The sequence below is a fragment of the Xanthobacter sp. 91 genome (assembly GCF_000702385.1).
Classification (GTDB): domain Bacteria; phylum Pseudomonadota; class Alphaproteobacteria; order Rhizobiales; family Xanthobacteraceae; genus Xanthobacter; species Xanthobacter aminoxidans.
This window is the reverse complement of sequence record NZ_JNIB01000001.1, coordinates 1,907,080-2,012,500: the sequence shown is the minus strand read 5'-3', so window position 1 is coordinate 2,012,500 and position 105,421 is coordinate 1,907,080. Positions and strand designations below refer to the sequence as shown.

The window sequence follows — 105,421 nt, the reverse complement described above, 5'->3', positions numbered from 1 at the left end:
ATGCGGATTCTTTTTCGGCTTCGGTCTCCGGTTTTCCGCAAAGCCGACCGCATCGCACACCCCCGTCTCGAAGCCACCTTTCGCGTGCGCGCGCGAAGAGAGGGTGTTTCGATGCTTTTCCCCGCCAGCCACGCCGTGAACCGACCTCGGCGCCCACGAATGAGGTTCGCGCCATGCTTTCGCCGTCTCCTCCCCCTCACATGCGCCGCCTCGAACGGGCGGGTTTGCGCCGCATCATTGACGGGTCGTGAGGCGGAAGGCATGTTCGCCGAACGTCTTGTTCGCCGAATGTGTTGGCGGGAGTCCTGATCGCTTGTTCCGACAGGCCTTCCCGCAGGAAACGGCCAGTGCGCCGCACGCGCGCACGCAGCTGAGGGACGCAGATTTGTACCATCGACGATCAGCCGGAGACTGGCGCGACGCCACGAGCGCTGCCGGACTTGGCGACGACCCCCCGCTCGGGGTGGACGGAGACGAAGAGGACATCGACCGGCGCCGCGTCTCCGTACGCTGGTTCGCCGCCACGCTGCTCACGGCCTTGTGTGGTTCGTTCCTGATGGGCGGCGCCGTCTATGCGGCGCTGGACGGTGAGCATCGCTTCGCGCTCATGCCGGAAAAGGTGCGCAACGCCATCCGCGGCGCCCTGGCCGTGGGCGAGCGCCCGGTCAATTCCGTCCGCAAGGGCGATCGCATGTCGCTGCTCGGCGACGCGCCGACCGCCCGCCAGACCTTCCGCGTCTCCACCGCCACCAAGATGGGCGACCGGGAGATCATCAAGGTGCGGCCCTTCACCCGGGTGGCGGCGAATCTCGCCATGAGCACCACCTCGGTCTCCACCAACATCCCGCGCTTCAACCCCGCCCAGCTCGTCGCCGATTCCAGCAAGGACGAGACCGCGCCCCAGGCCGAGCCCACCGGCGAAGTCACGCTGGTGATGCGCGACATCTCCAGCCTGCCCCCGAGCACCCGGCTCGGCGCCGCCACCTCTATGGAGAACGTGCTGGTGAAGGTGCGCGAGGTGGCCGAGCTCACCCGCGTGCAGCCCGGCCAGGCCGGCTTGCCCGCCGCCATCGTCGGCGCCCAGCCCGGCTTCTCGCCGCAGGCCGCGTCCGCGCCCTATCTGTCCTATGCCAGCGTCGGCAACGCGCTCGGCTCGCCCGGCCTGCCGGCCTCGGCGGTCCCGGCCGGGCACGCGCCCCCCGGCGCGGCCAACGCACCGGCTCCGGTCATTCCGGCCAATATCAGCTTCGTGCCCAAGACCTCCGACGAGACCTCCGGCGGCAACGACTGGTCGGACGCCACCGTGGTGGTGAAGAAGGGCGATACCATCGTCTCCATCCTCATGGACAACGGTGTCTCCAAGGAAGACGCCCGCGCCGCCGCCGCCGCCTTCCAGCGCGGCCGGGACGGCACCGTGAAGGACGGCCTGCGCATGCATCTGCTGCTGCAGGAGGAGAACAAGCGCGTGCGCCCGCTGCGCATCTCCATCTTCAGCGACCTCGGCCACGAGGGCACCGTCGCGCTCTCCGACAAGGACGAGTTCGTGAACGTGCCGGAGCCCTCCGAGACCGAGATGGCCGGCGTCTCCGAGGATACGGATGAGGACGACAGCGGCCCCGGCATCCGGCTCTATGAGAGCATCTACGAGACCGCGCTGCGCAACGACGTGCCGCGCAGCGTCATCGCCGACATCATCCGCGTCTATTCCTTCGACGTGGACTTCCAGCGCCGGGTGAAGCCGGGCGACAATTTCGAGGTGCTGTTCTCGGACGATCCGGGCGCCTCCAACGACGTGCTCTACGCCGCCCTCACCGTGAACAAGGAGACGCGGCGCTACTACCGCTTCCAGACCACGGACGACGGGCTCGTCGACTATTATGACGAGGACGGAAAGAGCGCGAAGAAGTTCCTGGTGAGAAAGCCCATGACGGGCGGCATCATGCGCTCGCCCTTCGGCTATCGCCGCCACCCCATCCTCGGCTATTCCAAGCTGCACACGGGCGTGGACTGGGCGGACGCCATCGGCTCGCCCATCTATGCCGCGGGCAACGGCACCATCATCTACGCCAACTGGAAATCCGGCTACGGCAAGCACACGGAAATCCAGCACGCCAACGGCTACGTCACCACCTACTCGCACCAGTCAGGCTTCGCCCGCGGCATCCGCGAGGGCGTGACGGTGCGCCAGGGCCAGCTCATCGGCTATCTCGGCAATACAGGCCTCTCCACCGGCCCGCATCTGCACTACGAAGTGAAGATCAACGGCAACTTCGTCGATCCCATGCGCATCCGCCTGCCGCGCGGCCGGGCGCTGGACGGCAAGTTCCTCGCCGAGTTCAGGAAGGAGCGGGAGCGCATCGAGGCCCTGCTCAGCCACGCCCCGGTGCCGCCGAAGGTGGCGAACGCCGGCTCTTCCAAGACCCGCGCCGCCAGCAACTGACCCGCCTGTTCCGGCCCGCCGCCGCAGCGCGCGGGCCGGAACGCGCTTCATCAAAAGACCGCTGGACACGCGAAATGGCGCCGCAGGCGCGGCCGCACTTCGCCACAAACAAAGCTTGACCTTGGGGATGGTTCAGCTACCGCTGCGACCGGTTGAAAGCCACATCTTTCCCTCCCAGAGGACTGCCCCCATGAGCGGCCCCTTCCGTGGTTCGGTTCGTTCCCTCGCCTGCGCCCTCATCCTCTCCACCGCGCTGCCCGCGCTCGCCGCCGCCGACCCGCTGAGCGACTATGTCGCCGCCCGCGACAAGGCCACGGCCGACGCCCTCGCCGCCGCCAAGGCCGACAAGAGCGGCGACCCCGCCGTCATCAAGCGCGAAGAGGCCGCGCTCAAGGATCTCGGCAAGCGGATGACGGCCCTTGTCGGCCCGGTGAAGTTCAAGGGCCTCGGCTCGCCGGAATATACGCTGCGCGTGCTGACCTACGACGAGAACACCCCCGCGCAGGATCTGGGCGGCATCGCCTTCGCCGACAAGGATTTCAACACCCGTCTGGTGGTGGCGCCCGAAAGCATCTTCACCGGCTGGCTCGCCACCCGCGCCAAGGATCCGGATGCCCCGAAGGCCTTCGCCTCCGGCGTGAAGGCGGCGGCGGGAACGCCCGAATTCTACACCAACGCCGTTGGCTTCGACGGCGGCTTCTACCAGCCCTATGTGGAGCTGCCCGTCGCCGCCGTGCCGGGAGAAACCGCCGTCGCCTGGCTCGGCCTCCAGACCGAGGAGCCCTCCGGCAACACCGCGCCCAACGAGGTCGCCATCGTGCGCATCGGCGGCGGCATGGCCATGGTGGGCGTCGCCATGGTGAAGCTCGGCGACAAGCCGATCCCCGCCTGCGACGCCATCTGGCAGCCCTTCAAGGCCAAAGCCGACGCTCTCCAGAAGCAGGTGGAGAAGGACAACAAGGACCAGGACCCGCGCTGGGAACAGATCACCAAGATCCAGGACGAGGGCTCCAACGCCTATCGCGCCTGCTTCATGAAGGAGGCCCCGAGCCAGCCCTTCTTCGCCGCCGCGGTGAAGAAGGCGGAAGCCTTCCTCGCCACCGCGCGCGGGCAGTGAGACCCTCCCGCCTGCACCTGATCGATCCCCCTCATCCGGAGACCTGACATGCGCCGCCCCGACCGCTGCCGCCCGGCCGCAAGCCCGCTTTTCCTTGCAATGGCTTTCGCGCTGGGGCTGGCCGGCAGCGCCGGGGCGGCGCCGGCGGATGACTATATCGCGGCGCGGGACAAGGCCGTGGCGGCGCTGGCCGCCGCGGAGAAGGGGGGCGCGACCCCCGAGGATCTGGAGAAGCGCGATGCCGCCGCCCGCAAGGCGCTGGAGCAGAAGATGAGCGCGCTCCTCGGCCCGCTTCAGCTCAAGGGGCTCACGGCCAGCTTCTCCCCCGCCACCCTGCTGGATGGCAACATCGAATCCGGCGGACCGGACGGCCTCCTGTTCGCCGACAAGGATTTCACCACCCGCGTGCTGGTCTCCCCGGAGCCGGTGTTCGCCAACTGGCTGGCGGCGCAGGCGAAGCACGAGAACGCCGCCCCGGCCCTCGGACAGGGGATCGCGGCGGCGACGGGCAGCGAGGAATTCTACACCCTCGCCATCGGCGCCGAGGCGGCCTTCTCCCGCTACATGGAGCTGCCGGTGACGGCCGCCGCGGGCGAGACCGCCTCGGCCGCCCTCGGCCTGTTCAGCCAGGACATATCGGCCAACACGCTGCCCGACGCCGTGGTCGTCACCCGGGTGGCGAACGGCCGGGTCGCCGTGGCCACCACCAATGTGAAGCTTCCCATCAAGTCCCTGCCCGTCTGCGACAAGGCCTTCAAGGCGACCACCGCGAAGGCCGAGGCGCTGCGCGCCGCCGCGGAAAAATCCAAGAAGCAGGACGATCCCCGCTGGGAAGAGGCGAACAAGGCCGACGTGGACGCCTCCAACGCCTTCCGCGCCTGCTTCGCCAGGGAGGCCCAGGGCCAGCCGGTGCTCGCCGCCGCGGTGAAGCGCGCCGAAACCTTGCTCGCCACCGCCCGCGGGAACTGAGCGCATAGCCCGCGCGGCGCCGGTGGAAGACCGGGGACGCGGCGGGGCCATCCATTGATTTTTACCAATGGCGGCGCAGATTGCGCCGCCATTGTCGTTTCAGCACACGAGAGTCCCCATGACGCGCCCCGATCGCCGCCGCCCCCTCCTCCGGCTGGCTTCGGCCCTGCTCGCGGCGGGTCTTCTCGCCGGCGGACCGGCGCATGCGGGGCCGGCGGAGGACTATATGGCTGCCCATGCCAAGGCCCTGGCGGACGTGGCCGCGGCGGCCAAGGCGGGCAAGAGCGACGGCGAGCTGGACGCGCTCGGCGCTCCGCTGCTGAAAGATCTGGAAAAGCGGATGGTCGCCCTCATCGGGCCCATCGCCTTCAAGGGCACGCAGAAGAAGCCCATCTTCATGCCCTCCTCGCTCAACGCCGAATATCTGGAATCCAAGGAGCCGGACGGCCTGCTGTTCTCCGGCACCAACCTCACCACCCGCTATTTCGTCTCCCCCGAGCCGGTCTTCACCGACTGGCTCGCCGCCCGCGCCAAGGAGGAGGATGCCGACCCGGCGCTGCGCCTCGGCCTCAAGGGGGCCATGGGGACGGAGCCCTTCTATTTCGCCGTGCTGGGCGCGGATGCCGCCTTCATCAAATACATGGACCTGCCGGTGACGGCCGGCGCGGGCGAGAGCGTCACCGCCGCGCTCGGTCTCTTCACCCAGTCGGGCCAGCAGAACGACCCGCCCAGCAGCATCGTCTTCACCCGCATCGGCGACGGCCGCGTGGTGGTGGGCACGGCGGACCTGAAGGCCGCCATCAAGCCCCTGCCGGCCTGCGAGAAGATCTGGAAGGAGGCCAACGCCAAGGCCACCAGGCTCGAGGACGCCGCCGGCAAGACCCGCAACGACGAGGACCCGCGCTGGAAGGAAGCCGAGCAGGTCCGCGAAGCCGGCGGCGACGCCTTCCGCGCCTGCTTCGTCAAGGCCGCCCCTAGCCTGCCGTTCTTCCCGGGCGCGGTGAAGCGCGCGGAGGAGCTGGTGCAGGCGGCGCGGGGGAAGTAGGGGGGCGTCAAGCTTTCCAGAAGTCGGCGGCGCCCTCCCTTGGAGATTCCTCACGCATTTAACCATCAAAATTCTTATATAAATGATCATTAGATATGCTATGGATCAACAAAAATAGAAATTACACTATAATTATCACTTGGAAATCTATTTTCTACAGTGTGGCGGATCTCTTGGGCAAACTGATAAGCCGTAGGTGATTTATCACATAGAACCCGCATTTCTCGAAGAGATAATAGGTTGTAGGCCCCATCAGACGCGAGTATGATCCGGTCACCTGGTTGAATTTTTAATAATTTTTGGTCTATACGCGGCTCTCCGCGCATGCCGAGCGCACTGTAGAGCACGTTTTTTCTAGGGTACTGCGCATACTCCTCACGGGTGAGCAGCCCTTCAGCAAGAAGTCTCCGCGCTTCGCTGTGCTCCTCTGTCAATTTTTTAATTCCAGTGCCTCTAATTAGATAAATACCTGTATCTCCACTGTGGACAATTGTGGCGCCTCGGCTATCTATCAATATTGCAGATAGTGTTGTTGCCATATTTACGCAGCGTGGATCCATCGTCTGTTCATGTACGATGGCAGAATGAATTCTATGAGCAATTTTATCTAGTTTCCAGTCACGAAATTCGAGTAGTTCGTTCCCTAAAATCTCAATAGCAATCAGGGACGCCTTCATCCCTCCATACTGACCTCCCACGCCATCGGCGATCGCGGCACATAACGTGCCGTCGTCGAGATCCCAAACTGCAACGGCATCTTGATTTTCAGGACGGGGCCCTTCATCTGAAAACGAAGCCCAAGTGAGTTTCATGGGCATATCTCCTTCAGAACTTGGACAAGGGCTGGATGGAGAGAGTCACGGCTCGCGCCTAGAGACCGTTCCAAATGCGACACTGCTTTACAGACGAGTTTTGCCCGCGCCCTGAACTCGATGGACATGCGCTTAGCAAGATCCTCCGGCATCTCATGGCCGCACAACCTCATAAACATGCGCTCCACGTACCAGCGATTATGAGAAGTTCCCATCTCAAGCAAAGCAATCAAGCAATCGGCCTTCGCCTCGAACGAGCAACTCTCGATAAAAAGACCCAATATATTTGCAATTACGTCACAACGAGAAAAATCGAAACTCGAACTCAAAACCCACTCTCCGTATATATTAGCGAGCCTATCCGCCAGTATCCTATCGATTTCTATCAGATATTTTATTTGATCGAATTTTAATTTTAATAAAATTAACTTACAATCATCTTTATCTGAACTATCTTCTAGATGTTCAATAAGTTGATTCCATTGAATAACGCCTATTGTCTCATCTTTAATAACTTCACGCAGACTTACACTCGCTATCGTGAGATCAATTTTAGCATCCGATCCTGCGATACTCATTACGGCATCCAAAAACGACCTCACCGAATCGAACCGCCTGGAAGGGTCTCCTCGGGTTGCATTTCGCATAATTGCGCCATATGGGCCATCGTCTCGGATTTCCGCACAGGGGATGCGCGGCCGCTCTCCAACCATGTCATGAAGTATACAACCTAGAGAATAAATATCTGATTGCACAGATGCATTTCGCAAATCCTGTGTAACTTCCGGGGCCGTATAATAATCAGCTCCCTTTGCCATTCCAGTTGTCGTTAATGCCGACAAACTCGTCTCGCTCATCGCGATGAGCCCAAAATCACTTATGGCAAATTTAATACTAACTGATCCTCCTTCATGAAATTTTAAAACATTACTTGGTTTTAAATCTCTATGAAATATTTTTGCTTGATGGATTTCATCCAATCCAGCAATTATGTCGGTTATTGCCGTAATATCTATAGATAGAAGTATCTTATTAACGCGTGGCAATTGGTCTTGGAGCGTGCCGATAGCCAGTGGCATGAGGTACCAGGGCGGGTCCTCTGAGACTCCCATTGGCCACACTTGCACGATGTTGCGATGCGAGATCCCGCTCTGGATGCGGGCCTCTCGTGCAAAGCGTTTTCGGACGTTTTCGATCATGACCGGCGGAAGCGGCTGAGACACCTGAAACGTCTTCTGGGCGAAGAGGGCGCCTTTGCCGTCCTTGATCAGTTCGACTCGGCCGAAGCCACCGGCTCCAAGCAGCTTTTCTGGGGGAAAGGGTGGCAAAGCGGACCTCAATATTGTGCTCAGCAGGGGAACATAGGTACCTGCCCGGGGTCAGTTCAATCCCAATTTTATTGATCGATGCAGGTGCTACCTCGCGAAAGCGCCCACCGAGCCACTCCACGAGCACGTGACAACGCTCTCGGACGTGTTCGAGTATAAATCCAGCTGCAGGCTAAAACAAAAAGCCCCCGGCGCAATACGCCGGGGGCTCAACCTTATCCAGACCGAAGCTGCCGCCCCGGCCCAATCCCCTCAGGCCGCCTGATCCACCTTCGCCGCTTCGCTGGTGAAGGTCAGGTGGCCGTCGGCCAGACCCACCTTCACCTTGGCGCCGTCGAGGATCTCGCCGCCGAGGATCTTCTCGGCGAGGGGGTCCTGCACCAGCTTCTGGATGGTGCGCTTCAGGGGGCGCGCGCCATAGGCCGGGTCGTAGCCCTTGTCGCCGAGGAAGTGCCGGGCCTCGGGCGAGATCTCGATGGTGATCTTGCGATCCTCCAGCAGCTTGCGCAGCCGGCCCATCTGGATGTCCACGATGGTGTCCATCTGGTCCCGCTTCAGGCGGTGGAACATGACGATCTCGTCGATCCGGTTGACGAATTCCGGGCGGAAGTGACGCCGCACGGCCCCCATCACCATGTCGTAGGCCTCCTCGTCGGACACCACCTGGTCGCCCTCGTGGCCCGGCACCTTGAAGCCCATGGGCTGGCGCGGGTCGGCGAGGAATTCGGCGCCGAGGTTGGAGGTCATGACGATGAGCACGTTGCGGAAGTCCACCGTGCGGCCCTGTCCGTCCGTCAGGCGCCCATCGTCGAGCACCTGCAGGAGGACGTTGAACACGTCCGGATGCGCCTTCTCCACCTCGTCGAACAGCACCACCTGATAGGGCCGGCGCCGCACGGCTTCGGTCAGCGCTCCGCCCTCGTCATAGCCCACATAGCCGGGAGGCGCGCCGATCAGCCGGCTCACGGAGTGCTTCTCCATGTATTCCGACATGTCGATGCGCACCATCGCCGTCTCGTCGTCGAACAGGAACTCGGCGAGCGCCTTGGTCAGCTCCGTCTTGCCGACGCCCGTGGGGCCGAGGAAGAGGAACGAGCCGATGGGCCGGTTCGGGTCCTGAAGGCCGGCGCGGGCGCGGCGCACGGCGGTGGAGACGGCGGCCACCGCCTCCGACTGGCCCACCACGCGCTTCGCCAGCTCCAGCTCCATGCGCAGCAGCTTCTCGCGCTCGCCTTCGAGCATCTTGTCCACGGGCACGCCGGTCCAGCGGGAGACGACGCCGGCGATGTGGCTGGGCGTCACCGCCTCTTCCACCATGCCACCGGCCGCGCCCGCCTTCTCGATGTCGGCGAGCTTCTTCTCCAGCTGCGGGATCACCGAATAGGTGAGCTCGCCGGCCTTCTGGTATTCGCCCTGCCGCTGCGCGGAGGCAAGGTCCGCCCGCGCCTGGTCGAGCTTGGCCTTGACGGTGGTCGCCTCGCCCAGCTTCTCCTTCTCGGACTTCCACTTGGAGGTGAGGACGGAGGCCTTCTCCTCGAGGTCCGCCAGCTCCTTCTCGGAGCGCTTCAGGCGGTCCTTGGAGGCGCTGTCGGTCTCCTTCTTCAGGGCCTCCTGCTCGATCTTGCGACGCATGATCTCGCGGTCGAGGCTGTCCAGCTCCTCGGGCTTGGAATCCACCTGCATGCGCAGGCGCGAGGCCGCCTCGTCCACAAGGTCGATGGCCTTGTCGGGCAGGAAGCGGTCGGTGATGTAGCGGTTGGAGAGAACCGCCGCAGACACCAGCGCCGAGTCGGTGATGCGCACGCCGTGGTGCAGCTCGTACTTCTCCTTCAGGCCGCGCAGGATGGAGACGGTATCCTCCACCGTGGGCTCGGAGACGAAGACGGGCTGGAAACGACGGGCCAGCGCCGCGTCCTTCTCCACATGCTTGCGATACTCGTCCAGCGTGGTCGCGCCGACGCAGTGCAGCTCGCCGCGGGCCAGGGCAGGCTTCAGCAGGTTGGACGCATCCATGGCGCCATCGGTCTTGCCGGCGCCGACCAGGGTGTGCATCTCGTCGATGAACAGGATGATGCCGCCCTCGGCCGCCTCGACCTCGGAGAGCACGCTCTTCAGGCGCTCCTCGAACTCGCCGCGATATTTTGCACCGGCGATGAGGGAGCCCATGTCGAGGGAGAGAAGGCTCTTGTCCTTCAGACTCTCGGGCACATCACCGTCCACGATGCGGCGGGCGAGGCCCTCCACGATGGCGGTCTTGCCGACGCCGGGCTCGCCGATGAGCACGGGATTGTTCTTGGTGCGGCGCGCCAGCACCTGGATGGTACGGCGGATCTCCTCGTCACGGCCGATGACCGGGTCGAGCTTGCCGTCCCGCACGGCCTGGGTGAGGTCGCGGGCATATTTCTTCAGCGCGTCATAGGCGTTCTCGGCGGTGGCGCTGTCCGCGGTGCGGCCCTTGCGCAGGGCCTCGATGGCCGCGTTCAGGGTCTGCGGGGTCACGCCCGCCTTCGCCAGCATCTTGCCGGCGTCGGTGTCCTTCTCGATGGCGAGGGCCAGCAGAAGCCGCTCGACGGTGACGTAGCCGTCACCCGCCTTCTTGGCCGCCTGCTCGGCGGTCTCGAACACCTTGGCGAGCTGCTGGGACACGTAAACCTGCCCCGAGCCGCCCGACACCTTCGGCAGCTTCTTCAGCGCCGCTTCCACCTCGGCGCGCACCAGCGTGGGATTGCCGCCCGCGCGCTGGATGAGGCCCGAGCACAGGCCTTCGGGATCGTCCATCAGCACCTTCAGGAGGTGCTCCGGCGTGAACTGCTGGTTGCCCTCCCGCACCGCCAGCGACTGGGCGGACTGGACGAAGCCTCGCGCGCGCTCGGTATAGATCTCAAAATTCATCTGTCTCTCCTCCTTCCCGCGCCCGATACCTTCCAAGAAGCATAGGGGGCGCGGCGGGACACGGTCCCGGCATCCCCGGCTACCGTCGCGCAGGCGGAACAAACCCACGCCGTGCCTCATGTGGGTGTGGCCCCGCTGCAACGGAAGGGGGTGGATGCACGATTTCAAGCCGGCCGGGCCAAACCGCGCCGCCACCGCCCTCCGCTCGATCAAGGCTAGGTCCGGCGCGCCGCCATCGCCTTGATCCAGGTGAAAATTCACCCGCCCTTGACCAAGCCGGCGGGGCATGGGACGCCGGGGCCTCCGGACCTGAAGGAGCGCCCCGCATGCCCGTGCCGTCCGTCTCTTCCGCCCCCGCCATTCCGGCCGCCAAGCTGCCGCCCGCCACCGTCACCGCCCTCTACCGCCATCCGGTGAAGGGCCTGTCGCCCGAGGCGCTGGACGCCGTGGAGCTGACCGCCGGCGCCTTCTTCCCGAACGACCGCCTCTATGCGGTGGAGAACGGCCCCAGCGGCTTCGATCCGGCCGAGCCGTCCTACCGGCAGAAGACCGCCTTCCTCATGCTGATGCGGGACGCCCGCCTCGCCGCCCTCGCCTCCCGCTATGACGTGGCGACGGCGACGCTCACGCTCGCCCTCGACGGCCACGAGGTGGTGGCGGCCAACCTTTCGACGCCCGAGGGACGGGCGGAGGTGGAGGCCTTCCTCACCTTCTATATGGGCGAAGAGGCGCGCGGCCCGCTGAAGCTGCTGACCGCGCCCGAGGGCTTCCGCTTCACGGATTCGCTGCGCTCCGGCTTCCTCTCTCTTCTCAACCTCGCGAGCGTGCGCGACCTCGGCGCGCGGATGGAGGCGGAGCTGGACCCCCGCCGCTTCCGTATGAATTTGCATCTGGAGGGCTGGCCGGCCGGCGCGGAGCTGGAGATGGCCGGCGCCCGGCTCGATGTGGGCACGGCGCGCATCGCCATCCTCAAGCGCACCGAGCGCTGCGCGGCGGTGAACGTGAACCCCGCGACCGCCGCCCGCGACCTCAATGTGGTGAAGGGCCTCGTGTCCGCCTACGGCCACGCGGACTGCGGGATCTATGCCAAGGTGGTGCGCTCCGGCCGAGTCCGGGTGGGCGACACCCTGCGGCCCGCCGCCGACTGATCCGCCAATCCCGCCACGCACCAATCCCGCCACTCAAGGGAGAAACCCATGCGCCTGAAGTCCGCTGTCCTCGCCGCCACGCTCGCCGCGATCCTCATCGTTCCCGCGTCCGCCGCGAGCTTCTCGTGCAACGGTGTCAGCGCGCCGGACGAGGTGGCCATCTGCAAGAGCTGCGACCTCGCCCAGCTCGACGTGAAGATGGCGACGCTCTACGGCGTCATCACCAAGATGGTGGGCATGGGCCAGCGCGGCGCGATCCAGGACGACCAGCGCGCCTGGCTGGTGGAGCGCGCCGCCTGCAAGGCCGACGCGGCCTGCATCTCCAATGCCTACCAGACCCGCATCCGCGCCATCGAGGGGATGCTCTCCGACATCTATTCCCGCGGCCCGTTCTGAGGCATGGTCCGCCGATGATTTTGTCTTCTCCCGCAGCGCTTTCATCGGCGGCCTTCGAGGCCGTGGACACCTGGGTGTTCGACCTCGACAACACCCTCTATCCCGCCCAGCACGACCTCTGGGGCCAGATCGACGCCCGCATGAAGGCGTACATCTCGAACCTTCTCGGCATCGCGCCCGAGGAGGCCTTCCGCATCCAGAAGGATTATTACCGGCGCTACGGCACCTCCCTGCGCGGGCTGATGATCGAGCACGGGGTGGAACCCGCCGCCTTCCTCGCCCATGTGCACGACGTGGACCTCTCGACCCTCGACGCCTCCCCCCGCCTCGCTGCCGCCATCGAGGCGCTGCCGGGTCAGAAGCTGGTCTATACCAACGGCTCTGAGCGCCACGCCCGCAACGTGCTGGAAAAGCTCGGCATGGATGCGCACTTCACCGCCGTGCACGACATCGTGGCCGCCGAATTCCACCCCAAGCCCACCGAGGAGGCCTACGAGCGCTTCCTGCGTGCGCACGGGGTGGAAGCGACCCGCGCCGCCATGTTCGAGGACCTCGCCCGCAATCTGGAAGTGCCCCACCGCCTCGGCATGGTGACGGTTCTGGTGGTGCCTCCCGGCCAGACGGTGGCGGCGCGCGAGAGCTGGGAGTTCGAGGGCCGCGAGGACGCCTATGTGAACCACGTCACCGAAGACCTCGCCGGCTTCCTCGAGACGGTCGCCCGCGACCTGCCCCCGCCGCCGGCGGCCGATCCGGAGTAAAGGGAGGACCACGCCATGGCCGGCGCCACCCGCAGCATCCGCACCCTCACCCCGGTCGAGGTGGACACCGCCGTGGACTGGGCCGCCCGCGAGGGCTGGAACCCCGGCCTTGCCGACGCCGCCGCCTTCCTCGCGCAGGATACGCACGCCTTCCGTGGCCTCTTCCTCGATGGTGCGCTGGCCGCAGTGATCTCGGCGACGCGCTATGAGGGCGGCTTCGCCTTCGTCGGCTTCTACATCTGCCGCCCGGATCTGCGCGGCGAAGGCCATGGCCTCGCGCTGTGGCAGGACACCTTCAGGCGGCTCGACGGCCCGGTGGGGCTCGACGCGGTGGTGGAGCAGCAGGGCACCTACGCCCGCGACGGCTTCAAGCGCGCCTACGCCAATTTCCGCTTCGGCGGCATGGCGCCGGAGGCCGCGCCCGACCCGCGCGTGGTGGACATCACGCCCGCCCACCGCGATGCCGTCACGGCGCTGGACCGCGCCTGCTTCGGCTTTCCCCGCCCGAACTTCCTGAAGGCGTGGCTCGCCCCGCCGCAGGGGCGTGCCTGCGTCTTCGTGGCGGACGGCGCGGTGAAGGGCTATGGCGTCCTCCGCCGTTGCCGGGCGGGATGGAAGATCGGCCCGCTCTTCGCCGACGACGCGGCGGTGGCCGGCGCGCTCTTCTCCACCCTCGCGCGCACGGCGGCGGGCGATCAGGTGTTCCTCGACATTCCCGATCCCAACCCCGCCGCCCGCGCCCTCGCCGAAGGGGCGGGGCTCACCCCGGTGTTCGAGACCAGCCGCATGTATCGCGGCTCGGGGCCGGATCTGCCGCTCGATCGCATCTTCGGCATCACCACGTTCGAGCTGGGGTGAGGGGGAGCGCTTTAACCGCCGGTGACCTCGGCCATAGGGGCGCCGGCTGACGGGCCGGGGCCGTTATCCCGACACTGACCTCACCGCCGTCATGGCCGGGCTTGTCCCGGCCATCCACGTCGGGCCGATTCTGAAGATGGTTGGCAGCTACTCCCGGCCGCGCCACGTGGTTGCCCGGCACAAGGCCGGGCATGACGATGGTGAATGGGGTTCGAGCGCGCGACTGTTCCGCGGTGGATGATCGTGATGCCGCCCCCTCACCGCCCGCCGCGATACGCCGCCTGGTCGATGCCGTGGCGGCGGAGCTTGTCGTAGAAGGTCTTGCGGGGGATGCCGAGGGCGGCCACGGTGGCCTGCACGTCGCCCTTGTGCGCCTCCAGCGCGGCGCGGATTTCCTGCGCCTCGAAGGCGTCCACCCGCTCCGGCAGGGTGCCCTTGCCGCCGTCGGCCTCGGCCGGAACGGAGGCAGGCTCCGGCTCCACCAGCCCCAGCGCGACGCGTTCGGCATAATGCACCAGCTCGCGCACATTGCCCGGCCAGTCATGTTCGGCGAGATGACGCAGCACGCTGGCGTCCAGCTCCGGCGGCGCCCGGTTGAAGCGCTCCGCCGCGCGGGCGAGGAAGTGGCCGAACAGCAACGGCACGTCGCCGCGCCGGTCGCGCAGGGCCGGGATGCGCACCGAGGCGACGTGCAGGCGGTAATAGAGATCCTCGCGGAAGCTGCCCTGCCGCACCAGCGCCGGCAGGTCCACCTTGGAAGCGGCGACGACGCGGATGTCCACCCGCCGCGTCTCGTTGGTGCCCAGCGGCGCGATCTCGCGCGCCTCCAGCACGCGCAGCAGCTTCACCTGGAGGGCCGGTGACATGGCCTCGATCTCGTCGAGGAAGAGCGTGCCGCCATGGGCGTGCTCGATGCGCCCCACCCGCTTCTTGAGCGCCCCGGTGAAGGCGCCGGCCTCGTAGCCGAACAGCTCGCTCTCGATCACCGTCTCCGGCAGCGCGCCGCAATTCACCGCCACCAGCGGGCGGGTGGCGCGGCGGCTCCAGCGGTGGAGGGCGGTGGCCACCACCTCCTTGCCGGAGCCGGTCTCCCCCTCCACCAGCACGTCCACGTCCGCATCGGCAATCTGGCGCAGCATCTGCCGCAGGCGCGCCATGACAGCGCTGGTGCCGAGCAGCGGCAGGTCGTCCTGCGTGGTGGCGACGGCGCGCTTCAGCTCGCGGTTTTCCAGCACCAGCCGGCGGCGGTCGAGGGCGTGGCGGATGCTGGCGACGAGCCGCTCGGAGGCATAGGGCTTGGCGAGGAAGTCGTAGGCGCCCTCGCGCATGGCATCCACCGCCATGGCGATGTCGCCGTGACCGGTAATCAGGATGACCGGCAGGTCCGCGTCCCGCGCCCTCAGCCGGCGGAACAGCTCCAGCCCGTCGATGCGCGGCATGCGCACGTCGGTCACGACGACGCCGGGAAAGTCCGCGTCGATCGCCTCCAGCGCCTCCAGCGCCGAGGCGTAGCCGGCGACCGTGAGGCCGGCCAGCATCAGCGCCTGCACGTTGGCCGCGCGCAGAGCCGGATCGTCGTCGATGAAGGCCACGTCCACCGCGTTGCTTTCCGTCATGCCGTGCCGGCTCCGGTGTCGAGTCCCCGGGCGCGGGGCAGGGTGACGGTGAAGACGGCGCCGCCGTCATTCTCCACCTTCAGGCTGCCGCCGCACTCGGCGATGATGTCCTTGGAAATGACGAGGCCCAGCCCCAGCCCCTGCGGCTTGGTGGTGTTGAAGGGCAGGAAGAGCGCCCCCAGCATCTCCTCCGGCAGGCCCGGACCATTGTCGGCGACGGTGACCACCACCGTGTCGGGCCGGGTCTCGACCCGGATGCGGATTTCCCCGTCGCGCCGCGTGCCGATGGCCTCGGCCGCGTTCTGGATGAGGTTCACCAGCACCTGCTCGAGGCGCATGCGGTCGCCCGTCACCGCCACGTCCGGGCGGTCGATGTCGAGGGCGAGAGCGATGTCGGTCTGGAGCAGGCGATAGCGCATCAAGAGCAGCGCGCCGTCGATGACCGGGGCGAGCGCCACCGGCTCGATGCGGGCGGCGGACTTCCGGGCGAAGGCGCGCAGCTCTCCGGTGATGGCGCCGATGCGCTCGGTCAGCGCGGCGATGGTGTCGAGATTGGCGGCGGCGGCGGCCGGCTCGCCGCGGTCGAGGAAGGCGCGGGAATTCTCCGCGAAGGTGCGGATGGCCGCCACCGGCTGGTTCACCTCATGGGCGACCCCGGCGGCGATCTGGCCGAGCACGGCGAGCTTGGAGGCCTGCACCAGTTCGTCCTGCAAAGCGTCGAAGGCGAGGCGCGCGCGGCGGCGCTCCTCCATCTCCGTCACCAGTTGCGCATTGGCGGCGGACAGCTCCGCCGTCCGCTCGACGACGCGGGCCTCCAGCGCCCGGCGCGCCTCCGCTTCCCGCGCCAGCGCCCGGACGCGGCGGCGGCGCCGGGTCCACCACACTCCGGCCGAGCCGAGGCCGACGACGCCGGCGAGCGCCGCCGAGGCGCGGGCCGCCGTGGTGGCGAGGCGCGTCGTGGCTGATGTGGGGGCGAGCACGGTGAGCGTCCACGAGGTGGAAGGCACGGGCATGTCCACCGCGACGAAATCCTGCGCCGCATTTCGGCCGGGCAGGCGCAGGCGCAGGACGCCACCTTCCTCGGGCGAGGGGCCGAGATCGAGCCGGGTGAGGGGCGAATCGCCGAATTGCAGGCTCTCGCGGATGGCATCGCGCTCCACCGGATCGAGCGCCACGGTGGTGCGGAAGCGGAAGGCGGGCTCCGAGGCGATGAGCACGATGTGCCGCTCGTCGGTGACGAAGGTGGGTTCGGCGAAGCGCCGCCATGCGGCCTCCAGCGCGTCGAACTCGGCCTTGAGCACGAGCACGCCGAGCACCCGCCCCTGCGCCTCCACCCGCTGCGCCAGATAAAGGCCCGGCTTGCGGCTGACCGTGCCGAAGGCGAAATGCTCCGCCCGCCCCTCGGCCAGCGCCACGCGGAAATAGGGGCGAAAGCCGTAGTCGGAGCCGAGGAAACTCTCCGGGGTCCGGTAGTTGCTGGCCGCGACCGTGTGGCCCTCGGCATCTATGAGATAGATGACGCCGGTGCGCACCCCCTCCGCGAGGGCATCGAGCCGCCGGTCGAGGGCGTCGAGGCGGGCCGGGTCCGGCGCCTCCAGCGCGCCGCGCACCTCCGGGTCCTGCGCCAGCACCACGGGCAAAGAGCGCTGCTTGTCGATCTCGCTGCGCAGCACCGCGACGCGCAGCGCCGCCGCCGTCTCGGCGGAGGCCGCCACCTGCGCCACCGCCCACCGGCGGGCCGCATAGTCCGCCACCCGGTCCAGCGTGACCATCAGCGCCAGCGCAGCCAGCGCCGTGCCGCCCACCGTCAGCAGGCGGCGGCGGGAGGGGCGTTCAGGGCTCGGCGGGACGCCCGGCTCGGCCACGGAGGCTCTCCTGATGTGCGGATTTCCGCACAGATTTTGACGGCAATGTGCGCCTCACCGCACGCGGAGTCGAGAGGGGCGGCGGAGCCTCGCGGAGAAAACATTTCGAATCAACGTGTTGCGCGTGCTCCGCGTCCCGCTCTGAACTGGCATGCGCCTTGCGCAGAGGGAAGCGTCGAACGGCGCGCTGCGCCGGCCCTTAACGAAGCATCCGATCCTGAAGTGCCCAGGCCAGAGCGGCCGCAAGAGGCACCAACGGCCCGGCGGAGGAAGGTCCTGAGATGGCCCACGCTATACCGGCGCATCCCGCGCCCCATCACCATTACCCCCGCAAGTTCTACCATCACCTCTATTTCCAGGTGATCGTGGCGATCATCGCCGGCTCGCTGCTCGGCCATTTCTATCCGGACTTTGGCGCCAGCCTGAAGCCGCTGGGCGATGCCTTCATCAAGCTGGTGAAGATGGTCATCGCCCCCGTCATCTTCCTCACCGTCGTCACCGGCATCGCCGGCATGCGCGACATGGGCAAGGTCGGCCGCGTGGCCGGCAAGGCCATGATCTACTTCCTTACCTTCTCCACGCTGGCCCTCGTCATCGGCCTCATCGTGGCGAACGTGGTGCAGCCCGGTGCAGGGCTCAACATCGATCCCAAGACGCTGGATCCCAAGGCCGTCGCCACCTACGCGGCGAAGGCGCATGACGCCTCCATCATCGGCTTCCTGATGGACATCATCCCGGCGACGCCGGTGTCGGCCATGGCCAATGGCGACATCCTGCAGGTGCTGTTCTTCGCCGTGCTGTTCGGCATCGCGCTCGGCGGCGTGGGCGATCTCGGCACCCCGGTGCTCAAGGTGCTCACCTCCGCCTCGCACGCCATGTTCCGGCTGGTGGCCATCGTGATGAAGGCGGCGCCCATCGGCGCGTTCGGCGCCATGGCCTTCACCATCGGCAAGTACGGCATCGGCTCGGTGAAGAACCTCGCCTTCCTGATCTTCACCTTCTACCTCACGGCGGCGCTGTTCGTGTTCATCGTGCTGGGCCTCGTGGCGCGCTACAACGGCTTCTCCCTGTGGAAGCTGCTGCGCTACATCCGCGAGGAACTGCTCCTCGTGCTCGGCACCTCCTCCTCGGAAGCGGCCCTGCCCGGCCTGATGCTGAAGATGGAGCGCGCCGGCTGCGCCAAGTCGGTGGTCGGCCTCGTGATCCCCACGGGCTATTCGTTCAACCTCGACGGCACCAACATCTACATGACGCTGGCGGCCCTGTTCATCGCCCAGGCCACCGGCATCCACCTCTCGCTGGAAGAGCAGGTCCTGCTGCTGCTGGTCGCCATGCTGTCGTCCAAGGGCGCGGCGGGGATCACCGGCGCGGGCTTCATCACGCTGGCGGCGACGCTCTCGGTGGTGCCGTCGGTTCCGGTGGCGGGCCTTGCCCTCATCCTCGGCATCGACCGCTTCATGTCCGAGTGCCGCGCGCTCACCAACTTCGTCGGCAATGCGGTGGCCACCATCGTCGTCGCCCGCTGGGAAGGCGAGCTGGACAAGGCGAAGCTCCTGCGCGTGCTCGACGGCGAACCCATCTCGCTGGAAGACGAGTTCGACGAGGGCCTGATCTCCACCGCCCCCGGCGTGAAGGCCGTCGCCTGAGGCCACCGCGCGCGGCGCGACACCGGTCCTCCCCAGCTGCCCGCCTCTCCGGAGGCGGGCTTTTTTGTTTGCCGCGCCGCGCTTGACCGGCCGGGGTGGCGATGACATCCAGACCCTGAGGATCAGGAGCTGACCATGGCGGATGAAGCGGTCGAAACGCCGGAAGAGAAGTCGGCGGGCTCTGTCGGCGAGGTGTTCCGCGCCTTCCTGAAGCTGGGGCTCATGTCCTTCGGCGGCCCCATCGCCCATCTCGGCTATTTCCGCGCCGAGCTGGTGGAACGCCGCCGCTGGATCGACGACGCCGGCTATGCGGACCTCGTGGCGCTCTGCCAGTTCCTGCCCGGCCCCGCCTCCAGCCAGCTCGGCTTCGCCCTCGGGATCGTCCGGGGCGGCGGCTTTCTCGGCGGGCTCGCGGCCTGGGCCGGCTTCACTTTGCCCTCGGCCATCCTGCTCGCCGCCCTCGGCCTGCTCTCCTCTTATGTGGGCACCGCCGCCCTCTATGGCGGCGTCATCGGCGGCATCCTCCATGGGCTGAAGCTCGTCGCCGTCGCCGTGGTGGCGCAGGCGGTGTGGGGCATGGCGCGGACGCTGACTCCCGACCAGCCGCGCGCCGGCATCGCGCTGAGCGCCATCGTCATGGTCACGCTGGCGGCGGGCAGCTTCGGGCAGGTGGCGGCCATCGCCATGGGCGCGATCGCCGGGCTGTTCCTGTGTCAGGACGAGAACCCGCCGGCCGGGAGCGCAACTGCGACGCCCGCCGTCAGCCACCTGCCGGTGCCCTTCAAGCGGCGGACGGGGGCGATCCTGCTCGCGGTCTTCGCCTTGCTGCTGGTGCTGCCGCCCCTCTTCAAGGCCGCGTCGCCCTATATCGGCGTGTTCGAGTCCTTCTATCGCTCCGGCGCCCTGGTGTTCGGCGGCGGCCATGTGGTGCTGCCGCTGCTGCAGGCGGAAGTGGTGACCACCGGCTGGGTGCTGCCCGGCCAGTTCCTCGCCGGCTACGGCCTCGCCCAGGCGGTGCCCGGCCCGCTCTTCACCTTCGCCGCCTGGCTCGGCGCGGTGATGGCCCCGCCGGCCGGCGGGGTGACAGGCGCGGTGGTGGCGCTGGTGGCGGTGTTCCTGCCCGGCCTGCTGCTGGTGACGGGCATGCTGCCCTTCTGGAGCACGCTGCGCGGGCTGCCGCTGGCGCAGGCCGCCATGCGCGGGGCCAATGCGGCGGTGGTGGGCATCCTCGGTGCCGCGCTCTACACCCCGGTCTTCACCGGCGCCGTGCAGAGGCCGATGGACTTCGCTGCCGCCATCACCGGCTTCCTGCTGCTCACGGTGTGGAAGGTGCCGCCGCTGGCGGTGGTGGTGGTGCTGGCCGTGCTCGGCCCGTTCCTGACCGGGCTCTATTAGGGCCTTCGCGCGCCGGCACCCGCGCCGACCTCAGGCTCGCGCAAGCCTCGCCCGGCATGCTGCGGCGACGTCCCCGATCCGCGTACAAGACGGAGCGCCATGCGCATCCGCGGCCAGGGGACGCCCGGAGGAAGCAAGGCACCCATGGCGACATCCAGCACGGCACCGACGTCCTCCGTCGCGGGGCCGCCCGCATCCGTCAGCGGCCTGCGCGATATGGAAGCGCTCGGGCCGGCCGTGGACATCTCGGCCAACCTCAACGAAATCCTGTGCCTGATGGCCTGGTCCAACGGCAATGCGCGCAAGCTCGCCGGCGAGACCACCTCGGCCTCCTCCGCCGTGGCGCAGATCGCCGCCACCATCGAGACCATCGCCCAGCTCGGTGCCGATGCAGGGAAGGAGACCGGGGACGCGCTGCGGCTCGTCACCTCCGGCGCGGCCAAGACGCGCACCGCCGGGCAGGCCATGAGCGGCATCGCCGAAGCGTTCGGCGAGCTGGAGGCGCGGCTCGCCCACCTGAATTCCGCCACCCAGTCCATCGGCGGCTTCGCCACCTCCATCGGCTCCATCTCGCGGCAGACCAAGCTGCTCGCGCTGAACGCCACCATCGAGGCGGCACGGGCCGGCGAGGCGGGGCGGGGGTTCGCGGTGGTCGCGGCCGAGGTCAAGGCCCTGTCCGAGGAGGCCTCGCGCACCACCGACCTCATCCGCGACCAGCTCCAGGCCTTGTCCGTGGTGGTGAAGGACATGCTGGACGCCATGGGCGCCGGCGCCACCCGGGTCGAGGAGGGGCGCGCCATCGTCGAATCGGTGATGACCGACATGGACGGCATCGAGACCCGCGTCAGCGCCTCCACCGACGGGGTGGGACGCATCGCCCTGATGCTGGGCGAGCGGCGCGCGGCCTTGCGCGACCTTTCCGACCGGCTCGGCGAGATCGCCCGGCTCGCCAACCAGAACGAGACCGATTCCGCCACCGCCGCCGGCCTGCTCGGCCGCGCCGATGCCATCGCAGGCGACCTCATCTCCCGCGCCTCGGCCGGAGCGGGCGCCGCCGCGGCGGTCCGCCGGCTCAAGTCCGATCACATGGCGTGGAAGCGGAGCCTCGCCGAATGCCTCGCCGGGGTGACAGCCGCCGATCTCCGCGGATTTCAGGCGCGCAACGCCCCGCTCGGAGACGGCTTTGCCGGGATTGACGGGGCGGCGGTCGAAGATCCGGCCATGCTGTCCCAGCTGGCGGCGCTCGGCCGGCAACTCGCGGCCTGCGGCGAGCGGATCGTCGCGGGCACGGCAAGCGGCGACATGGGCGCGGCCATCGACGCCTACATGACCATGGATGCCCTCTCGGCCGACGCCCTGACGCAGATGGCGCGCTTTACGCCCCGCCGATCGAAGGGCGTATCCGCCGCGGCCTGAAGCGGCGGCCTTGGGCCGGACCCGTCAGCGCCGGCGGCGCTGGCGGTGCTCTTCCAGCTTCACCCGCACCCCGTCGAGGGCGCGGAGCGTCCCCTCCAGCCGGCGGGCGATGGCGCGGCGGAACTTGGCGGTGACCTCGGGGTAACGCTCCAGCACCCGCGTGAACACTTCGCGCGGCAAGCGAATCACCACCGTCTCCTCCCCCGCCACGGCCGTCGCGGGCCGCGGGGTGGCGATGATGAGCGCGGTCTCGCCGACGAGGGCGCCGGTGGTGACGTCCTTCAGCAGGCGCGGGGCGCCGGGCAGCCGTTCGTCCATCATCTTCAGCCGGCCCGACACCACCACGAAGGCGCCGTCGGATGTCTCGTTCATCCGGAACAGCACGTCACCCTCGGCGAGCCGCATTTCCTCGGCGCCCTGGGCGAGCAGGCGCACGGCGCCGTCGCTGAGCAGATCGAAGGTGGCGATCCCCCGGAGCAGCGCGATGTCCCTGTCGATGCTCACGGAAGGAGGTTCCTCAACTGGCTGTGCATGATGTTCCGGCCCGGCCGTCAGGGCACGAGCTTGTAGCCCCCGGCCTGGGTCGCAAGAAGGGTGGGATTGGAGGGATCTGGCTCGATCTTCTGGCGCAGGCGGTAGATGTGGGTTTCCAGAGTATGCGTGGTGACGCCGGAATTATAGCCCCACACTTCCTGCAGCAGCGTTTCCCGCGGCACCGGATTTTTCCCGGCCCGGTAGAGATAGCGCAGGATGGCCGTCTCCTTCTCGGTGAGGCGGATCTTGGAGCCGCGCTCGGTGAGGAGGAGCTTCGCCCCCGGCCGGAAGGAATAGGGACCGATGGCGAACACCGCGTCCTCGCTCGCCTCGTGCGAGCGCATCTGGGCGCGCAGCCGCGCCAGCAGCACCGCGAAGCGGAACGGCTTCACGATATAGTCGTTGGCTCCGGCCTCCAGCCCCATGATGGTGTCGCTGTCGGTGTCGTGGCCGGTCAGCATCAGGATGGGTGCCTTGAAGCCATTGCGGCGCATCTGGCGCACGGCGTCGCGCCCGTCCATGTCGGGCAGGCCCACGTCCATGATCACGAGGTCGATGGCCCCGTTCTTCGCCTGCTCGACGGCGCCGCCGGCGGTGTCCGCGCCCACGGGCTCGAATTCGTCCTGGAGCGCGAGCTGCTCGATCAGCGCATCGCGCAGCTCCGGGTCGTCCTCGACCACCAGGATTTTCCACGCATTGGGCATCAATTCCTCCTGCGCCCTTGCGGACGCGCGAATCGCGCAAGTAGAGCATGGACATGGCTCTGCGCAAATTTCCATCCGGGGACAGCTGTGGAGAGGTATCACACTAAGTCATGAGGCAGGCTAATCCTGTGGGCATCTCCCGCATCGCCGTCAGCCGCCGCCCCGGCACCCGCCATCGGGGGATCCTGCGGGCGGGCGGATTGTCGATCCCGGTGGCGCTGGGGCGCTCCGGCATCGGCGCCGACAAGCGCGAGGGCGACGGGCGCACCCCGGCCGGCCGCTGGCGCATCCTCGCCCTTCTCTACCGGCCCGACCATGGTCCGCGCCCCGTCTCCCGGTTTCCCACCCGTCCCCTCCGCCCCGCCGACGGCTGGTGCGACGACCGGGCGGACCGGCGCTACAATTGCCCCGTCACACTGCCGCTCGGCGGCGCGCGCAAGGTGTCGCACGAGAAGATGTGGCGCGACGATGCCCTGTACGACCTGGTGCTGGTGATCGATCACAACCAGCGCCCCCGCATCGCCGGGCGCGGCTCTGCCGTGTTCGTGCATCTCGCCCGGCCGGGGTTCACGGCGACGGAGGGCTGCGTCGCGCTGCGCCGGGCGGACATGACGCGCCTGCTGGCGCGGCTGAAGCCGGGGGCGGTCATCGACATCGCGTGACGGGCGGGGTGCGAGGCGGATCGCGCACGGGCCTTTGGTCCCGGCCGTCATTTCACCGCCCCGGTCGCGGTGCTATAGAGCCGTTCCAATCAGCGGCGGGCGCTCCCGCGCCCGATCCAACGCACGGGGCATCATGACCGCGCACACTTCGCCCGATGGGGCGCGCCACCTGCGGGTGGGCCTGTTCTGCACCTGCCTCGTGGACACCATCCGCCCCTCGGTGGGCTTTGCCGCGGCGAAGCTGCTGGAAGATACCGGCTGCGAGGTGGCCGTGCCGCCGCAGACCTGCTGCGGCCAGCCCGCCTTCAATTCCGGCGACCGCGCCACCACACGGGCGCTGGCGGAAGAGATGATCGCGGCGTTCGAGACCTTCGATTACGTGGTCGCCCCCTCCGGCTCCTGCGCTGGCATGATCAAGACCCACTATCCCGAGCTGTTCACCGGCGAGCCGGACTGGGCCGGGCGGGTGGAGCGCTTCTGCGCCAAGGTGTTCGAGCTGACGTCCTTCCTCGTGGACGTGCGCGGCGTCACCTGCGTCGAAGCCGCCTATGACGGCACCGTCACCTATCACGACAGCTGCTCGGGCCTGCGCGAGCTGGGGGTGAAGGCGCAGCCGCGCCTCCTGCTCTCCTCGGTGGAGGGGCTGGCGCTGGAGGAGATGAAGGACGCCGACACCTGCTGCGGCTTCGGCGGCACCTTCTGCGTGAAATATCCCGACGTCTCCAACGCCATCGTGGAGAAGAAGTCCGCCAACATCGCCGCCACCGGCGCGGATACGCTGCTGGCCGGCGATCTCGGCTGCCTCATGAACATGGCCGGCAAGCTCCAGCGCGAGGGCCACGCGGTGCGCGCCCTCCACGTCGCCGAAGTGCTCGCCGGCATGGGCAACGCACCCGCCATCGGCGAGCCCGCCGCCCGGGAGGCGAAACGATGAGCGTCGAGATCACCACCCCCCGCTTCAAGGACAATGCGAAGAAGGCGCTGGCCGACCTGCCGCTGCAGGGCGCGCTCTCCAAGGTCGGCCCCGGCTTCATCGGCAAGCGCGCGGCGGCGGCCGAGAAGCTGCCGGAGTTCGACGCCCTGCGGGACTCGGCGCGCGACATCAAGAACCACACGCTGGCTCACCTCGACCTTTATCTCGAGCGCTTCGAGGCCAAGGCGAAGGAAGCCGGCGGCCATGTGCATTTCGCCGTGGATGCGGCGGACGCGCGGGCCATCGTCACGGACATCTGCAAGCGCCTCGGCGCGAAGACCGTGACCAAGGGCAAGAGCATGATCTCGGAAGAGATCGGCCTCAACGACCATCTCGCGGCGGCCGGCATCCAGCCGGTGGAGACGGATCTGGGCGAATACCTCATCCAGATCCGCGGCGAGGCGCCCTCCCACATCATCGCCCCCGCCATCCACCTCAACAAGGATCAGGTGGAAGCCGATTTCCGCCGCGTCCACGCCCATCTGCCCCCCGAGCGCGACCTCTCCGAGCCCACCTCGCTGCTCGCCGAGGCGCGGGGCGAGTTGCGCCAGAAGTTCCTGGCGGCGGACGTGGGCATCACCGGCGCCAACTTCCTGGTGGCGGAGACGGGCACCTCCATCATCGTCACCAACGAGGGCAACGGCGACCTCACCCAGACCCTGCCGAAGGCGCACATCGTGCTCGCCTCGCTGGAAAAGCTGGTGCCGACGCTGGAGGACGTGAGCCAGATTCTGCGCGTGCTGGCCCGCTCGGCCACCGGGCAGGACATGAGCGTCTACACCACTTTCTCCACCGGCCCCCGCCGCCCCGGCGATCCGGACGGGCCGGGCGAATATCACGTGGTGATCCTCGACAACGGCCGCTCGTCCATGCTCGGCGGGCAGTTGCGCGAGGTGCTGCGCTGCATCCGCTGCGGCGCCTGCATGAACCATTGCCCGGTCTATCATGCGGTGGGCGGGCATGCGTACGGCTGGGTCTATCCCGGCCCCATCGGCTCGGTGCTCACCCCGGCGCTCATCGGCGTGGAGAAGGGGCGCAACCTGCCCAACGCCTCCACCTTCTGCGGCCGCTGCGAGGAGGTGTGCCCCATGCGCATCCCTTTGCCGAAGCTAATGCGGCACTGGCGGGAGAAGGAATTCGAGCGCCACCTCACCCCGGCCACCCAGCGCTTCGGCCTTTCCGTGTGGGGCTTCTTCGCCCGGCGCGGCTGGCTCTACCGGCCGGCGACGCGGCTCGCCATGGGCGCCCTTTCGCTTCTGGGGCGGACCAAGGGGCGCTTCGCCGCCCTGCCCCTTGCCGGCGGGTGGACGCAGCATCGCGATTTCCCGGCGCCGCAGGGCGACACCTTCCAGGCCCAATGGCGCGCCCGGCAGGCGGAGCGTCGCGCGGCTTCAGGACAAGGGGTGCACTGATGAGTTCGCGCGACACCGTCTTCGCCTCCATCCGCGCTGCGCTGGGCGTGACCTCTCAGGAGGCACCGCGCCGGCAGGCGGTGGCGGACCGCATCGCCTCGCATCCGCGCGGCGTCATCCCGGCGCGCGGGCAGTTGCCGGAGGCTGAACGCCTCGCTCTGTTCCGCGACATGGTGATCGGCGCGGCGGCGACCATCGATCACCTGGCCTCCACGGCCGAGGTGCCGGAGGCGATCGCCGCCTATCTCAGGTCGCGCAACCTGCCCATGACCATCCTGCGCGGCGCGGACGACCGCCTCGCCGCTTTGCCGTGGGAGCGCGCCCCGGCCCTCGACGTGTGGATCGGCCCCTCGGACGGGCGCCAGCTCGCCGGCCTCTCCCACGCCTTCGCGGGCACCGCCGAATCAGGGACGGTGGTGATGCTCTCCGGCCCGGAGAACCCCTCCACCCTCAACCTGCTGCCCGACCACCATCTGGTGGTGGTGGACGCGGCCGACGTGGCGGGGGACTACGAGAGCGTGTGGGACTTGATCCGCGCCCGCTATGGCGAAAGCGTGCTGCCGCGCACGGTGAACTGGATCACCGGCCCGTCGCGGTCCGCCGACATCGAGCAGACCCTGCTGCTCGGCGCCCATGGTCCGCGCAGCCTGCATGTGCTGCTGGTGGGCGGACCGACGCGCTGAGAGGGTTGACGGAGCGGCAACCGCGAACGGGCTGCAGCGAGCGCCGGCTTATTGGGTCAGGCGCGACGCCCAGATGCCCAGCGCCACCCCCAGCGGCACGGCGAGGAAGATCGCCAGCGCGACGGTGAGGAAGCCGCCGAACATGCAGCCCATGATGGCGCCGGAGATGGCTGAAAACACGGCCACCAACAGGATTCCCCCGGGTGGGCGGCCCGGCTGGACCTGAGGGTCTGACGGCAACGGCTGGACCGGTTCGCCCCTGCCCCGCCGCAAGCCATCCTGGCAGAAAATGGGCCATGACGGCGCCAGCGCGCTGATCTGCGCACCGCCAGCCGTTCCAATTGCGAGCACTCGCACGACTTCGTCCTCACCTGACTGAAGGGAAGTAATTCGAGGCTACCACAACTTCAACGGTACAGTACACTGAGTTCCTCGCAAAACGCGAATTTACCTCCGCGGCCGGCGTGATGCAGGCGCGACACGGGGCGGGAAAAAACGTCACCCCCGACCGCGCGCATGTGCCGGATAAGCAATCCGGTATTGCCCGTCCGTCATTTTGGCGGCAGTACTCGGTCACTTTTCAGCAATGGTGAGACAATGAAAGTTGGCTTGCGCTTCGTCCGGGCGCTGTTTGCAGCGGTCGTCGTCCTCTGCGTCGCCCAGCCGGCGCTGGCCCAGCAGAACCGCGGCCATGTCTACCTTTTGCGGGGGCTCGCCAACGTCTTCTCGCTGGGCATGGACGACCTTGCCAAGAAGCTGAACGCCCGCGGCATCCCCGCGACGGTGCACGAGTACGGCCAGTGGGCGTCCCTCGCCGACGCCGCCGCTGCAGAGAGCCGGGCCACCGGCAATTCCCCCATCATCATCGTCGGCCATTCCCTCGGCGCCGATGCGGCGGTGGAGATGGCCGAGCGCCTCACCGCGCTGGGCACCCCGCCCAAGCTGGTGGTGACCTTCGATCCGGTGGGCGTGACCCAGGTGGGCGCCTCGGCGGGCTATTTCGTCAACTACTACCAGTCCAACAACGGCTACGGTAAGCGCCTGACGGCCGGCCCGGGTTTCCGCGGCAATATCGTCAACCGCAACCTGAACGCCATCGGCGGCATCGACCACTTCAACATCGAGAAGTCGCCGCGCCTCCATGACGAGGTGATCACCCAGGTGCGCTCCATCACCACGCCGCGGCCGAAGCCCAAGCCCAAGCCGGTGGACCCCTCCGTCGCCCCCGGCGCACCGGCCACCGCCCCCGGCACCCAGGCCGCGGCGAAGCCCGGCGCGCCGGGCTGAGGGACGGATTTTCGGATGAGGAATCAGCGGCGGGCTTCGGCCCGCCGTTTTCGTTTGGGGCGCCCCTCCCCTTCAGCGCCGTCATCGCCCGCCTCGTGCGGGCGATCCACGGATGGTCTGAAGCGGTGCCTGACGTCCCAGATGGGACCGGCGGGCCGGCGGATCCCCTGGATGAACCGGGGGATGGCGGCTCCATGGGCTGGGAGCGCGGACCAGATCGACCGCCGCCGACCTACCCCCAGAACGCCCTGATCCCCGCGGCCACCGCCATGGCCACCACCACGGCGAGGAGGTCGCTGCGGGTCAGGCGGGTGACGACGAGGGCGGCGGCGAGTCCGCCCAGCATGCCCATGTCGCCCTTCACCGCGCCCTGAACGGCGCCGGGCACCAGCAGCGCCACCAGCACCGCGCCGGGCAGGCAGTCCAGCACCCGGCGCACGCGCGGCGTCACGGGAACGAGCCGCATCAGCCAGAAGCCGCCGGCGCGGTTGAAGGCGGTGGCGGCCGCCATCACGAGGATGGCGGTGAGGGTGCCGGCATCAACGGTCATCGTCGGTGAACCCGCCTGCGAGCGCGCCCGCGACGGCGCCGATCACGATGAACCACCAGCCCGGCAGCACGAACGACACGGCGGTGGAGACCGCCGCCGCCACGCCCCAGCCGACCGCCTCGCGCTTGCCCTTCCAGTTGGGAAGCAGCATGGCGATGAAGAAGGCGGGCACCACCAGGTCGATGCCCACCGCCTTCGGATCGGGAATGCCGCCGCCCACGAGGTGCCCCACCGCGGTGGCCAGCACCCACACCACCCAGGTGATAAGCCCGGAACCGACGAAGAAGCCGGCATCGCTGCCGCCCTCGGCGCGATAGCGCAGGGCCCCGGCCCAATTGTTGTCGGCCATCATCATCAGCGCCGGATAGGACTTCCACGCCGGCAGGGTGCCGAGCCAGGGCCGCAGCGAGGCGCCCATCAGCACGTGGCGCATGTTCACGGTCATGGTGAGGAAGCCGAGCGCCAGCAAAGAACCGGCGGTCCAGTGCTGGGTCCAGCCTTCCAGCGCCACCATCTGGGCGAGGCCGGCGAACACCAGCGCCGAGGAGAGCGTCGCCTCCAGCAGGGTGAAGCTCTTCTGGATGGAGGCGGCGCCGAAGGCCATGCCGAAGGCGGCGATGCCGGGCATCAGCGGCAGCATGGCGCGGGCGCCTTCCGCCATGCCGGCGAGGGTGAGGGGAACAGGAGGGGGCTTGGTCATCTTGAGCGGGGCAATCAACAGTCACGTCGCGGCAATGCCGCCCTTATGAACGCGCCCACTGGAAAGGCCAACCCGATTTCCGCTTGTCGGAGGAGGGGGGAGTGGGGCTCCCGTGTCCCCGGGATGCGCGCGTGTCCCAACAACAACCGTCATGGCCGGGCTTGTCCCGGCCATCCACGTGGTGGGGCCGGGGTCAGGTCTTCCTCCATCGCGCCATCGGCCCGACGTGGATGCCCGGCACAAGGCCGGGCATGACGGTGGTGATAATTCACTGGGCGCAACAACACCTTGGCAGCCCGTCCCGCGCCTCAGCCCTGCGGCTCCGGCTCGAACAGGCGCGAGAGGCCCTCGTCCCAGGGCGGGATGCCGCCGTGGCCCTGGCCGTAGAGGGCGGCGAGGTGGTCGATGAACACCCGCACCTTCTGCGGCAGGAAGCGGCGGGAGGGATAGACCGCGAACAGCCCCACCCGGTGGGAGGCGCGCCAGCGCGGCAGCACCACCTTCAGCGCGCCCGAGCGCAGTTCCGGCCCCACGTCCCAGGTGGAGCGGAGCGCGATGCCCACCGAGGCGAGCACCGCCTCGCGCACCACCTCGTTGGAATTGGTGCGCAATTGGGAATGCACGCGCAGCGTCACCGCCCCCTCCGGCCCCTCCAGCTTCCACGGGTCCTGCCCGTGGGTGGCGAGGAGAACGTGGGCGGAGAGTTCGGAGATCTGTTTCGGCTCGCCGGCGCGGGCGAGATAGTCCGGCGTCGCGCACAGCACCCGGTGGACCGGGGCGAGGCGGCGGGCGACGAGGCTGGAATCGTCGAGGTCGGCGATGCGCACCGCCACGTCGAAGCCCTCGCCCACGATGTCCACGAAACTGTCCGACAGTTCGAGGTCGATGGTGAGGTCCGGGTTCGCCTCCATGAGTGGCAGGAGGTTCGGCGCGATGTGCAGCCGGCCGAAGGAGGTGGGCGCCGACACGCGCAGCAGGCCCCGCGCCTCGGTGGACTTGCGGGCGAGCTGGCTTTCCGCCTCCTCGATGGAGGCGAGGATGGTCACGACCCGCTCGTAGAAGCCCTGTCCCGCCTCGGTGAGCGCCACCTTGCGCGTGGTGCGCTGGAACAGCCGGGCGCCAAGCCGCTCCTCCAGCCGCTGCACGCGCTTCGACACCACCGGTGGGGACAGCCCCATTTCCCGCCCGGCGGCGGAAAGGCTGCCGGCGGTGACGATGCGCGCGAAGATTTCAAGGTCGCCCAGATTGCCGATCATCGATCGACGCTCCTCCTGGCCGGGGGACATGCGCCGGCCGATTGTTTTGTCTTCGGGCCGCGACTTTATCCGTCAGGGAAAGAATGGGCGACGTTTTTTCCCGAATGAACCGATTATAGTTCCTCCAACAAGAACGGCTCAAAGGGACGCCGACATGACGGGAACCACTCCGGGCCTCAGGCTGCCGGAAGCGGATGCTCGGGTGCTCGCCCGACGGGAGGAGATCATCGCCGCGCTCCGGGCCATCGTGCCCGGCGAGGGCGTCATCGCCCACGAACGGGAGATGCGGCCCTACGAATCCGACGGCCTCACCGCCTATCGCCAACTGCCCCTCGTGGTGGTGCTGCCGAGCACCACCGAGCAGGTGGCCGCCGTTCTCAAATATTGCCACGACAACGAGATCCGCGTGGTGCCGCGCGGCTCGGGCACCTCGCTCTCGGGCGGCTCCCTGCCGCTTCAGGATGCGGTACTGCTGGGGCTCGGCAAGTTCAACCGCGTGCTCGACATCGACACCGCCAATCGCGCCTGCGTGGTGCAGCCGGGGGTGACCAACCTCGGCATCTCCAAGGCGGTGGACCATCTCGGCTTCTATTACGCCCCCGACCCCTCCTCGCAGATCGCCTGCTCTATCGGCGGCAATGTGGGGGAGAATTCCGGCGGCGTGCACTGCCTGAAATACGGCCTCACCACCAACAACGTGCTGGGCGTCGAGATGGTGCTCATCACCGGCGAGATCGTGCGCTTCGGCGGCAAGCATCTCGATGCCGGCGGGCTCGATCTTCTCTCCGTCATCATCGGCTCGGAGGGACTGCTGGGCGTGGTGACGGAAGTCACCGTGCGCCTTCTCAAGAAGCCGGACACCGCCCGCGCGGTGCTGGTGGGCTTTCCCACCTCCGAGGATGCGGGCGAGTGCGTGGCGCGGATCATCGGCGGCGGCATCATCCCCGCCGCCATCGAGATGATGGACCGCGACGCCATCGCCGCCGCCGAGGCCTTCGTGAACGTGGGCTATCCCCTCGACGTGGAAGCCCTGCTCATCGTCGAGCTGGACGGCCCGGAGGCGGAGTGCGCCCACCTTCTGGAGGAGGTGACGCGCATCGCCGAAGGCTGCAATTCGGTCACGCTGCGCGTCTCCACCAGCGAAGCGGAGCGGCTCGGCTTCTGGGCCGGGCGCAAGGCCGCCTTCCCGGCGGTGGGGCGCCTCTCGCCCGATTACCTCTGCATGGACGGCACCATCCCGCGCCGCCAGTTGCCCTATGTGCTCTCGCGCATGCGCGAACTCTCGGTGCAGTACGGCCTGCGCGTCGCCAACGTGTTCCACGCGGGTGACGGCAACCTGCACCCGCTCATCCTCTATGATGCGAACGCGCCGGGCGAGCTGGAGGCGGCGGAGAATTTCGGCGCCGACATCCTCAGGCTGTGCGTGGAGGTGGGCGGTGTGCTCACCGGCGAGCACGGCGTGGGCGTGGAGAAGCGCGACCTCATGCCGACCATGTTCAACGAGGTCGATCTCGCCCAGCAGCTGCGGCTGAAATGCGCCTTCGACGACAAGAGCCTGCTGAACCCCGGAAAGGTGTTCCCCACCCTGCACCGCTGCGCCGAAATGGGCCGCATGCACGTGTCGGGCGGCACGCTGCCGTTCCCGGACCTGCCGCGCTTTTAGAGCGCGCGCCTTCACCTATCCAGGGCCCAGATCATGAGCGACATCATCGCAGCGCGCGACGAGCAGGAGGTCGCGGAGGCGGTCCGCACCGCCCTCGGCGCCGGCAAGACGCTGGAAGTGCGCGGCCATGGCTCCCAGCAGGCCCTCGGCCGGCCGAGCCAGACCGACCTCACCCTCGACCTCTCCGCCCTCTCGGGCGTCACCCTCTACGAGCCGGAGGAGCTGGTGCTCTCCGCCCGCGCCGGCACGCCCCGCGCCGACATCGAGGAGATGGTGGCGGCGCGCGGGCAGATGCTGGCCTTCGAGCCCATGGATACCGGGCCGCTGCTCGGCGGCACCGCCGGGCGGGGCACGATCGGCGGCATGTTCGCGGTGAACCTTGCCGGCCCCCGCCGCATCAGCCACGGCGCGGTGCGCGACCATGCCCTCGGCATCAAGGCGGTGTCGGGGCGCGGCGAGCCGTTCAAGTCCGGCGGGCGGGTGGTGAAGAATGTCACCGGCTACGACCTGCCCCGCCTGATGGCCGGGGCCTTCGGCACGCTGTGCATCGCCACCGAGATCACGCTCAAGGTGCTGCCGCGTCCGCCCATGGAGGAGACCGTCATCGCCCGCGTCGCCTCGCCGGCCGAGGCGGCGGCGGCGCTCTCGGCGGCCATGGGCTCGTCCTGCGAGGTGTCCGGCGCCGCCTTCCTGCCCGAAGGCGTGGCGGGGCGCCTGCCCGGCCTGTCCGGCTCCCCGGCGCTGGTCGCCCTGCGCATGGAAGGCGTGCCGCCCTCCGTCTCCGCGCGGCGCGCCATGCTGCTCAAGGTGCTGGCCGGCATCGGCCGGGCCGAGGTGCTGGAGACCGAGACCTCCCGCCCCCTGTGGCAGGCGGTGCGCGACGTGATCCCCTTCGCCGGCTCGGGCGAGCGGGCCGTGTGGCGCCTCTCCACCCAGCCCAAGGCGGGGCCGGAGCTGGCGGCGACGCTCGCGGCCGACCTCGGCGGCGAGGCCTATTGCGACTGGGCCGGCGGCCTGATCTGGCTCTGCCTGCCGGGCGAGGCCGCCCATGCGGACCATGTGCGCGCCGCCCTCGCCCCCTTCGGCGGTCACGCGACGCTCATTCGCGCCAGCGCGGCCGAGCGCGCCCGCACCGCGGTGTTCCAGCCCCTCGACGGGGCGCTGGCGGCGCTGACCAAAAGGGTGAAGGAGAGCTTCGACCCCGGCCTGGTGCTCAATCCCGGCCGCATGCATGCGGGGATGTGAGATGGCCCGCACCCCCGTCCCCTCGTTCCTCCGTCACGGCTGAGCGCCCATGCAGACCAACTTCACCCTCGCCCAGCTCGCCGATCCGCATGTGGAGGCGGCCAATTCCATCCTGCGCAAGTGCGTGCATTGCGGCTTCTGCACCGCCACCTGCCCGACCTACGTGCTCCTGGGAGACGAGCTGGATAGCCCGCGCGGGCGCATCTACCTCATCAAGGACATGCTGGAGAACGACCGGCCGGCGACGCAGGAGGAGGTGAAGCACATCGACCGCTGCCTCTCCTGCCTCTCCTGCATGTCCACCTGCCCCTCGGGCGTGAACTACATGCACCTGGTAGACACCGCCCGCGTCCATATCGAGAAGACCTATTCGCGCCCCGCCGCCGACCGGGTGATCCGGGAGGTGCTGGCCAAGGTGCTGCCCTATCCCGACCGCTTCCGCCTCGCCCTCATGGGGGCGCTCGCCGGCAAGCCGTTCGCCGGGCTGTTCGCGAAAGTGCCGGCGCTGAAGCCGCTCGCCGCCATGCTGCGCCTCGCCCCCGGCCTGCCCCATGGCCGCGCGGCGGATGACAAGGGCGGCATACATCCCGCCCACGGCACGCGCCGGGCGCGGGTCGCCCTGCTCAAGGGCTGCGCCCAGCCGGTGCTGAACCCCGGCATCGACGAGGCCGCCATCCGCCTCCTCACCCGGCAGGGTGTGGACGTGGTGCGGGTGAAGGGCGAGGGCTGCTGCGGCGCGCTGGTCCATCACATGGGCCGGGAGGAAGAGGCGCTCGCTTTCGCCCGCAACAATGTGGACGTGTGGATCAGGGAGATGGAGACCGAGGGGCTCGACGCCATCCTCGTCACCACCTCCGGCTGCGGCACGCCCATCAAGGATTACGGCTACATGCTGCGCCTCGACCCCGCCTATGCGGAGAAGGCGGCGCGGGTCTCGGCCATCACCCGCGACATCAGCGAGTTTCTGCCCACCCTCGATTTACCCAAGGCCGAGACGCCGCGCGGGATGCGCGTCGCCTACCATTCCGCCTGCTCGCTCCAGCACGGGCAGAAGGTGAAGACGCCGCCCACGGACCTGCTGCGCCGCGTCGGCTTCGAGGTGGTGGAGCCGTTCGATCCGCACCTGTGCTGCGGTTCGGCGGGCACCTACAACATGCTCCAGAGCGAGATTGCCGGGCAGCTCAGGGACCGCAAGGTCGCGACGCTGGAGGCGCTGGCCCCCGACGTGATCGCCGCCGGCAACATCGGCTGCATGACGCAGATCGGCTCCGGCACCGGCATTCCCATCGTCCACACGGTGGAGCTGCTGGACTGGGCCACCGGCGGCCCCGCCCCCGCCGCTTTGGCCGGACGGGCGAAAGCGGCCTGAGGATTGTTGCCGATTGGGCAAAGACGCATGTGCGATGCGGTCAATAGACCTTCGTCGCATGCGACGTTTCGCACCGAAGCGCATTGAGATAAGGGAGCGGGGCGGCTTACGCTGCGCCGCAGCACGCCCGCACCCGTGAGCCAAAGATGTCCCGTCCCTTCGACCTGACCCTGTACCTCGTCACCGACCCGCGCCTTGTCGCGGCGCGGGGGCTTGTGGCGACGGTGGAGGCGGCAGTGAAGGGCGGCGCCACCCTCGTGCAATTGCGCGATCCCGACGCCCACGGCCGCGCTTTAGTGGAGCAGGCCCGCGCGCTGAAGGCGCTGCTGGCGCCGCTCGCCATCCCGCTCATCATCAACGACCGGGTGGACGTGGCGGTGGCGGCGGATGCAGACGGCGTGCATCTCGGCCAGGACGACATGGCCCCCGCCGACGCCCGCGCCCTTCTGGGGCCGGAGCGCATCCTCGGCCTCTCCGTGGGCAATCCGGCGGAATTCGCCTCTTCCGACATCGGCGTCGTGGATTATCTCGGCGTCGGTCCGGTGAAGGCCACCGGCACCAAGAAAGACGCCGGCGCCGCCATCGGCGCCTCCGGCGTCACGGCGGTGCGCGCGCTCACCCGCCTGCCCATCGTCGGCATCGGCGGCATCGACGGCGCGCTGGCCGCCGAGGTCATCCGGGCCGGAGCGGACGGGGTGGCGGTGGTGTCCGCCATCTGCGCCGCCCCCGATCCCGAACACGCTGCGCGCGCGCTTCTTTCGGCCGTCACGGCTGCGCGCTGACGCATTCCATCCCGCCCCGGGGCTGCCACGGCCTCGGGACGGTTCCCGCCTGCGGCGACGCCACGCGCTTCAGGCTCCTCTCAAGGAGACCCGACATCATGTCGTCCCCTGCCCTGAAGACTGCCCCCACTGCGGGCGTCGAGATCACCGGCGCGCTCGGCCCCCGCTTCGACGAGATCCTCACCCCCGAAGCGCTGGCCTTCGTCGCCGACCTGCACCGCGCCTTCAATCCCACCCGCAAGGCCCTGCTCGCCCGCCGCGCCGAGCGCCAGGTGGCGTTCGACGCCGGCACGCTGCCCGACTTCCTGCCCGAGACCAAGTCCGTCCGTGACGGCGACTGGACCATCGCGGACCTGCCCGCCGATTTGCTCGACCGCCGCGTCGAGATCACCGGGCCGGTGGACCGCAAGATGATCGTCAACGCGCTGAACTCCGGCGCCAAGGTGTTCATGGCGGACTTCGAGGATGCCTCCTCCCCGGTGTGGGAGAACATGATCGAGGGCCAGATCAATCTGAAGGACCGCTGGGCCGGCGCCATCGACTTCGTCGACGCCAACAACGGCAAGTCCTACAAGCTCGGCGCCACCCCGGCCGTGCTGATCATCCGCCCGCGCGGCTGGCACCTGCCGGAAGCCCATGTGCTGGTGGACGGCGAGGAAATTTCCGGCGCGCTGTTCGACTTCGGCCTCTACGTCTTCCACAACGCCAAGGCCGCGCTGGCGCAGGGCTCGGGCCCCTATTTCTACCTGCCGAAGACCGAGAGCCATCTCGAGGCCCGGCTGTGGAACGAGGTGTTCGTCGCCGCGCAGAAGGCGCTCGGCCTGCCCGTCGGCACCATCAAGGCCACCGTCCTCATCGAGACGCTGCCCGCGGTGTTCGAGATGGACGAGATCCTGTTCGAGATGAAGGACCACATCGCCGGCCTCAACCTCGGCCGATGGGACTACATCTTCTCCTTCATCAAGCGCCTCGGGAAGAACGACCGCTTCCTCACGCCCGACCGCAGCCGCATGGTGATGAGCGAGGCTTTCCTGAAGGCCTACGGCATCCTCCTCGTGCGCACCTGCCACCGCCGCAACGCCTTCGCCATGGGCGGCATGGCCGCGCAGATCCCGGTGAAGGGCGATGCGGAAGCCAATGCCGCCGCCTTCGCCAAGGTGAAGGCCGACAAGGAGCGCGAGGCCAATTCGGGCTGCGACGGCACCTGGGTGGCCCACCCGGACCTCGTGCCGGTGGCCATGGAGGTGTTCAACCGCCTGATGCCCGCCGCCAACCAGCGCGACGCCAAGCCCAGCGACGTGGCCGTCACCCGCGACGACCTGCTGGAGGTGCATCAGGGCACCCGCTCGGAAGCCGGCCTGCGCGAGAACATCCGCGTCGGCGTGCAGTACATCGAGGCATGGCTGCGTGGCCGTGGCGCGGTGCCGCTCTACAACCTCATGGAAGATGCGGCCACCGCCGAGATCAGCCGTGCGCAGGTGTGGCAGTGGATCCACCTCGGCGCCACGCTGGACGACGACCGCACCGTGACGCCCGAGCTGTTCCGCGCCCTGCTGGACGACGAGATGGCGAACCTGCGTTCGGTGCTCGGCCCGGAAGTCTATGATTCCGGCCGCTTCCCCGAGGCCATCAAGCTGTTCTCCGACATGACGCTGGCCGACAGCTTTGAGGAATTCCTCACGCTGCCCGCCTACCGCCTGATCGCCTGAGGGCTTTCCCTTCCGACACCCACACCGCCGTCATCGCCCGCCTCGTGCGGGCGATGACACTTGCGTGCCCCCCGTCCGCGTGTCCGTGTCGCAGGCCATCGCAGCGCAACGACGCGCAAGCCGCCGCACCGCGCCCTCCCGCGCAAAACCCGTTCCGCATTGCAGCAACGATTCCTGCTGCGCGGGAAACGGCAGGGCTTGCGCCGTCCCTCCACATGATTAAACAATCCCTCCATTGACTTGCGTGCGGGGAAACAACCGCGGCGTTCCTTCAGCTTCCTCTGAAGCTTAGGGGCGAAGCCACCCGCTTATGTTTCCCTTTGGCACGGAGCTGACCCATGGCGGATTCCGCCTCTATTCCCCCCATTCTCCACATCATCACGCCGCTCGCGCATGTGAGCCCGTTCGACGTGAACATGGCGGCCGATGCCGGCTATCTCACCATCGCGCAATACTCGCGGGTGAAGCCGGAGGAAGTCCGCGACCTGACGCAGGACATGATGTTCTCGCGCGCCCCGCAGGCGGCGCCGCGCACCGGTCTGTTCATCGGCGGCAAGGATGCCGCGCTCGCCTTCGACATGGCCAATGAGGCGAAGGCCTCCATCTTCCCGCCCTTCGAGATTTCCATCTTCCCCGATCCGGCCGGCTCCTTCACCACCGCCGCCGCCATGATCGCCAAGGTGGAGCAGGCCCTGGTGAAGGTCCGCGCCGACGGCCTCAAGGGCGCCAAGGTGCAGATCTACGGCGCCACCGGCGTGGTGGGCTCGGTGGCCGCGGTGATCGCCGCCAGCGCCGGGGCCGACGTGACCCTCGTCAGCCATCGCGAGGTCGCCGCGGTGGAGGAGAAGGCCAGGGACATCAAGGCCCGCTTCGGCCTCGACGTCTCCTGCACCGCCGCCGTGACCGACGCGGACAAGGCGGCTTTGGTGCCCTCGGCGGAAGTCATCCTCGCCACCGGCAAGGCGGGCGTGCAGATCCTCAACGCCGCGCACCTCGAAGCCGCGAAGAACCTCATCGTCGCGGCGGATGTGAACGCCGTGCCCCCCGCCGGCATCGCCGGCATCGGCGCCCACGATGCGGCGGCGCAGCTGCCCCACGGCATCGGCATCGGCATCGGCGCGCTCGCCATCGGCAATCTCAAATACGCGGTGCAGCACACCCTGCTGAAGCGCATGTGCGAGACCACCACCCCGCTCTTCATCGACCTACCGGTGGTGTTCGAGCTGGCGAGAACCCTGGACGCCTGAGCCCCATGCGCACGATCATCTCTTCTCCCCGCCGGCTCCGCGCCTGCTGCGCGGGGATCGCCGCCGTTTGCCCCGCGCGAGAGGTGCGGCCATGACAAAATCTCACGCCCTCGCCGCCGACATGCCCCTTCCCGGCGGCATCAGCCTCGCCCATCAGGTCGCGCCCCTCGTGGAGGCGCTGGTGGCCGACGCCATGCAGCTGCGGCTCGCCGTCTCCACCGGCCCGCTCGGCTGCCGCATCGTCGATGCCGGCATCTCCGTGCCCGGCTCGCTGGAGGCCGGTCGCCGCATCGCCGAAATCTGCCTCGGCGGCCTCGGCAAGGTGGCCCTCGTGCCCGGCGGGCGCTTCTCGCCCTTCGACACGCTGGTGAGCGTCACCACCACCGATCCCGTCACCGCGTGCCTCGCCAGCCAGTATGCCGGCTGGAGCCTCGCCCACGGCGACTTCTTCGCGCTGGGCTCCGGCCCCGGCCGGGCCATGGCGGCGGTGGAGCCGCTGTTCGCGGAACTCGGCTGCCGCGACCATGGCGATCATGTCGCTCTGGTGCTGGAGACCGGCGTCGCCCCGCCCGCCGAGGTGGTGCAGGAGGTGGCGAACCGCTGCGGCGTGGCGCCCACGGCCGTCACCTTCATCCTCACCCCCACCTCGTCGCTGGCCGGCACGGTGCAGATCGTCGCCCGCGTGCTGGAAGTGGCGCTGCACAAGGCGCACGCGCTGCACTTCCCGCTGGAGCACATCGTGGACGGCATCGGCTCCGCCCCCGTGGCGCCGCCCTCGCCGGATTTCCTCACCGCCATGGGCCGCACCAACGATGCAGTGCTCTATGGCGGCGACGTGCAGCTCTTCGTGCGCGGCTCGTCCGAGGCCGCGCAGGACCTCGCCAAGCGCCTGCCGTCGCTGGCCTCGCGCGACTATGGCCGGCCGTTCGGCGAGATCTTCGCGGGCTATGACTGCGACTTCTACAAGGTGGACCCGCTGCTGTTCTCCCCCGCCCGCGTGACCGTGACGGCCATGGAGCAGGGCACGAGCTTCACCGCCGGCGGCTTCGACGCCAACCTCATCGCCCGCTCCTTCGGGGTGTGAGGTGGCCGGCTTCGTGATCTTTGCCGAGCGGGTGGACTGGCACACCCGCTCGCTGGTGGCTGCCCTGAAGGCGCGGGGCGTGAAACCCCGCATCGTCTCGCTGCGCGCCTGCGGCTTCGCCGTGGGCGAGACGGCGCACGGCCTGCTGCTGCCCGGATTCGGCGACGATCTGCCGGAGGCCTGCTTCGTGCGCTCGGTGCCCGCCGGCACGCTGGAGCAGATCACCCACCGGCTCGGCGTGCTGCACGCGCTGGCCGCGCTGGGGGTGCGGGTGATGAACGATGCCCGCGCCATCGAGCGCTGCGTGGACAAGAGCGCCACCACCTTCCTGCTCGCCCATGCCGGCCTGCCGACGCCGCGCACCCTCGTGCTGGAAGAGGCCGCCACCGCTCGCATGCTGGTGGACTCAGCCCCCGGCGACAGCGTGCTGAAGCCCCTCTTCGGCGCGCAGGGTCGGGGACTGGAGCGCATTCCCCCCAAGGGCGCGCTGCCGGAGCCCGAGGCGGTAGGCGGGGTCTATTACCTGCAGGATTTCGTGGCGGCGCCGGCCCAGAGCGGGCCGGATGCCGTTCACGAGGATTTCCGCGTGTTCGTGGTGGGCAGCCGCGCCGAGGCGGCCATGGCCCGCCGGGCCAAGGGCTGGATCACCAACATCCACCAGGGCGCCACCGGCGCCGAGGTGGCGGCCGAGGGGCTTCTGGCGGATTATGCGGTGCGCGCGGCCGCGGCCGTGGGCGCCAGCTATGCCGGGGTCGATCTCATCCGCGATGCGGAGGGGCGGCTGAAGGTGCTGGAGGTGAATTCCATGCCGGCGTGGCACGGCTTGTTCGACGCCACCGGCCGCAACATGGCCGAGCCGCTGGCCGCCTGCCTCGTGGGCGAGACGGTGAGCGCCTGACCGGCGCCGGAGACCGACATGCGCGTTCTGGTGCTGGAGTATGTGACCGGCGGCGGCATGCGCCGCGAGGCGCTGCCGCCGAGCCTCGCGGCCGAGGCGGCGCTGATCCGCGACGCCATGCTGGCCGACCTCGCCGCGCTGCCGTCGCCGCCCGAGATTCTCACCACCTGCGACGAGCGCCTCTCCCTTGAAGGCGCGATCCCGGTGGGGCTCCACGCCAGCGCCTGGGTGCTGTGGCGGACGCTGGCCGACGACGCCGACCTCATCTGGCCGGTGGCGCCGGAGACGGGGGGCATCCTCGCCGATCTCGTGCGCATGCTGGCGGCGACGGGCAAGCCGGTGCTGGCCTCCACCCCCGAGGCCATCCTCATCGCCACCAGCAAGCTGGAAACCGCCCGCCGCCTGGCGCTGGCGGGCGTGCCGCACATCCCCACCTATCCGCTGGCCGACGCGCCCGAGATTCCCGGCGCCCGAATCACCAAGCCGGACGACGGCGCCGGCTGCGACGCCGCCTTCCTCTGGCCCCCCGGCGTGCCCGCCACCCCGGAGGCGACGGAGGGCGTGGTGATCCAGCCTTATGTGGCGGGCGAGGCGGCGAGCCTCACCGTTCTGGCGGTGGCGGGCGAGGCGCACCTCCTCACCGTAAACCGCCAGCACATCACCGTGCGCGACGGCCGCCTCTCCCTCTCCGGCCTGACCGTGGGTGCGCAGGCGGACGACGGCCGGCTGGCGTCCCTGGCGCGGGAGGTGGTCGCCGCCTGCCCGGGCCTCGACGGCTTCATCGGCATCGACATCATCCTGACCGCGGCGGGACCGGTGGTGGTGGAGATCAATCCCCGCCTCACCACCGCCTATGCCGGCCTCCGGCAGGCGCTGGGCCTCAACCCCGCCACCCTCCTCCCCGCCCTCGCGGCAGGGACCGGCGAGGCGCCCCTTCGTCCCGCGCCCGTGGAGCTGGCCCTGGCATGAGCGACCTCCTGATCGGCTGGGACGTGGGCGGCGCCCATCTCAAGCGGGCGGTCCTGGGACCGGAAGGCGCGCTGGTATCTATCCACCTTGCCCCCTGTGCCCTCTGGCAGGGTCTCGACCGGCTGCGGGAGGCGATGGCGACCATGCCCCCCGTGTCGGGTCGCTCCGTGGTGACGATGACGGGTGAACTCGTCGACCTGTGGCCTGACAGGGCAACTGGCGTCATCGATATCGCCACCGAACTGGGGGGGTTACTGGGGCCTGACACCCGCATTTATGCGGGCAGAGCCGGTTTTGTCAGTCTCTCCGAAGCCCATCTGAATACCGCCGACATCGCTTCCGCCAACTGGCACGCCACCGCCGCGGCGCTGGCCGCCATTGCGGGCGATGGCATCCTCGCGGACATCGGATCGACCACCACCGATCTCATTCCGTTTGCCGGCTCGCAACTTTGCTTTCGCGGCTATTCGGATGCCGCGCGGCTGGAGACAGGGGAGCTGGTCTATACCGGCGCGGCCCGCACACCGGTGATGGCGCTGGCGCCGGTCCTGCCGTTTCGCGGGCGGCTCGTGCCCCTCATGGCGGAGTATTTCGCCACCACGGCCGACGTGCATCGGCTCACCGGCGAATTGCCCGATGGGGCCGACCTCCACCCCGCCGCCGATGGGGGCGAGAAGACGTGCGACGCCAGTGCCCGCCGGCTTTTGCGGATGGTGGGGCGCGATCTCGGACCCTCAACCATGGAGGAGGCGAAAGCCCTCGCAGCCGCTGCGGCAGAGGTGCAGATGCACCGCCTCCACATGGCCCTGGCCCAGGTCTCATCCGCTGGAGGTGTCGCGCCCGATGCCCCTCTGATCGGAGCCGGCGTGGGCCGCTTTCTGGTGGGGCGGCTGGCGCAACGGACGGGGCGCCCCTACCGTCATGCCGGACTGCTGCTCGCCGGCGACACCCGCCTCGCGGGCCTCGCGGCCGACTGCGCCCCGGCCGTGGCCGTGGCGCGCCTCGCATTCAATTAGCCGGCTATAGCGTCACTTGCTGCCGTCGGGCTTGAACTGGGCGAGGAAGGCAATGAGATCCGCCCGCTCCGACTCGCTCTTGACGCCCGCGAAGGCCATTTTCCCCTTCGGTGCCAGATGCTTGGGGTTCTCGATATAGTCGTTAAGGGTGGCCACGTCCCAGACCTTGCCGGCAGCGGCGCCGTCCTTGATATCCTGGGAATAGGCGTAGCCCTCGAAATGCGCCCACTTGGCACCGACGATGCCGTTCAGCGGCGGGCCGACCTTCACCTTGGCATCCGGACCAATGGCATGGCAGGCCATGCATTTCTTGAAAACGGTCTCGCCCTTGGCCACATCCGGATCGGCATAGGCCGAGCCGGTGGCGGCGGCGAGGAGGAGAGCGGAAACGAACAATGCGCGCATCGGGGCGTTCCTCTTCTGGTTTCTTGATCTGATATTTCGCCGGCTCAGCTCAGGACGAGAATTTCGCCTTCCCCGCCGGCCAACCGGTTGCCGACAAGGCGCACGGCCCGGCCGGACAGTTCTCCTCCGAACAGCGCGGCCAGCTCCGGCACGCGCCGCGCCAGTAGCCTCAAGGCCACGAAATCCTGCGGTCCCGCCTCGGCAAAGCCAGGGGCCAGAGCCTCCGGCGCCGAGGAAACGAGGATGGAGCCGCGCTTCATGCCGCGCCCGGCGCCGGGACCGAGCCGACCCGCCACAGCAAGTGTGCCGGCTAATAGACCATCCGCCGCACCCGCCCCGGCATCGCCAGCAACCAGGATCAGGCCACCGCGCAACCGCGCGCCGAGGCCATCCCCCACCCGGCCGGCAATGGAGACGACCCCGCCCCGCATGCCCTGACGCTCACCCGGCCTTGGACCGCCGACATTCTTGCCGGCATTGCCGAAAACCTCGATCCGCCCGCCGGTTAGGCCAGCCGCCAGCCCGTCACCGGCATCGCCGGAGATCACCAGACTCCCGCCGCTCATGCCCGACCCGGCGGCCGCGCCGACGCTGCCCTCCACGCGGATCTCACCGTCGGCAAGGCCCGCGCCCACATAGTCGAGCCGGGGGTCGCCGGAAAGAACCAGCGCATCGCCTTCGCTGGCGGCGACTTCAAACAGGTCACCGACCAGAGCGACGCCCGTGCCGAAGGGAACCGTGCGCGCGGCGACCTCGGCTGCGCTCGCCCCTGCAAAGGCAGCGGGCAGAAGGCTTGATGCATCAACCCGCGCGGTGAGCGGGGCCTTCAATGTCAGGCGGAAGCCACTCATCGTCCCGCCTCCTGCGCCATCAGTTGATGCAACTTGAAATGGAAGGGCCCGAGGTTGCCGCCGTAATTGCCGGCATCCACCGCCACCACGCCGCCCGCGGCGCCAAGGCCGCACACCGCCGTGATGCCCGCGCGCATGCTCTCCGCCACCTCGCCCTCACTGAGTCCGTCGATGACGATTTCCAGCACGCTCTCGACTTCAGCCGGCAAAGCAGTCTTGGCGATGCCCCGCAGCGTCGGGCAATAGGCGTCATTGGAGGAGGCGATCAGGCCGGCATATTTGGAGCCGACCTTGGACCCCGAACGCACCACCCCGCCCGGGAAGGGCATGATGGCCCCGCGCACCTGCCCCATGGCCGCGACCGCCGCCTCCGCCGCCGCCAGCGCCGCCGGGCGCGAGCGGGCGAGGATCAGGAAATTGCCGCCGCCCACCGCTGCCGTCGTGGAGCCGACGATCTCGTCGCAGACGAACTCGCCTTCCATCACGGGAATGCGCCAGATCCTGCTGCCGCCGAGGTTTTTCGACATCTGGTGGCCGTCGCCGAAATAGCGCAGCGCCTTACCGAGCGGCACCGCGGCGCCGCCTTCCAGACCGGCATAGAGCGCCGAGGTGGGCGAGGTGAGCACGCATTGCCCGGCCCGGAGCGGTACGATCTTTTTCAGGTCCTTCAGGGACATGGCGAAGATGAGCACAGCATAGCCAGGCCGGCCATCCGGGGTCTCTTCGGCCGGCATCTCGCGTTCGATAGCCGCCTCACAACCACAGCCGATCACCGAGGTGGCAAACCCGGTGAGGCTCGCCGCAGCGGTGTGCGCCCAGCGCGACGTATCGGCGGTGATGATGAGGCGCGTTCCCGCCATGGGAAACGCTTCGGCGAAGCTGTCGCGGATTTCGACGCCGTTGATGAGAAGGGGGGCTGGTGCGCTCACGGCTTCAGCTCCACGATTTCAGGGCCTTGGCCGCCACGGATCTCCCCGTCGGCGATCTGGTAATGGCTGGATTTCAGGCCCACCGCCTCGTCGAACCAGCGCTCCAGCCTCTTGTCCATCAAGGGGTCGGAGGGGGGATGCACCGCATAGGTGCGCCCCTCGGTGAGGGCGACGATCTCGCCGTTCACCACCACCACCTCGCCGTCCTTCATCACGATGCGCGGGTGGGCGAACATGGCTTCCCGGTCCGGCTGATCCTCATAGAGCACCACGTCCGCCCGCGCGCCGGGGCCGAGGTGGCCGCGATCCTTGAGGCCGAGGGTGCGGGCCGGCGCGGCGCGGGTGACGACGGCGATCTCCTCCAGCGTGTATTCACGGGAGATGCTTTCGAGCCGGGTATGGGACCGCGCCGCCTTGTGAATCTGGCGCAAGTGATGGTCCCGGAAGGGCTTGTCCATCAACAGGCGGATGAGGTGCGGATAGGAGGTGAAGGGGCCGCCGTTGGGATGATCGGTGGTGAGGTACACCCGCCACGGGTCCTCGATGAGCAGGAACAGCTCCAGCCCGATCGCCCATTGCAGCGCGTTCACGAAGGAGGTGTCGCGATAGTTGAACGGCACCACGCCGCAGGCCGCGTCCATCTCGATATCCATGCCGATCCACTTCTTGGGATCGGCGATGGAGTGGTTGCGGTACTGGGACATGAGGTCGGCCGAGGCGGTCACGGTCTGGCCGAACATGATCTGGCCCACGTCCACCGAGATGTGCGGCATGGCGTTCACCGCCTCCGCGATCTCGGCCGCGCCGGAGGAGAAGTGCCGGTCGCCCTCGGTTCCATAGGAATGGAACTGGATGTGGGTGAGATGGAGGGGGAAGCCCTCCGTCGCGCCCATGGTGGCGAGCGTGGTCTTCACATTGCCGGGAATGCCGAGGTTGCAGCCGTGCAGATGGATCGGGTGGGGCACACCCAGCTCCGTCACCGCCCGCTGCAGCGTGTTGAGGATGCGGCGGGGCGTCAGCTCGTAGAACGGGCCGGCCTCGTCCAGATCGAGATTTCGGCCGTTGAACTTGAAGGCGTTGATGCCACCCGGGTTCACAATCTTGATGGCGCAGCTCTGGGTCGCCTTGAGCATCCAGGCCACGTAGTCATTGATCGCCTGCTGGCCTTCGCCCATGGCGATCAGGCGCAGCAGGAAGTCGTCGTTGCCCAGCACCAAGAAGCCGCCGGTGTCGATGTTCGGGATGTCCGCCATCTCGAGATGCGCATGGCGGGCATTGGCGCCCACGACCGCCGGCTCGAACACCGCCGTGTAGCCCATCTGCGAATAGCGACAGCCGGTGGCGTGGGTGGTCGGCGCCGCGCGTCCGCCACCGCAGCCGCAGAAATCGCCGAACGGCTCGGGGAACAGCGCCCGGTCCTCGTTCATGAGGAGACGGCCGAGATTCACCTTGCCGCCGGCGATGTGGCTGTGCAGGTCGATGCCGCCGGCGAGCACGATGCAGCCGGAGGCGTTCACCACCTCCTCGCTGCCGCCCGGCCCCGGATCGGCGATGATGCGCCCATCCTCAAGCACAACGTCGCGGACCTGATCGATGATGCCGTTGGCGGGATCGAATACCCGCCCGCCGGTGACGCGCTTTCTCATGCGCCCCTCCCGAGATTGGCGAGGATGGCGGAGGCCGCCTCGGCGAGGCTCGGAAGCTCGGTCGGGCGCAGGCCCTGGAGCGGCAGGCAGACGACGGAATCCATGCGGAAGACATGCCCCGGATGATCGACGCCGGGCGTTCCGACGGGGATGAACACGTCCGGCTCGCGGGCAAACGACGTGTCGGGATGGGCGAGGACGATCACCGGACCGGCGCTGAATTCGGGCGGTGGATCAGGCCGGAAGGCACTGGCATGGAGCAGCAGGTCGCCGTCCTTCAGGGCCGCGGCCGTGGCGTAGAGATCGGGCGCATGGCGTGCGGTTCCGGCACCGATCGCCGTGCGCAGGGGATAGCCGAAGCGCCAGAGCGCGAGCTGGTGCGCGCCGGTGACGTTGTCGCGGCCGCCCAGCGGCAACACCGCGGCGCGGGTGGTCGGCGACAACAGGTCCACGGCCTCCGAGGCCGAACCGGCGACGGCGGCCGCATCCGCCTGCGGCAGGGTCGCGGCGTTCCAGGTGAAAACGCTGTAGCGCGCGGCGCGGAGCAGGTCGGCAAGCTCCGCCAGCGAGGCACCGGCCGTGCCGGGCAGCACGTCCACAGCACCGATGTCGCGGCCGGCCAGGGCCGACGCCAGCAGCGCGGCGGCGGTGGCGACCTGTTCGGGCGGCAGCAGGATCTCGCTCAGCTCGTGGCCGGCGAGGACCTTGCGCGAAGCGTCGGAGAATGGCGCGCCGATCATCACCACACGCCGGCCGGAGGGCGCGAACAGGGGGGCGGCGTCGCCGCCCTCCCCCGTACGCACCGGCATGATGCGCTCGAACAGGCGGTGGAAGCTCGCGGTAGGGTCGTCGCCGAACACCACCAGCAGGTCGCAGCGGTTGCGCACCTCGGCCAGGGTCGCGGCGATCCAGCCGCGGCGGGCGAGGCGGTCGAGATTGGCGAACAGCCCGCCGGACGCGGAATGGTCGATGCTCGCCCCCGCCACCATGGCGATATCGTAGAGCCGTCGCAGCCCTTCGAGATCGGCGCCGAGGCCGGAGAATACGGAGGACCGCGCCGCCTTCAGATGGGCGGCCGCGGCGGAGGCCGCCTCGGCGAGGCTGGCCGGCGCGCCATTGACGCGGGGAGAGGGCGGAGGCGCATCGCCACGCGCCAGCAGGCGGGCGGCATCGGCGCAGGCCTTGCGCGGTGTCACCACGCGGCCGGCGACGGCCACCTCGATGTCGTCGCAGCCGAGGCCGCAGAAGCCACACACCACGTCTCGCACGATGCGGGGAGCACCGGCTTCGGTCGTTTCACCCGATGACATGAGGCTCACCCCTGCGCGGAAGAGAGGCCGCGCGGCAAGGCCGGCAGACAAAGGGCGCGCGGCGGCGCGAAGCCGGCTCCAGAACGTGGGACAAGTGGAGAGAGAACGGAACTCAAGCGGTAACTGGCCATGGCTTTGCCTTGGGGATTGACGGACCCAATCAAGACGCCGCGGCGGTTGCCCGCTTGTCGTTGCAGTGCGCTTCGGAAAAATCCGTGCGCCATGCGTCTGTTCTTGGCGAGGAAGCTAACACAGTGAAGCGGGGCCGAAAACCCGTCACATGTGCGGCGCCTGCGAGAATGATTTGTGCGACGCGAAATCGCTCTACTTGAAGCAGGTGATTTCTGCTTCTGCCTGCGCCCGGCGCAGTTCTGCAATCGTGTCGTCATATTGGGGCGTGTTGCGGAAGATATTGGCCGCCTGGCCCACGCCCTGCCGCATGGAAAGGATCGTCTCGGCCGCGACATAGTGATCGTACGGCAGGATGGAGGCGAGGGTGTCCACCGAGCAGGAACACCGGGCCATGGCCTCCCGGGTCTGGCCGTTGGCCGCCATGCAGCCGAACACGTAATCGACGCGGGCGGAGGTGGGGTAATCGTTGTCGCTGGCAGTCGCCGCAGCCGCAGCCCCGCCGAGGGCGAGCAGCAGGGCGCCGGCCTCAATGGCTCGTCGGATCATAGGCGATGCTCTCCTCCCACAGGGTGCCCCCTGGCGCGTCGGCCTTGATGTCCATGCGCACGATCTGGCCCGGCACGTCCGGCGACACCTCGAACGTATAGGCGAGGGTATCGAGCCCCCGCATCCGCACCGCATTGGGATCGCCCTTGAACGGCGTCACCGTGACGCGCCAGCCCTTCACCGTCTGGCCGCCGACGGTGAGATCAGCCGCCGTCACGGTGGCGGCGTCGCGCAAGGCGGTGCGGATGGCGGTCTTGAAATAGCGCGGATTGCCCTTGAGCCGGCCGGCAAGGTCCCCGAGGTGGTTCTCCAGGAACAGGAGCAGCATGGGATTGGTGGTCACGCCCTCGAAAGGGCCGGCGGCGTGATGGCGCTCGGGCGTGAAGAAATCGACCCTGACGTCGCGGGCATCGCCGCTGCTGCTGGCGCTCGCCGCGATCATCAGCACCACGCGATCCTCAAAGCTCGCGCCGAGTTCCGGATCGGCCACTTTGCGGGAATATTTGTATGTAAGCGTCTGGCCCGCCTTGGTGTTGGCCAGCTGCGGGGCCTCGAACAACAGCGTCGCCGCATCCGGGGTAGCGGACTGGGATGCGGCCGGCGCCTCGGCCGCGCTCGCCGCCTGGGGCATGACGAGGGCACCGCCCGAGAACAGGGCGGCCATGAGGACGAGCCAGAGGCCCAACGCGTGACGCAGGCTCACGATGCGGCTCCTTCGGACACCTTCCCGGGCGCTCCGCCGATGGTGCGATAAATGTAGTCCGGCGCGACCGCCGCGGCCTCCTCCGTCGCCAGCGCCTCGACACGGGCATGGAAGGGCGAGAGCGAGCAGGCCGGGTCGGTCGCCGCCGCGTCGCCAGCCAGCGCCATGGCCTGGCAGCGGCAGCCGCCGAAATCCATCTCGCGCCGGTCGCAGCTGCGGCAGGGTTCGCGCATCCAGTCGGTGCCGCGGAAGGCATTGAACGCCGGCGAAGACCGCCAGATGTCGCCCAGCGCCCGGTCGCGCACGGACCAGAATTCGAGGTTCGGGATGCTTTCCGCCGCATGGCAGGGCAGCACCCGGCCCGTGGGGGTGACATTCAGCGTGCGCCGCCCCCAGCCGCCCGAGCAGGGCTTGGGATAGCGGGCGTAATAGTCCGGGATCACCATGTCGATGACGAGAATGCCCTCAAGGCGCCGGCGCGCCTCCTCCACCAGCGCCACCGAGCGATCCACGTCAGGACGGGCGGGCATGAGCGCGGCGCGGTTCACATAGGCCCAGCCGTAATACTGGGTGTGCGCCACCTCCAGCCGGCGCGCCTTCAGCGCCACGGCGAGGGCGATGATGTCCTCCACCTCATGGATGTTGCCGCGATGGATGACGGCATTGAGCGTCAGCGGGAGGCCGAGGTCCGTGACCTTCCGGGCAAATTCCAGCTTCGCCGCATGGCCGCCCTTGTAGCCGCCGATGCGATCCCCGGTCTCGGCACTCGCGCCCTGCACGGAGAGCTGGACGTGATCGAGCCCGGCCTCCGACAGCGCGTCGATCATGCCGGAGGCGCGGCCGATGCCGGAGGTGATGAGATTGGTGTAGAGCCCCTCGGCGGCGCAATGGGCGGTCAACTCCACGAGGTCCGGCCGGGCGGTCGGTTCGCCGCCGGAGAGATGGACGTGGAGGATGCCCAGCGCGGCGGACTCGCTCAGCACCCGCTTCCAGGTGGCGGTGTCGAGCTCCGCCTCGCGGCGCTCCAGCTCCAGCGGATTCGAGCAATAGGGGCAGCGGAGCGGGCAGCGATGGGTCAGCTCGGCGAGGATGCCGATGGGATGGCCGACCGGAGGCGCCGCCACGGGCTGCGGGGGCTGCCTCGTCTCCATCTCGGCCACGGTTTCGCTCATGTCTCGATCACCCGGCGCGCGATCAGGCCGCCGATCATATCCTTGACGTCATCGGCGATGACCTCGCGCTTCTCGTCGTAACGGGCGGCGAGGGCGTCCACGATCTCGGCGCAGGTGCGCTTTCCGTCCACCAGTTCCAGCACGGCGGCGGCGGTCTCGTCGATGTCGAACGCCCGCTCCGGCGCCAGCAGCACATGGCGGGCGCGCACCTGATCGTATTTGAGCTTCACGCCCCGCGGCAGGCGCGGGACGTCGGTTTCCTCGGCGCGCATCTCATTCCCCGACGATGGCGACGCCCGGTCGCCAAGCACCCGGCGCGGGCCAGCCCGGCGCCACATAGGCGAGATAGAGCGCGTCGAGCTGCGCCCACAGCACCTCGGTCTTGAAGGTGAGGGCGCGGATGACGGCGCGCTGCTCGGCGGCCGTGCGGGCGTGCTGCTTCACATAGTCGAGGGCGAAATCGGCATCCTTCGGCGCCTGATCGAGGCGGCGGCGGAAATAGGCGACGACTTTCTCGTTGATGAAGTCGTAGTGCTCCAGCATGCCGGAGATGCGCTCGGCATGGATGCCCGGCGCGAACAGCTCGGTGAGGGAAGAAGCCACCGCCTCCAGCAGCGTGTTCTCGGCGACGAAGCGCACATAGGCCTCCACCGCGAATTTGGTGGCGGGCAACGCCCCTTCCCTAGAGACCACGTAAGCCCGGTCGAGGCCGAGGCCGTCGGTGAGTACCAGCCAGCGCTCGATGCCGCCCGTATCCTCGCCGAAGCCGTCATGATCGGTGATGCGGTGCAGCCATTCCCGGCGCAGCTCGCGGTCGTCGCAGCGGGCCATCAAGGCCGCATCCTTGCGGGGGATGGCGGACTGGTAGCAGTAGCGGTTGAGCGCCCAGGCGCGCACCTGATCCCGGTTCAGCCGGCCGGAATGCAGCAGCTTATGGAAGGGATGCAGGTTGTGATAGCGCGTCGCGCCCACCGCGCGCAGCGCGGCCTCCAGCCCTTCGGGCGATAGGGGCTCCTGCGGCGAGGGGAGGGCAGGGAAATCGGTGGGAAGATCGGCGGCCTCGGCCAGCACCCGGACGGCGGCTTGCGCGCTCATAGGGAGAACTCCATTCCGTCCCGGGCGACCGTCCAGCCAGCCGCTTCCACGGCGCGGTGCTCCTCGGAGCCATCGATCAGCGCGGGATTGGTGTTGTTGATATGGATGAACACCCGGCGCGCCACAGGCAGGTCGGCGAGCAGCGCCACCGTGCCGTCCGCGCCGGACATGGACAGGTGCCCCATGCGGGCGCCCGTCTTGGTGCCGATCCCGGCCGCGATCATCTCGTCGTCGCGATAGAGCGTGCCGTCGAAGAACAGCAGGTCGGCGCCGGAGATGCGCTGACGCAGCGCGTCCGTCACGGCGGCGCAGCCGGGCACGTAGACGAGGCGGCTGCCGGCCGAGGTGATCGTCACGCCCACCGTTGAGCCGGACTCCTCGCCGATGACGAGGGAGGCATCCTCGCGCCAGAGCGGCACCTTGCCGGGCACGGTGAAGAATTCCATGGTCAGCCCCGGAACCGGCGAGAACGGGACTTCGAACGAAACCGGCTCCCGGCGCACCAGCGCCTTGGAAACCACGTCGAAGACCTGATTCTGTTCGATCAGCGCGAGCGTGTCGGCCGTGCCGTACACCTCGAACGCCTGCTGCTCCCGCAGCGTCAGCAAACCGGCTATGTGGTCCACGTCACCATTGGTGAGGACGACGGCGCGAATGGGGCTGTCGCGGCCATCCACCCGGGGCTGAAGTGACCGGGTCGCGGCGATCTGGGCCCGAAGATCGGGCGAAGCGTTGAGGAGCACCCACGAGGCGCCGTCCTCCGAGACGGCGATGCTCGACTGGGTTCGGGGCGTGACCCGTGGATCACCCTTCCAAGCCAGTTGGCACACCGGACAGCGGCAGTTCCACTGGGGAACGCCGCCGCCGGCCGCTGAACCGAGAACGATCACCTGCATGACGCGACGGACGCTCCTGCCAATCGTTCGCGGCTCCCGACCTCCGTCGATCAGAAATCGGCCGGCAGGTAAGCGGTGACTTCCATGCCGACGCAGACTTCGCAAACCTGGGGCTTGTTCCAGCGCATGATGCTTTCCTCCTGAGTTCTCTCACGACCTTCATAAGAAGATCATAAGAAATTGAAGTAACGAGGTTTTTCGCTACAACGGAGTCAAATATTGGCAGCCGAATCGGTTCCCGCAAGTGAAATCTTTTGCTGCATTGCAATACTTCTAGAGCTCATCAATGAGCTGACGGTGCGGAGAGGTCGAGCATGAAGCCGCGCCCCCGCACGGTCGCCACCTGGGGGCCGCCGGCGCGCCCCACCGGCGCGAGCTTGGTGCGCAGGTAGCCCACATAGACGTCCACCACGTTGAGCGAGGCGCCGCCCTGGCTGGCCCAGAGCCGGTCGAAGATCTCGCCCCGGGCGATGGGACGATTCGGGCTGGCCATGAGCAGGGCCAGGAGATCGGCTTCGCGCTCGGTGAGCCGCACATGAACTTCACCGAACTTCGCGGTGCGGGTGGAGGGGTCGAGCACCAGCCGCCCCGCCATGACGCGGTCGGAATGGCTTTCGCCGAGGCGATGCAGGAGATGGGTGCGCAGCCGCGCCACCAGCTCGCCGAAGACGAACGGCTTGACGATGTAGTCGTCCGCCCCTGCGCCGAGGCCTTCCGCGCGATCGTGCACCTCGTCCTTGGCGCTGAGGAACAGGATGGGGCCGGAATGGCCGGCGCCGCGCAGCGCCCGGCACACGTCGATGCCGGAGCCGTCCGGCAGCATCATGTCGAGCACCACGGCGCAGGGATTGTACTGGCGCGCCGTCTCGAGGGCCTCGTCGGCCCGTCCCACGACGGTCACGTCGAACCCCTCGGCGGAGAGGCCGCGGCTCAGCATGGCGCCGATGTCGCTGTCGTCTTCCACCACCAGGATGTTCATGGTTCCTCCTGTGCCCGTTCGGGCTGTCCCGGACCGCGTGCGCGGCCCGCAGGGCCTGTCGGAAATGCCGGCGTTGGGTGCCGGTCAGATCGCGGGGCCGGGCTCTGCCGCGGGTTCGCTCGCCCCGGCCGCTGCGGCCTGCGGCAATGCGATCACCACCCGGGTGCCTCCCGCCTCGCCGTCCTCCAGTGTGATACGTCCGCCGTGCCGCGTCACCACCCAATCGGCGAGGGCGAGCCCCAGGCCGAAGCCCGAGGCATCGCCGAGCCGGCCGCCGCGCGCGAAACGCTCGAACAACCGGGCTCGGGCCTCGGGCGGAATGCCGCATCCATCGTCCGTGATGCTGATGATGTCGACCGCATGCCCCTCCGCATCGGCCCCGTGCCCGACCGAAACGGTGACGCGGGTGAGGGGGCGACCGTGACGCAGGGCGTTGTCGATCAGGCCTTCCACCACCTGCCGGAGCCATTCGCGATCCGCATGCACGACGAGGCCCGGCTCCGGTGCGTGAAGCACCAGCGCGACGCCCTGCCGCCGCGCCACCGGCTCCAGCCCCGCCACGGCATCGGTAAGAAGGGGCGCGAGGGGGGTGTCCTGGAACACCAGCTCGATCTCGCCGCTCTCGGAACGGGCAACCCGCAGCAGATCCTCCACCCGGCGGTGAAGCATGCCGGCGCGCTTGCGGATGGTGGTGAGCACCGCGCGGCTCAGCGACTCCGGGATGGCCGGCGCCCGCTGGGTCACGTCGCATTCGCCGATGATGACGGTGAGCGGCGTGCGCAATTCGTGGCTTACATCGGTGAAGAAGCGGCGCCGGGATGCATCGATGGCGCCAAGACGGGCGTTTGCCTCGGTAAGGTCCGCGGTGCGGTCCGCCACCGTCTTCTCCAGTCCCGCCCGGTCCTGCGCCACCTTTCGCTCGCGGCGCGCCAGGAGGGCGGCCATGCGGTTGAAGCGGGCCATCAGCACGCCCAATTCGTCCCGCTGGCCGATGGCGAGGCGGGCGGAGAGATCGCCGCGGCCGATGGCGGCGGCCGCGCGGTCGATCTCCTTCAGCCGGCCGAGCAGCGGCTGGGCCAGCGCGCGATACAGCACCAGCGCCGCGGCGAACACGGCCAGCGCAATGGCCACCGCGCCGATCCGCAGCCGGTCCGCCAGCGCCACCGCTTCCTCCCGCGCAGCCGTGACGCCGCGGCGCTCGCTTTCCACCAGCAGGGAGAGCGTCGGCCCGGCCGAGGCGGCGAAAGCGTTGAGGGAGCCGCGCACCCGGTCGCCCCGGCGAACGGTATCCGGATCACGGGTCGCAGCGGTGATCTGCCGGTCGAGGGAGATGAAATCCGCCCTGAGACGGGCCAGCAGGCGTTCCTGCGGCCTGAGGCCGCTCGACGCGTCGGGCGCCGCCTGGACCGCCTTCACGGTCGAAGCTTCGAGCAGGGCCGAAACGCGCGAACGCGCATCCTCAAGCCGGCCGGCGCCCGCGGTGGGGCTTTCGGTGGCGGCAATGGCGGCCAGGCCGTACTCGGAGAGGCGGGCGGAAATCTCGGTCAGCACATCGAGCCGCTGCTGGGCCGACACCGCCGCCTCCAGCGCCCCGTCCACGGCGCGCAGGGCGATGAGCACGCTGAAGCCCGCAAGCACCGCGAGAATCGCCGTGGCGCCCGCCAGCGCGGCCAGCTTGAAACGGATGGATCGCATCGCCGCGCCCGGAATGCCTCCCGCGCCCCCGCGGCGCCACCACTGGCGCCGCTCCGGCGCGGCGGAGCCTGCCACAATGACGGGCGCGGGCAAAAGGAAAAGGACCGCACGAAAAAGCCCGCCGCCGCAGGCGTCTGGCGCTGCGGCGGCGGGCTCCGTCGAAGATCAGGTCAGGGCGAGGCTCAGGCCTGGCCGGCCTGGAGACGCTCGGCTTCCGCCTGCAGACGCTGCTGGTAGAGCGCGGCGAAGTCGACCGGATCGATCATCAGGGGCGGGAAGCCGCCGTTGCGCACCGCGTCGGCAATGATCTGGCGGGCGAACGGGAAGAGCAGGCGCGGGCACTCGATGAGCACCACCGGCTGCAGGCTCTGCTCCGGAATGTTAAGGATGCGGAACACGCCGGCATAGACCAGCTCGAAGGCGAACAGGGTGTTGCCTTCAATGCTGGCGCCGCCGTCGATCTTCAGCTCGACCTCAAACTCGCCATTGCCGCCCGGCTTGGCGTTGACGTGGATCTGGATGTTGACGTCGGGCTGGCTCGGAGGAGCGGCGAGGGAGCGCGGCGCATTGGGATTCTCGAAGGAGAAATCCTTGATATATTGCGCGAGCACATTCAGCGACGGCGCCGCATTCGGGTTGGGGCCGCCATTCTGCGAGGCCATGCGCATCTCCATCCGTGGGGTGTTGGGTCGGCCCCGCGGGCACGACCGGAAAGCGCGGCGCTGCTAGCATGCTTTCCGCGGTGGGTGCAAGGTTGCGAACGGGTGAGGTAGGCCGATCCTCAACCGGAAGGATGCCTCGCACCGTGTTTGGAGACGGGACCATGGACGAGGACAAGACGGAGCCGCGCAAGCCCCTGAGCGAGGCCGCCAAGCGCGCGCTGGCGGAGGCCGAGGCCCGTCGTGCGGCCATCGACGCCGCGCAGAAGGACCGGCCGAAGGAGATCAACGGCCGCGACGGCCCGGAGCCCGTGCGTTACGGCGACTGGGAAGTCGGCGGCATCGCCACCGACTTCTGAGGCCGCCTCATCCGACCAGCGCGAGGCCGATGAGGCCGGCGATGCCCACCGCGATGCGCCACCAGCCGAATGGCGCATAGCCGTGCTTGGACACGAAATCGAGCAGCGACTTCACCACCACCACCGCCGCGCAGAACGCCGCCACGAAGCCGATGACGATGAGCAGGCCATCGTCCATCGAGAGGTTGCCGCGGTTCTTGTAGAGGTCGTAGGCGAACGCGCCGAACATGGTGGGCAAGGCGAGGAAGAACGAGAATTCCGCCGCCGCCCGCTTGTCCACGCCCATCAGCATGGCGCCGACGATGGTCGAGCCGGAGCGCGACATGCCCGGGATCATGGCGAGGCACTGGAAGAAGCCGATGATGAGCGCGATGTGCCAGGGCAGGCCCATGGCGTTGTTGTAGCGCGGCGCCGGCACCACCTTGTCGATGAACAGGAGGATGATGCCGCCGAAGATCAGCGTGCCGCAGATCAGCACCGGCGTCTCGAACAGCACGCTCTTGATGAAGCCGTGCGCCGCCGCGCCGATCACGGCCGCAGGCAGGAAGGCGATGAGGACGCCGATGACGAAGCGCCGCGCCCCCGGATTTGTGGGCAGCTGCTGGGCGACGCGCAGGAAGCGCTGGAAATAGACGGTGAGGATGGCAAGCACCGCGCCGAGCTGGATCAGCACCTCGAAAGTGTGGCCATTGCTCTCGAAGCCGAGGAAATGCCCGGCCAGCAGGATGTGGGCGGTGGAAGAGACGGGGATGAATTCCGTCAGCCCTTCCAGCAGGCCGAGAACGAGCGCTTCGAGCATGTCGCCGAGAGTCATGGGTGAGAAAATCCGGGAGGCGGGAACAAGACGGGCGCCATCCTCTCCGCTTGCCTTCGCGGGTGCAACGTGGTGCGCCGCAACGGAAGGGGAGGGCTGAGGCCGCCGGCGCTTTTCAGGCCAAGCTGTGGCCGCGTCGCAACAGCCCGGCAAATAACCTCAGGGCAAGGGATTGCTGCCTTCCCCGCGTCGTTAACGATCCGCTTACCATGATCGAAATGCGAAATGCGACAGCGACAGGGCGTCGGCCCGCGCTGCAGCAGGGAGGAACCAATCGGAAAGGTTCGGCTTCTAATCATAGGACACGCCGGGTGCCTCGCCCCCTCCCTTCGACCCCCGGCGAAATCGGCCCATGTACCTGCATCATCATCCCTTCTGCCCACATTCCCGATTCGTCCGCCTGCTGCTCGCCGAGTACGGCCTGGAGCCGGAGCTGGTGGAGGAGCGCGTGTGGGAGCGACGGCCGGGTTTCCTCGCGCTCAATCCGTCGGGGGAGACGCCGGTGATCGTGGAGGAGATGGCAGCTTCGGTGCCGGGTGCCTTCATCATCGCCGAATATCTCGATGAGACCCGGGGCCTCGCCCTCGGCACCCACCGGCTTCTTCCGGAGGACCCGGCCGGCCGCGTGGAGGTGCGCCGGCTGACCCAGTGGTTCAACGAGAAGATGTATGTCGAATCGACCGAGCCGCTGGTGCGCGAGCGCATCCACAAGCGCTACATGACGCGCGAGCAGGGCGGCGGTTCGCCGGATGCCACCTCGCTGCGGATGGCGCGTGCCAATCTGCGCTATCATCTGAAATACATCGGCTGGCTGGCCAAGGCGCGCAAATGGCTCGCCGGCGAGAAGCTGAGCCAGGCCGACCTTGCCGCCGCCGCGCATCTCTCGGTGGCCGACTATCTGGGCGATGTACCGTGGGACGAGGACGAGCACGCGAGGGATTGGTACGCGCGGATCAAGTCGCGCCCGACCTTCCGCGCCCTGCTCACCGAGAGCATCCCGGGGATGCCCCCCTCCAAGACCTACGCGGACCTCGATTTCTGACCGCCGCGGGCGGCCTGGAGGAGATCGTCCGCCGCCTCGCCCGTGAGGAAGGTTTCGATGCCGTGGGCATCGCCCGGCCCGAGGCCGCCCGGCCCGCCGGAGAGAAGCTCCGTGCCTGGGTCGCGGACGGCGCATACGGCGACATGGGCTGGATGGCCGAGACGCTGGACCGCCGCGCCGATCCCCTGACGCTATGGCCGGACATGCGCAGCGTCATCCTGCTCGGCCTCAATTACGGCCCCGCCGAAGACCCCCGCACGGTGCTCGCGCAAAAGAGCGCCGGCGCCATCTCGGTCTATGCGCGGGCCGAGGACTATCACGACATCATCAAGCCGAAGCTCAAGCGCGTCGCCCGCGCGCTGCTGGCGGAGGCCGGCCGGCGCGGCATCATCGCCGACGTGAAGGTGTTCGTGGATACCGCGCCGCTCATGGAGAAGCCGCTCGCCGCCGCAGCCGGGCTGGGCTGGCAGGGGCGGCACACCAATCTGGTCTCGCGGGAATTCGGCTCCTGGTTGTTCCTCGGCGCCATCGCCACCACGCTGGAGCTCCAGCCCGACGCGCCGGAGAAAGACCATTGCGGCTCCTGCCGCGCCTGTCTCGACGCCTGCCCGACCGCAGCGTTTCCCGCGCCCTACGTCATCGATGCGCGGCGCTGCATCTCCTACCTCACCATCGAGCACAAGGGGCCGATCCCGGCCGAGCTGCGTCCGCTCATGGGCAACCGCATCTATGGCTGCGACGACTGCCTCGCCGCCTGCCCCTGGAACAAGTTCGCGCAGATGGGCCAGGAGGCGAAGCTCGCCGCCCGCGCGGAGAACGCCGCCCCGCCGCTGGCGGAGCTGGTGGCGCTGGACGACGCCGCCTTCCGCGCCCGCTTCCCCAAAAGCCCGATCAAACGGATCGGCCGCGACCGCTTCGTGCGCAACGTGCTGATCGCCATCGGCAATTCGGGAGATGCCGCGCTCCTGCCGCTGGTGGAAGCGCGGCTGGCGGATGAATCCGCTCTGGTCAGAGGTGCTGCGGTGTGGGCGTTGGGGCGGCTTTCGGATGCCGCAGCGGTCACGCGGCAGGCCACCCGACGGGTACCTGTGGAGACCGATCCCGCGGTCCTCGCCGAGTGGAGGGCAGCCGCATCAGCCGACTAAGACCCGCCGCCCATTTCCATCCGCCGGGTTTGCCGGTAGGATCAAAGCCTCACGGAACCATCAAGGGGGCGACAAGAGCTGGCGTCACGATCGCGTCGCGCCCACACGCGAAGATCGACGGCGACAGAACAGGCGACATGCACGAGCCCCGCAAGCTTTATGTGAAGTCCTTCGGCTGCCAGATGAACGTCTACGATTCCCATCGTATGGCGGACACGCTGGCACGCGAGGGATATGTGGAGACGCAGGACCCGGCCGAGGCCGACCTTGTGATCCTCAACACCTGCCATATCCGCGAGAAGGCCGCCGAGAAGGTCTATTCCGAGCTCGGGCGCCTTCGGAAGCAGAAGCAGGAAGCCGGCTCCGACACCATGATCGCCGTCGCCGGCTGCGTCGCCCAGGCCGAGGGCGCCGAGATCATGCGTCGCGCGCCGGTGGTGGACGTGGTGGTCGGCCCCCAGAGCTACCACCGCCTGCCCGAGCTGCTCGCCGAGGCGAAGACCGGCAAGCGGGTGGTGGACACCGAATTTCCCGCAGACGACAAGTTCGATCACCTGCCCGCGCCCACCCGCGCCGCCACGCGCTCGCGCGGTCCGGCGGCGTTCGTGACGGTGCAGGAGGGCTGCGACAAGTTCTGCACCTTCTGCGTGGTGCCCTACACCCGCGGCGCCGAAGTCTCCCGCCCGGTCACGAAGATCCTCGACGAGGCCGCCCGCCTCCTCGACCAGGGCGTGCGCGAGATCACCCTCATCGGCCAGAACGTCAACGCCTTCCACGGCGAGGGGCCGGACGGGAAGGTCTGGAGCCTCGCCCGGCTGATGGAGCGCCTCGCTGAGATGGAAGGGCTGGCGCGCCTGCGCTACACCACCTCCCATCCGCGCGACATGGGCGACGACCTCATCGCCGCCCACCGCGACCTGCCGCAGCTGATGCCCTATCTGCACCTGCCGGTGCAGTCCGGCTCCGACCGCATCCTCGCGGCCATGAACCGCAAGCACGGCCGCGAGCTGTTCCTCTCGCTCATCGAGAAGATGCGCACCGCGCGGCCGGACCTCGCCCTCTCCTCCGACTTCATCGTCGGCTTCCCCGGCGAGACGGATCGCGACTTCGAGGACACGCTCGATCTGGTGCGCGAGGTCGGCTTCGCCAGTGCCTATTCCTTCAAGTACAGCGCGCGCCCCGGCACCCCCGCCGCCGAGCACGAGGGACAGGTGCCGGAGGAGGTGATGGCCGAGCGCCTCGCGGAGCTGCATCGCCTGCTCGAAGCCTCAAAGACGGCCTTCGACGCCGCCTGTCGTGGCCGCACCTTCGATATCCTGCTGGAGAAGCCCGGCCGGCAGCCGGGCCAGCTCATCGGCCGCTCGCCTTATCTCCAGAGCGTGGTGGTGAACGATCCGCCCGCCGGCATCGGCGAGCTGCTCACCGTCACCATCACCGATGTCGGCCCGAACAGCCTTGCCGGCGTTCCGGCCGAGACGCCCCTTTCCCCCGCTTTGTCCCGGCCGCTTGCGGCCATGGAGGCCTGAGCTTGCGCAGATCCGGCAGCGACAACCGTGATCGTCCCCTGGCGGCCGCAGCGCCGCAGGCTTCCCCCGGTCCTGCCCGCGCGGCGGTCACGGCCCCGTGGGCCGATCCGGACGAGCCTCCGGCGGCCCATGTGGTGCTGGCCTTCGACGACAACCGGCTCGCCACCCAGCTGTTCGGCCATTACGGCCGCAACCTCGCCCTCATCGAGCGCAAGCTGGGGGTGAAGGCGGATTCGCGCGGCAATCATGTGACGCTGGAAGGCGAACGCGATGCCTGCGAGCAGGCCCGCGCCGTGCTGGAGCACCTCTACGAAGCGCTGCGCAAGGGCCGCGACATCAGCCAGGGCGACGTGGACGGCGCCATCCGCGAAGTCACCTCGCAGGGCTCCCTGTTCGATTTCGACCCGGCCGAGCAGCGCCAGTCGTTCGACGAGATCCATCTGCGCCGCCGTCCGGTGCGCGCCCGCACCGCCGCGCAGGATGCCTATATCCGCGCGCTGAAGCGGCACACCCTCGTGTTCGGCAACGGCCCCGCCGGCACGGGCAAGACCTGGATCGCGGTCGCCTACGCCGTCCATCTGCTGGAACGGCGGATGGTGGACAAGATCATCCTCTCCCGCCCGGCCGTTGAGGCCGGCGAGCGCCTCGGCTTCCTGCCCGGCGACATGAAAGAGAAGGTCGATCCCTATCTGCGGCCCATCTACGACGCGCTCTATGACCTGATGGATCGCCCCTTCGTGGAGCGGGCGCTGCAGTCCGGCGAGATCGAGATCGCGCCGCTCGCCTTCATGCGCGGGCGCACGCTTTCCAACGCCGCGGTGATCCTGGACGAGGCGCAGAACGCCACGTCCATGCAGATGAAGATGTTCCTCACGCGCCTCGGCGAGAACTCCCACATGATCGTCACCGGCGACCCGAGCCAGACCGACCTGCCCGGCGGGCAGATCTCCGGTCTCGCCGAGGCGGTGCGGCTGCTGGAGGGCGTCGAGGGCGTCGGCATCTGCCATTTCAAGGCCGAGGACGTGGTGCGCCACGAACTGGTGCAGCGCATCGTCTCGGCCTACGAAAAGCTAGACGCGGCCAAGATCGAGGCCGCCTCCGCCCGCCTCGCCGGCAAGGCGGGGAGCTGAGCCATGGCTGTGCCCGCCCCGCTTCCGCAGGCTCCCGAGATCGACGCGGACATCGACGTCGCCGTGGAGGCCGAAGGCTGGTCCGTCATCGCGGACGCCGAGGCCGTGGCCATCCGGGCCTGCCGGGCGGCGCTGGCCGCCTGCGCCGAGGACGTGCCCGAGCCGTGCGAGGTGGCCATCACCCTCACCGACGACGCGCGCATCCGCGTGCTCAACCGCGACTGGCGGGACATGGACAAGGCGACCAACGTCCTGTCCTTCCCCCAGCCGGACCTGCCGGACGACATCGACGCCCCCCAGCCCCTCGGCGACATCATCGTCGCACTGGAAACGCTCAGCCGCGAGGCCGAGGCGGAGGACAAGGCGCCGGCCGACCATCTCGCCCATCTGGTGGTGCACGGAACGTTGCACCTCATGGGCTACGACCATCTCGAAGACAACGAAGCAGAGGAAATGGAGGCGCTTGAGCGCGACATCCTCGCGGGCCTTGGGATCGCCGATCCCTATGGCCTGCCCCAGGACTGACGTGAAGGCGGCTTGATAACGACCATGTCCAACATCGACCAGCCGACCGAGACCAGCTCTTCGGAGCCGCAAAGTTTTCTCGATCGATTGCGTGCCCTCCTCGGCACGTTCCGCCCGCACGGCTCCCTGCGCACCGACCTCGTGGAGGTGCTCGCCGCGGCGGAGACACCCGAGGAGGAGGGGGAGTTCACCCCATCCGAGCGCAAGATGCTGCGCAACATCCTGCACCTGCGGGAGGTAGGCATCGGCGACATCATGGTGCCCCGCGCCGAGATCGTCGCCGTGCGCAAGGACGCGCCGCTGGGCGAGCTGCTGAAGCTGTTCGTGACCGTCGGTCATTCCCGGCTCGTCGTCTACGACGACACGCTGGATGACCCCGTCGGCATGGTCCACATCCGCGACCTCATCGCCTTCCTCGCCGGCGACCTCGCCTCGGAATCGGGTAAGATCGACCTCGGCAAGGTCAATCTCGACGCGACACTGGAGACCGCCGGCCTCATCCGCCGCATTCTCTATGTGCCGCCCTCCATGCCGGCGGTGGACCTGCTCGTCTCCATGCAGGCGGCCCGCACCCACCTCGCCCTCGTCATCGACGAATATGGCGGCACCGACGGCCTCGTTTCCATTGAGGACGTGGTCGAGGAGATCGTCGGCGAGATCGAGGACGAGCACGACGAGGCGGCCGAGACGCTGCTCACGCGCCAGCCCGACGGCAGCTATCTCGCCGATGCCCGTACGCCGCTGGAAGCGGCGGTGGAAGTGCTCGGCACCGGGTTCGCTTCGGAAGAGGCGATGGAGGAGGTGGACAGCGTCGGCGGCCTCGTGGTGCGCATCGCCTCCCGTGTGCCCAAGGCCGGCGAGGTGATTTCCCTGCCGGGCGGCTTCGACGTGGACGTGGTGGACGCCGATCCCCGCAGGCTGAAAAAGCTGCGCATCATCCCGCCCCGGGATCTCGACGGCTCCGCCGCCGGGCACGCCGCGTCCGACGCCTGACCTTCCGCGTGGCTTTTCCCTCCAAGGTCGCCCCCCGCCGCGGCGTGCCCACGACAGGCCTGTCGTGGCGCGGGCGCATCCTGATGCTTCGCTTCCTCACCGGCTGGCGCCGGCGCTTCGTCGCCTGGACGGCCGGGGCGGTCGGCGCCCTCGCCATGCCGCCGTTCGATCTCTGGCCAGTGCTGGCGCTCAGCTTTCCGGTCCTCGTGCTGCTCCTCGACGGCTGCCGTGGCGATCTTAAAACCCGTCTCGTGGCGGCCGCGGGGGTCGGCTGGTGGTTCGGCTTCGGCTATTTCCTCGCCTCCCTCTGGTGGATCGGCGCGGCCTTCCTCGTGGAGGCGGACGTGTTCGGCTGGCTGCTGCCGTTCGCGGTGGTCTCCATGCCGGCGGGGCTGGCGCTGTTCACGGCGTTCGGAACGGTGGTGGCGCGGCTCCTGTGGTCGAAGGGCGGCCTCAGGCTGTTCGCGCTCACCTTCGGCCTGACGCTGGCGGAATGGCTGCGCGGCCATGTGCTCACCGGGTTTCCCTGGAACACCTACGGCTATGCGGTCTCCGACGATCTGCTGCTGATGCAGGCGGCATCCGTGGTCGGCGTCTGGGGCCTCACCTTCTTCTGCGTGCTCCTGCTGTCCACGCCGGCCCTGCTCCTGAACCCCGGCCGCCGGGGTCTTGCCGCCGTCGGCGCCGCGGCGCTGGTCATCGCAGGGACGGCGCTGTGGGGTAGTTACCGGCTGTCCGTGACGCCGCTCGAGACCGTGCCCGGCGTGGCTCTCCGGGTGATGCAGCCGAACCTCTCGCAGGACAAGAAGTTCGCCTATGACCGGCGCGAGCAGATCCTGAAAGACTATCTCGCGCTGAGTGCACGGAAGAGCGAGACCTATCCGGGCGGGCTCGCTGACGTTACGGTACTGATCTGGCCGGAATCGTCCTTTCCCTTCATCTATGAGCGGGAACCCTGGGCGGCCGAGGCCATTGCTGCGGCCCTGCCGCCCAACGTGACGCTGGTGACGGGCGCCGTCCGCTACGACTTCCCTCCGCCCGGCCAGCGGTCGCCGTTCTTCAACTCGATCAGGGTGATGGACCATCGCGGGCGGGTGCTGACCAATACCGACAAGGTTCATCTGGTGCCATTCGGAGAGTATCTGCCGTTCCAGGCGGAGCTTGAGGCCCTTGGCCTGGAACAACTTACGCGTGTGCGAGGTGGTTTCTCTTCCGGCGCGGAACTCCGCGCGCTCCAGATCCCCGGACTGCCGCTCGCCTCTCCGCTTGTATGTTACGAAATTATCTTTCCTGGAAAGGTAGTTCCCCAGGGTCCACGCCCGGCCTGGTTGCTCAATCTCACGAATGACGCGTGGTTTGGCCTGACCCCCGGTCCCTACCAGCATTTCGCGCAGGCCCGCATGCGCGCTGTAGAGGAAGGGCTTCCGCTGGTCCGCGCGGCGAACACGGGGATTTCTGCAATCGTTGATCCTATGGGACGTATTGTCGCATCACGTGACCTCGGGCAGGAGGGTCTGGTGGATGGTCCCCTGCCAAAGCCGCTGCAAACGGTTTCCGTTGCAGCCAAGCTTGACCGTATATTGGTCCCCGGGCTTCTGGCAGCTGCTCTGGCGCTAGCTTCCGTACCGCTTTGCGGTTGCAATACACGCAGAGGTTGATCGACGCGTTCCGATTGTATGCCTATGTTCGCCGGCAATCAGGGCAGCCTTCGCGCAGCGAAGTATTGAGTAATCTTTTCCGACATAGCCGGAGAGACCATGGTCAAGAAGGCGCCGAACCCTATTGATAAGCACGTTGGCTCGCGTGTCCGCATGAGGCGGATGATGGTGGGAATGAGCCAGGAGAAGCTGGGCGAGCATCTGGGCATCACGTTTCAGCAGATTCAGAAGTACGAGAAGGGTACGAATCGCATCGGCGCGAGCCGGCTTCAGCAGATTTCGACCACCCTTGGTGTTCCCGTCGCCTTCTTCTTCGAAGGTGCCCCCACTGTCGGACCCGAGGGCGAAGGTTTCTCCGAGGAGCAGTCCCCGGCCTACGTCTCCGACTTCCTCGCCACGTCCGACGGACTGACGCTCACCCGGAACTTCATGCGGATTTCCGACGCCCGCGTGCGTCGGCGCATCGTCGATCTGGTGATCGCCATCGCCGGTGAAACCGAGGCGTGAAGCGTTCGTTTTGGCGAACGTTTTCGCGCTGACGACCTTGACCGCCCGCCGCTGCGTTGCCACAAAGGGCGGCCGCACCGCGGCGCGGGCGCAAAAGGGGCCGTCACATGGCGCGTCAATCGTATCTGTTCACGAGTGAATCGGTTTCCGAAGGGCATCCGGACAAGGTCTGCGACCGGATTTCGGACGAAGTGGTGGACACTTTCTTCCGCACTGCGGAAACCGAGGGCTGGGACCCGAGCCAGATCCGCGTCGCGTGCGAGACGCTCGCCACCACCAACAAGGTGGTGATCGCTGGCGAGACCCGTGGTCCGTCCTCGATCACCCGGGACCTCCTGTCCCACGCCGCGCGCCTTGCCATCAAGGACATCGGCTACGAGCAGGCCGGCTTCCACTGGGAGACGGCCGACATCGACGTCCTACTGCACGCCCAGTCTGCGGACATCGCGCAGGGCGTGGACATCGCCGGCAACAAGGACGAGGGCGCCGGCGACCAGGGCATCATGTTCGGCTATGCCGTGCGCGAGACCCCGGAGCTGATGCCCGCTCCCATCTATTATGCCCACAAGATCCTGAAGGTGCTGGCGGAAGCTCGCCACTCCGGCGAGACCCACGCGCTCGGCCCCGATGCCAAGAGCCAGGTCACCGTCCAGTACGAGAACGGCAAGCCGGTCGGCGTCACCCAGATCGTGCTGTCGACCCAGCACTTGGATGAGCACCTCACGTCCCATGACGTGAAGTCCATCGTCGAGCCCTACATCAAGAAGACCCTGCCGGATGGCTGGGTGACCGACGCCACCGTCTGGCACGTCAACCCCACCGGCAAGTTCGTTATCGGCGGCCCCGATGGCGACTGCGGCCTCACCGGCCGCAAGATCATCGTGGACACCTACGGCGGTGCGGCCCCCCACGGCGGCGGCGCCTTCTCCGGCAAGGACCCGACCAAGGTGGACCGCTCAGCCGCCTATGCCGCGCGCTACCTCGCGAAGAACGTGGTCGCCGCCGATCTCGCCGACCGCGCCACCATCCAGCTCGCCTATGCCATCGGCGTGTCCGATCCGCTGGCGGTCTATGTGGACCTGCACGGCACCGGAAAGGTGGACGAGGCGAAGCTTGAAAAGGTGCTGCGCGAGGTGATGAATCTGCGCCCCCGCGGCATCCGCGAGCATCTCGGCCTCACCAAGCCCATCTATGCCCGCACCTCTGCCTATGGTCATTTCGGCCGCGCGCCGGAAGCGGACGGCGGCTTCTCCTGGGAGAAGACCGACCTCGTGGACGCGCTCAAGGCTGCGGTGGCCTGAGCCCTCAGGGGCTGCCACCGTCGCGTCTTGACCCATCTGTGTTGACCCACCGGCCGGATTGCCCTGCAGTCCGGCCGGTGCCTTTTTCAGCATGACCCCATGAGCCAGCAGCCGAGCGAACACCCAAGCCAGTCCGCGCCCCTCCCCTCCGCCGCCACGGACTTCGAGGCGCGTGGCGCCTTCTATGGCCGGCGTATCGGCAAGACGCTGCGTGGGCTGCAGCAGGACGCCCTCACGCATCTGCTGCCGCGCTACAAGGTCGATCTCGACGCGGTGTCCGTTCCCGCCAGCCTCTTTCCCGAACCGAGGCAGGGATATTGGCTGGAAATCGGCTGCGGCTGCGGCGAGCACCTGATCGACCACGCGGCCCGACGGCCCGAGATGGGCTTCATCGGGGCCGAGCCCTTCCTCAACGGCCTTGCGCGGATGCTGGTGGATCTCGACGCCCGCAGTCTCGCCAACGTGCGGGTCTTCGACCTCGACGCGGCGCTGCTGCTCGACCGGCTGCCCACGGCAAGCCTCGATGGCGTCGATCTTTTCTATCCCGATCCGTGGCCGAAGAAGCGGCATTGGAAGCGGCGCTTCGTGCGTCCCGACAATCTCGACCGGCTGGCCCGTGTCATCCGCCCCGGCGGCGTGTTCCGTTTCGCGTCCGACGTGCCGCATTATGTGGGCTGGACCCTTGCCCATGTGCGTGCGCACGGCGCCTTCACATGGACGGCGCAGCGGGCCGACGACTGGCGCAAGCCCTATCCGTTCTGGCCGGGCACGCGATACGAAGCCAAAGCCATCACGCAGGGCCGCGTGCCCACCTACCTCACCTTTGTGCGGCGCTAGAATCCGTGTTCACGCGCCCGCCGCGTGGAGCGCGGATAGCCCCTCGCGATAGGTGGGATAGCGCAGCGTCACCCCCAGATCTTCCTTGAGCCGGGCATTGCCGACGCGCTTGTTGCCGGACCAGAAGGACAGGGCCATGGGGCTCATCTCCCGCGCCGCCTCATCGAAGGGAATCGCCGGCGGTGGGTCCATCCCCAGCAGCTCCGCAGCATAGGCGATGGGATCACCGGGCGGGGCGGGCAGATCATCGGTGACGTTGATGATGCCGTCGTAACGGTGCGCGATCGCCGCCCGGATGGTGCAGACGATATCGTCCACATGGATGCGGTTGAACACCTGCCCGGGCTTGTCGATGCGCCGGGCCTCGCCCGCGCGCAGCTGAACCAGCGCGTTGCGCCCGGGACCGTAGATACCGGCAAGGCGCAAGACCGCCACGCGGACGCCGTGCGCGCGGCCGAAGGCCTGCCAGTCCGCTTCCGCCTTCAGCCGCCGTTCAAGGCGCGCGCTGCCCGCGCGCGGCGGGGTCGCCTCGTCCACCCAGGCCCCGTCGTGGTTCCCATAGACCCCGAGCGTGGTGAGATAGACCACCTGCCGCAGGCGGCCAGCGGCCAGCGTTTCTGCGGCGCAGCACAGGATAGGGTCGCCCCGATCGTCCGGTGGAGCGGACGCCAGCAGAATCTGGACATCGCCCAGAGCCGCCGCGAGACCATCCCCAAGCGTCCTGCCATCGAAGGCGAAAGCCTCCACGTCGGGCGGAAAGGTGGAGAGGCGGGCCGTGTCCCGTGCTGTGCCGATGACGCGGCCAAACGCCGCGCGGTCCTCGGTCAACAGGTGCCGGGCGCAATAGCCGAAGCCGATGGCGGCGAGCGAGATCATGACCGGTTGATGCCGGAGGTGCGGGCGTCCGGCAAGGGGTCCGACGCGTCAGCATCTGCCGCCCGGCCGGCGAGAGCGCTGGAGCACAGCCGGCGCACCGTGGCCTCGCTCTCGCGCGTCACGCTTTTACGGTCGTGGGCGGCATCGAGCCGCACCGGCGCGCCGAAGGTGACTTCCACGTCGATGGCGCCATGGCGCAGCACGTCCATCAGATGCGGGGCCAACTCCATGTCGCCGAACCAGGCGGCCACGGGCCGATGGCTGCGGCCCATGGGCAGGCCCTGAAGCCGGACATAGGACACGGCGAGGGGCTGCACCACCACCTCCGCCCCGGCGGCGAAGGCCTCGCGCGCGGCGCCCACCAAAGCGGTGCGGAACGGCAGCACGCGGTTGCCGTCGCTCGACGTGCCCTCGGCGAACAGCACCACGGGGTCGCCATCGGCGAGGCGATCGGCAATTTCCCGGTTCACCGCGCCGGTGGCATGGCGGCGCTGGCGATCCACGAAGACGGTGCGCTGGAACTTGGCGAGAAGGCCGATGAGCGGCCAGCCGGACACCTCGCTCTTGGCCACGAAGAACAAGGGCGTGAGCGAGCCAACCACGGGGATGTCGAGCCAGGAGGCGTGATTGGCGAGGATCAGCAGGGGGCGGTCCGCAGCCGGCGTGCCGCGGACATGGACCCGCACGCCGATGAGCCGCAGCAGGATGCGGTGATAGAGCCGCGGAATGTGGCGGCGGGCATCGAGACCGAGCTTCAGCGAGATCCACTGAAGGGGAATGCCGACCAGCGTCACCCCCCCGACCACGCTGAGCACGCCGGCAAGCCGCAGGCGGTCCATCAGGCGCGAAAGGGCGGGCTGCTCCGGCCCGAGGGGCGGCAACAAATGACCGTCGCTGGAAGCGGGCGCCGACGGTCGCCCGCCGGGAGGCGTCACTGCTTCTCGTCCTCGTCGAGCGGCACCGCATAAAGCTCGAGGCGGTGGCCACGGAGCTTGAAGCCGAGTTCGCGAGCGATCTGCTCCTGCAGCGCCTCGATCTGCTCGGAGCGGAATTCGATGACCTGACCGGACCTGAGATCGATCAGGTGGTCATGGTGCTCGTCGGGCATCTGCTCATAGCGGGCCCGGCCGTCGCCGAAATCGTGCCGCTCGATGATGCCGGCGTCCTCCAGCATCTTCACGGTGCGATAGACCGTGGAGATGGAGATGTTGTCATCGATGGCCACGGCGCGGCGGTGCAGCTCTTCCACGTCGGGATGATCCTGCGCGCCGGACAGCACGCGGGCGATGACCCGGCGCTGCTCGGTCATCCGCATGCCCTTGGCGAGGCAGGCTTCCTCAATGAGGCTGATCTTTCCGCTCAAGCGGGACCTCCGCGACGACCCAGGGACATTCCTCTGCCTTATCGCGCCGCCGCTCCCGCGCCGCAAGGGGGCGGACAAAGGCTTGCCAAGGCTCACTTGCCGAAGCTCAAAATTCGCGGCGCAGCAGCAGCGCATCGGCGCCGCCCGCATAATAGCCCCTGCGCCGGCCCACCTCGCCATAGCCAAGGCGCGCATAAAGCGTGCGGGCGGCGGCATTGCCTTCCTCCACCTCCAGGAAGGAGGTGGAGACGCCTTCTGCGGCGAGGCGGGCCAGGTGGAAGGAGACCAGCGCCCGGCCAACGCCCCGGCGGCGGCGGTCGGTGACGACGGCGACGGTCAGGATTTCCGATTCGGGCGTCACGCAGTGGGACAGGATAAAGCCCACCGGCGGCTTGCGGGGGCCAAGCGTCGCCACATGGGCGCGCACGGCGCGGTCGGCAAGCAGCCGCTCGAACTCGTCGGCGTCCCAGCCGCGCGCGAAGGCGCGGGCGTGGATGGCGGCAAGATGGGGGATATCCGCCGCCGTCGCGGCCCGCAGCAGTGGCGGGCGGGGCGGGAACAGACGGTCGAGCAGGCGTTTCATCGGCGGGCGATGCGGGCCTTGTCCTGCGGCTTGGCATCGGGGGGCCGCAGGTAGAGCGGGCGCGGCTCGGCCGCTTCGGGATCGGCGACGGAACCGAGACGGGCAACCCATGCCACGTCGGGGGCCGGCGTATCGTCGACCAGCTCCGGCAGTTTTTCAGACGGCGGCCAGGCATCGGCCACGAGATTGGCCCCGGAGCCAACGATCCGCACCGCGCCGATGGCCACGGAGCGCGCCGCCTCCCGCACGCTGGTGATGCGCGGGGCGATCAACGTGCGTCCGCCGACACCGAACATCTGGAGGAACACATGGCCGTGGCGGGCATCGATGGCGGACACCACCGGCACGGCATCGTCATGAGCAAGATAGGGCGCGGCGAGGGCAGCCAGCGTCGTCACGCCCACCACCGGCCGATTGGAGGTGAGGCCGAAGCCGCGGGCGGCGGACAGGCCCACCCGAAGGCCGGTGAAGCTGCCGGGACCCACCGTGACGGCAATGCGGGCGAGGTGCTCGAAATCGATGCCGGCGGAGCTCATCACCTGCTCCACCAGGGGGATCAGCGTCTCCGCATGTCCCCGCTCCATGAGCAGCGAATCGCCCGAGACGATGCTGTCCGTCTCGGTGTCGAGCACCGCGGCGGAGCAGGCGGCAAGCGCCGTGTCTATGGCGAGGACATACATGAACGCGGGCACCCCGATCGCCGCCACGATCAACCGAAACCGTGGCGGGGGGAAGCGACCCGGCACGCTCACTTTCGGGAAAGGTTAATGGGACCGTTCCCGAATACCGTCAAACCGGGTCCGCGTCGTCAGACAGCCCGGACTTCCGCCACTTCCGGCACGAAATGCTTCAACAGGTTCTCGATGCCGTTCTTGAGCGTGGCCGTCGAAGAGGGGCAGCCCGAACAGGAGCCCTTCATGTTGAGGAAAACCACACCATTCTCGAAGCCGCGGAAGGTGATGTCGCCGCCATCATTGGCGACCGCCGGACGCACGCGCGTCTCCAGCAGCTCCTTGATGGTGGCGACGATCTCGCCGTCCTTCGCGTCGAAGAACTCGTCGCCGTCGCTGACATCCGGCTTCACGCCCTCGGACAGGACCGGGGCGCCGGACATGAAGTGCTCCATGATGGCGCCGAGAATGGCCGGCTTGATCTGCGGCCACTCGCTGTCGGCCTTCGTCACGGTCACGAAGTCCGAGCCGAGCATCACCGCCGACACGCCGCGCACGTCGAACAGGCGCTGGGCGAGCGGGGAAAGATCGGCATCCTCGGCCGAGCGCAGATCGAGAACGCCCTCCCCCAGCACCGAACGGCCGGGCAGGAACTTCAGGGTCGCCGGGTTCGGCGTGGTTTCCGTCTGGATGAACATGGCCAATCCTCAAAAGAAACGGTGCGGGGAAAACCCGCCGGTTTCTCTCAAGATAGGGAGGACGCCGCGAAACGGGAAGGGAGCTATCCGGGATCGTCCCGAATTGACACGCCCCGCTCCAGCTTTACCGAACAGGGGCGGAACGAAAGGCGCGCGAATCACGCGCCGGGCTCGGTTGGCCATTTGTTCCGTGGGGACAGGGCCGGACTGACCCGGCCCTTTTTGGGGAATGAACGCTCGCGGACGAGCGCTCAGGTGTTCCGCTCAGGTATTCATGGAGTCGAAGAAGTCCTGGTTGGTCTTCGTCTGCCGCAGCTTGTCGAGCAGGAACTCGATGGCGTCCACGGTACCCATCGGATTCAGGATGCGGCGCAGGACGTACATCTTCTTGAGCGTGTCGGCGGGAACCAGCAGCTCTTCCTTGCGGGTGCCGGACCGGGTGATGTCGATGGCCGGGAACACGCGCTTGTCGGAGACCTTGCGGTCCAGGATGACTTCCGAATTGCCGGTGCCCTTGAACTCTTCGAAGATCACCTCGTCCATGCGCGAGCCGGTCTCGATGAGGGCGGTCGCGATGATCGTGAGGGAGCCGCCTTCCTCGATGTTGCGCGCCGCGCCGAAGAAGCGCTTGGGCCGCTGGAGGGCGTTGGCGTCCACGCCGCCGGTCAGCACCTTGCCGGAGGACGGCACCACGGTGTTGTAGGCGCGGCCGAGGCGGGTGATGGAATCCAGCAGGATCACCACGTCGCGGCCATGCTCGACCAGGCGCTTGGCCTTCTCGATGACCATCTCGGCCACCTGCACGTGGCGCACGGCCGGCTCGTCGAAGGTGGAGGAGACCACCTCGCCCTTCACCGAGCGCTGCATGTCGGTGACTTCCTCGGGCCGCTCGTCGATGAGCAGCACGATCAGGAAGCATTCCGGATGGTTGGCGGTGATGGACTTGGCGATGTTCTGCAGGAGCACCGTCTTGCCGGTACGGGGCGGCGCCACGATCAGGCCGCGCTGGCCTTTGCCGATGGGCGCCACGATGTCGATGATGCGCGGCGAGAAGTCTTTCTTGCTGCCGGTCGGCTCATCGTGCTCGAGCTTCAGCCGCTCGTCGGGATAGAGCGGCGTCAGATTGTCGAAATTGATCTTGTGCCGCGACTTCTCAGGGTCCTCGAAATTGATCGTGTTGACCTTGAGCAGCGCGAAATACCGTTCGCCCTCCTTGGGGCTCCGGATCTGCCCTTCGACCGTGTCGCCGGTGCGCAGGCCGAAGCGGCGGATCTGGGAGGGGGAGACATAGATGTCGTCCGGACCGGGCAGATAATTGGCCTCGGGAGAGCGCAGGAAGGCAAATCCATCCTGCAGCACCTCGACGACGCCCTCGCCGATGATCTCCGTCTCGGTGGCGGCCAGCTGCTTGAGGATCGCGAACATCAGCTCCTGCTTGCGGAGCGTGCTGGCGTTTTCCACCTCATTCTCCTCGGCGAAGGCGAGGAGCTCGACGGGGGTCTTGGACTTGAGGTCTTGAAGTTTCACTTCCCGCATAAGGGAAAGCCTCGATGGGTATTGGGGGGCCGGGGGCCGATCGGTCAGGATCGGGGTCGGCTCGTGGGGGGAAGGACGGGATCGCAGGTCTTCAGGGGAAGCCGGGGGCACGCAGCTCGCCGCCTGACGCGCCGGCCGGACCAAGACGGCTCCACCAGGACAGCGTCTTCAAGACGACGCCACGAGCGGATGCCGGACCGAAAGGAAGCGCGTTCGCCTGCGTTTGGGAAAGCACGCGCAAGATAGGCGTGCCTTCAGGGGTGCGCAAGTCCCCCTAAAGGCGTGGGTCGGATCAAAACGGTTTGACCACCACCAGAATGACGATGGCGATCATCAGCAGCGTCGGCACCTCGTTGGCGATGCGGTAGAAGCGCGCCGCCCGGGTGTTCCTGTCCTCGGCGAATTCGCGCACCCAGCGCACCAGGAAACCGTGCATGGCGGACATGGCCAGCACCAGCGCGAACTTGGCGTGAAACCAGCCCGCCTTGTACCAGCCGCCCTCGTATACCAGCCACAGGCCGGCGAGCCAGGTGACGATCATCGCCGGGTTGATGATGGCCTTGAGCAGCCGGCGCTCCATGACCTTGAAGGTCTCCGACTGCACCGAGCCGATCTCGGCCGCGCAGTGGTAGACCATGAGGCGCGGCAGATAGAGCATTCCCGCCATCCACGCGATGACGGCGATGATATGCAGCGCCTTGATCCACTCATAGACCATTGAAACAAAAGCCTTATCTGTCCCGGTCAGCGGGCGCGGCGCACCAGCTCGACGAACTTTTCCACATGCTCCAGCGGCGTCTCCGGACGGATGCCGTGGCCGAGGTTGAAGATGTGGCGCACCCCGTCGAAATCGGCGCGGATGCGCTCCACCTCCTCCTCCAGTGCCGCACCGCCGGCGATCAGCCGCAGCGGATCGAGATTGCCCTGGAGCGCCACGTCGTCGGAAAGCCGCTGGCGTGCCGCACGGCGATCGGCGGACCAGTCGAGACCGATGCCGTCGATACCCACGTCGGCGAGCGCCTCCAGCGCCTCAAGGGTCGCCCCCTTCGGAAAGGCGATGATCCGGACATAGGGATGCTTCGCCTTGAGCCCCGCGACGATGCGGCGCAGGGGTTCGGCGCACCAGCGCTCGAAAGAGGCCGGGTCGAGCACGCCCGCCCAGGTGTCGAAGATCTGCACCGCGTCGGCACCGGCTTCCACCTGCCCGGACAGATGGGTGATAGAGGTCTCAACCAGCCGGTCGATCAGCTCCTGAAACAGCTCCGGCTCACGCAAGGCGAGGAGGCGCGCCGGCGCCTGATCGTCCGTGCCCTGCCCCGCCACCATGTAGGTCGCCACCGTCCACGGCGCGCCGCAGAAGCCGATCAGCGCCGTCTCAGTGGGAAGCTGGGCCCGCACGTCGGCGATGGCCTCATAGACCGGCCCCACCTTGGCCGGATCGAGCGTATCCGACAGTGCAGACAGCGCGGCGCGATCCGCAACCGGTGTCAGGCGCGGACCTTCGCCGGCCTCGAAGCGCAATCCCGTGCCGAGCGCATGGGGGATGACGAGGATGTCCGAGAAGATGATGGCCGCATCGAAGCCGTAGCGGCGGATGGGCTGGAGCGTCACCTCGGCGGCGAGGCGCGGCGTGTAGCACAGGGTCAGGAAGTCGCCGGCCTCCGCCCGCACGGCACGGTACTCCGGCAGATAGCGTCCGGCCTGGCGCATCATCCAAAGCGGAGGCGGGTCCTGGATCGTGCCGTCGAGAACCGAAAGGAAGCGCGATCGCGTGGCTGGAGAGCGGTCCATCCCGTTCCTTCAATCAAAGAGAGATATTTTTAAAAGAGAGAGTCTTTGTTGTCTTAACGGTTGATTAACCAGTTGCCGGCTCGTCGACAACCGATCCACAGCGGAACCCATAGCCGACACGCGACTTGCCGCGGATGCGAAGCCGGCGAAAGGCAGGTTAACAAAGGATTAACGCACCCCCTGCGGAAACCCGTCCACATCGACGCACAGGGCGGGATGGGAATCTCTCCCGCAGGGTGATCGTGTGGATGGATTTCGGACTTATCCAGAGGCCGCCCTTGCAAGGGGCCAGAACGCGTGCCTTCCTCAACAGCCTTCCACAGGAGCGGTGGACAAAGTGACTCAGTCGAAGCCTGGCGAGGCCTATTTCCACCTCCACCTCGTGTCGGACGCCACGGGCGAAACCCTGATCAACGTTGGCCGGGCGGCCAGCGCGCAATATGCGAATGTGCTGCCCATCGAACACGTCTACCCGCTGGTTCGTTCCATGAAGCAGCTGGAGCGGGTGCTGATCGAGGTGGAGTCCAATCCCGGCATCGTCCTATTCACTCTGGTGGACAAGGACATCCGCAGCCGCCTGCGCTCGCGCTGCGAAGAGCTGGGCCTGCCGCATCTCTCGGTGATGGCGCCCGTGGTCCGGCTGTTCCAGTCCTATCTCGGCGGTGAGCCGACGCCGCGCGTGGGCGGCCAGCACGCGCTGGATGCCAGCTATTTCAAGCGCATCGACGCCCTCAACTTCACCGTCATGCATGACGACGGGCATCTCACCGAAGACCTCGAGCATGCCGACGTGGTGCTGCTCGGCGTGTCGCGCACCTCCAAGACGCCGACCTCCATCTATCTCGCCAACCGGGGGATCAAGGCGGCGAATATCCCCCTCGTGCCCAACGTCCCGCTGCCGCCGAACATCGAGAACCTGAAGAAGCCGCTGGTGGTGGGCCTCGTCGCCAGCCCGGAACGCATCGTCGAGATCCGCCAGAATCGGTTGCTGGGGCTCAATGCCGTGGAGACGGGATCATCGACCTATACGGATCGCGAGGCGGTTTCCGAGGAGCTGGCCTTCTCCCGCCGCCTGTGCGCGCGCAACGGATGGCCGCTGATAGATGTCACGCGTCGCTCCATCGAGGAAACCGCGGCCAACATCCTCAGCCTCTACAGCGATCACCGGCGCCGCTCCATCGCTGAAACCTGAGGCCGCCAAAGCTGGGGCGTGGCGCCCGATCGGGCTGCGCTTTGGTTTGCATCGCGGACGCAGGCGTGAGATCAGCGCAGTGCGTCATTTTTTGACGGCAGCGCAACAGAGGAGAGACGATCGTGTGGCGTGGCGAACAGCCGCTCGTGCTCGCGTCCAAAAGCGCGACCCGGTTGACCCTTCTCGTGCATGCGGGCTTGCCCGTGGAAACCGTTGCTGCCGACGTGGACGAACGCGCCCTCCAGGACGCCGCCGGTGAAATGGATCCGGCCGGCATCGCCCTTCTGCTCGCGCGGGCGAAAGCGTTGTCGGGATCGAAGGCCGCGCCGGGGCGGCTCGTGCTGGGTGCCGACCAGACCTTGGCGCTAGGGCCGAAAATCTACCACAAGCCGGTCTCGGTCGAGGCTGCCCGCAAGCAACTGCTGGAACTCGCCGGCCAGACCCATGCGCTGCATTCGGCGGTCGCCGTGGCGTGCGATGGGGAGGTGCTGTTCGATACGGTGGTGAGCGCTTTTCTCACCATGCGTCCGCTCACCGAAGAGACCTTGAGCGCCTATTTTGCGGCGGCCGGTCCCCGGGTTCTGACCTCGGTCGGCGCCTATCAGCTGGAATCGGTGGGGGTGCATCTCTTCACCCGGGTGGATGGGGATCACTTCACCATTCTCGGCCTGCCGCTGCTGCAGCTTCTGCCCTTCTTCCGCGAGCAGGGGCTGCTGCCATGACGGTTCGGGCCTGTGTCACCGGCCAGCCCGTCACCTATTCCCGCTCGCCGCTGCTGCACGGCTATTGGCTGAAGGCCTATGGCATCGACGGCGCCTACGAGCGCGAGGAGGTGCCGCCGGAGACGGCGGCGGATTTCTACCGGAGCCTCGCCGCGCGCGGCTATGCCGGCTGCAATGTCACGTTGCCCAACAAAGAGATCGCCTTCTCCGTCCTCGACGAGGCGGACGAGAGCGCCGCCGCCTTGGGTGCGGCCAATACCCTCTGGCTGGAGGGTGGCAAGCTCCATGGGGCGAGCACGGACGGCTATGGCTTCATCGCCAATCTCGATGCCTCCGCTCCCGGCTGGGACGGCGCCCGCAACTGCGCTCTGGTGGTCGGAGCTGGTGGAGCCTCGCGCGCGGTGGTTCATGCGCTGGTCGGCCGAGGCTTCGACCGGGTGGTGCTCGCCAATCGCACGCTGGAGCGCGCCGAGACGGTGGCATCCCTCTTCGGGCCGCGCGTGCGCCCGCTCGCCTTCGATCGCATCGCTGAAGTGATGGGTGAGGCGGATATTCTCGTGAACTGCACCTCGCTGGGCATGAAGGGATCGGACCCGCTGACGCTCGATCTTGGCCGGCTGCGCCCCGAGGCGGTGGTCAGCGACATTGTCTATGTGCCGCTCATGACGCCGTTGCTCAAAGCTGCGTCCGCCGCCGGCTTCCGCACCGTCGATGGGTTGGGCATGCTGCTGCACCAGGGCGTACCTGGCTTTCGCCGCTGGTTCGGCGTGACGCCCGAGGTCACGCCGGAGCTGCGGGCGGTTCTGGTGGAAGACCTTCGCGCCAAGGGGCAGCTGGAGGCCTGAAAGATGTGGGTGCTCGGCCTCACCGGCTCCATCGGCATGGGAAAGTCGGCCACCGCGCAGATGTTCCGGGCGCTGGGCGTGCCGGTGCATGATGCCGATGCTTCGGTCCACGCGCTCTATCGGGGTGCGGCGGTGGCACCGGTCGAGGCGGCTTTTCCCGGCGTGGCCCGTGACGGTGTCATTGATCGCGCGGCGCTGGGCGCCCGGGTGCTCGGTGACGCGGAGGCGATGAAGCGGCTGGAGGCCATCGTTCATCCTTTGGTGCGTGAAGCCGAGACGGCTTTTCTCACCAAGGCGCGGGCGAGTGGAGCGCGTCTCGCTGTTCTGGACATCCCGCTTTTGTTCGAGACGGGCGGAGACAGGCGGGTGGATGCCGTAGCTGTGGTCAGCGCGTCGAAAGCTGTGCAACGCGAGCGCGTGCTCGCCCGCGCGGGCATGACGGAGGAGAAATTCGCGACCATTCTCGCCAAGCAGATGCCGGACAGCGAGAAGCGCCGTCGTGCCCATTTCGTCATCGATACCGGGCGCGGGTTTGCCGCCGCCGAACATCAGGTGGCCGGCATCGTGCGCGCTTTGTCGGGGCCGGGTCGGCGGAAGGGGTGAGGGGAAGCCATGCGCGAGATCGTGCTCGACACCGAGACCACGGGCCTCGAAGCCTATGGCGGCGATCGGCTGGTGGAAATCGGCTGCGTCGAGATGGTCAATCGCATCCTCACCGGCAACGTCTTCCACGTCTATATCAACCCCCAGCGGGACATGCCGCAGGAGGCGTTCAACGTTCACGGCCTGTCGGCGGAATTTCTGTCCGACAAGCCGATCTTCTCGCAAGTTGCTGATGAATTCCTGGAGTTCATCCAGGAAGATACTTTGGTCATCCACAACGCCGCGTTCGACATCGGCTTCCTGAATGCCGAGCTGGAGCGCCTCGGCCGCCCGTCCATCGCCCGCGACCGGGTGATCGACACGCTGGCGCTGGCCCGCCGCAAGCACCCCGGCGGCGGCAATCGTCTCGACGACCTGATGAACCGCTATGGCATCGATTCGTCGCGTCGGGTGAAGCATGGCGCGCTTCTCGATGCCGAGCTTCTGGCCGAAGTCTATAGCGAACTGCTCGGCGGACGGCAGGCAACCCTCATCGGCCTAGTGGAGGAAAGCACCGAGGCGCCGCGCCTGGTGGTCGAGGCGCGCGCCGCACACCCTCGCCCCGTTCCCCTGCCCGCGCGAATCAGTGCGGCCGAATCGGAGGCTCATGCCGCCTTCGTCGCGGCACTGGGTGAGAAGGCGATCTGGCTGAAGTATGCCGACACGCCCGAGGCGGAGAAGACGGCGAGCTGAGTCGGTGACGTCTGCAATCAAAGATGATTTTTACAACCGGATTTCAATCAAAAGTTGATCGATTGGGAAGGCCTCTGGCGGCGATATCGCCCTCGGTCCGGCTCATTTGGTCATCCGGTTTTCCCCACCCGCTGGTGACTCTCCCAATCGATTTTAGAGGGTGGGGTCTTCCGGTGGCGCCTCGCAATGGGGCTTTCAGCCCAAAATCGCCGCCACTGCCGCCTTTATCCCGTCCGGCTCGGTCACGGGCAGTGAACAGCGCTCTCCGACGCACACGAAGGCCGCTCCCCCCTCCGGTGCGGACGCGATCCGGGCTGCGGTGACGCTTCCGACATGCGCCGCCACCCCTTCGGCGCGCACCACGACCCGGAGCGGGAACGGGACCTTGAGCGCAGCCTGGGCCAGCGCCTCCCCTTTCGCACCGGTGGTGACGATCTCGGCGAGGCCGAGACGCGTGGCGATGGCGTTCAGGGTGGCGCCGTGGGCGAGCACGTTGCGCGCGGCCGCGCCCGACAGGCCGGTGAGAATGCGGTCGGCGCGCGTGCGCAGGCTGTCATCGCCGGTGAGGGCGGCAAGCCGGATGAGGGCATCGGCGGCGACCGCATTGTAGTTCGGCACCGCCTCGTCATGGGTCGCGGAGGGCCGAACGATGAGGCTGTCCCCGTCGTCCGCGGTGAGGAAGTAGGTCCCCGTCGCGGGGTCCAGGTGGTGCTTTTCCAGCGCATCGAGGAAGGTTGCCGCCAGCCGGAAGGGCGCCTTGTCCCCCGTCGCCTCGGCCAGCGCGATGCCGGCGCGGGCCATAGCCGCGAGGTCGGAGGCAAGACCTGGCGTCACCATCTTGTCCCCGCACCAGGAGTGCGCGAGCCGGCCGTCCTTCACCATGTGCGCTGTCACCGCGCCGAAGGCCGTGCGTGCGAGACCGATCCATTCCTCCTCGCCCAGGAAGGCACCGGCGCGGGCGAGTGCGGCGATCATCAGCCCGTTCCAGTCGGCCAGCACCTTGTCGTCCCGCTCCGGCCGCACCCGCCCCGCCCGTCGCGCGAGCAGCTTTTCACGCAGGGGCACGAGCCGCGCTTCGTCCTCGGCCGTGACCACCCCGGCATCGGTGCGGTTGAGGATGTTTCCTTCCTCCCAGTTGCCGGCCTTCGTCACGTCGTAGATGCGCGCGAAGAACGCCGCATCCTCAGCCCCGAGAACCTCCTCGATCTCCGCCAGCGACCACACATAGAAGCGCCCCTCGTGCCCCTCCGAATCGGCATCGAGGCTCGCCGTGAAGGCGCCGGAGCGGGCCAGCATCTCTCGTTTCAGCCAGCCCACCGTCTCGCGGGCGCGCTGGAGGAACAGGGTGTCGCCGGTGTCGGCATAGGCGAGCGCCAGCAGCTCCAGCAGCAGCGCGTTGTCGTAGAGCATCTTCTCGAAATGCGGGACGAACCAGATCTCGTCCACCGAATAGCGGGCGAAGCCACCGCCGAGATGATCGTAGATGCCGCCTTCGCACATGCGGTTCAGGGTGAGGGCGACCAGCGCCTTCATGGCATCGTCGCGGTTGCGGGTGCCGGCGCGCCAGAGCAGTTCGAGCAGGCCTGACTGGGGGAATTTCGGTGCGCCCTTCAGGCCGCCATGCACGGGATCGATCAGCGGCACGAGGCGCCGGGCGGCATCGTCGAGATCGTCGATGCCGATGGCGACGCCTTCCGTCGGCTGGGCCGCTTTCTTCAGCCGGGCGAGGATCGCCTGCGTGTTCTTCTCCACCTTCTCCGGGCTCTCGGAGAAGACGGAGGAGACCTGCTGCAACACTTCGGTGAAGCCGGGCCGGCCGTAGCTCGCCTTGGGCGGAAAATAGGTGCCGCCCCAGAACGGCCGGCCTTCGGGATCGAGGAACATGGTGAGCGGCCACCCCCCGCTCTGCCCCAGCTGCTGGAGCGCGGACATGTAGATCTGGTCCACGTCCGGCCGCTCCTCCCGGTCCACCTTGATATTCACGAACAGGGCGTTCATCAGGGCAGCGATCTCGGGATTCTCGAAGCTCTCGTGGGCCATCACATGGCACCAGTGGCAGGCCGCATAGCCGACCGACAGGAGGACGGGCTTGCCGGTGGCGCGCGCCTCGGCGAACGCCACCTCCCCCCAGGGCCACCAATGCACCGGATTGTCCTTGTGCTGGAGCAGATAGGGGCTCGTCTCGCGGGACAGGCGATTGAGGCTCATGTCGGAAATCCTTCGGCTTCGGCCGGCTTTGAAGGCAACGTGATCGCAGGATAAAGGTTCGGGCGAAGAAACGGGGTGCGGGGCATCTGGTCCAGACGCCGTGCAAATCCGCAGCCACTCGTCTGGAGGATCAGGCCATGTCCGGTGAAACCGCCAGCGACACCATCTTCGCCTTGTCTTCGGGCCGACTGCCTGCCGGCGTCGCCGTGCTCCGCCTTTCGGGGCCGGAGGCCGGCGCCGCGGCGCTGGCGCTCTCAGGCACGCTGCCTCCGCCGCGCGTGGCCCGCTATGCGGCCCTTCATCATCCCGCGACGGGCGAGGAGCTGGATCGCGGACTGGTGCTCTTCTTCCCCGGCCCCGCGAGTGCCACGGGGGAGGATGTGGTGGAGCTGCATCTCCATGGTGGGCGCGCGGTGGTGGCGGCGGTGTTGCGTGCGCTCGGCACGCTTCCCGGCCTTCGCCCGGCCGAGGCCGGCGAATTCACCCGGCGGGCCCACGCCAACGTCAAGCTGGACCTTGCCGAGGTGGAAGGCCTCGCCGATCTCATCGCCGCCGAGACCGAGGCCCAGCGCCGGCAGGCGATGGCGCTCGCCTCGGGCACTCTCTCCCGCCGCGTGACGGGCTGGCGGGAGGGGCTGGTCTCCGCCCTCGCCCTTCTGGAAGCGGGCATCGATTTTTCCGACGAAGCGGATGTGGCGGAGGATGTGGCCCGGCCGGCGCTGGACCTCATCGGCGGCCTCCATCGCGAATTGCTTGCCGCGCTGGCGGATGCGGCGCGGGGCGAGCGGGTGCGGGATGGACTCGTGGTGGCCATCGCCGGCCCGCCCAATGCGGGAAAATCGTCCCTGCTGAACCGCCTCGCCGGGCGGGATGCCGCCATCGTCTCCCCCATCGCCGGCACGACGCGCGACGTTTTGGAGGTGCATCTGGAACTCGCTGGCCAGGCGGTGACGCTGCTCGACACGGCCGGCCTGCGCGAGACGGTGGACGCCGTGGAAGCCGAGGGGGTACGCCGGGCACTCGCCCGTGCGGAGGTCGCGGATGCGGTGCTCTGGCTCAGCGACGAGGGGACTCCGCCGCCCGCCGCCTTCGCCACCGCCATATGCGTGCGGACGAAGATCGACCAGGGCGGGACTGTACCCCAGGGCTTCATCGGCCTTTCCACCGTCACCGGGGATGGGATCGAGGATGTCGTATCGGCCATCGCGACGCGGGCCGAGGCGCTGTGCGGCCGTGAGCCGGCGCTGGTGACGCGGGAGCGCCAGCGTCTCGCTCTGGAAGATGCGGCCCGCCATCTGGAGCGGGCCATGGGCTCACATGGCGGGCATGAGGAGCTTCGGGCAGAGGATGTCCGCCTCGCGGTGCGGGCGCTCGACCAGACCATCGGCCGGGTGGATGTGGAGGATGTGCTCGATCGCCTCTTCAGCACCTTCTGCATCGGCAAATGAACGCCGGGCCGGCGTGTTTCACGTGAAACATTCCGCTCAGCCTTGACGGCGCCCAAGAAGGGGCGTTTCCAGAGGGGCAATATCCCTCTGTCCCGGACCACCATGAACGGAACGCCCCACCCGCTCGCCTTCGATGTCATCGTCGTGGGCGGCGGACATGCCGGATGCGAAGCCGCCGCCGCTGCGGCGCGGGTCGGCGCGCGCACCGCGCTCGTCACCCACGCGCAGGCCACCATCGGCGCCATGTCCTGCAATCCCGCCATCGGCGGTCTGGGCAAGGGCCATCTGGTGCGCGAGATCGATGCGCTGGATGGGTTGATGGGCCGGGTCGCGGACCAGGGCGGCATCCAGTTTCGCGTTCTCAATCGCCGGAAGGGCCCGGCCGTGCGGGGGCCGCGCGCGCAGGCGGACCGCAAGCTTTATGCCCGCGCCATGCAGCAGGCTCTGGCCGAACAGCCGGGACTGGACGTGGTGGAAGGCGAGGCCGACGACCTTCTCGTGAAGGATGGTCGCGTGGCGGGGCTGCGGCTCGCGGACGGGCGGGAGCTCGTCTGCGGCGCGGTGGTGCTCACCACGGGCACCTTCCTCAACGGCTTGATCCATCTCGGCGAGGACAGCTACCCCGCCGGGCGCATGGACGAAAAGCCGGCGCTCGGCCTCTCCCCTGCCCTGTCGCGTCTCGGCTTCGCGCTCGGTCGCCTCAAGACCGGCACGCCGGCACGGCTCGATGGCCGGACCATCGATTGGGCGAGCCTGGAGATGCAGGCCGGCGACGATCCGCCCGAGCCCTTCTCCGCGCTGACCACGCGCCTCCCCAATCCGCAAGTGGAATGCGGCATCACCCGCACCACCGACGCGACCCACGAACTGATCCGGCAGAACCTCTCCCGCTCGGCCATGTATTCCGGGCGCATCGGCAGCACGGGACCGCGCTACTGCCCGTCCATCGAGGACAAGATCGTCCGCTTCGGCGATCGCGACGGCCACCAGATCTTCCTGGAGCCGGAGGGGCTGGACGATCCCACCGTCTATCCCAATGGCCTGTCCACCTCCCTGCCGGCCGATGTGCAGCTCGCCTTCCTGCGCACCATCCCCGGTCTGGAGCAGGTGGCGGTGCTGCGCCCCGGCTATGCCATCGAGTACGATCACGTGGACCCGCGCGAGCTTGCGCCGACGCTGGAGACGAAGCGCGTGGCGGGTCTCTTCCTCGCCGGCCAGATCAATGGCACCACGGGGTATGAGGAGGCCGCCGCGCAGGGGCTGCTCGCCGGGCTTAACGCGGCCCGGCGCGCCGGCGGGTCGGACGGCATCGTGCTCGACCGGGCCGAGGCCTATCTGGGCGTGATGGTGGACGACCTGGTAACGCGCGGTGTCAGTGAGCCCTATCGCATGTTCACCTCCCGCGCCGAATATCGGCTGACCCTGCGGGCCGACAATGCCGACCAGCGCCTGACCGCCCGCGGTGCTGCGCTGGGGCTGGTCGGCGCCGAGCGGCTGGCGCATTTCGAGGCGCGCACGCACGCGCTGGAGGCGGCGCGCACCCTCACCCGCGACCTGTCCCTCACGCCGACGGAAGGCGCACGACACGGCCTTGCCTTGAACCGCGACGGCCAGCGCCGAAGCGCATTCGACCTTCTCGCTTACCCCGACATCGACATGGCGCGGCTCGCGATGATCTGGCCGGAACTCTCCGCGCTGCCGCCGACAATCGCCGAGCAGGTCGAGATCGACGCGAAGTATGCGGTCTATCTGGAGCGGCAGGCCGCGGACATCCACACGCTGCGGAAGGACGAGGCGCTCGCGCTGCCGGAAGAGCTGTCCTATGCCGATCTGCCGGGGCTCTCGAACGAGCTGAAACAGAAGCTGGAGCGGGTGCGCCCGCGCACCGTGGGACAGGCGGGGCGCATGGAGGGAATGACCCCGGCCGCGCTCGCGCTCATCGCCACCCATGCGCGTCGGGCGGGCGGACGCTCCGCATGATCGGTTCGTTCGGGCTGTGGATCACGGGGATGGAGGCGCGCCGATGAAGGGGGCTGGCGCGGGAGGCGACGATGCGGCACGTGCTGCTGTCGAGCGGCTGGTTTCACGTGAAACATTCCACCGCCTCGACCTCATCGCCGAGCTGCTGCGCAAGTGGCATCAGACCATCAATCTCGTTGCTCCTGCGACCGTGCCGGAGGTGTGGAGCCGGCACATCGCTGATTCGTTGCAATTGATTAACCATGTTCCGGCGGACGCGATCAGGTGGGTGGATCTCGGATCGGGTGGCGGATTCCCCGGTCTGGTGGTTGCCGCCGTTCTGGCGGAGCGGCCGGGCGCGGATGTCCATCTGGTGGAGAGCGACACCCGCAAGTCCGCCTTCCTGCGGGAGGCGGCGCGGGTGGCGAAGTTGCCGGTGCGGGTCCACGCCCAGCGAATCGAGCAGGTCGCGCAGGCACTTGCGCCGGAAACGCAGGTGGTGTCCGCGCGTGCGCTGGCGCCTCTTCCCAAGCTTCTGAAGCTGGCCGAGCCCTTCCTCTCCGCCGGTGCGCTCGGGGTGTTTCCCAAGGGCCGCGACGCCGAACGCGAATTGACCGAAGCCCGCAAAGGCTGGACACTCGATTGCGATCTTCGCGCCAGCGTCAGCGACCGAGAGGCGCGGGTTCTTCTCGTGAGGAGCGCCAGGCGCAGCAGCAAATAGCCACCCCGCCGGGAAGGCGCGCCGACAAGGCCGGCGCCGCCAGGTGGACGTTCTCATCCGCGGGGTCGCGCCCTGCGGAACCAGATCCAAGGGGACCACGGGCCATGAGCCAGGCTGATTATTCCTCGGGAGCCGATTTTTCCCTGCCTGCCGGCGCGCCGCGCGTGCTGGCGCTCGCCAATCAGAAGGGCGGCGTGGGCAAGACCACGACAGCGATCAATCTCGGTACCGCGCTGGCGGCCATCGGCGAGACCGTGCTGGTGGTGGACCTCGACCCCCAGGGCAACGCCTCCACGGGCCTCGGTATCGATCGCCGCTCCCGCAACGTCTCCACCTATGACGTGCTTGTGGGTGAAGCCACCATGCGCGAGACGGTGATGCCGACCGGGGTGCCGCAGCTCTATGTGGCGCCCTCCACCCTCGACCTGTCCGGGCTGGAGCTGGAGATCGCCGCCGAGCGCGACCGCGCCTATCGCCTGCGGGACGCACTCCGGGCGCTCGCGGCCGATCCCGAGGCGCCGCGCTTTTCCTATGTGCTGGTGGACTGCCCCCCGTCCCTGTCGCTCCTCACCGTCAACGCCATGGCGGCGGCGGACGCGATCGTGGTGCCGTTGCAGTGCGAGTTCTTCGCGCTGGAAGGTCTCTCCCAGCTGATGAAGACGGTGGAGCAGGTGCGGGTGGGGCTGAACCCCAGCCTCACCATCCACGGCATCGTGCTGACCATGTACGACGGGCGCAACAACCTGTCGGAGCAGGTGGTGCAGGACGTGCGGCAGTTCATGGGGGACAAGGTCTATGAGACCATCATTCCCCGGAACGTGCGCGTCTCGGAAGCGCCGTCCTATGGCAAGCCGGTTCTGCTATACGATCTCAAGTGCTTGGGGTCACAGGCTTATTTGCGGCTCGCGTCGGAGGTGATCCAGCGCGAACGGGCGGCACGGGCAGCGGCAGCGGCCTGAGGGAAGACCAGAGGGACCGGACGAAGATGGCGGATGAACAGCGCTCCCGGCTGGGGCGGGGGCTTGCCGCGCTGATCGGCGAGATGGGGGAGCCGCAGGCGGCACCGACGCGCAGCTCGGGCACGCGTGGCGGCCCGCGCCGCGTGCCCATCGAGCAGGTGAAGGCGAACCCGCGCAACCCGCGCCGCGCCTTCCTGGAGGAGGGGCTGGAGGATCTCACCGCCTCCGTCCGCGAGAAGGGCATCATCCAGCCCATCGTGGTGCGACCGCTGAAGGGATCGGACGCCTTCGAGATCGTCGCCGGCGAACGCCGCTGGCGGGCCGCCCAGCGGGCGAGCCTGCACGAGGTGCCGGTGGTGGTGCTGGATCTCAGCGATCGCGAGGCGCTCGAAATCGCGATCATCGAGAACGTCCAGCGCGCCGACCTCAATCCGGTGGAAGAGGCGCAGGGCTACGAAGCCCTGATGGACGAGTTCGAATACAACCAGAACGAGCTTTCCAAGGTCATCGGGAAAAGCCGCAGCCACATCGCCAACACGCTGCGGCTGCTGAAGCTGCCGGAAGCTGTGAAGGGGCATCTGGCGGAGGGGCGGCTCAGTGCCGGCCATGCGCGGGCCCTCCTCGCCGTTTCCGATCCAGAGAAGGTGGCTCGTGAGGTCATCGCCAAGGGTCTGACGGTGCGCGACGTGGAGGCCCTGTCCAAAGCGAAGACGCCCCCTGCCCCGGTCACGGGGCGCAGTTCGCCCGCCCCTGTCACCGAGCGCAAGAGCGCGGACACCCGCGCGCTGGAGAAGCGGCTGGCCGATGCCCTGGGGTTGGCCGTCAGTCTTGAGGGCAAGGGCGAGGCGGGTGAGCTGCGCATCCGCTATGCGAGCCTCGACCAGCTCGATGAGATCTGCCGCAAGCTCGGTTTGGATTGACGTTTACAGGATTGGACAAAGAAAAAGGCCGGGCATGTGCCCGGCCTTGCTGCGTTGAGATCCCGGCCGCGTCTTCTTGTGAGGACGCGGCCAAATCTGAAAAAATCAGGCAGCCGCCTTGCGACGGGTGGTCTTCTTCGCAGGGGCGACGGGCGCCTTCTTGCGGGTCTGGCCGAGGCCCATGTTCTTGGCGAGTTCGGAGCGGGCCGCAGCATAGGCCGGGGCGACCATGGGATAATCCTTCGGAAGGCCCCACTTTTCGCGGTAAGCTTCGGGGGTCATGCCGTAGCTGGTGCGCAGGTGCCGCTTCAGAGACTTGAACTTCTTCCCGTCTTCCAGGCAGATGATGTATTCCGGCGTCACCGACTTCTTCAGCGGGACGGCCGGCTTCTGCTCTTCCACCTGCGGCGCGGCCGGGGTGCCGAGCTGGCCGAGGGCGCGATAGACGGACTCGATGAGACCGGGAAGCTCGGTGGCCGCGACGCTGTTGTTGCTCACATACGCGGCGACGATGTCCGCGGTGAAGTCGATGAAGCTCGGCGACGGAGTATTGGACGCGGAGTCGCTCACGGGAGTCCCTTTCTGTTCTTCGCTATGGCGCGCGGACAATGCGGGAAGCGGCTGGAATGCGACCGGTTCAGGATGAGCCTCGGACACATGCTCCGCCGGGGCTGACGCCGCATCGGCTGACTAAGTTTCACGGTTAATCTATAGCACCTCGTCTTATAAATACAATCGGGTCTCAAAAGTTCTTCAAAAACCAGCAATAGAGCGGGTTTGCGGCTGTCGAGGAGGCGCCGTCGCGCGTTCATCGCGACGAGATGATCCTTGGCAGATCAGCGAATCGATGGGCCGACAGATGAAAACAACGGACCCTGGAAGTGTTCCCGGCTCGCCGGCGCTCAAGGCCGTGCGTCCATAGCCGGGGAGATACTAGGGGGAGGCCGCCACGCCGTGTTCTTCTACGGCGTCCGTGACAAGTACATGCGTCGATTTGTACAACTATCGGCTGCGATGAAGGCCGAGGTTTCCCCGACGTCGGCCCCCTGCCCCGACTGCTTTGGCGAAACGAACCGCGGTCTTGAGCTTGTCGCTAGCGCGGGGCTTGGCATCCTGCCGTTTACGCTGGCGCGGCGGGGCGAACCGCGTTAGGTGGGGCGGGTCCGCTCCGGCCAAGGGGCGGCTTCAGGTCTGCGGTTCGGCACGGTTCTCCGGAGCGGCGCCGAACGCCCCAGGGTCTCCCGCGAGACGGGGACGAGGATGCCATGCCACGCGCCGTCGCCGGCCCCGAGATCGAGCGTCTGATCCAGCTTCTGGCCCGGCTGCCCGGCCTCGGCCCGCGTTCGGCGCGCCGGGTGGCGCTGCATCTCATCAAGAAGCGTGAGGCGCTGATGGCGCCGCTGGCGACCGCCCTGGGCGACGCGATCAGCAAGATCGTCACCTGCCACACCTGCGGGAATGTGGACGTGACCGACCCTTGCACGGTCTGCACCGATCCCACACGGGACGCACGCATGCTGGTGGTGGTGGCTGACGTGGGCGACCTCTGGGCGCTGGAGCGCGCCGGCGTCCTCAACGCTCGCTATCATGTGCTGGGAGGCGTTCTGTCGCCGCTGGATGGGGTGGGGCCGGACGACCTCAACATCGCGAGCCTTGTCACCCGCGTGCACGATCAGGACGTCACGGAAGTCATCCTGGCACTGGGCGCCACGGTGGACGGGCAGACGACCGCCCATTACCTGACCGATGTGCTGCGCGACACCGGAGCCCGCGTCACGCGCCTTGCCCAGGGTGTGCCCGTGGGCGGCGAACTCGATTATCTCGACGAGGGAACACTCTCCGCCGCCATCCGCGCCCGCACGCAGATGTGATCGGCGGGCGGGCAGTCGTCCCCAGCTTTCACTGCAGCATCCGCTCGAAATTGATGACGAAGAGCTTCGGGTCGGGGCGCTTGTTCACCTGGATGTTCGACAGGGACACCTGCGTGTCATAGCCCTGCGGGTCGGTAACGACCCACTGCTTGAGGGCCGAGGTCTTGGCATCGAACAGGATCAGGAGCCGGTAGGTGCCGAACATGGGCACGGTTTCCTGCATCACCACCGTCACGAAGCGGTCGTCCTGAAAGATGCCGGTCACGTGCGGTTCGGTCCCGAGGTCGATGCGTTCCGCGAGCAGGAAACGCAGCGGCGTCTGCGACAGGGGCGTGATGTCCTGGGTGTTGAGATTGCGGTCGCGCACGGCCACCGACTGGCCGTTGGAGATCAGCTCCACCGGGCTCGGCGCATCGTATTCGAAGCGCACGCGGCCGGGCTTCTGCATGTAGAAGTCGCCGGTGCGCTTGGAGCCGTCCGGATCGATCTGGGTGAAGGTGCCGGTCATGGACTGCACCGAATTGAAGTAGTTGGTGACGCGGTCCACCGTCGCCTTCGGCGCGCGGCCATCGGCCGGCTGCGCCGCAGCCACGGGGGCGGCGCCCTTCATCTGGCCCTGGGGCCGCATGAGGTCGCCCGGGGGCTGCACCGTCTGGGCGCCGGCCGGACCGGCCGCGGCCAGTCCAAGCGCCAGCAGCAGGCCGGCGGCGGCGACGCGGCGCGCCTTCTCCGACGGGGCGCGGGTCTCGCGCTTCGGGCTGCGGGCAAATCGGGTGGCGGCGGAGCGGATGAGCATCATGGGCATCTCTGGCGCAGGGCGTGTCGCTGGCAGGAAGGTCATTCCCGACGCTCCGATCCCGCCCCGCGCGGGCTGATCGGATGAACAGGGGTCTAATACGCAACTTGCGGCCGGGCTATGGCGAACCTGTGGCCTTGCCGACGCCCGGAGAAACCGCCCAGCGCCGCTTCTGTTCCGGTTGGGCCGAAGCTTCAACCGGAACCGGGAACCGCTCAGGCGGGAAAACAACGCGGCACGCTCATTCGGCTGCCTGCTCGGGCAGCAGGATCTCGCGCTTGCCGGCGTGGTTGGGCGAGCCGACGAGGCCCTCGTTCTCCATGCGCTCGACCAGCGAAGCGGCGCGATTATAGCCGATCTGGAGCCGGCGCTGGATATAGGAGGTGGAGCATTTGCGGTCGCGCATCACCACCGCCACCGCCTGGGAATAGAGGTCCATGCCCTCATCGCCCATGCCGCCCTTGTCGAACACGGCGCTGTCGCTGTCCTCGTCCTCCGCATCCTCGGCGGTCACCGCCTCCACATAAGCGGGGGCGCCCTGGGCCTTGAGGTGCTTCACCACGCTCTCCACCTCCTCGTCGGAGACGAAGGGGCCGTGGACGCGGCTGATGCGGCCGCCTCCGGCCATGTAGAGCATGTCGCCTTGGCCCAGCAGCTGCTCGGCGCCCATCTCGCCGAGGATGGTGCGGCTGTCGATCTTCGAGGTCACCTGGAAGGAGATGCGGGTGGGGAAGTTCGCCTTGATGGTACCGGTGATGACGTCCACGGAGGGGCGCTGCGTGGCCATCACCAGATGGATGCCGGCGGCGCGGGCCATCTGGGCGAGGCGCTGGATGGCGCCCTCGATGTCCTTGCCGGCGACGAGCATCAGGTCTGCCATCTCGTCGACGATGACGACGATGTAGGGCAGGGGCTCGAGGTTCATCTCCTCGCGCTCGTAGATGGCTTCGCCGGTCTCGTGGTCGAAGCCGGTCTGCACCGTGCGGGCGATGGATTCGCCCTTCTCGCTGGCGTCCCTCACCCGGGCGTTGAAGCCGTCGATGTTGCGCACGCCCAGCTTCGACATCTTCTTGTAGCGGTCTTCCATCTCCTTCACTGCCCACTTCAGCGCCACCACCGCTTTCTTCGGATCGGTGACGACGGGGGCAAGAAGATGGGGGATGCCGTCATAGACGGAGAGCTCCAGCATCTTGGGATCGACCATGATGAGCCGGCACTGTTCCGGCTTCAGCCGGTAGAGCAGGGACAGGATCATCGTATTGATGGCCACTGACTTGCCCGAGCCGGTGGTGCCGGCCACGAGCAGATGCGGCATGCGGGCGAGGTCGACGATCACCGGATCGCCGCCGATGGTCTTGCCCAGCGCGATGGCGAGCTTGTGCCCGGTGTCGCCGAAATCCTTGGTGGCGATCAGCTCGCGCAGCAGCACCTTCTCGCGCTTCTGGTTCGGCAGCTCGATGCCGATGGCATTGCGGCCCGGCACCACGGCGACGCGGGCGGAGATGGCGCTCATGGAGCGGGCGATGTCGTCGGCGAGGCCGATGACGCGGGAGGATTTGATGCCCGGCGCAGGCTCCAGCTCGTAAAGAGTCACCACCGGACCGGGGCGCATCTGGCCGATCTCGCCGCGCACGCCGAAATCCTGCAGGGTCGTCTCCAGCTCGCGCGCGGTCTCGGACAGCGCCTCCGGGCTCATGGCTGGGGCTTTGGCGGGGGGGCGGGCGTCAGCAGGTCGAGGGAGGGGTGCTGGTAGCCGGCGCGGCGGCCACCGCGTCGCGCCGCGCGACGGCGGGCGGCGGGGCTCTCGGTGGCAGCATCCAGCGGGGCATCGGGAACGTCGTGTGGCGCGGGGGCGCCGGCCCCCTCCAGACGCGGCTCCTGACGCTCGCCTGCACCTTCCGCCCGCCCGGCCGACGCGGCAGGGGCGGGGACGGCGCGGCGGGTGAGCCCGGCACCGGAGAGGCGCGCCTTCCACGAGAGGAAGGTGTGGGTGAGGGCACCGAGGGAAACGGCGGTGCCGTCGTCCTCCTCGTCCTCGTCGCCCACCTCGCCCGGCAGCTCGGAGGCGGGGGCGAGCTTCAGGGGCGTGCGTCGGCCGCCGCTCAAGGCGAAGAACAGGCCTGCGGCCCCGATCGCGAGGCCGGCGGCGCCGATCAGCATGGAATCAAGGGCCGCAAGCGCGCCGCCGCGCATGACGCCGAAGGCGCGGGGAAAGAGATCGCCCAAGGCGCCGCCGAGGCCGGTGAGACCCGGCCAGTGGTCCGGTTGCGGAATGGCACCGAGGAACGCCGTGGTGCCAAGCACGCCGATGAGCCAGCAGGTGATGCGCAGGCGTTCGCGCGCGAACGGGCGGTGGGTGACGAGCCGCCAGCCGGCATAGAGCGGCGGCAGCAGCACGGCCAGCGCCGCGAGTCCGAACAGCTGGATCAGCAGATCGGCGATGATCGCGCCGGGCCGGCCCAAGAGGTTCGTGACCGGCGCATGGGTGGCGTTGGACAGGCTCGGGTCGGCCGCGGACCAGGTGCCGAGCGCGACGAAGGAGATCAGCGTCGCGAGGATCAGTCCGGTCCCGACGATCTCCCGCCCGCGCCGGCGCACCACCAGCCGGATGCTCTCCGGGATCAGTTCGAGCCGGGGCATATGGTGGTGGGGCGCGTCCATCCGGCTGTTGATGACGGCATCGGCGGAGGCGGCTGCCTTCGGGCGTCGGCGGGCCATGGGCATCGGCGCGGCTCCCTTCAGAGGGCAGCGACGAGGCGCTTCAGCACCTCCTCGCAGGTGGGCAGATCCTGGACCAGCGCGACGCGCAGGAATCCGGCGGAGGGGTTGGCCCCGGTGAGGTCGCGGCGGGCGAGATAGCCCCCCGGCACCGTGCGCAGGCCCTGCTCGCGCCACAGCTTCACCGCCGCCGCCTCGCCGCCGGTGAGGTGGTCGTCGGCCAGGTGGGACACGTCGAGCCACAGGAAGAAGCCGCCGCCGGGCCGCTCATAGCCGAAGCGGCCGGCAAGCATGCGGTCGGCGAGGTCGAACTTTGCGGCATAGAGGTCACGGGAGCGGGTGACGTGGGCCTCGTCCTCCAGCGCCGCCACGGCCACCGCCTGCAGGGGCTCCGGCACCTGCGGCGCGGCCACCCAGCGGAAGGCGAGGAAGTCCTTCAGGAAGGCCGGATCGCCGGCACAGAAGCCGCAGCGCAGGCCGGGCAAAGACGAGCGCTTGGACAGGGAATTGAACGCCACGACGCGGGTGAGGTCGGTGCCGGCCACTTCGAGAATGCCGGCCGGCTTTTCCGCGCCGAGGTAGATTTCCGAATAGCACTCGTCCGAGAACAGGAAGGCGCGGTTGCGCCGCGCCAGCTCCAGCGCCTTGCCGAGATAGTCGGCGGAGGCGATGGCGCCCTGCGGATTGGCGGGGGAGGCGATGTAGATGGCCACCGTCCGCTTCAGCAGGTCCGGATCGAGCGCGTCGAGGTCCGGCAGCCAGCCGCTTTCCTTCGTGGTCGGCATCACGACCGCCTCGCAGCCGGCGGCCTCCGCGCCCGCGGCATAGGCGGCGTAGAAGGGATTGGGCAGCAACATTGCCGGCTTGCCGTTGGCGCCCTTCGCCGGATCGGTGAGGCGTTGCGCGACGATGGCGGCGGAGAACAGGCCCTCGCGGGAGCCGTTCAGCGCCAGCACTTCGCGGTCGGCATCCAAGAGCTTCGCCAGCTTGTAGCGCTGCGCCAGCCAACGGGCGGCGGCGGCGCGGAAGGTGGGCGTGCCTTCGGCGCGGGGGTAGCGGCCGAAGCCTGAGAGATTGCTGGTGAGAACCGGGCCGACGAAATCCGGCATGGCGTGCTGCGGCTCGCCCACGGCGGCGCTCAGCGGCTGTCGCCCCGGCTCGATCCCCGCGAGGAGGTCGGCCAGCCGGATGAAGGGCGAGCGGCGGTCTTCCGGGGGAGCGGCAAGGGGAGCGGCAGGTGCGGGTGGCACGGCTTTGCGGTCTTTTCTGGCGGCTTTCGTCATCCGCCCCAGAATGGGACCAGCCGGTTAAGGTGTGGCTAACTTAACCCGGCGATCCGTCAGACTTCCCGCGCCAGCACCTCGCGCGCCTGCTGCGCATCGGCCCTGATCTGCGCGACGAGCGCGTCGATGCCGTCGAACTTCAGCTCGGGCCGGATATAGGCGTGGAATTCCACCTCGATGGACTGGCCATAGAGATCGCCGGAAAAGTCGAACAGGTGCACTTCCAGCAGCGCCCGGCCATTGTCGAAGGTGGGGCGCCGGCCATAGTTGGCCACTCCGTCGAATCGGCCGGCGGGCGTCATGGCGCGCACCGCATAGATGCCGAAGGCCAGTTCCAGATCCTGCGGCAAGGCGAGATTGGCGGTGGGAAAACCGATGGTGCGGCCGCGCTTGTCGCCATGGATCACCTCCGCCGTCACCGCGAAGGGGCGCCCCAGCATGTGGGCGGCATGGCCCACCTGTCCCGAAGCCAGCGCCCGGCGCACGGCGGTGGAGGAAATGGCGTCGTTCTCATCGCGCATGGGCTCCACCACGGTCACGGCGAAGCCGTGCCGTTCTCCCGCTTCCTTGAGAAAGGCGGGTGATCCGGCGCGCTGGCGGCCGAAGTGGAAATCGAAGCCCACCGCCACGCCGGCCACGCCGTAGCGGCCGACCAAAACCTCGCGCACGAAGTCCTCCGCCTCCATGGCCGCAAGAGCGGCGTCGAAATCGAGCACGATGGCGCCCTGAAGTCCGCTCTCGGCGATGCGGCGCAGTTTCTCGGTCGCCGGAGTCAGGCGGAAGGGCGCGGTGGCGGGATTGAAGAAGGTGCGCGGGTGCGGCTCGAAGGTGAGCGCCAGCGCCGGCCCACCCGCTTCGGCCGCCATGGTCCGCGCCGCGGCGAACACCGCCTGATGGCCGCGATGCACGCCGTCGAAATTGCCGATGGCGATGACGGGGCGCTTGAGCGCCGGCGGCAGGGGCTCGGGGCCGTGGACGAGCACGAAGTCAGGAGGAAGGGACACGGTCATCGGCGGGCGCAAGCCTTGCCTTGGTGTTCGGCGGGACGCCCGGAACCTCGACGGCACCGGGACAGGATATTCGGCCTTCGAGATCGGTCAAACCGCGGGCAAATTCAAGGAACCGAATGTCGCCCGGGCGCGGCTACCAGGCGAGGCGGGGCATGACGCCGCGCGGATGGGCGTGGCCGGTGAAGAGGTCGGCGAGGGATTCGGTGTCGGGAACGGCGCCGTCGATGGACTTCAGCTCCTGCGCATGAATGCCGCCGGAGATGAACAGGCTGTCGAAACCCGCATCGTTGGCGCCGGCGATGTCGGTGCGCAGCGCATCGCCGATGCCGAGCACGCGGGCGCGCTCCACCACCTCGCCGCGGATCACCTCGGCGCGGGCGAAGGCGGTGTCGTAGATGGGCCGGTAGGGCTTGCCGCACCAATAGGCCTTGCCGCCGATCTGCTCATAGGCCTGGGCGATGGCGCCGGCGCAGAAGATCAGCTTGTCGCCGCGCTCCACCACGAGGTCGGGATTTGCGCAGATGAACGGCAGCTCCCGCGCCTTCATGGTGGCGAGGGCGTCGGCGTAATCCTCCGGGGTCTCCACGTCGTCGTCGAGGAGGCCGGTGCAGACCACGAGGTCCGCGTCCTCAAGCGAGGCGAGGGTGAGGTCCAGACCGTCGAACGTGCCCGCGTCCCGCGCGGGGCCGAGGTGGTAGACGCGGGCGCCCGGCCGCGCCTCCAGCATGTCGCGCGTCACGTCGCCCGAGGTGACGATGGCGTCATAGGCGGTGCGCGGTACACCAAGGCCGTCGAGCATGCCCATGATGAAGCGGTTGGGCCGCGGCGCGTTGGAGACCAGCACCACCGTTGCGCCGCCCGCCCGCACCTTCGTCAGCGCCTCGCAGGCGGCGGGGAAGGACGCGACGCCGTTGTGCAGCACGCCCCAGACGTCGCAGAGGATCAGGTCGTAGTCACCCGCGAAGGCGGAGAGGCCTTCCACCAGCGGCGGGGCGTGCAGGGGCGTGCGGGTGCCGGTCTCGGCCATCGACTTCTCCATTGTGCAATGCACACGTGCCACGGAAGGCCTTGAACCACAAGGCCGTGCGCCGCCCGTCGGATACCCGCTCTGCGCAGGTCGGCGGATGAACCCTCGGTGATCTCAGGGATGTCCCTTGCCGGGATGTCCCCCCGGGTGCCCTCCGGCGCCGTGGGGGTGTCCGCCGCCATGGGGGTTGCCGTGTGGGTTGCCATGAGGGTTGCCGTGCGGATGGCCGCCGCCCTTGGGCGGCTCCTTCTGCGCCACCGGCGTGGTGGACTGCGTGCGGGCCTGGATGCCCGGCAGCGCCTGCACCAGCGTGCGGAAGGCGTCGCCGCGCACCTCGAAATTGGGATACTGGTCGAAGCTGGCGCAGGCCGGCGACAGCAGCACCACCGCATCCGCGCGGCCGGACGCCTCGGCGTCCCGCGCGGCGGCTTCCACCGCCTTGTCGAGGGTGCCGACGATCTCGTGGGGCACCTTGTCCGCCAGCGTCGCGGCGAAATCCTGCGCGGCCTCGCCGATGAGATAGGCCTTGGCGACGCGATCGAAGAAGGGCGCGAGCGGGGCGATGCCGCCGGCCTTCGGCTTGCCGCCGGCGATCCAGAAGATGTCGGTGAAGCTCGTCAGCGCGCGCTCGGCGGCATCCGCATTGGTCGCCTTGGAATCGTTGACGAACAGCACCTTGCCCTTGTTGCCCACCTCTTCCATGCGGTGGGCAAGGCCGGGGAAGCGCTTCATCGCCACAGTGATGACCTCCGGCGCGACGCCGAGCGCGCGGCAGGCGGCGTAGGCGGCGGCGGCGTTCTGCGCATTGTGCGCCCCGCGCAGCGAGCCGACGCCGCCCAGCGGCAGGCGGAAGACCTCGGCGCCGCCTTCGGACACCACGAGCGTCTCACCCTCGCGCCAGATGCCGTCGGGCAGGGGCCGCCTGACCGAGATGCGCACCACGTGCTTGCCGGCGCGCTCTGCCCGGTCGGCCATGGCGGCGGAGAAATCGTCGTCCACGCCCACGACGGCGGTGCCGGTCTGCTCGACGCCGGTGACGAGGCGTTCTTTGACCGCCGCGTAGTTCTCGATGGTGCCGTGCCGGTCGAGATGGTCCGGGGTGATGTTGAGCATCACGCCCACGGAGGGGTCGAGGCCGGGGGCAAGGTCGATCTGGTAGGAGGAGCACTCCACCACATGCACCCGGCCGGGCTTCGGCGGGGCAAGCGACAGGATGGCGGTGCCGATATTGCCGCCCATCTGCACATCGCGGCCGGCGACGCGCAGGATGTGGGTGATGAGCGCCGTGGTGGTGGACTTGCCGTTGGTGCCGGTGATGGCGACGAACGGCGAGCGGCGCGCGATGGCCTGCCGCTCGCGGCAGAACAGCTCGATGTCGCCGATGATCTCGACGCCCGCTGCCTGCGCCAGCTTCACCGACCAGTGCGGCTCGGGGTGGGTGAGCGGCACGCCGGGGGCGAGCACCAGCGCCTGGACGATGGTCCAATCGATGTCGTGGAGATCCTGCACGAGGATTCCCGCCTCTCCGGCCTTGCGGCGGGAGGCCTCGGAATCATCATAGGCGACGACGGTGGCGCCGCCGGCCTTGAGCGCCTCTGCGGTGGCAAGGCCTGAGCCACCCAGCCCGAAAAGGGCGACGGTTGCATCTTTGAAGACGGTGACGGGGATCATGGCAGTAAAATCGTCCGTTGCGGCAATGCACTCCGGGCTCCCGTCTAGAGCATGATGCGAAAAAGTGCGAACCCCTTTCGCAGGCACCCGGCCTTAAGGGAAATCCCCCGCTTGCCCGATTCGACATTCATACTGTTGAATGTAGCCAACGGGATCGTGGACCCGCCCCGCCGGGGCAGGCTTGCTGGGTTTGCCCGCTGAACTTGGAATTGGGAGAGCGAGATGGTGGCGAACGTGGGTGGGATCGACCGGGTGCTGCGCTTCATCGCCGGGGTCGTGCTGATCCTGGTGCCCTTCGTGGCCCCCTCCGTGCCGGCGCTGGCCGGGCTCGGGCATTGGACCTGGCTGATCGGCGCCGTGGGCGTGGTGATGCTGCTCACCGCCGCCTTCCGCTTCTGCCCGGCCTATCCGCTGCTGGGCATCAATACGTGCGGGCGGTGACGTCTTTCCGCGTAACCTCGTGAAAAAGGCCCGCGGGAGCACCTCCCGCGGGCCTTTCGATTAGGCGATATCGCTTCTCACCGCAGCTTGAGCGTCGCCAATCCCGCCAGCGCCAGCACGACGGCGATGATCCAGAAGCGGATCACCACCTGCGGCTCGGTCCAGCCGAGCTGCTCGAAATGGTGGTGGATGGGCGCCATCTTGAACACGCGCTTGCCGGTGAGCTTGAACGACGCCACCTGCACGATCACCGAGACCGCCTCCAGCACGAACAGGCCGCCGACCACCGCGAGCACGATCTCGTGCTTGGTGGCCACCGCGACCGTGCCGAGCAGGCCGCCCAGCGCGAGCGAGCCGGTGTCGCCCATGAAGACCTGGGCGGGCGGGGCGTTGAACCACAGGAAGCCGAGGCCGGCCCCCATCACCGCGCCGCAGACCACCGCCAGCTCGCCGACGCCGGCGACGTAGTGGATCTGCAGATAGTCCGCGAACCGCACGTTGCCGGAGAGATAGGCGATGAGGCCGAAGGTGCCGGCCGCGATCATCACCGGCACGATGGCGAGGCCGTCGAGGCCGTCGGTGAGGTTCACCGCATTGCCCGCCGCGACGATGACGAACACGCCGAACACCACGAAGAAGACGCCGAGGTTGAGCAGCAGGTCCTTGAAGAAGGGGAAGGCCACGGAGGTGGAGAGGCCCGACTTGCCCATGGTCATGATGATGACCACGGCGACGCCGGAGATCACCGCCTCGATGGCGAGCCGCATCTTGCCCGAGAGCCCGTTATGGGTCTGCTTCGTCACCTTCAGGTAGTCGTCATAGAAGCCGATCATGCCGAAGCCGAGCATCACCAGCAGCACCACCCAGACATAGAAGTTGAACAGGTTCGCCCACAACAGCGTCGCCACCGCGATGCCGGCGAGGATCATCAGCCCGCCCATGGTGGGCGTGCCCTTCTTGGTAAGCAGGTGCGACTGCGGCCCGTCGGTGCGGATGGGCTGGCCCTTGCCCTGCTTCAGCCGCAGCATGGAGATCATGGCCGGGCCGAACAGGAACACGAACAGCAGCGCCGTCACCACGGCGCCACCGGTCCGGAAGGTGATGTAGCGAAAGACGTTGAAGGCTGTGAAGGACTGGTGGAGATCGGCAAGCCACTGGAGCATCTGAATTCTATCCTTCGAGCAGCGCATCCTCGGCGGCGCGGAAGCGCTCGGCGAGGCTCTTGACCAGCGGTCCCATGCGGCTGCCGTTGGAACCCTTGACCATCAACGTGTCACCGCCCCGGATGGCGGACGCCACCATGGGCTCGAGGTGGGAGGCGTGGATCGCATAGCCACCCCGCCGCTCCGAGGGCAGGGCCTGCCAGAGCGCGTGCATCTGCGGCCCGCAGCAGAACACCAGATCGATCTTCGCCGTGCGGATCGCCTCGGCCAGCTCGGCATGGTGCGCCTCGCCGTCGGGGCCGAGCTCCAGCATGTCGCCGAGCACCGCGATGCGGCGGCCGCGCGGGCCTATCGGGGTCCGGCTCAGCACGTCGAGGGCGGCGCGCATGGAGGCGGGGTTGGCGTTGTAGCTTTCGTCCAGCAGCGTCGCCTGCCCCCCCTTCACCTGCAGGCGCAGCGCGACACCGCGGCCGGGAGGCGCCTTCATGCGGGAGAGGGCGAGGCCGACGAGCGCGAGGTCGGCGCCGACGAGCTTCGCCGCGGCGAGCACCGCCAGCATGTTCTGCACGATGTGGCGGCCCGGCATGCCCACCTTGAAGGTCACGGGCGTGCCCATCACGTCCGCCACCCCCACCGAGCAGTAGGATTGCAGCGCCGCCTCCTTCAGCCGCACGTCGGCACCGGCGGTCTCGCCGAAGGTGACGATGCGGTCGATGCCCAGCGCCTCGGCAGCGGCCTTGAGGCGGGGAAACAGCGGGTTGTCGAGGTTCAGGACCACAGCGCCGCCCGGCTCCAGCCCCTGGAAGATCTCCGCCTTGGCGTCGGCGATCTCCTCGATCCCTGAGAACTGGGCGATGTGCACCGGCTCCACGGTGGTGATGATGGCGACCTGCGGGCGCACCAGCCTCACCAGCGGCGTGATTTCGCCGGGATGGTTCATCCCGATCTCGAACACGCCGTAGCGCGCCTCGCGCGGCAGCCGGGCGAGGGAGAGGGGCACGCCCCAGTGATTGTTGTAGGACGCGGCGGACGCGTGGGTCTCGCCGTCGGCGCCGAGCGCGATGCGCAGCGCTTCCTTGGTGGTGGTCTTGCCCACCGATCCCGTCACCGCGACGATGCCAGCCTTCGAGCGCGCACGGCTGGCGCGCGCAAGGTCGGTCAGGGCGGCGAGCACGTCGTCCACCACGAGGAGGGGGGCATCGGCGGGGAACTGGTCCGCCTTGTCGCGGGCCACCACGCAGGCGGAGGCCCCGGCGTCCAGCGCCTTGCCCACATAAGCGTGGCCGTCGCTGTTCTCGCCGGCGATGGCGAAGAAGGTGTCGCCGGGGGCGAGCGAGCGGCTGTCGATGGAGATGCCGGTGGCATCGCGCGGCGCGCCGCGTACCTCCGCCCCCATGGCCGCCGCCATTTCCGCGACGGTGTGGAGCACCCGGCCTTCCTGTTCTGCCGTACCCGCACCCGCATTCATGCCGCGACCTCCTTGAGGGCGGCGAGGACTTCCGCCGCATCCGAGAATGGATATGTCCGGTCGCCGATGATTTGGCCGGTTTCGTGACCCTTGCCGGCAACGATCAGCGCATCCCCGCTTTCGATGAGGGTGACGCCCGCCCGGATCGCCTCGGCCCGGTCGCCGATCTCGCGCACATCGCCGCGGCCGGCGCCCCGGGCGCCTTCCAATACCTCTGCGCGAATCGCTGCCGGATCCTCGCTGCGCGGGTTGTCGTCGGTGACGATCACCACGTCCGCCTTCATGGCGGCGATGGCGCCCATGATGGGGCGCTTGCCCCGGTCGCGGTCGCCGCCGCAGCCGACCACCACCACGAGCCGGCCGGGGATGGCGGCGCGCAGGGTATCGAGCACGGTCGCCAGGGCTTCCGGCTTGTGGGCGTAGTCCACGAAGACCGGCCGACGCGGGTCGTCGCCGATGCGCTCCAGCCGGCCCGGAACACCCTTGAGGTGCGCGAGGGCGGCGAACGCCTCGGCGCGGTCGGCGCCGCAGGCGATGGCGAGGCCGGCGGCCAGCAGGGCATTGTCCAGCTGGAAGCGCCCCACCAGCGGCACCACGGCGCTGGATCCGTCCGCGAACAACACCTTCTGCCCTGCGGGCGAACCCGTCGCTGCGGCGATGTCGATGCCGTCCGCCCGTCCCTCGCCGATGGGCAGGAGCCGGAGGCCGCGCGTGTGCGCCCAGGCGAGCGCGGTCGCGGCGAAGGGGGCGGAGGTGACGGCCACGGCGGCAGCGTCCAGCGGCATCACCTCGGTGAAGAGGCGGAGCTTGGCGCGGAAATAGGCGTCCATCGTCGGGTGATAGTCGAGATGGTCGCGGCCGAGATTGGTGAAGCCGCCGGCGGAAAGGCGCACGCCATCGAGCCGCTTCTGGTCGAGGCCGTGGGAGGAGGCTTCGAGCGCCATGTGGGTGACGCCCTCTCCCGCGAGCGCATCGAGGGTGGCGTGCAGTTCCACCGGATCGGGCGTGGTGAGGCTGCCATAGGTGGCGCCGTCCGGCTTCACCAGCCCGATGGTGCCGAGATACGCCGCGCGATGGCCGAGCCGCTCCCAGATCTGCCGCAGGAAGAAGGCGACGGAGGTCTTGCCCGCGGTGCCCGTTATGGCGGCGATGGTCTTCGGCTGGCGCGGATAGACGCGCGCGGCGGCCAGCGACAGGGAGCGCCGGGCATCGAGCGTGAAGGCGAGGGCCACCTGCGGCGGCAGGAGGGGGGCCGGCGCGGTCGGCTCCATCAGCACGGCTGCGGCGCCGCGCGCGATGGCGTCGGCGATGAAGCGCGTGCCGTCCGCATGGGTGCCGGGGATGGCGACAAAGAGATCGCCTGCCGTGATGCGGCGGCTGTCGGAGGACAGGCCGGTGATCGGCTCCTGGGCGCCGTCGGGCGTCAGGATGCGGGCGTGGCCGTCGAGGAGCTGTCCGAGAGAATATGTGGTCATCGGACCCCTTTTTGGCATTCGCCCGCCCCGGTTGTCACCCCGCGCGGGCGGCCGCTGCGGTGGCGGTAACGTGCTCCCGCAGCGGTGACATCAGTTGCGGTCGGCGACCTTGAGCGGCATGCGCAGCAGCTGCTCCGCATTGGGCAGGTTCTGGCGCGGCGCGATGTTGAGCATGGGGGCGATGCGCTCGACGATCTTGCCGGCGGTGGGTGCCGCGTTCCAGCCCGAGGTGGCGAAGCCATAGGTCTCGGAGGTCGCCTTGGGCTCGTCGAACATCACGAGGACGAGGTAGCGCGGCTTGTCCATGGGGAAGATGGCGGTGAAGGAGGTCAGCAGCTTGTTGTGGGCGTAGCGCCCGTTCACCACCTTCTCCGCGGTGCCGGTCTTGCCGCCGACCAGGAAGCCGGGCACCTCGGCCTTGGTGGCGGTACCCTTCTCGGCGTTGAGGCGCATGATGTAGCGCATCTTGTCCGAGGTCTCGGGCTTCAGCACGCGCACCGCGACCTTCTGCGCTTCTTCCGGCGTCCGCTTGATGAAGGTGGGCGGGATGAGGAAGCCGCCATTGACCATGGAATTCACCGCCATCACCGCCTGCAGCGGGGCGACGGAGAGGCCGTGGCCGAAGGCGATGGTGGCTGAGTTCAATTCGCCCCAGCGCCTCGGCACGATGGGCTCGGAGCTTTCCGGCAGCTCGGTCTTGAGCCGGTCGAGCTGGCCCATCTTCTTCAGGAACGCCTTGTGCGCCTCCACGCCGAGGGAGAGCACCATCTTCGCCGTGCCCACGTTGGACGAGACGAGGAAGATCTCCGGCACGGTGAGCACGCGGTTCTCGGCGTGGTAGTCGTGGATGGCGAACTTGCCGAAATGCAGCGCGCCGCGCGCATCGAAGGTCGAGTTCAGGCCGATCTTGCCCGAATCGAGCGCCATGGCGAAGGACAGCGCCTTGAAGGTGGAGCCCATCTCGTAGACGCCGGTGGTGAGCCGGTTGAGATAGGCGTCGTCCTTGGGATTGCCTGACGTGTTGGGGTCGAAGTCGGGGATCGACACCAGCGAGATGATCTCGCCCGTGTTCACCTCGGTCACGACGGCCATGGCGTGCAGCGCCTGGAACTTGTTCTTCGCCTTCACCAGCTCGTCGCGCACGGCGTGCTGCACGCGCACGTCCATGGAGAGCTGCACCGGCTCCTGCTGGCGATCGGTGGCGAAGCCGGCGAGATGCAGTTCGGCGAGGCCCCGGCTGTCGATCCACTTCTCGATGCCGGAAATGCCCTGGTTGTCCACGTTCACCCCGCCCATCACGTGGGAGATGATGGGGCCGTCGGGATAGATGCGGCGGTTTTCCTTCAGGAAGCCGATGCCGGGAAAGCCGAGGCGGTGGATGGCGCGCATCTGCGCCGGCGTGATCTCGCGCTTCAGCCAGGCGAAGCCCTTGCCGGAATTGAGGCGCTTGCGGGCCTCCTCGACATCGAGGTCGGGCAGCACCTTGAGCAGGCCTTCCAGCGCCTCGTCGGGATCGATGAGGCGGCGCGGCTCGGCGAACAGGGACGGGGACTTCACGTCGATGGCGACGATGTCGCCGTTGCGGTCGATGATATCAGGACGCGCGGAGGCAACCGCGTCTGAGCCACGCCCGCGCCCGCCGCCGCCGTCCGCCGTCATGGCGAGGTGGGAGAGCTGCACCGCGATGGCGATGAACAAGCCGCAGAAGGCCAGCATCACCAGCTTGATGCGGCCGCGCGCCACGGTATCGGGATCAGCGCGGTCGAGGCCGAACAGGCCGCGCACCACATGGCGTACGCCGCGCCAGCCGAGATGTCCGAGCCCCACGGTGAAGGGCCACAGCACATTCCAGCTGGCGATGGCGGCCCGCGCTGAGCCGCGCGCGGTGGCGCGGCCGGCGGCCTTGCTGCCGGCGCCGAGACGATCGAGCAGCACCGCGCACGAAGCGTCGGCATCCCGGAGCACGGGACCGACGGCGGCGACGAAGCCGGCCCACAGGCGGGCGAGGCGGGCGGAGATGGAAGACAGATCAGCCATTTCGGACCTCGTCAGCGGAAACCGGCCAGGAATCCGGAGAGCTTTTCGAGGGGATTGGTGGGCTCCGGGGGCGGGGCGGGCGCCGGAGCGGCGGCAGCCGGCGCCGGCTGCATGGGGGGCAGGGGGCGCGGCGCGGCGGGACGAGGCGTGGCGGAGGCGCTCGCGGCCGGCTTCGACACCGGCGCATTGGCCGGGCGCAGCGCCGAGGTCGCCGGCACGGTGGCGCCACCCGAGCTTGTCGGCGCGGTGGTCGAGGCCGAGGGCTTGGAGCCGGCCGAGGAGGTGACGAGGGGTGCGTCCACCAGCGCCTCGATCATGCCGCCGATGCCGTCGCCGCCGGAGGCGGGCTTGGCGGGCAGGTCATCGAGGCTGGAAATCGAATCGACATCGAGCCGCTTCATGTCGAGATGCCGCTCGGCGAGGCCCTGGATATAGATGGGCGAGGTGCGGCGCGCCCATTCGGCCCGCATCAGCGCGATCGAATCGCGCTCCTTGCGGATCTGGGTGCGCAGGGTGGCGAGCCGCTCGGCCTCGGCGGTGGACGAGACCTTGAGCTGGTAGACCACCGCGGCGGTCACCAGAAGCGCGACGACCATCACGACATTGGCGACCCGAAACATCTCGACTAGCGTCTCCGCCCTGCGCGTTGCGGTGATGGGGGCGGAAGCAGCCCCATCAGGTCACCGCCCGGATGCGCCGGGGCGTCCGTGCGCTCGGCCGCGCGAAGTTTCGCGGACCTGGAGCGCGGGTTGCCTGCCACTTCGTCGGGACCGGGCTCTACGGCTCCCTTCGCCACGAGGCGGAAGGAGGGCTCCGGCCCTTCCGCTTGCGGCTGGTGGCGCGAGGCGGACGGTGCCTTGGACCGGTGTGACAGAAAAGTCTTAACGATCCTGTCCTCAAGGGAATGGAAGGTGACGACCACCAGCCGTCCCCCCGGCCGGAGCGCCCGCTCGGCAGCGGCCAGCGCCTCCACCAGCTCCGACAATTCCTCGTTCACGGCGATGCGCAGGGCCTGGAAGGTGCGGGTGGCCGGATGCATCTCGCCGGGCTTGGCCCACACCACGCGCGAGACGATCTCGGCGAGCTGCGCCGTGCGGGTGATGGGCGCCTCTTCCCGCGCCTTCACGATGGCCTTGGCGATGGCGCGCGAATGCCGCTCCTCGCCGAAGGTCCAGATGATGTGGGCGAGGCGGACGTCATCCAGCGTGGCGACGAGATCGGCGGCCGAAAGCCCCTCCGCGCCCATGCGCATGTCGAGCGGCCCGTCGCGGCGGAAGGAGAAGCCGCGGTCCGCCTCGTCGAGCTGCATGGAGGAGACGCCGATGTCCAGCACCA

Annotated in this window: 97 protein-coding genes and 1 pseudogene (1 of these 98 cut by a window edge); 49 read left to right on the top strand and 49 right to left on the bottom strand. The window is 68.4% G+C overall.

What is annotated here, in order from left to right; translation table 11 throughout:
* Window positions 1-463 precede the first annotated feature (463 nt).
* The 4 genes from A37E_RS0109575 (at window position 464) to A37E_RS0109560 (ending at window position 5,571) form a co-directional block, all read left to right on the top strand.
* A complete protein-coding gene (locus A37E_RS0109575) occupies window positions 464-2,440 on the top strand; it encodes a M23 family metallopeptidase (protein ID WP_038192833.1) in 1,977 nt (658 codons plus the stop codon).
* A gap of 190 nt (window positions 2,441-2,630) precedes the next feature.
* The gene (locus tag A37E_RS0109570; protein WP_029556389.1) at window positions 2,631-3,557 is read left to right on the top strand and encodes a hypothetical protein; all 927 of its coding nucleotides are present in this window, start codon (window positions 2,631-2,633) and stop codon (window positions 3,555-3,557) included.
* Between the two features lie 48 nt (window positions 3,558-3,605).
* On the top strand, window positions 3,606-4,526 hold the full coding sequence (locus tag A37E_RS0109565; protein WP_029556388.1) for a hypothetical protein: 921 nt from the start codon (window positions 3,606-3,608) through the stop codon (window positions 4,524-4,526).
* Between the two features lie 118 nt (window positions 4,527-4,644).
* Window positions 4,645-5,571 (top strand): hypothetical protein, encoded by a 927-nt coding sequence (locus A37E_RS0109560; RefSeq protein ID WP_029556387.1) that lies wholly within the window; start codon window positions 4,645-4,647, stop codon window positions 5,569-5,571.
* 98 nt (window positions 5,572-5,669) lie between these two features.
* Here A37E_RS0109560 and A37E_RS26415 read toward each other — a convergent pair whose 3' ends face one another.
* The 3 genes from A37E_RS26415 to clpB all read right to left on the bottom strand — a co-directional run bounded on the left by A37E_RS26415 (window position 5,670) and on the right by clpB (window position 10,603).
* On the bottom strand, window positions 5,670-6,383 hold the full coding sequence (locus A37E_RS26415; RefSeq protein WP_197022951.1) for a PP2C family serine/threonine-protein phosphatase: 714 nt from the start codon (window positions 6,381-6,383) through the stop codon (window positions 5,670-5,672).
* The gene (locus tag A37E_RS26410; RefSeq protein ID WP_197022950.1) at window positions 6,380-7,711 is read right to left on the bottom strand and encodes a protein kinase; all 1,332 of its coding nucleotides are present in this window, start codon (window positions 7,709-7,711) and stop codon (window positions 6,380-6,382) included. The genes A37E_RS26415 and A37E_RS26410 overlap by 4 nt, the downstream gene beginning before the upstream one ends.
* Before the next feature lie 252 nt (window positions 7,712-7,963).
* Entirely contained in the window at window positions 7,964-10,603 is a 2,640-nt protein-coding gene (clpB, locus tag A37E_RS0109550) for an ATP-dependent chaperone ClpB (RefSeq protein ID WP_029556386.1), read from the bottom strand.
* A gap of 326 nt (window positions 10,604-10,929) precedes the next feature.
* Between clpB and A37E_RS0109545 the strand changes: the two genes are divergently transcribed.
* From A37E_RS0109545 to A37E_RS0109530, 4 genes are read left to right on the top strand one after another with little or no spacing between them, the layout of a single operon-like run.
* Complete coding sequence (locus A37E_RS0109545) at window positions 10,930-11,751, top strand: MOSC domain-containing protein (RefSeq protein WP_038192830.1); 822 nt, start codon at window positions 10,930-10,932, stop codon at window positions 11,749-11,751.
* A 48-nt stretch (window positions 11,752-11,799) separates the two neighbouring features.
* On the top strand, window positions 11,800-12,147 hold the full coding sequence (locus A37E_RS0109540) for a hypothetical protein (RefSeq protein ID WP_029556384.1): 348 nt from the start codon (window positions 11,800-11,802) through the stop codon (window positions 12,145-12,147).
* Between the two features lie 14 nt (window positions 12,148-12,161).
* Window positions 12,162-12,905, top strand: coding sequence for a pyrimidine 5'-nucleotidase (locus A37E_RS0109535; RefSeq protein WP_029556383.1), 744 nt, complete (start codon window positions 12,162-12,164; stop codon window positions 12,903-12,905).
* A gap of 15 nt (window positions 12,906-12,920) precedes the next feature.
* The gene (locus A37E_RS0109530) at window positions 12,921-13,763 is read left to right on the top strand and encodes a hypothetical protein (protein ID WP_029556382.1); all 843 of its coding nucleotides are present in this window, start codon (window positions 12,921-12,923) and stop codon (window positions 13,761-13,763) included.
* 257 nt (window positions 13,764-14,020) lie between these two features.
* On the opposite strand, the gene A37E_RS0109525 is transcribed toward A37E_RS0109530, so the two are convergent.
* A complete protein-coding gene (locus A37E_RS0109525) occupies window positions 14,021-15,379 on the bottom strand; it encodes a sigma-54 dependent transcriptional regulator (protein WP_029556381.1) in 1,359 nt (452 codons plus the stop codon).
* The gene (locus A37E_RS0109520) at window positions 15,376-17,244 is read right to left on the bottom strand and encodes an ATP-binding protein (RefSeq protein WP_029556380.1); all 1,869 of its coding nucleotides are present in this window, start codon (window positions 17,242-17,244) and stop codon (window positions 15,376-15,378) included. Before A37E_RS0109520 ends, A37E_RS0109525 begins: the two co-directional genes overlap by 4 nt.
* Before the next feature lie 281 nt (window positions 17,245-17,525).
* Between A37E_RS0109520 and A37E_RS0109515 the strand changes: the two genes are divergently transcribed.
* The 3 genes from A37E_RS0109515 to A37E_RS0109505 all read left to right on the top strand — a co-directional run bounded on the left by A37E_RS0109515 (window position 17,526) and on the right by A37E_RS0109505 (window position 21,701).
* The gene (locus tag A37E_RS0109515) at window positions 17,526-18,890 is read left to right on the top strand and encodes a dicarboxylate/amino acid:cation symporter (RefSeq protein ID WP_038192827.1); all 1,365 of its coding nucleotides are present in this window, start codon (window positions 17,526-17,528) and stop codon (window positions 18,888-18,890) included.
* Window positions 18,891-19,025: 135 nt separating this feature from the next.
* A complete protein-coding gene (gene chrA / locus A37E_RS0109510; RefSeq protein WP_029556378.1) occupies window positions 19,026-20,285 on the top strand; it encodes a chromate efflux transporter in 1,260 nt (419 codons plus the stop codon).
* A 144-nt stretch (window positions 20,286-20,429) separates the two neighbouring features.
* The gene (locus A37E_RS0109505; protein ID WP_029556377.1) at window positions 20,430-21,701 is read left to right on the top strand and encodes a methyl-accepting chemotaxis protein; all 1,272 of its coding nucleotides are present in this window, start codon (window positions 20,430-20,432) and stop codon (window positions 21,699-21,701) included.
* A gap of 24 nt (window positions 21,702-21,725) precedes the next feature.
* On the opposite strand, the gene A37E_RS0109500 is transcribed toward A37E_RS0109505, so the two are convergent.
* Together A37E_RS0109500 and A37E_RS0109495 are read right to left on the bottom strand one after the other, a co-directional pair.
* Window positions 21,726-22,205: a cyclic nucleotide-binding domain-containing protein gene (locus A37E_RS0109500; protein ID WP_051678906.1), complete on the bottom strand. Its 480-nt coding sequence runs from the start codon at window positions 22,203-22,205 to the stop codon at window positions 21,726-21,728.
* Window positions 22,206-22,252: 47 nt separating this feature from the next.
* A complete protein-coding gene (locus A37E_RS0109495; protein WP_024281375.1) occupies window positions 22,253-22,939 on the bottom strand; it encodes a response regulator transcription factor in 687 nt (228 codons plus the stop codon).
* A gap of 110 nt (window positions 22,940-23,049) precedes the next feature.
* Between A37E_RS0109495 and A37E_RS0109490 the strand changes: the two genes are divergently transcribed.
* The 4 genes from A37E_RS0109490 (at window position 23,050) to A37E_RS0109475 (ending at window position 26,669) form a co-directional block, all read left to right on the top strand.
* Window positions 23,050-23,601, top strand: a complete 552-nt coding sequence (locus A37E_RS0109490) for a L,D-transpeptidase family protein (RefSeq protein ID WP_029556375.1) — start codon at window positions 23,050-23,052, stop codon at window positions 23,599-23,601.
* Between the two features lie 133 nt (window positions 23,602-23,734).
* On the top strand, window positions 23,735-24,535 hold the full coding sequence (locus tag A37E_RS0109485; RefSeq protein ID WP_029556374.1) for a (Fe-S)-binding protein: 801 nt from the start codon (window positions 23,735-23,737) through the stop codon (window positions 24,533-24,535).
* The gene (locus A37E_RS0109480; protein WP_029556373.1) at window positions 24,532-25,986 is read left to right on the top strand and encodes a LutB/LldF family L-lactate oxidation iron-sulfur protein; all 1,455 of its coding nucleotides are present in this window, start codon (window positions 24,532-24,534) and stop codon (window positions 25,984-25,986) included. Before A37E_RS0109485 ends, A37E_RS0109480 begins: the two co-directional genes overlap by 4 nt.
* Window positions 25,986-26,669, top strand: a complete 684-nt coding sequence (locus tag A37E_RS0109475; protein WP_029556372.1) for a lactate utilization protein — start codon at window positions 25,986-25,988, stop codon at window positions 26,667-26,669. The genes A37E_RS0109480 and A37E_RS0109475 overlap by 1 nt, the downstream gene beginning before the upstream one ends.
* A 48-nt stretch (window positions 26,670-26,717) precedes the next feature.
* Here the strand turns inward: A37E_RS0109475 and A37E_RS26855 are convergent, their stop codons facing one another.
* Window positions 26,718-26,855 carry a hypothetical protein gene (locus A37E_RS26855; RefSeq protein WP_156026274.1) on the bottom strand — a complete coding sequence of 46 codons (138 nt, stop codon included), beginning with the start codon at window positions 26,853-26,855 and terminating at the stop codon, window positions 26,718-26,720.
* 411 nt (window positions 26,856-27,266) lie between these two features.
* Here A37E_RS26855 and A37E_RS25255 point away from each other — a divergent pair, with 411 nt between their 5' ends.
* A complete protein-coding gene (locus A37E_RS25255) occupies window positions 27,267-27,956 on the top strand; it encodes a thioesterase domain-containing protein (RefSeq protein ID WP_197022949.1) in 690 nt (229 codons plus the stop codon).
* Window positions 27,957-28,188: 232 nt separating this feature from the next.
* On the opposite strand, the gene A37E_RS0109460 is transcribed toward A37E_RS25255, so the two are convergent.
* The 3 genes from A37E_RS0109460 to A37E_RS0109450 form a co-directional block, all read right to left on the bottom strand.
* The gene (locus A37E_RS0109460; protein ID WP_029556370.1) at window positions 28,189-28,506 is read right to left on the bottom strand and encodes an AzlD domain-containing protein; all 318 of its coding nucleotides are present in this window, start codon (window positions 28,504-28,506) and stop codon (window positions 28,189-28,191) included.
* Window positions 28,496-29,224: an AzlC family ABC transporter permease gene (locus A37E_RS0109455; protein ID WP_245279303.1), complete on the bottom strand. Its 729-nt coding sequence runs from the start codon at window positions 29,222-29,224 to the stop codon at window positions 28,496-28,498. The genes A37E_RS0109460 and A37E_RS0109455 overlap by 11 nt, the downstream gene beginning before the upstream one ends.
* Window positions 29,225-29,514: 290 nt before the next feature.
* Window positions 29,515-30,462: a LysR family transcriptional regulator gene (locus tag A37E_RS0109450; RefSeq protein ID WP_029556368.1), complete on the bottom strand. Its 948-nt coding sequence runs from the start codon at window positions 30,460-30,462 to the stop codon at window positions 29,515-29,517.
* 154 nt (window positions 30,463-30,616) lie between these two features.
* Between A37E_RS0109450 and A37E_RS0109445 the strand changes: the two genes are divergently transcribed.
* From A37E_RS0109445 to A37E_RS0109400, 10 genes are all read left to right on the top strand, one after another.
* Entirely contained in the window at window positions 30,617-32,125 is a 1,509-nt protein-coding gene (locus A37E_RS0109445; RefSeq protein ID WP_029556367.1) for an FAD-linked oxidase C-terminal domain-containing protein, read from the top strand.
* 33 nt (window positions 32,126-32,158) lie between these two features.
* Window positions 32,159-33,370 carry a glycolate oxidase subunit GlcE gene (gene glcE, locus A37E_RS0109440; protein ID WP_029556366.1) on the top strand — a complete coding sequence of 404 codons (1,212 nt, stop codon included), beginning with the start codon at window positions 32,159-32,161 and terminating at the stop codon, window positions 33,368-33,370.
* A gap of 49 nt (window positions 33,371-33,419) precedes the next feature.
* Entirely contained in the window at window positions 33,420-34,739 is a 1,320-nt protein-coding gene (gene glcF, locus A37E_RS0109435) for a glycolate oxidase subunit GlcF (protein WP_029556365.1), read from the top strand.
* A gap of 146 nt (window positions 34,740-34,885) precedes the next feature.
* On the top strand, window positions 34,886-35,521 hold the full coding sequence (gene thiE / locus A37E_RS0109430) for a thiamine phosphate synthase (RefSeq protein ID WP_029556364.1): 636 nt from the start codon (window positions 34,886-34,888) through the stop codon (window positions 35,519-35,521).
* 98 nt (window positions 35,522-35,619) lie between these two features.
* The gene (gene aceB, locus A37E_RS0109425; RefSeq protein ID WP_029556363.1) at window positions 35,620-37,230 is read left to right on the top strand and encodes a malate synthase A; all 1,611 of its coding nucleotides are present in this window, start codon (window positions 35,620-35,622) and stop codon (window positions 37,228-37,230) included.
* A gap of 338 nt (window positions 37,231-37,568) precedes the next feature.
* A complete protein-coding gene (locus A37E_RS0109420) occupies window positions 37,569-38,477 on the top strand; it encodes an NAD(P)-dependent methylenetetrahydromethanopterin dehydrogenase (protein ID WP_029556362.1) in 909 nt (302 codons plus the stop codon).
* Between the two features lie 91 nt (window positions 38,478-38,568).
* The gene (gene mch / locus A37E_RS0109415) at window positions 38,569-39,561 is read left to right on the top strand and encodes a methenyltetrahydromethanopterin cyclohydrolase (protein ID WP_038192817.1); all 993 of its coding nucleotides are present in this window, start codon (window positions 38,569-38,571) and stop codon (window positions 39,559-39,561) included.
* Window position 39,562: 1 nt separating this feature from the next.
* The gene (locus A37E_RS0109410; RefSeq protein ID WP_029556360.1) at window positions 39,563-40,459 is read left to right on the top strand and encodes a RimK family alpha-L-glutamate ligase; all 897 of its coding nucleotides are present in this window, start codon (window positions 39,563-39,565) and stop codon (window positions 40,457-40,459) included.
* 18 nt (window positions 40,460-40,477) lie between these two features.
* Window positions 40,478-41,428 carry an ATP-grasp domain-containing protein gene (locus A37E_RS0109405; RefSeq protein WP_029556359.1) on the top strand — a complete coding sequence of 317 codons (951 nt, stop codon included), beginning with the start codon at window positions 40,478-40,480 and terminating at the stop codon, window positions 41,426-41,428.
* The gene (locus A37E_RS0109400) at window positions 41,425-42,444 is read left to right on the top strand and encodes a hydantoinase/oxoprolinase family protein (protein ID WP_029556358.1); all 1,020 of its coding nucleotides are present in this window, start codon (window positions 41,425-41,427) and stop codon (window positions 42,442-42,444) included. Before A37E_RS0109405 ends, A37E_RS0109400 begins: the two co-directional genes overlap by 4 nt.
* A gap of 12 nt (window positions 42,445-42,456) precedes the next feature.
* On the opposite strand, the gene A37E_RS0109395 is transcribed toward A37E_RS0109400, so the two are convergent.
* From A37E_RS0109395 to secB, 14 genes are all read right to left on the bottom strand, one after another.
* Window positions 42,457-42,849, bottom strand: coding sequence for a cytochrome c family protein (locus tag A37E_RS0109395; protein WP_029556357.1), 393 nt, complete (start codon window positions 42,847-42,849; stop codon window positions 42,457-42,459).
* Between the two features lie 44 nt (window positions 42,850-42,893).
* Window positions 42,894-43,679 (bottom strand): formylmethanofuran dehydrogenase subunit C, encoded by a 786-nt coding sequence (locus A37E_RS0109390; protein WP_245279302.1) that lies wholly within the window; start codon window positions 43,677-43,679, stop codon window positions 42,894-42,896.
* A gap of 17 nt (window positions 43,680-43,696) precedes the next feature.
* Window positions 43,697-44,629, bottom strand: coding sequence for a formylmethanofuran--tetrahydromethanopterin N-formyltransferase (fhcD, locus tag A37E_RS0109385; protein WP_029556355.1), 933 nt, complete (start codon window positions 44,627-44,629; stop codon window positions 43,697-43,699).
* Entirely contained in the window at window positions 44,626-46,275 is a 1,650-nt protein-coding gene (locus A37E_RS0109380) for a formylmethanofuran dehydrogenase subunit A (RefSeq protein ID WP_029556354.1), read from the bottom strand. Before A37E_RS0109380 ends, fhcD begins: the two co-directional genes overlap by 4 nt.
* Window positions 46,272-47,585, bottom strand: coding sequence for a hypothetical protein (locus A37E_RS0109375; RefSeq protein ID WP_051678904.1), 1,314 nt, complete (start codon window positions 47,583-47,585; stop codon window positions 46,272-46,274). The genes A37E_RS0109380 and A37E_RS0109375 overlap by 4 nt, the downstream gene beginning before the upstream one ends.
* Window positions 47,586-47,909: 324 nt before the next feature.
* Window positions 47,910-48,263, bottom strand: a complete 354-nt coding sequence (locus tag A37E_RS0109370) for a hypothetical protein (RefSeq protein WP_024281400.1) — start codon at window positions 48,261-48,263, stop codon at window positions 47,910-47,912.
* The gene (locus tag A37E_RS0109365; RefSeq protein WP_156026273.1) at window positions 48,244-48,966 is read right to left on the bottom strand and encodes a hypothetical protein; all 723 of its coding nucleotides are present in this window, start codon (window positions 48,964-48,966) and stop codon (window positions 48,244-48,246) included. Before A37E_RS0109365 ends, A37E_RS0109370 begins: the two co-directional genes overlap by 20 nt.
* On the bottom strand, window positions 48,963-50,117 hold the full coding sequence (pqqE, locus tag A37E_RS0109360; protein ID WP_051679405.1) for a pyrroloquinoline quinone biosynthesis protein PqqE: 1,155 nt from the start codon (window positions 50,115-50,117) through the stop codon (window positions 48,963-48,965). Before pqqE ends, A37E_RS0109365 begins: the two co-directional genes overlap by 4 nt.
* 17 nt (window positions 50,118-50,134) lie before the next feature.
* Window positions 50,135-50,410, bottom strand: a complete 276-nt coding sequence (pqqD, locus tag A37E_RS0109355; protein ID WP_029556350.1) for a pyrroloquinoline quinone biosynthesis peptide chaperone PqqD — start codon at window positions 50,408-50,410, stop codon at window positions 50,135-50,137.
* Window position 50,411: 1 nt separating this feature from the next.
* Entirely contained in the window at window positions 50,412-51,233 is an 822-nt protein-coding gene (gene pqqC, locus A37E_RS0109350; RefSeq protein WP_029556349.1) for a pyrroloquinoline-quinone synthase PqqC, read from the bottom strand.
* Complete coding sequence (gene pqqB, locus A37E_RS0109345; RefSeq protein ID WP_029556348.1) at window positions 51,230-52,129, bottom strand: pyrroloquinoline quinone biosynthesis protein PqqB; 900 nt, start codon at window positions 52,127-52,129, stop codon at window positions 51,230-51,232. The genes pqqC and pqqB overlap by 4 nt, the downstream gene beginning before the upstream one ends.
* 283 nt (window positions 52,130-52,412) lie before the next feature.
* A complete protein-coding gene (locus A37E_RS0109340; protein WP_024281406.1) occupies window positions 52,413-53,108 on the bottom strand; it encodes a response regulator transcription factor in 696 nt (231 codons plus the stop codon).
* An 84-nt stretch (window positions 53,109-53,192) separates the two neighbouring features.
* Window positions 53,193-54,803: a HAMP domain-containing sensor histidine kinase gene (locus A37E_RS0109335; RefSeq protein WP_051678902.1), complete on the bottom strand. Its 1,611-nt coding sequence runs from the start codon at window positions 54,801-54,803 to the stop codon at window positions 53,193-53,195.
* Window positions 54,804-54,985: 182 nt separating this feature from the next.
* Window positions 54,986-55,465 carry a protein-export chaperone SecB gene (secB, locus tag A37E_RS0109330; protein ID WP_024281408.1) on the bottom strand — a complete coding sequence of 160 codons (480 nt, stop codon included), beginning with the start codon at window positions 55,463-55,465 and terminating at the stop codon, window positions 54,986-54,988.
* Window positions 55,466-55,626: 161 nt separating this feature from the next.
* Between secB and A37E_RS0109325 the strand changes: the two genes are divergently transcribed.
* A complete protein-coding gene (locus A37E_RS0109325; RefSeq protein ID WP_024281409.1) occupies window positions 55,627-55,821 on the top strand; it encodes a DUF1674 domain-containing protein in 195 nt (64 codons plus the stop codon).
* Between the two features lie 7 nt (window positions 55,822-55,828).
* Here A37E_RS0109325 and A37E_RS0109320 read toward each other — a convergent pair whose 3' ends face one another.
* Window positions 55,829-56,635, bottom strand: a complete 807-nt coding sequence (locus A37E_RS0109320; protein ID WP_024281410.1) for an undecaprenyl-diphosphate phosphatase — start codon at window positions 56,633-56,635, stop codon at window positions 55,829-55,831.
* A gap of 352 nt (window positions 56,636-56,987) precedes the next feature.
* Here A37E_RS0109320 and A37E_RS0109315 point away from each other — a divergent pair, with 352 nt between their 5' ends.
* The 10 genes from A37E_RS0109315 to A37E_RS0109270 all read left to right on the top strand — a co-directional run bounded on the left by A37E_RS0109315 (window position 56,988) and on the right by A37E_RS0109270 (window position 67,299).
* Window positions 56,988-57,677 (top strand): glutathione S-transferase family protein, encoded by a 690-nt coding sequence (locus A37E_RS0109315; RefSeq protein ID WP_024281411.1) that lies wholly within the window; start codon window positions 56,988-56,990, stop codon window positions 57,675-57,677.
* Window positions 57,678-57,700: 23 nt separating this feature from the next.
* Complete coding sequence (gene queG, locus A37E_RS0109310) at window positions 57,701-58,822, top strand: tRNA epoxyqueuosine(34) reductase QueG (RefSeq protein ID WP_156026447.1); 1,122 nt, start codon at window positions 57,701-57,703, stop codon at window positions 58,820-58,822.
* A gap of 137 nt (window positions 58,823-58,959) precedes the next feature.
* Window positions 58,960-60,348: a tRNA (N6-isopentenyl adenosine(37)-C2)-methylthiotransferase MiaB gene (gene miaB, locus A37E_RS0109305; protein WP_029556345.1), complete on the top strand. Its 1,389-nt coding sequence runs from the start codon at window positions 58,960-58,962 to the stop codon at window positions 60,346-60,348.
* Window positions 60,349-60,479: 131 nt separating this feature from the next.
* The gene (locus tag A37E_RS0109300; protein WP_245279435.1) at window positions 60,480-61,478 is read left to right on the top strand and encodes a PhoH family protein; all 999 of its coding nucleotides are present in this window, start codon (window positions 60,480-60,482) and stop codon (window positions 61,476-61,478) included.
* Between the two features lie 3 nt (window positions 61,479-61,481).
* Entirely contained in the window at window positions 61,482-62,003 is a 522-nt protein-coding gene (gene ybeY, locus A37E_RS0109295) for an rRNA maturation RNase YbeY (RefSeq protein WP_029556343.1), read from the top strand.
* Window positions 62,004-62,027: 24 nt separating this feature from the next.
* A complete protein-coding gene (locus A37E_RS0109290) occupies window positions 62,028-62,996 on the top strand; it encodes a hemolysin family protein (RefSeq protein WP_024281416.1) in 969 nt (322 codons plus the stop codon).
* 83 nt (window positions 62,997-63,079) lie between these two features.
* Entirely contained in the window at window positions 63,080-64,654 is a 1,575-nt protein-coding gene (lnt, locus tag A37E_RS0109285) for an apolipoprotein N-acyltransferase (RefSeq protein WP_051679403.1), read from the top strand.
* Window positions 64,655-64,753: 99 nt separating this feature from the next.
* A complete protein-coding gene (locus A37E_RS0109280; protein ID WP_024281418.1) occupies window positions 64,754-65,161 on the top strand; it encodes a helix-turn-helix transcriptional regulator in 408 nt (135 codons plus the stop codon).
* A gap of 107 nt (window positions 65,162-65,268) precedes the next feature.
* Window positions 65,269-66,462 carry a methionine adenosyltransferase gene (metK, locus tag A37E_RS0109275; RefSeq protein WP_029556340.1) on the top strand — a complete coding sequence of 398 codons (1,194 nt, stop codon included), beginning with the start codon at window positions 65,269-65,271 and terminating at the stop codon, window positions 66,460-66,462.
* A 99-nt stretch (window positions 66,463-66,561) separates the two neighbouring features.
* Window positions 66,562-67,299, top strand: coding sequence for a tRNA (guanosine(46)-N(7))-methyltransferase TrmB (locus A37E_RS0109270; RefSeq protein ID WP_051678901.1), 738 nt, complete (start codon window positions 66,562-66,564; stop codon window positions 67,297-67,299).
* Between the two features lie 9 nt (window positions 67,300-67,308).
* Here A37E_RS0109270 and A37E_RS0109265 read toward each other — a convergent pair whose 3' ends face one another.
* The 9 genes from A37E_RS0109265 to hemE form a co-directional block, all read right to left on the bottom strand.
* Entirely contained in the window at window positions 67,309-68,175 is an 867-nt protein-coding gene (locus tag A37E_RS0109265) for an NAD-dependent epimerase/dehydratase family protein (RefSeq protein ID WP_156026272.1), read from the bottom strand.
* Complete coding sequence (locus A37E_RS0109260; RefSeq protein WP_348550876.1) at window positions 68,172-69,059, bottom strand: lysophospholipid acyltransferase family protein; 888 nt, start codon at window positions 69,057-69,059, stop codon at window positions 68,172-68,174. The genes A37E_RS0109265 and A37E_RS0109260 overlap by 4 nt, the downstream gene beginning before the upstream one ends.
* 47 nt (window positions 69,060-69,106) lie before the next feature.
* Window positions 69,107-69,538: a Fur family transcriptional regulator gene (locus A37E_RS0109255; protein WP_024281423.1), complete on the bottom strand. Its 432-nt coding sequence runs from the start codon at window positions 69,536-69,538 to the stop codon at window positions 69,107-69,109.
* A gap of 106 nt (window positions 69,539-69,644) precedes the next feature.
* Window positions 69,645-70,121, bottom strand: a complete 477-nt coding sequence (locus A37E_RS0109250; protein ID WP_029556336.1) for a GNAT family N-acetyltransferase — start codon at window positions 70,119-70,121, stop codon at window positions 69,645-69,647.
* On the bottom strand, window positions 70,118-70,801 hold the full coding sequence (tsaB, locus tag A37E_RS0109245; RefSeq protein WP_024281425.1) for a tRNA (adenosine(37)-N6)-threonylcarbamoyltransferase complex dimerization subunit type 1 TsaB: 684 nt from the start codon (window positions 70,799-70,801) through the stop codon (window positions 70,118-70,120). The genes A37E_RS0109250 and tsaB overlap by 4 nt, the downstream gene beginning before the upstream one ends.
* A gap of 128 nt (window positions 70,802-70,929) precedes the next feature.
* Complete coding sequence (locus A37E_RS0109240; protein ID WP_024281426.1) at window positions 70,930-71,490, bottom strand: NifU family protein; 561 nt, start codon at window positions 71,488-71,490, stop codon at window positions 70,930-70,932.
* A gap of 264 nt (window positions 71,491-71,754) precedes the next feature.
* The gene (rho, locus tag A37E_RS0109235; protein WP_024281427.1) at window positions 71,755-73,026 is read right to left on the bottom strand and encodes a transcription termination factor Rho; all 1,272 of its coding nucleotides are present in this window, start codon (window positions 73,024-73,026) and stop codon (window positions 71,755-71,757) included.
* 292 nt (window positions 73,027-73,318) lie between these two features.
* Window positions 73,319-73,744, bottom strand: a complete 426-nt coding sequence (gene hemJ / locus A37E_RS0109230) for a protoporphyrinogen oxidase HemJ (RefSeq protein WP_029556335.1) — start codon at window positions 73,742-73,744, stop codon at window positions 73,319-73,321.
* 26 nt (window positions 73,745-73,770) lie between these two features.
* On the bottom strand, window positions 73,771-74,817 hold the full coding sequence (gene hemE, locus A37E_RS0109225; RefSeq protein ID WP_029556334.1) for a uroporphyrinogen decarboxylase: 1,047 nt from the start codon (window positions 74,815-74,817) through the stop codon (window positions 73,771-73,773).
* A gap of 337 nt (window positions 74,818-75,154) precedes the next feature.
* On the opposite strand from hemE, the gene A37E_RS0109220 reads away from it, so the two are divergent.
* The 5 genes from A37E_RS0109220 (at window position 75,155) to dnaQ (ending at window position 78,911) form a co-directional block, all read left to right on the top strand.
* Entirely contained in the window at window positions 75,155-76,009 is an 855-nt protein-coding gene (locus tag A37E_RS0109220; protein ID WP_029556333.1) for a pyruvate, water dikinase regulatory protein, read from the top strand.
* Between the two features lie 122 nt (window positions 76,010-76,131).
* Window positions 76,132-76,731, top strand: a complete 600-nt coding sequence (locus tag A37E_RS0109215; protein WP_029556332.1) for a Maf family protein — start codon at window positions 76,132-76,134, stop codon at window positions 76,729-76,731.
* Entirely contained in the window at window positions 76,728-77,576 is an 849-nt protein-coding gene (locus A37E_RS0109210) for a shikimate dehydrogenase (RefSeq protein WP_029556331.1), read from the top strand. Before A37E_RS0109215 ends, A37E_RS0109210 begins: the two co-directional genes overlap by 4 nt.
* A gap of 3 nt (window positions 77,577-77,579) precedes the next feature.
* A complete protein-coding gene (gene coaE, locus A37E_RS0109205; protein ID WP_029556330.1) occupies window positions 77,580-78,179 on the top strand; it encodes a dephospho-CoA kinase in 600 nt (199 codons plus the stop codon).
* Between the two features lie 9 nt (window positions 78,180-78,188).
* Entirely contained in the window at window positions 78,189-78,911 is a 723-nt protein-coding gene (gene dnaQ, locus A37E_RS0109200; protein ID WP_029556329.1) for a DNA polymerase III subunit epsilon, read from the top strand.
* A gap of 195 nt (window positions 78,912-79,106) precedes the next feature.
* Here the strand turns inward: dnaQ and A37E_RS0109195 are convergent, their stop codons facing one another.
* On the bottom strand, window positions 79,107-81,119 hold the full coding sequence (locus A37E_RS0109195; protein ID WP_029556328.1) for a thioredoxin domain-containing protein: 2,013 nt from the start codon (window positions 81,117-81,119) through the stop codon (window positions 79,107-79,109).
* A 137-nt stretch (window positions 81,120-81,256) separates the two neighbouring features.
* Here A37E_RS0109195 and mnmE point away from each other — a divergent pair, with 137 nt between their 5' ends.
* The 5 genes from mnmE (at window position 81,257) to A37E_RS0109170 (ending at window position 87,126) form a co-directional block, all read left to right on the top strand.
* On the top strand, window positions 81,257-82,567 hold the full coding sequence (mnmE, locus tag A37E_RS0109190) for a tRNA uridine-5-carboxymethylaminomethyl(34) synthesis GTPase MnmE (protein WP_029556327.1): 1,311 nt from the start codon (window positions 81,257-81,259) through the stop codon (window positions 82,565-82,567).
* Window positions 82,568-82,669: 102 nt separating this feature from the next.
* The gene (gene mnmG, locus A37E_RS0109185) at window positions 82,670-84,547 is read left to right on the top strand and encodes a tRNA uridine-5-carboxymethylaminomethyl(34) synthesis enzyme MnmG (protein ID WP_029556326.1); all 1,878 of its coding nucleotides are present in this window, start codon (window positions 82,670-82,672) and stop codon (window positions 84,545-84,547) included.
* Window positions 84,548-84,590: 43 nt separating this feature from the next.
* A complete protein-coding gene (rsmG, locus tag A37E_RS0109180) occupies window positions 84,591-85,247 on the top strand; it encodes a 16S rRNA (guanine(527)-N(7))-methyltransferase RsmG (RefSeq protein WP_029556325.1) in 657 nt (218 codons plus the stop codon).
* Window positions 85,248-85,351: 104 nt separating this feature from the next.
* Complete coding sequence (locus A37E_RS0109175) at window positions 85,352-86,206, top strand: ParA family protein (RefSeq protein WP_029556324.1); 855 nt, start codon at window positions 85,352-85,354, stop codon at window positions 86,204-86,206.
* Between the two features lie 26 nt (window positions 86,207-86,232).
* Entirely contained in the window at window positions 86,233-87,126 is an 894-nt protein-coding gene (locus A37E_RS0109170) for a ParB/RepB/Spo0J family partition protein (RefSeq protein ID WP_029556323.1), read from the top strand.
* Between the two features lie 105 nt (window positions 87,127-87,231).
* Here A37E_RS0109170 and A37E_RS0109165 read toward each other — a convergent pair whose 3' ends face one another.
* Window positions 87,232-87,696, bottom strand: a complete 465-nt coding sequence (locus A37E_RS0109165; RefSeq protein WP_024281441.1) for a MucR family transcriptional regulator — start codon at window positions 87,694-87,696, stop codon at window positions 87,232-87,234.
* A 695-nt stretch (window positions 87,697-88,391) separates the two neighbouring features.
* On the opposite strand from A37E_RS0109165, the gene recR reads away from it, so the two are divergent.
* On the top strand, window positions 88,392-88,997 hold the full coding sequence (gene recR, locus A37E_RS0109160) for a recombination mediator RecR (RefSeq protein WP_029556322.1): 606 nt from the start codon (window positions 88,392-88,394) through the stop codon (window positions 88,995-88,997).
* Window positions 88,998-89,025: 28 nt separating this feature from the next.
* Here recR and A37E_RS25250 read toward each other — a convergent pair whose 3' ends face one another.
* The 6 genes and pseudogenes from A37E_RS25250 to murD form a co-directional block, all read right to left on the bottom strand.
* The gene (locus tag A37E_RS25250) at window positions 89,026-89,796 is read right to left on the bottom strand and encodes an outer-membrane lipoprotein carrier protein LolA (RefSeq protein WP_051678899.1); all 771 of its coding nucleotides are present in this window, start codon (window positions 89,794-89,796) and stop codon (window positions 89,026-89,028) included.
* Window positions 89,797-90,034: 238 nt separating this feature from the next.
* Window positions 90,035-92,433 (bottom strand): annotated as a pseudogene (locus A37E_RS25245) (DNA translocase FtsK 4TM domain-containing protein).
* Window positions 92,434-92,531: 98 nt separating this feature from the next.
* On the bottom strand, window positions 92,532-93,761 hold the full coding sequence (locus A37E_RS0109145; protein WP_245279300.1) for an aminotransferase class I/II-fold pyridoxal phosphate-dependent enzyme: 1,230 nt from the start codon (window positions 93,759-93,761) through the stop codon (window positions 92,532-92,534).
* 89 nt (window positions 93,762-93,850) lie between these two features.
* Window positions 93,851-94,804 (bottom strand): bifunctional riboflavin kinase/FAD synthetase, encoded by a 954-nt coding sequence (locus tag A37E_RS0109140; protein WP_029556319.1) that lies wholly within the window; start codon window positions 94,802-94,804, stop codon window positions 93,851-93,853.
* Window positions 94,805-94,937: 133 nt separating this feature from the next.
* The gene (locus tag A37E_RS0109135; RefSeq protein WP_029556318.1) at window positions 94,938-95,831 is read right to left on the bottom strand and encodes a TIGR01459 family HAD-type hydrolase; all 894 of its coding nucleotides are present in this window, start codon (window positions 95,829-95,831) and stop codon (window positions 94,938-94,940) included.
* A 114-nt stretch (window positions 95,832-95,945) separates the two neighbouring features.
* Entirely contained in the window at window positions 95,946-97,502 is a 1,557-nt protein-coding gene (gene murD, locus A37E_RS0109130; RefSeq protein WP_051678898.1) for a UDP-N-acetylmuramoyl-L-alanine--D-glutamate ligase, read from the bottom strand.
* A 222-nt stretch (window positions 97,503-97,724) separates the two neighbouring features.
* Between murD and A37E_RS0109125 the strand changes: the two genes are divergently transcribed.
* A complete protein-coding gene (locus A37E_RS0109125) occupies window positions 97,725-97,943 on the top strand; it encodes a DUF2892 domain-containing protein (protein ID WP_024276542.1) in 219 nt (72 codons plus the stop codon).
* Window positions 97,944-98,020: 77 nt separating this feature from the next.
* Here A37E_RS0109125 and mraY read toward each other — a convergent pair whose 3' ends face one another.
* From mraY to rsmH, 6 genes are all read right to left on the bottom strand, one after another.
* On the bottom strand, window positions 98,021-99,106 hold the full coding sequence (gene mraY / locus A37E_RS0109120; RefSeq protein ID WP_029556316.1) for a phospho-N-acetylmuramoyl-pentapeptide-transferase: 1,086 nt from the start codon (window positions 99,104-99,106) through the stop codon (window positions 98,021-98,023).
* Between the two features lie 7 nt (window positions 99,107-99,113).
* On the bottom strand, window positions 99,114-100,574 hold the full coding sequence (locus A37E_RS0109115) for a UDP-N-acetylmuramoylalanyl-D-glutamyl-2,6-diaminopimelate--D-alanyl-D-alanine ligase (protein WP_081837525.1): 1,461 nt from the start codon (window positions 100,572-100,574) through the stop codon (window positions 99,114-99,116).
* Window positions 100,571-102,049 (bottom strand): UDP-N-acetylmuramoyl-L-alanyl-D-glutamate--2,6-diaminopimelate ligase, encoded by a 1,479-nt coding sequence (locus tag A37E_RS0109110; protein ID WP_029556314.1) that lies wholly within the window; start codon window positions 102,047-102,049, stop codon window positions 100,571-100,573. Before A37E_RS0109110 ends, A37E_RS0109115 begins: the two co-directional genes overlap by 4 nt.
* Window positions 102,050-102,139: 90 nt before the next feature.
* Entirely contained in the window at window positions 102,140-104,086 is a 1,947-nt protein-coding gene (locus A37E_RS0109105; RefSeq protein ID WP_245279299.1) for a penicillin-binding protein 2, read from the bottom strand.
* A gap of 11 nt (window positions 104,087-104,097) precedes the next feature.
* Window positions 104,098-104,706, bottom strand: coding sequence for a hypothetical protein (locus A37E_RS25895; RefSeq protein ID WP_051678897.1), 609 nt, complete (start codon window positions 104,704-104,706; stop codon window positions 104,098-104,100).
* A gap of 5 nt (window positions 104,707-104,711) precedes the next feature.
* Window positions 104,712-105,421: the 3' portion of a 16S rRNA (cytosine(1402)-N(4))-methyltransferase RsmH gene (rsmH, locus tag A37E_RS0109095; protein WP_029556311.1), read on the bottom strand. The gene runs 328 nt beyond the window's last position; only the last 710 of its 1,038 coding nucleotides appear in the window; the start codon falls outside the window, past its right edge — the gene reads right to left on this strand; the stop codon is at window positions 104,712-104,714.

Excerpts from the sequence above, each read along its gene's own strand:
- A37E_RS0109570 (WP_029556389.1), top strand. The coding sequence starts at position 2,631 with ATGAGCGGCCCCTTCCGTGGTTCGGTTCGTTCCCTCGCCTGCGCCCTC.
- A37E_RS0109565 (WP_029556388.1), top strand. The coding sequence starts at position 3,606 with ATGCGCCGCCCCGACCGCTGCCGCCCGGCCGCAAGCCCGCTTTTCCTT.
- A37E_RS0109560 (WP_029556387.1), top strand. The coding sequence starts at position 4,645 with ATGACGCGCCCCGATCGCCGCCGCCCCCTCCTCCGGCTGGCTTCGGCC.
- A37E_RS26415 (WP_197022951.1), bottom strand. The coding sequence starts at position 6,383 with ATGAAACTCACTTGGGCTTCGTTTTCAGATGAAGGGCCCCGTCCTGAA.
- clpB (WP_029556386.1), bottom strand. The coding sequence starts at position 10,603 with ATGAATTTTGAGATCTATACCGAGCGCGCGCGAGGCTTCGTCCAGTCC.
- A37E_RS0109545 (WP_038192830.1), top strand. The coding sequence starts at position 10,930 with ATGCCCGTGCCGTCCGTCTCTTCCGCCCCCGCCATTCCGGCCGCCAAG.
- A37E_RS0109540 (WP_029556384.1), top strand. The coding sequence starts at position 11,800 with ATGCGCCTGAAGTCCGCTGTCCTCGCCGCCACGCTCGCCGCGATCCTC.
- A37E_RS0109535 (WP_029556383.1), top strand. The coding sequence starts at position 12,162 with ATGATTTTGTCTTCTCCCGCAGCGCTTTCATCGGCGGCCTTCGAGGCC.
- A37E_RS0109530 (WP_029556382.1), top strand. The coding sequence starts at position 12,921 with ATGGCCGGCGCCACCCGCAGCATCCGCACCCTCACCCCGGTCGAGGTG.
- A37E_RS0109525 (WP_029556381.1), bottom strand. The coding sequence starts at position 15,379 with ATGACGGAAAGCAACGCGGTGGACGTGGCCTTCATCGACGACGATCCG.
- A37E_RS0109515 (WP_038192827.1), top strand. The coding sequence starts at position 17,526 with ATGGCCCACGCTATACCGGCGCATCCCGCGCCCCATCACCATTACCCC.
- chrA (WP_029556378.1), top strand. The coding sequence starts at position 19,026 with ATGGCGGATGAAGCGGTCGAAACGCCGGAAGAGAAGTCGGCGGGCTCT.
- A37E_RS0109505 (WP_029556377.1), top strand. The coding sequence starts at position 20,430 with ATGGCGACATCCAGCACGGCACCGACGTCCTCCGTCGCGGGGCCGCCC.
- A37E_RS0109495 (WP_024281375.1), bottom strand. The coding sequence starts at position 22,939 with ATGCCCAATGCGTGGAAAATCCTGGTGGTCGAGGACGACCCGGAGCTG.
- A37E_RS0109490 (WP_029556375.1), top strand. The coding sequence starts at position 23,050 with ATGAGGCAGGCTAATCCTGTGGGCATCTCCCGCATCGCCGTCAGCCGC.
- A37E_RS0109485 (WP_029556374.1), top strand. The coding sequence starts at position 23,735 with ATGACCGCGCACACTTCGCCCGATGGGGCGCGCCACCTGCGGGTGGGC.
- A37E_RS0109480 (WP_029556373.1), top strand. The coding sequence starts at position 24,532 with ATGAGCGTCGAGATCACCACCCCCCGCTTCAAGGACAATGCGAAGAAG.
- A37E_RS0109475 (WP_029556372.1), top strand. The coding sequence starts at position 25,986 with ATGAGTTCGCGCGACACCGTCTTCGCCTCCATCCGCGCTGCGCTGGGC.
- A37E_RS25255 (WP_197022949.1), top strand. The coding sequence starts at position 27,267 with ATGAAAGTTGGCTTGCGCTTCGTCCGGGCGCTGTTTGCAGCGGTCGTC.
- A37E_RS0109460 (WP_029556370.1), bottom strand. The coding sequence starts at position 28,506 with ATGACCGTTGATGCCGGCACCCTCACCGCCATCCTCGTGATGGCGGCC.
- A37E_RS0109450 (WP_029556368.1), bottom strand. The coding sequence starts at position 30,462 with ATGATCGGCAATCTGGGCGACCTTGAAATCTTCGCGCGCATCGTCACC.
- A37E_RS0109445 (WP_029556367.1), top strand. The coding sequence starts at position 30,617 with ATGACGGGAACCACTCCGGGCCTCAGGCTGCCGGAAGCGGATGCTCGG.
- glcE (WP_029556366.1), top strand. The coding sequence starts at position 32,159 with ATGAGCGACATCATCGCAGCGCGCGACGAGCAGGAGGTCGCGGAGGCG.
- glcF (WP_029556365.1), top strand. The coding sequence starts at position 33,420 with ATGCAGACCAACTTCACCCTCGCCCAGCTCGCCGATCCGCATGTGGAG.
- thiE (WP_029556364.1), top strand. The coding sequence starts at position 34,886 with ATGTCCCGTCCCTTCGACCTGACCCTGTACCTCGTCACCGACCCGCGC.
- aceB (WP_029556363.1), top strand. The coding sequence starts at position 35,620 with ATGTCGTCCCCTGCCCTGAAGACTGCCCCCACTGCGGGCGTCGAGATC.
- A37E_RS0109420 (WP_029556362.1), top strand. The coding sequence starts at position 37,569 with ATGGCGGATTCCGCCTCTATTCCCCCCATTCTCCACATCATCACGCCG.
- mch (WP_038192817.1), top strand. The coding sequence starts at position 38,569 with ATGACAAAATCTCACGCCCTCGCCGCCGACATGCCCCTTCCCGGCGGC.
- A37E_RS0109405 (WP_029556359.1), top strand. The coding sequence starts at position 40,478 with ATGCGCGTTCTGGTGCTGGAGTATGTGACCGGCGGCGGCATGCGCCGC.
- A37E_RS0109400 (WP_029556358.1), top strand. The coding sequence starts at position 41,425 with ATGAGCGACCTCCTGATCGGCTGGGACGTGGGCGGCGCCCATCTCAAG.
- A37E_RS0109395 (WP_029556357.1), bottom strand. The coding sequence starts at position 42,849 with ATGCGCGCATTGTTCGTTTCCGCTCTCCTCCTCGCCGCCGCCACCGGC.
- A37E_RS0109380 (WP_029556354.1), bottom strand. The coding sequence starts at position 46,275 with ATGAGAAAGCGCGTCACCGGCGGGCGGGTATTCGATCCCGCCAACGGC.
- A37E_RS0109375 (WP_051678904.1), bottom strand. The coding sequence starts at position 47,585 with ATGTCATCGGGTGAAACGACCGAAGCCGGTGCTCCCCGCATCGTGCGA.
- A37E_RS0109370 (WP_024281400.1), bottom strand. The coding sequence starts at position 48,263 with ATGATCCGACGAGCCATTGAGGCCGGCGCCCTGCTGCTCGCCCTCGGC.
- pqqE (WP_051679405.1), bottom strand. The coding sequence starts at position 50,117 with ATGGAGACGAGGCAGCCCCCGCAGCCCGTGGCGGCGCCTCCGGTCGGC.
- pqqD (WP_029556350.1), bottom strand. The coding sequence starts at position 50,410 with ATGCGCGCCGAGGAAACCGACGTCCCGCGCCTGCCGCGGGGCGTGAAG.
- pqqC (WP_029556349.1), bottom strand. The coding sequence starts at position 51,233 with ATGAGCGCGCAAGCCGCCGTCCGGGTGCTGGCCGAGGCCGCCGATCTT.
- pqqB (WP_029556348.1), bottom strand. The coding sequence starts at position 52,129 with ATGCAGGTGATCGTTCTCGGTTCAGCGGCCGGCGGCGGCGTTCCCCAG.
- A37E_RS0109340 (WP_024281406.1), bottom strand. The coding sequence starts at position 53,108 with ATGAACATCCTGGTGGTGGAAGACGACAGCGACATCGGCGCCATGCTG.
- A37E_RS0109335 (WP_051678902.1), bottom strand. The coding sequence starts at position 54,803 with ATGCGATCCATCCGTTTCAAGCTGGCCGCGCTGGCGGGCGCCACGGCG.
- secB (WP_024281408.1), bottom strand. The coding sequence starts at position 55,465 with ATGGCCTCGCAGAATGGCGGCCCCAACCCGAATGCGGCGCCGTCGCTG.
- A37E_RS0109325 (WP_024281409.1), top strand. The coding sequence starts at position 55,627 with ATGGACGAGGACAAGACGGAGCCGCGCAAGCCCCTGAGCGAGGCCGCC.
- A37E_RS0109320 (WP_024281410.1), bottom strand. The coding sequence starts at position 56,635 with ATGACTCTCGGCGACATGCTCGAAGCGCTCGTTCTCGGCCTGCTGGAA.
- A37E_RS0109315 (WP_024281411.1), top strand. The coding sequence starts at position 56,988 with ATGTACCTGCATCATCATCCCTTCTGCCCACATTCCCGATTCGTCCGC.
- miaB (WP_029556345.1), top strand. The coding sequence starts at position 58,960 with ATGCACGAGCCCCGCAAGCTTTATGTGAAGTCCTTCGGCTGCCAGATG.
- ybeY (WP_029556343.1), top strand. The coding sequence starts at position 61,482 with ATGGCTGTGCCCGCCCCGCTTCCGCAGGCTCCCGAGATCGACGCGGAC.
- A37E_RS0109290 (WP_024281416.1), top strand. The coding sequence starts at position 62,028 with ATGTCCAACATCGACCAGCCGACCGAGACCAGCTCTTCGGAGCCGCAA.
- lnt (WP_051679403.1), top strand. The coding sequence starts at position 63,080 with ATGCTTCGCTTCCTCACCGGCTGGCGCCGGCGCTTCGTCGCCTGGACG.
- A37E_RS0109280 (WP_024281418.1), top strand. The coding sequence starts at position 64,754 with ATGGTCAAGAAGGCGCCGAACCCTATTGATAAGCACGTTGGCTCGCGT.
- metK (WP_029556340.1), top strand. The coding sequence starts at position 65,269 with ATGGCGCGTCAATCGTATCTGTTCACGAGTGAATCGGTTTCCGAAGGG.
- A37E_RS0109270 (WP_051678901.1), top strand. The coding sequence starts at position 66,562 with ATGAGCCAGCAGCCGAGCGAACACCCAAGCCAGTCCGCGCCCCTCCCC.
- A37E_RS0109265 (WP_156026272.1), bottom strand. The coding sequence starts at position 68,175 with ATGATCTCGCTCGCCGCCATCGGCTTCGGCTATTGCGCCCGGCACCTG.
- A37E_RS0109250 (WP_029556336.1), bottom strand. The coding sequence starts at position 70,121 with ATGAAACGCCTGCTCGACCGTCTGTTCCCGCCCCGCCCGCCACTGCTG.
- tsaB (WP_024281425.1), bottom strand. The coding sequence starts at position 70,801 with ATGTATGTCCTCGCCATAGACACGGCGCTTGCCGCCTGCTCCGCCGCG.
- A37E_RS0109240 (WP_024281426.1), bottom strand. The coding sequence starts at position 71,490 with ATGTTCATCCAGACGGAAACCACGCCGAACCCGGCGACCCTGAAGTTC.
- rho (WP_024281427.1), bottom strand. The coding sequence starts at position 73,026 with ATGCGGGAAGTGAAACTTCAAGACCTCAAGTCCAAGACCCCCGTCGAG.
- hemJ (WP_029556335.1), bottom strand. The coding sequence starts at position 73,744 with ATGGTCTATGAGTGGATCAAGGCGCTGCATATCATCGCCGTCATCGCG.
- hemE (WP_029556334.1), bottom strand. The coding sequence starts at position 74,817 with ATGGACCGCTCTCCAGCCACGCGATCGCGCTTCCTTTCGGTTCTCGAC.
- A37E_RS0109210 (WP_029556331.1), top strand. The coding sequence starts at position 76,728 with ATGACGGTTCGGGCCTGTGTCACCGGCCAGCCCGTCACCTATTCCCGC.
- coaE (WP_029556330.1), top strand. The coding sequence starts at position 77,580 with ATGTGGGTGCTCGGCCTCACCGGCTCCATCGGCATGGGAAAGTCGGCC.
- dnaQ (WP_029556329.1), top strand. The coding sequence starts at position 78,189 with ATGCGCGAGATCGTGCTCGACACCGAGACCACGGGCCTCGAAGCCTAT.
- A37E_RS0109195 (WP_029556328.1), bottom strand. The coding sequence starts at position 81,119 with ATGAGCCTCAATCGCCTGTCCCGCGAGACGAGCCCCTATCTGCTCCAG.
- mnmE (WP_029556327.1), top strand. The coding sequence starts at position 81,257 with ATGTCCGGTGAAACCGCCAGCGACACCATCTTCGCCTTGTCTTCGGGC.
- mnmG (WP_029556326.1), top strand. The coding sequence starts at position 82,670 with ATGAACGGAACGCCCCACCCGCTCGCCTTCGATGTCATCGTCGTGGGC.
- rsmG (WP_029556325.1), top strand. The coding sequence starts at position 84,591 with ATGAAGGGGGCTGGCGCGGGAGGCGACGATGCGGCACGTGCTGCTGTC.
- A37E_RS0109175 (WP_029556324.1), top strand. The coding sequence starts at position 85,352 with ATGAGCCAGGCTGATTATTCCTCGGGAGCCGATTTTTCCCTGCCTGCC.
- A37E_RS0109170 (WP_029556323.1), top strand. The coding sequence starts at position 86,233 with ATGGCGGATGAACAGCGCTCCCGGCTGGGGCGGGGGCTTGCCGCGCTG.
- recR (WP_029556322.1), top strand. The coding sequence starts at position 88,392 with ATGCCACGCGCCGTCGCCGGCCCCGAGATCGAGCGTCTGATCCAGCTT.
- A37E_RS25250 (WP_051678899.1), bottom strand. The coding sequence starts at position 89,796 with ATGATGCTCATCCGCTCCGCCGCCACCCGATTTGCCCGCAGCCCGAAG.
- A37E_RS0109140 (WP_029556319.1), bottom strand. The coding sequence starts at position 94,804 with ATGACCGTGTCCCTTCCTCCTGACTTCGTGCTCGTCCACGGCCCCGAG.
- A37E_RS0109135 (WP_029556318.1), bottom strand. The coding sequence starts at position 95,831 with ATGGCCGAGACCGGCACCCGCACGCCCCTGCACGCCCCGCCGCTGGTG.
- murD (WP_051678898.1), bottom strand. The coding sequence starts at position 97,502 with ATGATCCCCGTCACCGTCTTCAAAGATGCAACCGTCGCCCTTTTCGGG.
- A37E_RS0109125 (WP_024276542.1), top strand. The coding sequence starts at position 97,725 with ATGGTGGCGAACGTGGGTGGGATCGACCGGGTGCTGCGCTTCATCGCC.
- mraY (WP_029556316.1), bottom strand. The coding sequence starts at position 99,106 with ATGCTCCAGTGGCTTGCCGATCTCCACCAGTCCTTCACAGCCTTCAAC.
- A37E_RS0109115 (WP_081837525.1), bottom strand. The coding sequence starts at position 100,574 with ATGAATGCGGGTGCGGGTACGGCAGAACAGGAAGGCCGGGTGCTCCAC.
- A37E_RS0109110 (WP_029556314.1), bottom strand. The coding sequence starts at position 102,049 with ATGACCACATATTCTCTCGGACAGCTCCTCGACGGCCACGCCCGCATC.
- A37E_RS0109105 (WP_245279299.1), bottom strand. The coding sequence starts at position 104,086 with ATGGCTGATCTGTCTTCCATCTCCGCCCGCCTCGCCCGCCTGTGGGCC.
- A37E_RS25895 (WP_051678897.1), bottom strand. The coding sequence starts at position 104,706 with ATGTTTCGGGTCGCCAATGTCGTGATGGTCGTCGCGCTTCTGGTGACC.